Below are 88,759 nucleotides of genomic sequence, written 5' to 3' on the forward strand. Positions count from 1 at the left end.
AGTTATTTTAATTGGTATAAGCTGAGTAACTTTTGTGTAGGTTCCACTAGTTGTAAGACTTGTAGCTGAAGCTGAAAAGTACGTTTGTGTTGTATCGTCTATGTCAGTTACTTTGCCTTTAAAAGTTTTACCAGGGTAGGCATCTATTTCAACTTCTGCTTGTTGTCCAACCTTGATTTTCATTATATCTGTTTCCTCAACATTAACTCCTATATACATGTTAGCTGTATCAGCAACTACAGCAAGCTGGCTTGTTGCAGCAACAGTTTGGTTCTTGACAGCATCACTTTTTACTACAGTGCCATCTATAGGAGAGATAATGTATGGTAAGACTTCTTGTCTTCCCAATACTTCATCTTTCTTTACTAAATCACCAGCACTTACATTCCATTCTAAAATTTTTCCAGAAGTCACTGGAGTAATTGGATACATTTTTGCTGTAACTTTAGCATTATCAGTAGTGAAATAATTAATGCTTTTACTATAAAAATAATAGCCTACGCTACCAGCAAGTATTACAAATACAATAATAATTGAATAAAGTGTTTTTTTAGAAAAAACTTTTTTTAATTTAGCTTTCTTTGATTGTTCCATAACTCACTTCTCCTTTTATTTGAAATGTCCAATGAACATTTATCATTGGGATATATATTAATTATTTTCAAACTGACTCTTATAAAGTCCAGAATAGAAGCCATTGGCTTTAAGTAAAGTTTCATGATTACCTTGCTCGATAATATCGCCATCCTTCATCACTAGAATTACATCAGCATTTTTTATAGTCGATAATCTATGAGCAATTACAAAGCTTGTTCTATTAGACATAAGATTATCCATTGCTTTTTGAATAAGGACTTCTGTTCTAGTGTCTACAGAACTTGTTGCTTCATCTAAAATAAGTATTCTAGGATCTGCTAGAATTGTACGAGCAATAGTTAAAAGTTGTTTTTGTCCTTGAGATATATTGCTTGCTTCTTCATTTAGGATTAAGTCATATCCATCAGGTAGAGCTCGTATAAATTCATCACAATGAGCAGCCTTTGAAGCTTTAATTATCTGCTCATGAGTAGCCTCAAAATTTCCATACTTAATATTATCTAAAATGCTTGCATTGTACAGCCAAGTATCTTGAAGTACCATACCAAACATACTTCGTAGATCATTTCTAGTAAAATCGTTAATATTATGATTATCAACTAAAATTGCGCCAGAATTAATATCATAGAAACGCATTAATAGTTTTATTATTGTAGATTTTCCAGCACCAGTAGGACCAACTATGGCAACCTTTTGTCCTGCTTTTATTATAGAAGAAAAATTATTAATAATGATTTTATCATCGTTATAGCCAAATTTTACATTTTTAAATTCAACATTCCCAATTACTTTATCAAGTTTTATAGGACTTTCAACTTCAGGAGTTTGTTCTTCTTCACCTAAAAATTCAAATACACGTTCAGCAGCAGCAGCTGTTGATTGTAAAGTATTGGAGATATTAGCTAATTGAGCAATTGGCTGATTAAAAGAACGTATATATTGAATAAAGGCTTGAACATCACCAACATCTATGGTTTTTTTAGCAGCCAAATACCCACCTAAGATACAGACTAAAACATAACCAATATTACCTACAAAGGTCATAATTGGCATCATCATTCCTGAAAGAAATTGAGATTTCCAAGCTGAATCATATACTTCTTCATTTAATTTTTTGAATTTAGATATAGCCTCTTCTTCACCATTAAATACTTGAACCACATTGTGACCAGAATATATTTCTTCAATATGTCCATTCATATGTCCAATATATTCTTGTTGAGTTTTGAAATACTTTTGTGATTTCTTTGCAACAGATACAATGAGACCACCTGATAATGGTATTGTCAAAAATGCAACAAGGGTTAATAGAGGACTTATGCTAAGCATCATTACTAATACACCAATAACAGTTGTTGTAGAAGTTATTAATTGAGTCAAACTTTGATTTAAAGTTTGACTTAAGGTATCAACATCATTAGTTATTCTAGATAATACTTCTCCATGAGTTCTTGTATCAAAATATTTTAATGGAAGCTTATTTATTTTTTCAGAAATATCTTTTCTGAATCTGTAAGTTATTTTCATGGATACTCCAGACATTATATAAGCTTGAACATATGCAAAAACTGAAGAAATAATATATAAAAATACAAGTAATAAAATGCAGTTTCTTATATAATCGAAATCTGTTAAAAGATTTAAACCCATACTCCAGGCAATTAAGCCTTCAAAAAGTTTTGTTGTTGCTTTACCTAGAATTTTAGGTCCTACAATGGAAAAAATAGATGAAAATATAGCAAAAATTATAACTACAATTATTCTTCCTTTGAATTCTGACATATATGAAAATAAAGTAAGCATTGTACTTTTAAAGTTTTTTGCTTTTTCTCCTCCAGCCATTGCTCCCATACCGCCGCCCATGCCCATAGGACCTCTTCCACGTGAAGCTGGCTTTTTTTCACTCATTATAATTCCTCCTTGCTAAGCTGAGATAAAGCAATTTCCTTATAGACTTCACAAGTTTCCATAAGTTCATTGTGTGTACCTTTCCCAACAATATGACCTTTATCTAAAACTATTATCTGGTCTGCAGTCATTATTGTGCTTATTCTTTGGGCTACTAGTAAAACTGTACTTGAACCAGTTTCATTCTTTATTGCTCTTCTAAGGGCAGCATCTGTTTTAAAATCTAAGGCTGAAAAACTGTCATCAAAAATACATATTTGAGGTTTTTTTACCAAGGCACGAGCAATTGATAAACGCTGCTTTTGACCACCGGAAACATTATTACCACCTTGTGCTATTGAAGTTTCAAATCGATCTTCTTTTGAATCTATAAATTCCATTGCTTGAGCTATTTCAGCTGCTTTTAAAATATCAGCTTCAGTTGAGTCTTTGCCACCATAAGCAATGTTGCTGTTTATAGTCCCAGAGAATAAAATTCCTTTTTGTGGTACATAGCCTAAGTTATTTCTTAAATCATAAAGAGATAAGTCATTTACATTAATACCATCTATTAAAACTTCACCTTTGGTTGCATCATAAAACCTTGGAATTAAATTAACCAAAGATGATTTACCACTTCCTGTTGAACCTATAAAAGCAGTTGTTTCACCTGGTTTAGCAATAAAATTAATATCATGAAGAACATCTTCTTCTGCACCAGGATAACTAAAGCAGACATTTTTAAATTCTATAAGCCCTTTTAAGGAAGCTTTAATATTTAATGGGGAAATAGGATCTTTTATTGATGGGTCTGTTTCAAGAACATCTGCAATACGAGCTGCAGAAACAGAAGCTCTTGGAATCATGATAAACATCATTGCCATCATTAAAAATGCCATTATTATTTGCATAACATATTGCATATATGCCATCATTTCTCCAACATCCATCTTAAAAGCAGATACCTGTTTAGCTCCAACCCAAACAATTAAAACTGTAACTAAATTCATTAATAACATCATAGCAGGCATCATCCCCGAGGTGACTCTATTAATAAAAAGATTAGTATCTGTTAAATTTTTATTAGCTTTATCAAATCTATTTTCTTCGAATTTTTGAGTATTAAAAGCTCTAATTACAAGCATACCATCTAGATTTTCACGAACTACTAAATTAAGCTTATCAATTAAGCTTTGAACTATTTTGAATTTTGGCATTACTAAAACGAACATAGTTAAAATGATACATAAAAGCACTACTATAGAAAGTACAACAATCCAAGACATGGATTTACTATTTGCGAGTGCATGTATAACACCACCAATACCTAGAATTGGTGCATAAAAAACAATTCTTATAACCATAACAATAAGGGTTTGTATTTGGGTAATATCATTGGTTGTTCTGGTTATAAGAGAAGAAGTTGAAAATTTATCGAATTCAGCACTGGAAAAGCTTTCAACTTTTTTGAATAAATCAATTCTCAAAGTTTGAGACAGTCCAGCAGCAACTTTAGCAGCAAAAAAACCTACAGCAACACTGAAGATTGCACTTACAAGAGATATTCCAATCATTTTAAAGCCTGTTTTTATTATATAAAGTGAATTATTAGTAGCTATTCCTTTATTAACAATGTCAGACATATAGTCAGGCAATGAAAGATCACAAATTGCTTGTCCAAATAACAACATAACTGCAAGTAGAATAAATAGAATATAGGGTTCAAAGTATTTCATTAATCTGGTCATATAAAATCATCACCTCTTTAAACTACTGTATAGATTTTATGATACTACGGTATAATAAGTTTGTAAATACGGTTGTTAAAGTATATAATGTTAGTATAATTCAAGGTTGACATATTAAAAAGTAGTTGATAATATTGACCTGAATTGCAATGACTTGGAGATGGAGGTGAAATATTGTGGAATATGAAAATTCAACTAAGAAGCGAATAAGAGAAGTTGCTCTTAATTTATTTAATGAGAAGACTTTTGAAACAGTTACTTTAAATGAAATTTGTGCTGCAAGTGGTATTAACAAGCATACATTTTATTATTACTTTAAATCTAAGGATGAACTTTTAAGGGACTATTATAAGATTCCAAGTAAAGTAACTCCTTATGATCTTACTACAATTTTGACTGCCGATTCTTATGTTGAACAATTATGGCTTTTAAATAAGAATTTTTTAGATTTTGTTGAAAATTCAGGTGTAAATATTGTAAAACAATTAATTATAAAAAATTTAAAAGATGATGTGGGAACTTTTAAAATAAGTGAAGAGAGAAAAGAAATGATTAAAGTTGAATGTGAGATAATAAGAAAAGGACAAGAAAGTGGAGAGTTTTTAAATAAAGCAGAACCAGAAGTATTGGCTATATTACTGAAACAAATAACTCATTCAACAGCTGTTACCTGGAGTCTTAAAAATGGCGGTTTTGATTTTAAGACAGCAGCAAGATACATGTATGAATCGATGTTTAATGTTGCGCCAGAATTAAGAAGCGTTAAAGAATATGATATATTAGGAATATTTTAGATTAATAAAGCTTCAAAAGTATTGGGGATTGGTAGGAGGAACAAGATGAAAAAAATTAAAGCCGTATTATTTGATATGGATGGAGTAATATTTGATACTGAAAGAATTTATTTAGAACACTGGACAGAGATATTTCAAAAGTATGGATATACAATGACACAAGAAGTTTATGCATCTGTAATGGGGCGTGGACGAGAAAATGTAATGAGAATATTTAAAGAAGTGTTTGGTCAGGATTTGCCTATACTGGAAATGTATAAGGAAAAGGATAAAATGTTAAAACAAGCAGTAGAAGAAGGTAAGGTTCCTATGAAGCCTGGTGCAAAAGAGATACTGAGCTTTCTTAAAAATAATAATTTTAAAACAGCGCTTGCGACTTCAGCTAAAAGAGATAGAATGATTATGCAGTTAAAGATGGCTAATATTGAAGCTGAATTTGATGCTGTTATTTGTGGAGATGATATAACAAAGTCTAAACCAAATCCAGAAATATTTTTAATGGCAGCACAAATCATTGGTATTGCTCCAGAAAATTGTGCTGTTGTGGAGGATTCCTCTGCAGGCATTGAAGCTGCATATAAGGCTGAAATGTTGGCATTACATGTTGAAGATTTAAAAAAGCCAGATGAGGAAATATTGAAATATTGCCAAAAGAGTTTTAAGGATTTATTTGAAATTAAAGAATACATTGCCCAAATATCAAATATCAATATTCAATGATTATTGATATTTTGAAGATACATACATAAAGCATTTAATAAAGTAATAAAGAGAATAAAATTAATCCAAAATGTACACCCTAACATATGAGGTGATACAAGTGGATAATAATAAAAATAGAAAAAAAGATAGACCTAAATCTAATGCAGAGTGGAGAAAAGTTGATCCGAAAGGAAATGCAGATCTAGGAATTATTGATGGTAAAAAAATAGGAGCGCCTCCACACAAAGAAAAGGATCATCTATAGTAATATGGAGAATATATTAAGAAAAGTTTGTCTTAGTTTAATATATTCTCTTTTGAAAATTAAAAAAATTTTATAATAATTGACAAATGAACGTGAATATTAAAAAATGAAATTGAGCATTGAGCATTGAGCATTGAGCATTGAGCATTGAGCATTGAGCATTGAAAATTGATAATTGAAATGTGAGGAGAGAAAGAAGATGTCATTAGAGTTAAATATATGTGAATTAGGAGAAGCATTAAGAAAAATAGAAGAAAAATATAAATTAGAGGTATTAATAAAGTCAAATCTAAGTGGTGGTTGGATGACAATTACAGGAGAAGCCATAATAGAAAAAGTTCCAAAAGATAAAAAGACAAGTTGTGGCGGAGGAAACGGTGACAACATTATAGATATAAAAATTAAAACTGAAAATAATGAAGATGGACTTATTATGAAAATAACAGGGGCTAAAAATAAAAAGTTTTCAATAGATGTATCAAGTGCTAGGTATAAAGAAATACGTCCTAATAATTTATCAATAAATCAAACAAAAATCAATGAAAATGAAAGTAAGTTAAGGATAGACGAAAACATAATATTTTCAATAAAAGCGCCTGCAGATGAGGTCATACAAATTATAGCAGGTTAAAATAATAACTGAATAAAACAATAGCAATTACAAATACTATTATAGAAACTATGATAGTAGGAGTGTGATAAAAATGGACAATAGTATGAAAAGAAAACATACAAATAAACATAAGAGTTTAAATCATAATCCGCAAGCAGAAAGCGCAAATGCAGTTTTTGGTGAACCAAAAGCTAAGGATTCTGAATTTATTCCGAAGACTTTTGAGTAGTAAATTTGAAATTTTATACTTTAATATTATATAGTAGTTAAAAAATAAAAGGATTCTCTTAATACCTGAGAATTCTTTTATTTTATTTAAGAATATAGATATCAAAATTTATAATATTAATGTATATAAAAATGTTGAATTTAGAAGTATTCATGTATAAAATTAATATTAGGGAATAGTTGCAGCAGTATGGTGATTATGAGAGGGGGAAAGACGTATATGCATGTTTTTATGGCGAGACAACCAATATTCGATAAAAAGAATAATGTTATTGGTTATGAATTATTATTTAGAAATGGTTATGAAAATGCTTATAATAGTGTTGATGGGAATGAAGCAACACTGCAAGTAATAGCAAATTCATTTTATGAATTCGATTTCAAGGCTGTTACAGATAATAAAAAAGCTTATATAAATTTTACTGAAAAATTAATAAAGGAAGAAATAGCAACAATCCTTCCCACTGAGAACGTTGTAATAGAAATTTTAGAAACTGTCGAACCAACTGAAGAGATTATAAATGCATGTAAGAAGCTTAAGGAAAAAGGATTTACTTTAGCATTAGATGATTTTGTATATGATAAGAAATATAGAAAATTAGTAGAAATAGTTGATATAATAAAAGTAGATTTCCTAATTACTAAAGGTTTTGAAAGAAAAAAAATATTTGATTTATTAGAAGTAAATAAAAATATTAAGTTTTTGGCTGAAAAAGTTGAAAATGTAGAGGAATATAATGAAGCAATCTATTTCGGATACACATATTTTCAAGGATATTATTTTAGTAAACCAGTTATTTTATCTACTCAAACAGTTTCACCGAACAAAAATACAGCATTAAAAATTATGAAATTAATAAATGATAAAGATTTTAATTATGCAGATTTAGAAACTCTGATTTTACAAGATGTAAGTCTATCATATAAATTAACTAAACTTATTAATTCTTCTGCATACTATATAAAAAATAAAATAACATCGATTAAATATGCCATAGCATTTCTTGGAGAAAAAGAAATTGTAAAATGGCTGTATGTTGTTTTATTGCATGACCTAAAAGAAAGAAATCCAGAGGAATTGATTAGAGTTTCTCTGCAGAGAGCAAGATTTTGTGAACTTATATGTAGCATGAGCAAGTATAAACAAAAAGCTTTTTTAGCATATATGACTGGTATGTTTTCTGTTATGGATGCTATTTTAAATTGTTCTATGGATAAAGTTATACAAGATTTAAATGTATTTGATGAAGTGAAAGATGCATTACTTGGTGAAGAAAATGAACTAAATACAATACTGAAACTAGCTGTTAGTTTTGGAAGAGGAGAGTGGGAAGATTCTGAGGCTTATGCTGAGAAGATTGAGGCAGATATAAATCAGATTTCAGGAGTATATTTTGATGTTATCGTATGGGTAGATAACATACAGTATGAATAAAATTATATGGAATTATACTTATGCAAAACTTACCCAAATCAGATACATATTTATTACAGCGGACTTATGAAATTATCGCTGAATGGGTTCTAAGTGGAAGGATGCACCCATTTCTGCATGTTCCTAAAGTAAATTTATGACAAGCAGAAAGTGGAACAACCTTCCACTAATAACCATCACAGCTTAATTTCATATGCCGCTTGCACAAATATGTATCTAATTTCTAGAGTAGTGTTACGATCATAATTTCTCAATGATGTATGTATATTCCGTTCATAAGTTTGATTATTAATTTGGATATCTATACAATCTTGGGAAATTAAAATTACAAAACTACACTAGAAATATAATACATTTTTTCTGGAGAAGGCATGCGAAATTGAGCTGATGAAGGTCCTTAATGGGGGCTTGTTTCATTTTCAGCTTGTCCAGATTTTACATCTGGAACACGCTGAAATGACGACAAGCACACATTTAGAACCTTCCAGCGAAAATTTCACTAGTCCTGCGGAAGATAAATGTATCATATTTCGGTAATTGTTGCATAAGTCTAATTTTTGGTTTGGATATCTATAATTATATTTAAATTTATATTAATTAAAATGAGACTATTGAAAAATCTCTGTTGTTAAACGAGTAACTATTTCAATAGTCTCATTTTATTTTCTAGTTTAATTCATAAATTAAATGTTGAAAAAGTAAGTATTTAAAAAAAGTAGTCATAATGTCTTTGATTAATTGAATATATTTTAGGTATAAGGGAGGAGGAGTGTTTATGAGTATAAATTTTAAGGAATTTATAGAGACAGATAGAGATAAGTATAACACCCAAAGATTTGAAGGTAATTTCTTAAATTATTTAAATATAGTTAAGGAAAATCCAGAGGTGGTTAGGCTTGCACATAAAAGGATTTATGAAATGATAGTTGAGAAAGGTGTAGAAGAATTAAAAGCTGATGAAAATCCAAGAGTAAGAAAAATTTATGGGAATGATTTAATAAGAAGGTATGGTTTCTTTAAAGAGGACTTTTTTGGTATTGATAAAGTCATTATGAAACTTGTTAGTTATTTTAAATCTGCTGCCATGAAGGGAGAAGAAGCTAGACAGGTTTTATATCTTGTTGGGCCAGTTGGAGCCGGTAAATCTTCAATAGTTGAAAGCTTAAAATCTGCATTAGAAGATTGTGAACCAGTATATTCACTTAAGGGATGCCCTATGCATGAAGAACCACTTCATTTGATTCCAAAACACTTAAGACCAAAATTTCAAGAAATGTTAGGAGTTCAAATTGAAGGTGATCTTTGTCCTATATGTAAATATAAGCTTATTAATGAACTTAAAGGCATGTATGAAGATTTCCCAGTTGAAAGAACAGAATTTTCTATAAGATCAAGAAAAGGGGTAGGCGTGGTTCCACCAGTAGATCCTAATAATCAAGATACTTCAATTTTAACAGGGGCCGTTGATATTTCCAAAATGGATTTATATTCAGAAGATGATCCAAGAATATTTTCTTTAAATGGAGCTTTTAATGTTGGTAATCGTGGACTTGTAGAATTTATAGAGGTATTTAAAAATGATGTTGAATATCTTCATACAATAATAACTGCAACCCAAGAAAAATCCATACCTTCACCTGGTAAGGGCTCTATGATTTATTTTGATGGAGTTATAGTTGCACATTCTAATGAAGCTGAATGGAATAAGTTTAAATCTGATCATACCAATGAGGCAATATTAGATAGAATAGTTAAGGTTGAAGTACCATATTGTTTAGAACTTGATGAAGAAGTAAAAATTTATGAGAAGATTTTAAAGAAGAGTAATTTTAAAGCACATATTGCACCTCATACTATTGAAATGGCAGCAATGTTTGCAATACTTTCAAGATTAACACCTTCAGCGAAGGTGGATTCTATGACAAAGCTTAAAATATATAACGGAGAAGAAATTGTTGAAAAGGGAACTACAAAGAAAATTGATATTGGAGAGCTTAGAGAGGAAGCAGGACAATATGAAGGAATGAAGGGAATAAGTACAAGATTCATTATAAAGGCAATAGATAATGCACTTTCAGAATCAGAGCATGATTGTATAAATCCACTTAGTATAATGGAAAGCATGATAAAGTCTGTCAAAGAACTTGATATTGCAACAGATGATAAGAAAAAGTATTTAGGATTTATTCAAGATAATATAAGAAAAGAATATAATAAAATTCTTGAGAAAGAAATTACAAAAGCATTTATTCATTCTTTTAGAGAACAAGCCGAAAGTTTATTCAATAATTATATAGATAATGCAGAAGCTTTTGTTAATAAGAGTAAGATAAAAGATCTTTCAACTGGAGAAGAACTTAATCCAGATGAAGAATTTATGAGGAGTATAGAGGAGCAAATAGGTGTGTATGCTGCATCTTCTAAAGGGTTTAGATCAGATGTAACTTCTTATATGTTTTATATAGTTAGAAAAGGTGGAAAATTGGATTATACATCTTATGAACCATTAAAAGAAGCAATAGAAAAGAAATTAACTGCCTCAGTTAAAGATTTATCAAGAATTATTACCAAGTCAAAAGTAAGAGATAAGGAACAAGCAGAAAAATATAGTTCTATGGTTGAAGAAATGAAAAGAAATGGATATTGTCTTCATTGTTGTGATGTAATCTTGAAGTATGCTGCTAATAATTTATGGAGAGATTAAGCTAAGTTATGGCAATATTTAGAGATTATACTAACAATCAAATTGATCACGACAGATCCATAGAAGATAGAAGAAGACATAGGCAACTAGTAGAAAAATCTATAAAAGAAAATTTAGGGGATATATTATCGGAAGAAAGTATTGTTGGTGAGAGCAAAAATAAAAAATTTAAAATACCTATTAAAGGAATTAAGGAATATCAATTTGTCTATGGGAAAAATTCTAAAGGCGTTGCAAGTGGAGTTGGAGATGAAAAAAGAGGGGATAAATTAGGAACTGGTAGTAAAAAATTAGCTAAAGGAAATCAAGGTGCAGGAAATGAAGAGGGTGATGATGTTTATGAAACAGAAATCACTCTCGAAGAATTGATGGATTATATATCAGAGGATTTAAATCTGCCAAATTTAGATCAAAAAAAATACTCTGAAATAATTACTGAAACTAGTGGTAAAAAGAGAGGATATCAAACGCATGGAATAAGACCAAGACTTGCAAAAAAGAAAACTGTAATGTCAAAAATTGCACGAAAGCAAGGAAAGAAAAGAGCACTTCATGAACTAGAATCTGACGAAGAAATTGAGAGATTTCCATTTAGGGAAGAAGATTTAAGATATTATAGAGTTAAATTAAAACCTAAAAAAGATAGTAATGCGGTTATGATATTTATTATGGATGCATCAGGTTCAATGGATGTAACTAAAAAATATTTAGCTAGATCATATTTTTTTGTATTAGCTGCTTTTTTGAAGAGAAAGTATAATAATATAGCTTTTGAATTTATATATCATACTACTGTAGCAAAAAGAGTTGATGAATATGAATTTTTTCATAAATCAGAATCAGGAGGAACTTATATTTCAAGTGGAATTAATGAAGCATTAAAGGTTATTGAAGAAAAATATCCTCCAGCAGCATGGAATATATATAGTATATATGCAAGTGATGGAGATAATTGGTCAGAAGACAATGAAAGAGCCATTGTTGCAGTTAAAAGCATATGTGAAGTCAGCAATATGTTTGGATATGCAGAACTTTTGCCATCAACATATACAACAACCATGTATCATAAGTTCACAAAAGATATAACCAATGCGAATTTTGTGTCTGTAATTATTAAAGAAAAGAAGGATTTATGGGATGCACTTAAGATTATGCTTAGGAAGGAGTTAAAGGAGGAATAAGAAAGTGGAGTATAGTTTTAGAGATCTTGAAATTTGGAATGAAAAAATTGAGAAAAAAGTTAAAGAATATGGATTGGATTTTTATCCTCAGGAATTTGAAATGATAAATTTTAATGAGATGATAGGGTATGAGGCTTATGTTGGAATGCCTTCAAGATATCCTCATTGGAGTTTTGGAAAGTCATATGAAAAAAATAAAACACTATATTCTTTCAATCTTACTGGTCTTCCTTATGAAATGGTTATTAATTCAGATCCTTGCTTAGCATACTTAATGAAAGATAATACCTTGCTACTGCAAATATTGACAATGGCCCATGTGTATGGACATAATGATTTCTTTAAAAATAACAGATTATTTAAGCAAGGTACTAATGCAAAATATACCTTAGAAATGTTTAATTTAGATTCTAAGATTATAAGAGAATATATTGATGATCCAAGTATAGGATACTCAGAGGTAGAGAGAATATTAGATGCAGCTCATGCTATAAGATACCAAGCTAAAAGGAATATAGGCGTGAGGGAATTATCCAATGACGAAATAAAAGATAATATATTAAAGGATTATGAAAATAAAAGAGAAAATAGAGGCATTCTAGATTCTAATAACAAAATAAGTTTGCCGGATTTGGATAAAATCCCTTTAGAACCTGTTGATGATATTATGGGATTTATACTAGAATATGGTCCTTTAGAAGATTGGCAGAAAACTATCATGAGAATAGTCAAAAGGGAAACGGAATATTTTATGCCTCAAATTGAAACTAAAGTAATGAATGAAGGATGGGCAAGCTATACACATTATAATATTTTAAAGGATTTAGAACTTCCTCAAGAACTACATCTTGAATTTTTAAAGAGGCATAATGATGTAATAGCGCCTGCTATTGGTGGATTAAATCCATATTATATAGGATTCAAAATATTTGAAGATATTGAAAAGAGATATGGAAAGGAAAAAATATTTGAGGTAAGAGAAGTTGAGAGAGATTCTTCTTTCTTAAGGCGCTATTTAACAAAGGAATTGTGTGAAGAACTAAATTTATTCCAGTATAATGAAAGGACTTTTGATGTTGTTATTGAAGAAATATCAGATGATATTGGATGGAAAACAATAAGAGATACCTTGAGTTATACAGCTGGCATGGGGAATATACCTTACATTAGAGTTGTGGATCTAAATAAGAAAAATCACATGTTAACCTTAGAAAATGTCTTTGATGGAAGGGCACTAGAACTTTCTTATGCAAAGGAAACATTAAAATATATACAAGAATTATGGGGGCATGATGTTACATTAATTACAAAATCGACTGATAAGCAGGAAGTGATTTTAACCTGTAATCAAGAAAAGAAAATAAGCATTTCTTAGGAGAGAAAAAGGAACCTAACTAGAAAACAAAATTGTAATAAATTTATAAGGAATTAATTATGAAATTTGATGATTTAGTAAAAAAGCAATATGAAGATATAGATAATATAAGTGGATTATTGAAGAACTATGTAGACTCCTATAGATTGCTTATAGCCAGTGCGTCAGAACTATATGGTATTAATTTGGCAAAAAAAAGTGATGTCAAAAAAGCGTTGGATAGAGTTGAAGAAGTTGGAGAATTAATTGATAAATTAATAGATACATTAGATAAGTGTGAGGTATCTTATTTGAAATACTGTAATATTAAAAATGATTATATTATTAGTAGCACAGAAAAGGATAAGATATTTACTGAGATAGATAATGAATTAAATTTTCAAAATTCTCAAAGAGAAGAGTAAAATAATTAGAAAATAAAAAACTCTGCCTGGTTAAGGACAGAGTTTTTTTGAAGAAAAAATCTAATATTTAGAATTTCTTCAATTTAAGTTTAGATACCATTAAATACGAACCTATTAACATTAAAATTACAACAAGATAAACTGGCGCTTTTGTATTTAAGTTAAGTAATGAAAAAAGTGCCATAAAACACCCTACAATTGTTATAGGAACGCCTGTAAAAGAACCATCAAAATCAGTAGTATTAAATCTTGCCAACCTATATGCACCACAGATTGGGAATAATAGTAAAACTATATAACCTAATAATCCATTAGGACCAAAGGTATTAAGATTAAATAATATATATACTAATATAGATGGTGCTACACCAAAAGAAACCAAGTCAGCCAATGAATCCAATTCTTTCCCCAAATCACTAGATACATCTAAAAAACGAGCTATTCTTCCATCATATCTATCAACTAATCCAGCTAATAAGATAAAAGCACCTGCTAATGGATAGTTATCATTCATTGCTGATAATATAGATATAATTCCGCAAGACAAATTAATAAAGGTAAATACATTAGGAATACAACTTTTCCTCATAATATCACTCCTAAAATTATAAAAAATACTTACAAATATTTATTATAGCATAAAAATATAAATAATATAAGACATAAATTAATTTTAGCAAATTTTAGTGTGTTTTGTATCGACATTAAATTAGTAGAATGCTATAATCAAATTTAGCACATAAGTAGTATATGTGTAATTTTTTTGAAATAATATTATAACTCGATTTATTAAGATAACTATTAATAAAATAATTTTATTATAAAATATTAATTAAGAAATTTAGTGGAGGTAGGTTTATTTATGAAAAAGGTAAGATTCATATACAACCCATACTCAGGAGAAAATAGCATAATAGGCGAACTGGATAATGTTATTAGATTACATCAGGAAGCAGGCTTAACAATTGTTCCATATAGAATTCAAAAAGGGAGAGATTTAGAAGAAGCCCTAGATATAATTGATGAAACTTATAACTATGTTTTGGTTGCTGGCGGTGATGGAACTGTTGATTCTGTAGTAAATGCTATGAAAAACAAAGATATAAATATACCAATAGGAATATTACCAGTTGGAACAGCTAATGATTTTGGAAAATTTATAAACATGCCTAAAGATATTGAAGAAGCATGTAAACAAATATTAGAATCAAAACCAGTTGCTGTGGATATTGGTAAGATAAATGACAAGTATTTCATAAATGTAGCAAGTTCAGGGCTTTTTACTGATATATCTCAAAAAATAGATGAGAACTTGAAAAACACAATGGGAAAAATAGCATATTATCTAAAGGGAATAGAAGAACTTCCTAATTTTAGAAAATTAAAAGTAAAAGTATCTTCAAAAGAATGTGAATATGATGGTGAAATGTATTTACTGTTAGTTTTTAATGGAAAAACTGCTGGAAATCTTAATTTGGCTACAGAAGCTGAGATTACAGATGGAAAGCTAGATGTAATAGTATTTAAGGCAATACAAGTAATAGAAATTTTACCTCTATTTATAAAGCTTTTAAGAGGAGAACATTTAGATTCAGATAAGGTTGTTTACTTTAGAACAGATGATGTATACATTGAATCATCTGAAGATATTGTTACAGATATAGATGGAGAAAGAGGACCAGATTTCCCTGTAAGAATTCAATGTATTAAAGGCGGAATTAAACTTTTAGGTATAAAATAGGATAAATTATAATAAATATAAGTAACAGAACTGTGGATTGGAGAGGGCGTTGTGAACTTTGCATATTATTTGTTTTTGTTACTTATAATTTTTTTAGCAATTTCAATTATTAAAAAGAATTTAGAAGTTTCACCAAAGAAAATAAAAATTTACTTAACTATAGTAGTTACATTATTTTTGTTAAGACATATAGCATTATTTCTTTTATGCATACTTAAGAACAGTAATATAACATATTATTTAAAATCAATAATATTTTTAAATCATTTAACAATTCCACTTATTGTACTTGCAATAACCTATGTATATTTAAGATCAGAAACTTTAAATTTTGGAGGCAGTTATGTTATTGCAGCATTAGTTAGTGCTATTTATGGAGTAATAATTTATATATCTAAGGTAACTGTACAAGTAAGTTATTCCTATGGTTTTATATTGGAAATAGATAAAAGTACAAATTTATTTTTATTTTCTTTAATTTTACTTGGAATATTACTTATTTTAAATGTAATCTTGTTAGATAGGCCTTACGCTAACAAAAAAGGTATATGGTTTATAATTATTGCAATTTCAATAGTTATGATTGAAGATATTATTATTCTAGGTGGAGTTAAAATTTTCCCATATTCGGTTATAGGGGAAATGTTGTTTTTAATGATTATGAATTTTGTATTGAGTAGTTTTAAACCTACGGCTTTAAAAAAATAAATTAATTTATAGTTAGCGAGTATTAAGCTAAAGAATGTGCAAAAATAGCCCCCTTATAAATACTAATTATAAGGGGGGGATTTTAGTTTAAGAGTTAAATCAAAATCTCTGAACTAATGGACTCTTTTTTTGCCATTTCCATTTTTATGTGAAGAATTTTGGTTCTTTGTATTTCTATCATTTCTATTCAAATTATTCTTTGATTGAGTACTTGATGCATTTTTAGATTTACTATTTTTAATACTATCTGATTTTTTATTTGAAGTTCTAGTGCTATTTTTATCAGAATTATTATTTGTTTTACTAGTAGTTTTATTCTTCCCTTGATAACCAAGCTTACCAGGAGCAAAACCTATCAAGCAATCTTTTCCATTACCAATTAAATCTTCCCTATGGGCTTTAACTAAAGCTTTTTTTACTTTTTGATGATTTTTTGGTACAGCAAATTGAATTAAAGCTCTTTGCATTTCTTTTTCTTCTGGAGTTTTTGGCACATAAACTTCTTCTCCAGTTAGAGGATTAACTCCAGTATAATAAATTGTAGTTGAAAGACTTCCAGGAGTAGGATAGAAATCTTGTACCTGTTCTGGAGTATAGCCCATTTGCTTTATATACTGGGCAAGTTCTATTGCAGCATTTAAATCTGAACCTGGATGAGAAGACATTAAATAAGGAACTAAAAATTGTTTCTTATCAAGCTTTTCATTTATTTGAAAATACTTATTAACAAATCTATCATAAACATCTCTTGTAGGTTTACCCATTTGATTTAATACTCTTGGAACAACATGCTCAGGAGCAACTTTTAATTGACCACTAATGTGATGTTCGCATAGTTCTTTGAAGAAAGAATCATTTTTATCATGTATAAGATAATCATATCTAATTCCGGAACGGACAAAAACTTTTTTTATTCCAGGAAGTTTTCTTACTTTCTTTAATAATGAAAGATATTCAGTATGATCTATTATTAAATTTTTACAAGGACTAGGGAACATACATTGCTTATTTTTACAAGTACCATGCTCTATTTGCTTTTTGCAGGCTCTATGCCTAAAGTTTGCAGTAGGTCCCCCAACATCATGTATATATCCTTTAAAGTTAGGCAGAGTTGTTAATAGTTTTGCTTCTTCAATAATTGATTCTTGTCCTCTGTTTTGAATAACTCTTCCTTGGTGAAAGGTTAAGGCACAGAAAGAACAGGAACCAAAGCAGCCTCTATGGCTTGTTATTGAAAATTCAACTTCTGTTATTGCCGGAATCCCACCTTTTGCTTCATATATTGGATGATAGGTTCTTGTATACGGTAAATCGTAGGTCATATCCATTTCAGCTTGAGTTAAATCCTCTTGAGGTGGGTTTTGAACTAAGTATCTATCTCCATATTGTTGAATTATAGTCCTACCATTTATAGAATCTTGTTCATAGTATTCTAATTTATAAGCTTTTCCATAAGCTTTTTTATCAGTAGACACTTCTTCAAATGAAGGAACTGTAACTGCATCTTTAATATTAGAAATGTCTTTAGTTAAGTAACAGGTTCCACGTACAGTAGTGACATTCTTAATATTAGCTCCATATCTTAATAAATCAGCAATTTGAATTATAGTTTTTTCACCCATACCATACATTAATAAATCAGCTTTTGCATCTACAAGAATACTTCTCCTAACTTTGTTATCCCAGTAGTCATAGTGAGCAAAACGTCTAAGACTTGCTTCTATACCACCAATTGCTATAGCAGTGTCTTTGTAGGCTTCTCTTATTCTATTACAATAAACAATAAGTGCTCTATCTGGTCTATGGCCAGCTTCACCACCAGGAGAGTATAAATCTTCGTGTCTTATTCTCTTTGCAGCAGTGTAGTGATTAACCATTGAATCTATATTTCCTGAATTAACTAAAAAGCCATACTTGGGCTTACCTAGTCTCTTAAAATCTTCACAGTCATGCCAATTTGGCTGAGCTATAATACCAACAGTAAAACCTTGGGCTTCAAGGGTTCTACCTATTATAGCAGTACCAAAAGAGGGATGATCCACATATGCATCACCGGAAACAATAATAAAATCCAACTGTTCAATTTTTCTTTTTTCTAAGTCCTCTCTACTAATAGGTAAAAATTCCTTGCAAAGTTTCATATATTAATAACTCCAATTCTACAAAATTTATTCTTAATGTATATTATCATAACCATAGATACATTACAAATTAATAATAAATAATTTAAGGATAAAATTCTGGAGAAATTTCTAAGAAAAAATTAATCATTTTATTGATAAGCAATCAAAAAATGTTGACTTTTTTTTTATATAGACTATAATTATTATATAAACCCTATCAAAACAGTAAGAATTAAAAACTATGAAAAAGGAAAGTAGCATAAAGGAAGTTTACAGAGAGAAAAGAGAGATGAGAACTTTTTAGCAGTAATTTGTGTGAAGTGCCCTTTGGAGTTGAAGTCTGAATATAGTAAGATTCTCCGGATTCACCCGTTATAGTGATATAGCATATTTAAGTGCTTGAATTGAGTGGGATTAGTAAAAATCCAATTAGAGTGGAACCGCGAATGTTACTTCGTCTCTATATGTTTATAGAAGATGGAGTTTTTTTATATTTTTTTACTAAATGAACAATATGGATTATGTAAATTTGAGGAGGATATTAATATGATTTATGATGGAGTATTACAATTGATTGGAAATACACCTATTTTGAAGCTTAGTAATTTGATTAAGGATGAAAATATTGCAGATATATATGTAAAGCTTGAAAAATTCAATCCAGGTGGAAGTGTTAAAGATAGAGCAGCTCTTGGAATGATTGAAAAAGCTGAAAAAGAAGGAGTATTGAAGCCAGGAGCAACAATAGTAGAGCCTACAAGTGGAAATACTGGAATAGCACTTGCTCTTATTGGTAAATTAAAAGGCTATAATGTAACAATTGTAATGCCAGAAACAATGAGTAAAGAGAGAAGAGATTTAATTAAAGCTTATGGTGCAAACCTTGTATTAACAGAAGGTGCAAAAGGAATGAAGGGTGCTATAGAAAAGGCGATAGAAATAGGAAGTGAAGATGGATTCTTTATTCCACAACAATTTGAAAATATTGCAAATCCAGAAAAACATTTTGCAACAACAGCTGAAGAAATATTTAAGGATATACCAGATCTAGATGTATTTATAGCAGGAGTTGGAAGTGGTGGAACAATTGTTGGTGTTGGGAAGAATTTAAAGAAGAAAAATTCTAACATTAAAATAATTGCAGTTGAACCAGCTAATTCACCAGTTTTAAGTGGGGGAAATCCAGGTGGCCACAAAATTCAAGGAATTGGTGCAGGGTTTGTTCCAGGTGTTTATGAAAATGATTATACCGATGAAATAATTCCTGTAAAAGATGAAGATGCATTTACCACTGCAAAGGCAGTAGCTGAAAGAGAAGGAATATTGGTAGGAATATCTTCAGGAGCAGCAATATACGCAGCTATAGAAGTAGCAAAGAAACTTGGAAAAGGTAAAAAAGTATTAGCTGTTGCTCCAGATGGTGGAGAAAAATATATATCAATGGGATTATATGATTAATTAACTCACATATAATAGAATATTCTCTATAATAAATATGAGAGTCGTGAGTAGAAGTTTAGTTAGGGTTTTAGAAGAATTTATCAATCAATGATTTTAGATTGTGAAAGACTTTATTAAAAACTACTAAAAAGGAGAATAAGCTGTGTTTAAGAAACTAAATTATGATTTAGAAAGAGTATTAAAGGAAGATCCAGCAGCTAAAAGTAAATTAGAAGTACTGTTATTATATCCATGCATTCATGCATTAATATCATATAGGATGGCTCATTTCCTTTATTTGAAAAAAAGATACTTTTTAGCTAGATTGCTTTCTCAATTATCAAGATTTACAACTGGAATAGAAATTCATCCAGGAGCTCAAATAGGAAAGGGGCTATTTATAGATCATGGAATGGGAGTAGTAATCGGTGAAACAGCTGAGATTGGAGATAATGTTACTATTTATCATGGGGTAACATTAGGTGGGACTGGAAAAGATAAAGGCAAAAGGCATCCAACAGTTGAAGATGATGTGTTAATAGGAACAGGAGCCAAAGTGCTTGGACCTATTACTATAGGAAAAGGAGCTAAAATAGGAGCTAATGCGGTTGTAGTAAAAAATGTTCCTCCTAAAGCTACGGCAATAGGAAATGCAGCTAAAAATATAGAGAGATTTCCAACTTCAACTATAATTGAAATTAATGATATAAAAGGACGCAAGAAGAAGATTTTTAATGAAATGGTTATTTAAATAATGGAGAAGATTGAGGTGTGAAAGGAGAAACTATAAAGGTTTATTTTCACACCTTTTCTTTTGAAAAAGATAAATATTTATTGGCATTTGCATAGATATATTAAAAAATATATAATGTATATTGATAATAATTGAAAGTTGACAATTGATCATTGACAATTGATCATTAAATATTTGCGCTTGAAGAGAGGTCGAAAAGATGTTATCACCAATTACAGTTGCTATAATTAAGATGTTACCAGAAAGTTTTGTAATAAAAATTGCCAATATAATAGTTGATAATTATATAAAGAAATATGCGAATATAAAAATAAATGGAATGGAAAAGATTGATAAGGTTAATAAGCCAAGAATATTTGTATGTAATCACTTAAGCAATTCAGATGGATTAGTTTTAGAGCGTGTATTAAAAGAAAAAAGTGATCCTTATTTTGTTGCAGGCGTAAAATTATCAGATGATCCAATAACACAATTAGGAACTAAGATAGTTAAAAATATACCAATTAAGCCTAACTCAGCTGATAAAGAAGCAATAACTAAGGTTGTTAAAGCACTTAAGGCTGGAAATGATATTTTGATATTTCCAGAAGGAACTAGGAGTAGGACAGGTGCTATGATTGAAGGCAGAAAAGGAATTTTACTTTTTGCAAGAATGGCGAAAGCAGAAATAATTCCAATTGGCATGTCGGGCACAGATATATTACTTCCTATTAGTGAAAATGGAAATATGGGTTCTGAAAAGTGGCATGAAGCAGATATTGTTATAAATATAGGTGATAAAATAGTATTTCCTGAAAAAGAAAAAGAAGAAGATAAACATGAATATGATAATAGATGTATGGATATCTTAATGAGAGGTATAGCAAATCTTCTACCAGAAAGATATAGAGGAGTTTATAAATAAGGAGACTATAAATGGTTATGAAGGCAAGGACGAAAAAAATTGTAGATATTTTAAAAAAAGCATATCCTGATGCAAAATGTGAATTGAACTATGAAACACCACTCCAATTACTTGTAGCTACAATATTATCTGCTCAAACTACTGATAAAAAAGTAAATGAAGTTACAAAGGATTTATTTAAGGATTATCCAGATTTAGATGCTTTTTTAACTATTACAAATGATGAACTTGAAGAACGTATAAAACAAATAGGATTATATAGAAATAAGTCCAAGAATTTAATATTAATGTTTAATCAATTAAAAGAAAAATTTAATGGAGAAGTTCCAAAAACTATGGAAGAAATCACATCTCTTGCAGGTGCAGGAAGAAAGACAGCAAATGTTGTACTTTCAAATGCATTTAATGTGCCATCCATAGCAGTAGATACTCATGTATTTCGAGTATCTAATAGATTAGATTTAGCTAATTCAAATAATGTTTTAGAGGTGGAGAAACAACTACAAAAAGAGCTACCTAAAAAAGAATGGACTCTAATGCATCATCTTTTAATTTTTCATGGTAGAAGATGTTGTGTTGCTAGAAACCCGAAATGTAGTGAATGTCCATTAAATACATTATGTAAGTATAGATATCCAAATTAATAATCAAACTTATAAATGGAATATACATGCACAATCGTAACACTACACTAGAAATTAGATACATTTTTCTGGAAGCAGGCATGTGAAATTGAGCTGATGATGGTTCTTAATGGGGGCTTGTTTTATTTACAGCTTGTCCAAATTTTACATCTGGGACACGCTAAAATGACGACAAGCCGCCATTTAGAACCTTCCAGCGAAAATTTCACTAGTCCTGTGGAAGATAAATGTATCTGATTTCGGTAATTGTTGCATAAGTCTAATTCTCGCTTTGGATATCTATATGAAGGTAAATAATTATGTATTAAGTGAACCACATAGAGTGAAATTAAAAGGCTTTGTGGTTCTTTTATTTTGAAAATTAATTTATTAAAATTAAAATATAAGTTAGCAAGTAAGCTAAATAATCTTATTATAAATTAGAATTAATTATTTTTGGAGGGAATCAATGAAAATTGGAGTTATAATGGGTGGTATATCATCAGAAAGAGAAATATCATTAAAAAGTGGAAATTCTATAATAGAAAATATAGATAAGAATAAATATGAGGTATTACCTATTGTCATAGATAAAAAAGAAGATATCATAAACAAAACTAAAGAAATTGATTTTGCACTTTTAGCATTACATGGTCAATTTGGTGAGGATGGAACTGTTCAATCAGTACTTCAAACTTTGGGAATACCATATTCAGGCTGTGGACCATTAAGCAGTGCTATGTGTATGGATAAGGATGTATCTAAGTCTATTTTAGTGGCTGCTGGAATTAGAACTGCACCATGGATTAATTTGAGGAAAAATGATTCTATAGACTATAATCAAATAAATAAATTAGGGTATCCTGTTGTGGTTAAGCCAACTCATGGGGGATCAAGTGTAGCTACATTTATTGTAAAAGAAGAGAAAGATATAGAAAAAAGTGTAGAAGAAGCCTTTAAATGGGACAATGAAGTTATGATAGAAAAATTCATTAAAGGTGATGAAATAACTTGTCCTGTGTATGGAGATAAGATGCTTCCGGTAATTGCTATAAGGCCAAATGCAGAATTTTTTGATTTTACATCAAAATATGAGGATGGCGGAGCACAGGAAGTTGTAGTCGAGTTAGAAAGAAAACTACATGAAGAAGTTGAGAAGATGGCACTAGAAACCTATAAAGCATCGAAATGCGAGGTTTATTCTAGAGTAGATATGATAGTTACAGAAGAAGGCGTTCCATATATACTAGAAGTAAATACACTTCCAGGAATGACTAAAAATAGTTTGATTCCTAAAAGTGCAGCTGCACTAAATATAGATTTTTCTAAGCTTATTGATATGATTATACAAGATTCGATGAAAATAGTAAGATAATAGGATAAAATTTAAAGTAAAAGGTGATCTTTTATGTTACTGCAACATAAAAGATCACCTTTAAGTTTTATTTAATCAGAGTTTCTTTTTACAATCTTTACAAACACCTTTCATAACTAAATCATGATCTGTTAAAGTAAAGCCTGTTGAATTTTGAACCATTTCCTGTATTTGAAGCATTGGGCATGGAATTTCAACTTCTTTATGGCATATATCACATTGCAAATGATGTCTATGGGTTTCTTTTTTTAATTTATATGAAAATACTCCATCATTAAGAGTTATCTTTTCTGTAAGTCCTTTTTCTTCGAATAATTCTAATGTTCGGTAGACCGTGCTTAAATTAATATTTATGTTATTGTTTCTGTAAATATGATATATTTTTTCAGCAGACAAGCTATTTTCAGAATTTGTTAGAATATTTAAAATTTCAACTCTTCCTTGGGTGATTTTAATCCCATTCCTTTTTAGAATTTCATTTGGTTCCATTTTTATATCTCCTAACAGGTAAATATTAATTACATTATATCACATATAAATATAGCTGTTCAAAAATATAAAACTAAAAAAATATCATTTTAAAACCAAAAAATATAAGAACAATTCCTGCGAAAAAATTAGCATATGTGGTTATAAATTTCAACTTTTTAATATATCTGCAGATAAAAAATCCTAAGGTGCAAATAAATAAGGTTATTAATCCAATTAAAATGGAATCAACGCAAAGCAATAAATTACTTGCAATTTCATGAAATGCTGTAAAACCAATAACTAAAGCATCTATACTAACAGATAATCCAAGAATTACACAAGTGCTATTTTTCGTTAAAATTTCATTTTTCTTTGCTTTAAAACTATCTACGATAATAAGTATACCTACAATACCCATTATTATACCACCAGCAATGGAAGGAATAGTGGCAATATAAGTATCGAATAAATAACCTAAGCTTCCACCTAGATATGTAAGTAAAAATTGAAAAAATGCAAAAGATAATATAAATTTCAATTTATGCTTTTTGTTAATTAATGAATTTAAACCAATTCCTAGAGTTATGCCAAAAGCATCCATAGCAAGTGCAATTCCTATTAAAGTAACATCAAATAAATTCATTTAACCTTCTCCTTAAAATAATAGACTATTTTATAATACATATTGCAATTATAAATCATCATTAAATGTTGATTTCCTACGGAAATCTTTAAGTGTTTAACAATTCTTTTTGCAATATATATAGTTAACTTTTTTAAATATATGCAAAAAAATAAAAAAAAAGTCTTTATTTAATACGTTTTTTATTGTATATTATTAAATAGTGTATAACGATAGTTAAATAGTATATCACAATTAAAACATTTGGTGTAGCAAATAAGGAGGAACATTTATGTCAAATTGTATAATAGCCCAATCAGGAGGTCCAACTGCAGTAATTAATTCAAGTGTAGTGGGACTTTTACATGCTAATAAGGAATCAAAAGCTTTTGAAAAAGTATATGGTGGCTTAAATGGTATTGAAGGGATATTAAATAGAAACATAATTGATTTGTCAGCAGTTTCAGATGAAGAGATAAATCATTTTAGATTTACTCCATCTTCTGGTCTTGGGTCTTGCAGATATAAATTAAAAGATTTAGAGAATTCTAGTGAAGAATATGAAAGATTAATAGAAATTCTTAAAGAATATAATATAACATCATTTTTTTATGTTGGTGGAAATGATTCAATGGATACCATTGCTAAACTTTCAAAATATGCAAAGAAAAATAATGTCGGAATAACATTTATGGGAATTCCTAAAACTATTGATAATGATTTGATGTTTACAGATCATACCCCAGGTTTTGGAAGTGCTGCAAAGTTTATTGGTACGACAGCAATTGAGACATATTTAGATGCCTCTGTATACATTAATAATGGGATATTTATATTAGAAACAATGGGAAGAGATACTGGATGGCTTGCAGCTTCAACATGTATTGCAAGATTACATGATAAACCTGTTGCAGATTTCATTTATCTTCCAGAAGCTTCTTTTGATAGATATAAATTTTTAAAGGATGTTAGAAAAAAATTTGAAGAGCAGAATAAGGTATATATAGTAGTATCAGAGGGGATTAAAGATAAAGACGGTAAGTTTATTTCAGAATTAAATTGTTCAGCACAGGATAATTTTGGTCATGCTCAATTGGGAGGAGTTTCAGATTATTTGAAAAGATTAATTCTTGAAGCAGGAATCACTAAGAGAGTTAAATCACTAGAATTGAGTGTATTACAGCGATGTGCAATGCATTGTGCCTCAGATACAGACATAACAGAAGCATTTAATGCAGGAAAAATGGCTTTAAAATTTGCAGTTCAAGGTGAAACAGGAAAAATGGTGAGCATTAATAGAGAAGATAACGAATTATATAATGCATATTATTCCTTAGTTGAAGCTGAAAGGGTGGCAAATAATGTAAGATACTTCCCAACAGAGTGGATTAATAAGGAAGGAAATTTTATAAATGAAGAAGCATATGCTTATTTTGAACCATTAATAAATAAGTCTCCTAAATTAACATTTGAGGGTAATCTTCCAAAGTATAAAGTGTTTAATCAATAATATAAAAAGCTTCCTAATAATATAACTATAGTGGGATGTAATAATTAAAAAAATTTATTATTGCATCCCGGATAAAAAACTAATAATATTTTTAAAGTAAGGGTTAACTTAAAGCTGTTAGTCATATTCTTAGTTTTCATGATATTAGTTAATAGATGACAATTAGTTATTTGATTTTTCTTAGGGAAATGTCTTCTAACACATTTAAAAATAAATCAACTTCACCTATTGAATTATATAGTGCGAAGCTTACCCTTACCATTCCTAGCATTTTTTTTGCAGGATTTTCTAGGAATTCCTTAGCTTCATCTTCCCTTACGTTCATAAGCCTTCTACAATAAGGATGAGCGCAAAACCATCCATGTCTTACGGAAATTCCTTTCTTCTTTGCTAAAATATTTGCCACATCATGATGATACATATTATTAATGTTAAAAGTTGCAATACCAAGTCTATCAGATATATTTTCTGTATCTCCGTAGTTTATTATATTAGGAATTCTTTTAAACCCTTCAATTGTATGCTGTAGAAGTTGTTTTTCATGTTCCTCAATATAATCATATCCAATATTATCTATAAATTTTAAGGAATTAATTAAACTCATTACTCCTATAAAATTTGGAGTACCAGCTTCATTTTTATCAGGTGGAAGAAGAAAGTTGATTTTATTATCTAGAACTAATTCAACAGTTCCACCACCTAAATAATCTGGGTCAGAATTTATAAAATCTTCTTTTAAGCCTATAATTACACCAACGCCAAAAGGAGAATAAATTTTGTGAGAGGAAAAAACTAAAAAATCTATTTGTTCATCATCTGAATCTCCACTGATATTAACTTTTTTATGAGGTACAAGCTGCGCCCCATCAACTATTAACTTAGCATTGTATTTATGAACTATTTTAGCTATAAAATGAATATCATTTATATAGCCTGTAACATTAGAAGCTCCTGTGAGAGATACATATTTTATTTTTCCACAGTGTACCTTTAGTTTTTCTTCTAACTCTTCAAGCTTAAGTCTTCCTTTTTTATCAACTTCAATATAATCTACTTTTCCTCTTTTTCTCCAGGGTAAATCATTTGAGTGATGTTCCATTCTAGAGGTTAATACAATTTCATCTTCTTTTGTTTTTAAAGTATTTGCAAGTTTGTTTATTCCTTCAGTTGAATTATTGACATAAATAACTACATATTTTTCTATAGATTTTATATTAAAAAATTTCATTAAAAAATTTTTGGATTCCTTATATAAGTTAGTTGTTATTTCTGCTTTTTGTCCTGTTCCTCTTCCAATAGAAGCATAATTCTTGCTTAATTCTTCTATATATTTAATACTTGATTTAAGAGGTGGAGTTGTAGCAGCATTATCAAAGTTTATACCATCTATACAATCACCATTTGAATCACATACTTTTTCATCTAATCCAATAAATAAATCTTGAATGTTGTTCTCATAATTTATCTTCATATGCATCTCCTCCAATATATATTATTCTAAGAATATATTTATTGTTCACAGAACAATGGAGTAAAATTCATATCTTTCTCTATTAAATTATGTACTATATGTATTTAGGATGCATATTATTTAAAAGGATAAATAATATTTTTAAGGGGGAATTATAAATGAATCCAGATAAGAAATATATGTCCCAAGTAAGCTCAGATGACAGTGAAATTAGATTTGTTCCACCAGCATTTATTTATGATAAATCACTTTCGAATGATTATAATAGAAGTTTAGATTTATTTTCGTCAAGATATGGTTTACCAGAATTATGTACTTACTCAGATGATCCAGAAGATTCTCTTAAAAAAGATTTTGGTATAAATGTTGCAGAAAATTCAGTACCAACTACTTTTGATATATTAAGAAATATTGATCTTGATTTGGATGAATCAGAAGATTTGGAAAGAGTGAACTCTGAAAATGAAATAAATAAAATATATTTAAAAATTGAGCAAAAGCATCCAGGAATATTTGCAACGCTTTATGCTTATAGAATTCCACGTCCAATAGCTAGGGTAATTATTAAGAGATTAATTAGATTAACATTATCATACTGCAATAATAAATGATACTTGAAATTAGCTTATATTGAACATAAATAGTTAAATTTGTTTTAGTAGTGAAGATTAGGAATTAGTTAAAAGTGAAAGAAGAGAAGTTCTGAAAAGAAAAATCCAAAGCTTTTCACTTATCACTTTTAACTGATGTCTACTTTTAGCATAGCCAGAATCTTTTTGAATAATACTGGCTTTATACTTTCAATATCTGTTGGTTCCTTTAGGATGATAGTTGTAAAGCATACGCTGCCAACTAATTCAAAAATCATGAATAATGTCATTTCAGCTTCTTCTATTTCCATTCCTTCATTTGCAAGGTTTTTGGTAAAAGTATCAAGGACCATTTTCACTTCATTGTATGCTTCTGGTTTCATTATTGCTTTCCTATATAATCCCCAGGAAATATTTTTGTTTATGAGTTTTAGCAAAGATTCATTATGCTTTAAATAATTTATTATGTAATCTATAAAAAATAAGGTTCTTTCCCTAAAATCATTACTCCCGAAGGAATTAGTCTTATCCAATGCGCATTTTATGATTTCATTGCTTTTTTGTAGAATTATTTTATTTAAAATATCATATTTATCAGTAAAATATAAATAAAAAGTTCCTTTTGCAACTCCAGCATTTTTGGCTATATCATCTATTGAAGTTTTCTCTATGCTGTTTTTTGTAAATAAATCATAAGCTGATGAAAGTAAATCTTTTTCCTTTAATAGTTTTTTCTTTTGAATGAAATTTATTCCATCATTTTTTAAAGTCATGTTTTCCCTCCAAATAATAGTTTCATTTTATTATAAAACAAATTGAGGAATAATCCAAATTTTATAGATATACAACGTAAGAATTATACTTACATGAAACTTACCGAAATTAGATACATTTATCTTCCACAGGACTAGTGAAATTTTCGCTGGAAGGGTGCTATTATTAATTAGGATATCTATGTTTATCAAAATTGCTATACTAATGATTAAATAGTATAATATATCTGTTCTAATTATCAATTAAGGATGAATGATTCAATGAGAAAGTTTGGGGAGCGAAAAATAAAAGTTCCACAGGTGAAAGTTCATGTAGTCAAATATAAGATTTGCACTTTACTTTTTTAGAATATCTAAAATTGAAGAATAAAATATTAATTAGAACGTATAGAATTAAAGAAAATTTACTAAATAAGATTAGATAGCTTTGTGGATTTTCAGTTAAATTACTGGAGGATAAATAATGATTGTATTAAGTTGTAAGAATATAGGTAAAAGTTACGGAATAAGCACAATTTTAAAAGATGTAACATTTTCAATAAATGAAGGAGATAAAGTTGGTATAATAGGTTCAAATGGAGAAGGAAAAACAACTTTATTTAAAATACTTTCTAAAGAATTAGCCCAAGATGATGGAGAAATTTTTATAGATAAAAACAAGTCTTTAGGTTATCTAGCTCAACATTTAGCATTAGATTCAAGTAATACAATTTATGATGAAATGCTTCTTGTTTTTGAAGATTTAATAAGGTTAGAGAAAAAAATTATAGATCTAGAAGTAAAAATGAACGAACCATATGATGAAAAGAATGCTTCATATCATGAAAAAATTATTAAAGATTATGGAACAGCTCAGGACTTATATCAAAATAGAGGTGGGTATACTTATAAAGGAGAAATATCACGTGTAGTTAAAGGTCTTGGATTTGTAGAAGATGATTTTGAAAAAATAATTTCAACTTTAAGTGGAGGTCAAAAAACTAGAGTAGCCCTTTGTAAACTATTGTTATTGAATCCAGATATTTTATTACTTGATGAGCCTACTAACCATTTAGATTTAGAAGCTATTGAGTGGTTAGAAGAATATTTAAAAACATATAAAGGAACTGTAATAGTAATTTCCCATGATAGATTTTTCTTAGATTCTGTAACAACGGCTACATATCAAGTGATAAATGGACATGTAAATTGCTATAATGCACCTTATACTAAGGCTTTAGAATTAATGAAAAAGGATCATGAAGCAAAATTAAAAGCATATAATTTACAACAAGCAGAAATTAAGAGACAGGAAGCAATAATAGAAAAATTTAGATCTTTTAATAGAGAAAAAAGTATTAAAGCTGCTGAAAGTAGAGAAAAAGCTCTTGATAAAATGGAGCTTGTAGATGCACCCGACAAGGAAAAAGCTGCATCTAAAATCAAATTTGAAGCATCCGTTAAAAGTGGATACGATGTTCTTCATATTGAAAAGTTAGCAAAAAGTTATGGTGATAAAAAATTATTCTCTGATTTGTCTTTTGATTTAAAAAGAGGAGAAAAGATTGCACTAATTGGAGAAAATGGACGTGGAAAAACTACTTTATTTAAGATAATAATGGATCAAATAAAAAGTGATTCAGGTGTTAAGGTATTAGGCGTAAATGTTAATGTTGGCTATTATGATCAAGAACAGTCTAATCTAAATATGGATAAAACAATTTTAGATGAGGTATGGGATGACTTCCCAGAATTAACTACAAGTGAACTTAGAGGATATCTTGGTTCGTTCCTTTTTAGAGGAGATGACGTATTTAAGGAAATAAATAAGTTAAGTGGTGGAGAGAAATGTAGGATAAACTTGTTAAAATTAATGTTATCTAAATCCAACTTACTTCTTTTAGATGAGCCCACTAACCATTTAGATATACCATCTAGGGAAGCCCTTGAAGATTCAATCTTGAGCTATGATGGAACATTGATTGTAATTTCTCATGATAGATATTTCTTAAATAAAGTAATACACAGGATTTTAGAATTACAAGAGAATGGTGTTAATGAATACCTAGGAAATTATAGTTACTATATAGAAAAGAAAAAAAATCCACAAAGATTTGAAGCTTATGAAGGTATATCAGCAGGGAAAACAAAAACTCAAATAAATGAAGAAAAGAAAAAGAAGAAAGCATTAGATAAGGAAGCTAAAGCAAAGCAAAATGAAATTAAAACTATAGAGAATGACATAAGTGTAAATGAAGAGAAGCTTGGAAAGCTACAAGAGGAGCTTTGCAAGGAAGAGATTTATTCTAATCCCGCAGAAAGTGAAAGAGTAAATAAAGAAATAAAAGTTCTTGAAGAAATTATAGAGAAACTATATGAAAAATGGGAAGAACTTTCAGAGGAATAAAGATAATATTATATATTAAGGCAAAAGTGATTTATAACTTATTGCCTTAATTTTTTATTTTCAGATATATCCAAAATAAGAATTAGAATTATGCAACAATTACCGAAATCAGATACATTTATCTTCCACAGGACTAGTGAAATTTTCGCTGGAAGGTTCTAAATGACGGCTTGTCGTCATTTCAGCGTGTTCCAAATGTAAAATTTGGACAAGCTGAAAATGAAACAAGCCATAGAGGAAACTCGACTCACGTTCGTTCGCTGAGTAAGCGATTCAAACCAAATCACAGATTTGGGTTCTCTGCTTAAGAACCATCATCAGCTCAATTTCACATGCCTGCTTCCAGAAAAATGTATCTGATTTTTACTGTAGTGTTACGGTTATAATTTCTCAATAATACATATATATTACATTCTAAGTTTGGTTTTCAACTTGGATATCTATAAAAAATAGCACTTATGAGTAACGATGTATGTTTTTTATGGAAATGTTTATATTAAATATAAATATTAAAATCGAAGGTTGCTTGAAAGGATGATTTTTGTGAAAATTACTATACTTAAAAATGGTGTTTTGTATGATTTAGAACAAGATAAATACAATATGAAAGATGTTGCTATTAAAGATGGTAAAATAATAGAACTAGGTGAAAAATTAGAGAATAACTATGAAGAGGCAGAGATTATTAATTTAAATGAAAAATTAGTATTGCCAGGATGTATTGATTGCCATACGCATCTTGGAATTATTGAAGAATGTACTGGTAAAATCGGAATTGATAATAATGAGACTTCAAATCCAGTTACGCCTCATCTAAATGGAATTGATGGGATTAATCCCTTTGATATTGCATTTAAAGATGCTGTAAGAGCAGGAGTAACTTGTGTTATGAGTGGCCCTGGAAGTAATAATGTGGTTGGAGGGCGAAATGTTGTTTTGAAAACATGTGGAACAATTATAGATAAAATGACAATTAAAAATCCGGCTGGTTTTAAAATATCATTGGGGGAAAATCCATTAAGTACCTATGGTATAAATGATAAATGCCCAGTAACAAGAATGGGCGCAGCAGCTTTAATACGAGAATTATTTATGAGAACGGAAGACTATATAATACGCAAAGAAAATAATAAACTTAAGGAAAGAGACATAAGATTAGAAGCAGTAATCCCTGTGTTAAAAGGACAAATACCGTTGCGAGTACATGCTCATAGAGCAGATGATATTGTTACAGCTATAAGAATTGCAGAAGAATTTAATATTTGTAAAATGGTAATTGAACATGGTACAGAAGCACACTTAGTGAAAGCTTATTTAAGAGAAAAAAAGGTTCCGGTAGCTTATGGACCATTACTTACTCCAAGAATAAAAATGGAATTAAAGTCTAGGAACTATAGTTCTATTGTAGAATTGGTGGAAGCAGGTGTAAAGACTGCATTAATAACAGATCATCCTTATAATTCAATTGATTGTTTAAGGACAGTTGCTGCTATAACTTTAGCAAGAGGACTATCCTTTAAGGATGCAATAAAAGCAATTACAATAAATGCCGCAGAAATATTGAATTGTGAAGATAGAATTGGAAAAATAGAAGTGGGTTATGATGCAGATCTTGCTGTATATGATGGTGATCCTCTTGATATAAAATCAAAGGTTACAAATACAATAATAAATGGGAAAGTTGTATATACTGCAAATACATACTAGCATATTTTTTTATAATAAATAAAATAGTGATAAATAATTGATAATAGTGGTTGAAATCCCTAGTGGATTTCTTCCATAATCATTTAATGAAAAATAATAACAAGATAGGTACTTTTTTATATATGAATTAATATTTATATTAAGGAAGTATTTTTTTTTGGAGGAAATATGCAAGACAAGAATCCTAAAAGTCTTTTTGGAATAGACATAAATGAGTATAGCCAAAATGTTCAATTTAATGTACTGGCGACAACTATAGATTTTTTATATTTAAGAGCTTCTGGATCTGCTACTGGGAACTTTAGAGTTGATAAGAGATTTATTGAGTATGCAAAGGCGAGTAGAAGTTATGGGATACCAGTTGGAGCATATCATTTTTCATTACCATCTTATGATTTGACGGATGCAGATAGACAGTGCGACGATTTTATAAACACATTACAACAGGGGTTTGGAAATAAAGATTACGGAGATTTATTTCCAGTAATAGACGTTGAAGCACCATTAGATAAATCTATATCTACAAAAACATTAATTAACTGGATTGATAGATTTAGAAAGAGATTTGAACAAAAAACTAGGCGTAGACTTATGATTTATACAGGAACAAATTTCATAGAATTGTATGATAATTTTTATATACCTGGGCGTGGATATCCTTTGAAAAATATGCCACTATGGATTGCTATGTATACAGCAATACCTATTAATCCTAAGTTTCCACCAAATGTTGGGGGATGGACACGATGGAGAATATGGCAATATAGTGAAAGTCAAAAAGTACAAGGGGTTGATAATCCTTTAGATGCAAATTGGGGACCAGATAATATTGATTTATTGATTCAACCAGATGCTGTAGCAGGATTAAAAGCAAGCTTTGAAGGAAGAAACATAAGAGTATCATGGAATAGAAACAATGATATAGATTTGTTAGGATATAATTTATTTGTTAATAGAGAATGGGTCGGAACTGTTGATGAAAAAGCTACAAGCTATACAATACCTGCAAATAAAATAAAAGTTAAAAAGAATGTTCCTATAGAAGTTGCGATAGAAGCTTTTGATTATGACGGAGAGACCTCAAAGACGCGATCAAAAGTAAATTTGTAAAGAAAAAATTATATCATAAATCCAACTGTACCGTGATAATATTACTATCATATGACAGTTGGTGTATGATATAATAATAAAGTTAGTAACAAATTGATATTAATGTAAATTAATATTATAGTTTTTAAAAGTATTTTAAAATGAATTAATGCTTAAAACTTAATTCCTCGAAAGGAGAATAGAGAGTGGAAAAACGGACTGGAAAAAGGGCAAAATCTTCTAGAAGAAAATCTAATGCAAAGAAGAAGGTAATGCTAGCTATATCAGCTCTTGTAGTTATAGGGATTGCTGCACTGGCTGGTTTTAATTTAGTTGCAAAGGGTACAGTTAAGGAATGGGAAAATAAGATATATCCAGGAGTGATGGTGCAAGGGACTGATCTTGGAGGCATGACAAAAGAAGAAGCAAAAAATAAGCTTACTGAAACTTTTGAAACGGCTATAGGTAAGAAAAAGTTAAATATAGAAATAGGGGACAAACATTACGAACTTATTTATTCTGATATTATTCCTAAATATGATATAGACGGAACAGTAGAGCAAGCTTATAGCATTGGAAAAGAAAATGGGCTTTTCAAAAAGTATATGACTATAAAAAATGGTGAAAATGCAAAAAATGAAATTTCACTAGGATTTTCTTATGATGAAGAGAAATTAAAAGCTTATGAGAAAAAATTACAAAATGAGGTTGGTGAATCACCTAAAGATGCTACGGTTAGCATTGATAAAAATAATATTGTTGTAAAACCGGAAATAGAAGGAAAAACAATAAATTTAGAGAACTTAGATTCTAAATTAAAGGAAAATATTAATGGTAAATTAGACGCTGGAGACCCTGTTAATGTGGATGTCGAAATAACTAAACCAAAGATAACTAAAGAAGATTTATCTAAAATAAAGAATTTAATGGGAACTTTTTCTACAAATTATGGTTCATCGGCACCTGGTAGAAGTAATAACATAGAAATAGCAACTTCAGCCATAAATGGGACAGTAGTTATGCCAGGAGAAGTATTCAGTTTTAATGATGTTGTCGGACCTAGAACAGTTGAAAGAGGCTATCAAGAAGCAGGAACTTATGTTGGAAATAAAGTTGAACCAGGAATTGGTGGAGGAATATGTCAAGTTTCTACTACACTTTATAGAGCTGTAATGAAAGCTAATTTAAGATCAGTTGAAAGAACAAATCATTCTATGGTAGTAGGTTATGCACAACCTGGGCTTGATGCAACAGTTTCCTATGGATATTTGGATTACAAGTTTAAAAATGTTTATGATTTCCCAATTTATATTCAAGGTACTACTGTAGGTAAAGTTGTTACCTATAGTATATATGGAGATTCTAGTGCATTAAATGGAAAAACATATGACATGGCTAATGAAATTTTGGCAACAATACCGCCAGAAACAAAGGTCGTTCCAGATAATACTCTTCCAGAAGGAAAAGAAGTTAAGGATGGGGCAGGGATGACTGGATATCAAGCAAGATCTTACCAAATTACTTATGAAAATGGAGTGGAAGTTAATCGTGAAATTGTTGCAACAGATACTTATGCAAGTGTAGGGATTGTGGTTAGAAAAGGAACTCAGCCAGCAGCAAATTCAGCTGCAGCGACTCCACCACCAGCAACTGTTCAGCCAATAGCTCCACCACCAGTAGCACAACCAGCTCAATAAAGTTTGAGTCTTAATAAATTTAAAGCATATTTTCTAAGAAAATCAATTTGATATATTAGTGGAGTATGCTTTAAATAGTTTTGACTTGTTTTAAACCATATAGTATAATTTTCTAATATGAAGTGATGTAATTATTTGTACAAAATAGGAGAAGGTGAAATTTTGAATTTAAATATAGTTTTATACCAGCCTGAAATACCTCAAAATACAGGAAATATTGCAAGAACTTGCGTTCTTACAAACAGTAAGTTGCATTTGATAAAGCCATTAGGGTTTGAAATAAATGAGAAGCAGGTTAAAAGGGCAGGCTTGGATTATTGGAAGGATCTAGATCTAGAAATACATGAAAGTTATGATGACTTTATGAAGAAGTATGGGGATAAAAAAATTTATTTATCAACTACTCATGCAGAAGCTCATTTTGATGAGATATGCTTTCAAGAAGGCGATTTTATAATGTTTGGAAGAGAAACATGTGGTGTTCCTGAAGAAGTTCATAAAGAAAACATTGGATTTAGAATTCCTATGATAAAATCAAGTACTAGAAGTTTGAATTTATCCAATACAGTAGCTATAGTTGCTTATGAAGCATTAAGGCAGATAGGATTTCCTAATATGAAATAATTGAAGAGGAATGGAGAAATATGGAAAAGATAAAAATCATAACGGATAGTACAGCTGATTTGTCAAAGGGTGTCTATGAAAAATATGATATAGAAGTTTTACCATTACTAATAAACTTTGGTGAAGAGAGTTACTTAGATGGTGTTGAAATAAATCCAGATAAGGTGTTTGAAAAAATAGAAAAAAGTAATGTATTACCTACTACAGCTCAAGTGACTCCAAATAGATTCATTGAAGCTTATAAAAAATATTTGGAAGAAGGCTATAAAATTATTTCAATTCATATGTCTTCTGTGATGAGTGGAACTTATCAATCAGCATGTATTGCAAGAGATACATTAGAGAGTAAAGACATATTTGTTGTGGATTCTCAAAATGTTACAGCAGCACTTGGAATTTTGGTTTTAAAAGCAGCTAAACTCAGAGAAAAAGGTTTTAATATTGTTGAAATTGAGAAAGAATTAAATGATGTTAAAGCAAAAGTTATGCTGTCAGTATACTTTGATTCTTTAGAATATCTTGTAAGAGGTGGAAGGATTTCTAAAACTACTGGTGTAGTTGGTGGGGTACTTGGGATTAAATTAATTCTTGAGATTAAAGATGGTATTATGTCGGTAAAAGATAAAATTAGAGGAAATAAAAAGGCAATTAAAAAGATTATTAGTGATTTAGAAAATGCAACCTTAGATGATGATGTGCCAGTTATATTAATAGATGTAAATAATATTGAAGTTAAGGAAGCACTTAAAGAGTATATGGATAGCAATAAGGTAAATTATATCGAATGCCCAGTGGGATCAACGGTATCTATACATTCGGGTCCGGGTTGTTGTGGATTGGTATTATTAACTAAATAATGGAATTATATATATTATATTAAAATAACATGTTTTTATTTTTTTATTATGCTAATTTTAGTTTATATGATTAAATTGAAATTAGCATAAATAAATAATATTTAACATGTTTTTTATTATAAAAAATTCAATAAACACAAAAGATAGACTTAGGAAAGTGATTAATTTAATAAAATATACCTATAAAATACAAAGTTTATGGTATAATACAGTTGTTAATGAAATTATATCATAAAATTCAAATATTAATGATATTGATGAGGTGTATAGTAATATAGATTTAATCATAATGAATACGTTTAATCGAAGGATTACACAGAATTTATAAGGAGGCAAAATATGAATTTGGATTATGGCATGAAGATGACTCAAGAACAGAGAATGATATTAACTCAAAATATGCAGCAATCTATAAAGCTTTTGCAGATGTCCCTTCATGATTTAAGAGAATATATAGATAATGAGTATTCAGAAAATCCAGTTATAGAAATAAATGAAGAAGTAAATTCGCAGGATGATGTAATAAACGATGAAATGAGTACACGGAATGAATATGATGCAAAAAAAATAACAGAAGAGTTGTATTCAGATAATTATAGAGATAGATCAGAGACCAACTATTCTAATGAAGATGTTTCGCCACTTAATTTTATTGAAAAAAAGATGTCATTAAAGGAATATTTACAAGAGCAATTAGTCGAAACAGATATAGATCAATATACGCTAAGCATATGTAAGTATATTATTGAATCTCTAGATTATAGGGGATATCTAGAAATATCTACAAAAGAGCTAGCAGAGGAATTAACTATATCTGAAGAGATAGTTGAAAAGGCATTAACTGTAGTTCAAGGTCTGGAGCCTTATGGAATAGGAGCTAGAAACATTCAGGAATGTCTTCTTATTCAAAGTATAAAACTTAATATTTTTGATAATATAATAGAGAAAATGATTTTAAATCATTTGGAGAATATTGCAGAAAATAAATATGAAGCAGTTGGAAAGGCACTTAATATATCACCAAGAGAAGCTCAAAGATATGGTGACTTGATTAAGAGACTTGAACCTAAACCTTCAAGAGGATTTTATACAGGAGAAGAAGTAAATTATATAATTCCTGATGCAGAAGTAAAAAATGTTGATGGTGAATTCTTTATATTAATGAATGAAAGTGTGTTGCCTCGTCTTATGGTAAATAAGACCTATAAAGATGTATTACAAAATAATAAAGACTCAGAAACAAACGCATATGTAAAGGAAAAAATTAATCAAGCATTGTTTTTAATTAAGTCTATAGAACAAAGGAAAAATACTTTATATAAAGTATTAGAATGCCTTGTTGAAAAGCAAAGAGAATTTTTCATTCATGGAAAACAGCACATAAAACCTTTAACATTAAAAGAAGTTGCTGAAAAAATCAATGTTCATGAATCAACAGTGAGTAGAGCTGTTAGAGATAAGTACGTATTGACAAGTTATGGAACAATTAAAATAAAAGATTTGTTCCAAAGTGGTATGTCTTCAAATAATAATGAGGATATGGCAACAATAAAAATAAAAAATGAAATAAAAGAAATTATAAACGAGGAGAATAAGAGCAAACCTCTTTCTGATCAAGCAATAAGTTCTATGTTAGCAGAAAAAAATATGAATATTTCACGTAGAACAGTTGCAAAATATAGAGAAGAGTTAGGAATTAAATCTTCATCTATGAGAAAAAGATTATAGAAGTAAAGTTTTGACGTCATAATGAAATAATATTAAGCAACCATAATAGCTAATTTTCAATTATTATGGTTGTAAATTTAAAGCTTTATGAAATTTACAGATAATAATGAATATAAAATATTATTATTAACCTAAGAAAAACGTTTATTTAATGATAGATTAGTGTATTTATGAAATATTGTAGAAAGCTACAAAAAAACTTTCTAGTTATTAAATTTGTTAGAGTTTTTTTGCTTTTTTTGAAATATTATAAAAAAAATTTACTTAAAGGCTTTAAAAATTTGAAAAGGTGTTTTATAATAATATATGTGGGACACAATGAAATAATATGGGACACGTAGTGACCAAGGGAGTGTTTGAGTTGCAGGAAATATTAGAATTACAAAAAAAGATAGTTCCTGAGCTTGTAAATACATTAGAGAAAAGGTATAACGTACTCAGAACGATCTGTCATAATCAACCTATAGGAAGAAGAGTTCTTGCTGACATTTTAAATGTTGGAGAGAGAATAGTCAGAACTGAAATAGGTTTTTTAAAGGAACAAGGATTAATTGAGATAAATACTTCTGGAATGACAGTTACAAGTGAAGGCGTAGATATTATTTATAAATTAAATGATTTTATTCATGAAATAAAAGGACTTTCAGAAGTTGAAAAGAAAATTGAAACTTTTCTTAAACTAAAAAAAGTAATCATTGTCCCTGGAAATGTAGATGAAAATCCACTAGTTCTAAAAGATTTAGGGAAAGCCTGTGCTAGTTATGTAAAAGATGTCTTAAAAGATGATTCTATAATAGCGTTAACAGGAGGAAGTACTTTAAAAGAAGTGGTAGAAGCATTTCCTAAAATTACAAATTTGTCAAAAATTCAAGTAGTACCAGCAAGAGGTGGCATGGGCAAGAAAGTTGAAACCCAAGCAAGTACTTTGGCTGCTACCTTAGCCAAAAAATTAAATGGTACTTATAAGATGCTTCATATCTCAGATAACTTAAGTTTAGATATAATAGATACTGTGCTTAAGGAAGAAGCCGTAAAAGCTGTAATAGATACAATCCATAAAGCAGATGTATTGATTTATGGAATTGGTAATGCTGTACAAATGGCAAGAAAAAGAGGAGTTCCGCAGCAAGAAATTGATAATTTAATTAACAATGGTGCTGTTGGGGAAGCATTTGGATGTTATTTCAATAAGGATTCTCAAATTATATCGGAAACCACTGCAATTGGTATAAAAATTAACGAGGCAAGAAAAATTAAAACACATATTGCCGTTGCTGGAGGTAAAGATAAAATAGAATCTATTATTGCAACTGAATATAACGATGTTGATGGTGTATTAGTCACAGATGAAGCAGTCGCTGAAGGAATAATAAATATACTAGAAGGTTAAATTCAGTTATTAAATTAGTTTGTAAAAATTTATTTTTATAAAAATAAAAAAAGCATTATATTAGGAGGTAATTGTATATGGTAAACGTAGCAATTAATGGTTTTGGAAGAATAGGAAGATTAGCTTTAAGATTAATGATTAACAACCCTGAATTTAACGTGGTTGCAATCAATGACTTAACAGATGCTAAAATGTTAGCACACTTATTCAAATATGATTCAGCTCAAGGAAGATTCGATGGAGAAATCGAAGTTAAAGAAGGCGCTTTCGTAGTAAACGGAAAAGAAATCAAAGTTACTGCTGATGCTAAGCCAGAAAACTTACCATGGGGAGAATTAAAAGTAGATATCGTTTTAGAATGTACAGGATTCTTTGCATCAAAGAAATCAGCTTCAGCTCATATTGCAGCAGGTGCTAAGAGAGTTGTTATTTCAGCTCCAGCAGGAAATGATCTACCAACAGTAGTTTACAATGTAAACCACGACATCTTAAAGGCAGAAGATACAGTTATTTCAGGTGCTTCATGTACTACTAACTGTTTAGCTCCAATGGCTAAAGTATTAAGTGATAAATTTGGATTAACTAAAGGTTTCATGACTACAATTCACTCATACACTAACGATCAAAATACTTTAGATGCTCCACACAGAAAAGGTGATTTAAGAAGAGCTAGAGCTGCTGCAGCTTCTATCATTCCTAACTCAACTGGTGCTGCTAAAGCAATCGGATTAGTTATCCCAGAATTAGCTGGAAAATTAGATGGAGGAGCTCAAAGAGTTCCAACAATCACTGGTTCATTAACTGAATTAGTTTGTACTTTATCTAAGAAAGTTACTGCAGATGAAATTAATGCTGCTATGGCAGCTGCTGCAACTGAATCTTTCGGATACACTGAAGACGAAATAGTTTCTTGCGATATCATCGGAAGCAGCTTCGGATCATTATTCGATGGAACTCAAACTAAGGTTATGGAAGTTAATGGAGAACAATTAGTTAAAGTAGCTGCTTGGTACGATAACGAAATGTCATACACTAACCAATTAATCAGAACTTTAGGATACTTCGCTAACTTAAAGTAATTTGAATTGATCTAATTTAAACATAACGCGCAAATTTATGTTGAAATGAATAAGTCTGGTTTTGTAGTATAAGGCTATAAAGCCAGACTATTTTAAAATATTTTTTTAAGAGGTGAAAGTCATGAATTTTAATAAGAAGACAATTGAAGATATCGATGTTAACGGTAAAAAAGTATTAGTAAGATGTGATTTTAATGTACCATTAAAAGATGGTGTTATAACAGATGAAAATAGATTAGTTGGAGCACTTCCAACAATTAAATATTTAGTTGAACACAATGCAAAGGTTATCCTTTGCTCACATTTAGGAAAAGATGCTTCTAAATCATTAGCACCAGTTGCTACAAGATTAACTGAAATGCTTGGAAAAGAAGTTGTTTTTGCTAGAGATGAAGAAGTTGTTGGTGAAAACGCTAAAAAAGCAGTTGCAGAAATGAAAGATGGAGACATCGTTTTATTAGAAAACACTAGATGCAGAAAAGAAGAAACTAAGAACATTGAAACATTCTCTAAGGAATTAGCTTCATTAGCTGATGTATTTGTAAATGATGCATTTGGTACTGCTCACAGAGCTCACTGCTCAACTGTTGGAGTAACTGAATACTTAGATACTGCTGTATGTGGATACTTAATCCAAAAAGAATTAAAATTCTTAGGAGATGCAGTTGAAAGTCCAGTAAGACCTTTTGTAGCTATTTTAGGTGGAGCTAAGGTTTCTGATAAGATTGCTGTTATAAACAATCTTTTAGATAAAGTTAACACAATCATCATTGGTGGTGGAATGGCTTACACATTCTTAAAAGCTCAAGGATATGAAATCGGAACTTCTTTAGTTGAAGAAGATAGACTTGATTATGCTAAAGAAATGGTTGCTAAGGCAGCAGAAAAGGGTGTTAAATTCTTATTGCCAGTAGACCATAGAGTTGCTGCAGAATTCAAAGATGTTGAAGCTACAGTTACAGGTGATCAAAACATTCCAGCTGGAAACATGGGATTAGATATCGGACCAAAGACAGAAGCTATATATGCTGATGCTATTAAGGATGCTAAAACTGTAATTTGGAACGGACCTATGGGAGTATTTGAATTCGAAAACTATAACAAGGGAACAATTGCAGTAGCTAAAGCTATGGCAGATGCAGATGCAACTACTATAATCGGTGGTGGAGATTCAGCTGCAGCTGTTAATATCTTAGGCTTTGGAGACAAGATGACTCACATCTCAACTGGTGGTGGAGCATCATTAGAATTCTTAGAAGGTAAAGTATTACCAGGAATTGCTGCATTAAATGACTAATTTTAAATAGTTTGTTGGTAATAGAACAAATAAGTATATCTTATTTAAAGATTAGAATTTAGTAATTACTAAAAATATCATAAAGAAAAAGTTATATTTGAAGAAGCTTTTGGCCAAAGCTTCTTCTAAAAATTTTTACTATGAGGTGGATATGATGAGAAAAGCAATTATCGCAGGTAACTGGAAAATGAATAAAACTGTTGAAGAAGCAGTTAAAATGGTTGAAGAATTAAAACCATTAGTAAAAGATGCTTCATGTGATGTAGTAGTATGCCCTACTTTTGTATGCTTAGATGCTGTAAAGAAAGCAGCAGCTGGATCAAACATAAAGGTAGCTGCACAAAACATGCATTTTGAAGAAAGTGGAGCTTTCACAGGAGAAGTTTCTCCAAGCATGTTAGAAACTTTAGGTGTTGAATATGTTGTTTTAGGACACAGTGAAAGAAGAGAATACTTCAATGAAACTGATGAAGCTTTAAACAAGAAAGTTAAAAAGGCTTTCGAACATAACATAACTCCAATTCTTTGCTGTGGAGAATCATTAGAACAAAGAGAAAATGGAACTACAAATCAAGTTATTGAAGCTCAAATTAAAGTTGATATAGCTGGATTAACTAATGACCAAGTTGAAAGACTTGTTATAGCTTATGAACCAATCTGGGCAATTGGAACAGGAAAAACTGCTACAGATGAACAAGCAAATGAAACAATTAAAGCTATAAGAGCTATGGTTGCTGAAATGTATGGAAAAGAAGCTGCTGAAAAGACAAGAATTCAATATGGTGGATCAGTTAAACCAAATACAATAAAAGCACAAATGGCTATGTCTGATATAGATGGAGCATTAGTTGGTGGAGCTAGTTTAGTACCAGCTGATTTCTCTGCTATTGTTAACTATTAATATATTAGAGTAATATATGGACTATGAACAACAATGGGTTCATAGTCCTTTTAATGCTATAAATAATAGGTATTATTTGTTATTGTTTTTAAGCGGGTTATAAGTTGCAATAAGGATGAAAAAATAATATAATTTAAGTGGTAAAAGGTATTAAAAGCACGACAAATTATATTTTTTGTATATATGAATTATGAAAAAATCTATCTATATATTAAATTTATAAATTTAAATTAAGTATAGAGAAATTGGTTATTAATACATATATGATACTAATTTAGATTAAAGTATTTGGAGGTATGAAAATGTCAAAGAAACCAGTTATGTTAATGATATTAGATGGTTATGGTATTGCACCACAATCAGAAGGAAATGCTGTTAGTTTAGCAAAAAAGCCAAATTTAGATAAATTATTTGAAAAATATCCTGTTTCACAATTGCAAGCTAGTGGTTTAGCAGTTGGGTTACCAGAAGGGCAAATGGGAAATTCAGAAGTTGGACACTTAAATATAGGTTCTGGTAGAATAGTATATCAAGAATTAACTAGAATTACTAAAGCAATATTAGATGGAGACTTTTTTGAAAATGAAGCTCTTAAGTTAGCAATGGAAAATGCTAAAAAGACAGGAGCTGCTCTTCATTTAATGGGACTTTTATCAGACGGGGGAGTTCATTCTCATATTGAACACTTAAAAGGGCTTTTAGAATTTGCTAAAAAAGAAGGCGTTCAAAATGTGTATATTCATGCATTCATGGATGGAAGAGATGTACCACCTTCATCAGGAAAAGAATTTATTGAAACTACTGAAAAGATGTTAGCTGAAGTAGGAGTAGGTAAGATTGCAACTGTAAGTGGTAGATATTATTCAATGGATAGAGATAATAGATGGGAAAGAGTTGAACTTGCATATAATGCCTTAGTTTTAGGAAAAGGTGAAACTGCTAATAGCGCAGTAGAAGCAATAGAAAAATCATATCACGATAATAAAACAGATGAATTTGTGTTACCAACAGTAGTAACAGAAAATGGTAACCCAACTGCACAAATTAAGAATGGAGATTCAGTTATATTCTTTAACTTTAGACCAGATAGAGCAAGAGAAATTACTAGAGCAATCAATGATAAAGAATTTGCTGGCTTTAATAGAGAAACATTAAATCTTACTTTTGTAACAATGACTCAATATGATAAAACTTTAGAAAGAGTACATGTTGCATATAGTCCTCAAACATTAACTAATACTCTTGGTGAATACATAAGCAGCAAGGGATTAAATCAATTAAGAATTGCAGAAACTGAAAAATATGCTCACGTTACTTTCTTCTTTAATGGTGGAGTAGAAAAAGAAAATCCAGGTGAAGATAGAAAAGTTATACCATCTCCAAAGGTTGCAACTTATGATTTAAAACCAGAAATGAGCGCTTATGAAGTAACTGAAGAATTATTAAGTAGGTTAGATAGCGATAAATATGACATGGTAATTTTAAATTTTGCTAATCCAGATATGGTTGGACACACAGGTGTTGTTGAAGCTGCTGTTAAAGCAATTGAAGCAGTTGATGAATGTGTAGGAAAAATTGCTGATAAGATTCTTCAAATGGATGGATGCTTATTTATTACAGCAGATCATGGTAATGCAGAAACTATGATAGATTTCTCAACAGGAACTCCATACACAGCTCATACTACTCATGAAGTTCCATTTGTATGGGTATCAAATCATACTGAAGGTAAAAAAGTAAACAATGGAAAATTAGCTGATATAGCACCAACTATGTTAACTCAATTAGGAGTTGAAGTTCCAAAAGAAATGACTGGAGAAAATCTAGTAGTATCTAAATAGTAGATATATAACTGCCTTAAGATAATGTGTCTTAGGGCAGTATTTTTTTGTTTATAATTACATAATAAATCAAAATGTATAGAGATTTTGAGATTTTAGAGTAAATTGTTGTATTGAAATATTATGAAAAAATTAGATTTATGGAAGTTTAGAGGATTATTTAAGTGAATTTGCATAAACTAAATTCTAAATTAATATATTTATAAAAAAGATTTAGGGTTGATAATATGAAGAAAAATTTTGCATACTCTGCTGATTTTGATGAGGTCACAGAAAAACTATTTAGAGAAGCTGTTTACTTAGGTGAAGGGAATAATGGTGTTGTATATGAATTACCCAATAAAAAAGCTATCAAAATATTTTTAAAGAAAAAAGTATGTAATGATGAAGGTAGTATCCTTGCTAAAACAAATGGGTCTAAATATTTTCCACAGTTATACAAGAGAGGTAATCTATATGTAATAAGGGATTTGGTAGATGGTAAGAGATTAGATAAGTATATTAGACAAAATGGGTTAAGTGAAAAGTTAATTAAAAATATTTACGAATTGCTGCTTGAATTCAAAAAATTAAAATTCAAAAAATTAGATGTTAGATGTAAGGATGTTTATGTTTCAGATAGTGAGAAGTTAATGATAATAGATCCTAAAAAAGCATATAGTAGAAATGTTGATTATCCAAGGCATCTGATGAAAGGATTATATAAAGTTGGAGTATTGGATGAATTTTTGACTGAAATAAGAAAAATAAATTTAAAGAAAGCAACACTATGGGAATTAAAATTTCTAAGATATTGTGAAAATGAAAATACACACCTTTAAAAAGAGCAGCTATGCTGCAATTAGGATCATTATAAAAAGAGCAGCTATGCTGCAATACGGATCAATTTTTAAAAAGAGCAGCTATGCACCTATAAAAAGAGTGGCTTTGCCACAATACGGAACTATGCTGCAACAACGGAACTTAATATAGTAATTTTTGACTTGCTATTTATTATCATGTGCCTAAAAATAAAATGAATATACACATCTAAAAAGAGCAGCTATGCTGCAACAATGGAACTTAATATAGTAATTTTTGACTTGCTATTTATTATCATGTGCCTAAAAATTAAATGAATATACACATCTAAAAAGAGCAGCTATGCTGCAATAAGGATCAATTTCAAATTTTAGATTTGTTATGTATTCTCATATTCCTAAAAATAAGATGAATATAAATATAATAATTTCAAATAATATTATGGTAGGTTAAAAATTATTAAATAACCAAGTATAAACTAGGTTATTTAATAATTTACCTCGATTTTGCATAAAAATGAGGAGGTAATATTAAATGAAGGATTATTTAGAGATTGTAGATGTAGTTGCAAGACAAATTATTGACTCTAGATGTTTCCCAACGGTGGAAGTAGAGATATATTTAGAAGATGGAACTATAGGAAGAGCGGCTGTTCCATCGGGTGCGTCAACAGGAATGTATGAGGCGGTAGAATTAAGAGATGGTGATAAGGATAATTATTTAGGTAAAAGTGTGTTAAAGGCAGTAAAAAATGTTAATGAAACTATTGCTGAAGAGTTAATAGGCTGCAATGTATTTGAGCAAACATATATTGATAAAATGCTTATTGATTTAGATGGAACTAAAAATAAAGGCAAGTTAGGTGCAAATGCAATTTTAGGTGTATCATTGGCAGTTGCAAATGCAGCGGCTAATGCTTTGGAAATTCCATTATATAGGTACATAGGAGGAGTTAATGCAAAAGTATTACCAGTACCCATGATGAATATTTTAAATGGAGGATCTCATGCAGACAATTCTGTGGATTTACAAGAATTTATGATTATGCCAGCTGGAGCAAAAAGCTTTAGTGAAGCTTTAAAAATGTGTGCAGAAGTATACCATATATTAAAGAAAATTTTAAATGATAAAGGATATGCAACAGGTATTGGGGATGAAGGTGGATTTGCACCAAACTTAAAATCAAATCAAGAAGCTCTTGATGTTATAATTGAAGCAATAGAAAAAGCAGGATATAAACCAGGAGAAGAAATCTTCATAGCTATTGATGCTGCCTCATCAGAATATTATAAGGACGGAAAATATGTATTAGAGCATGAAGGAAGAACACTTACAGCTGCAGAAATGGTAGATTTCTTTGAGGACTGGGTTAATAAATATCCAATTATATCTATTGAAGATGGAATGGCAGAAGAAGATTGGGAAGGTTGGAAACTCATAACTGAAAGGTTAGGAAAGAAAGTTCAATTGGTTGGTGATGATTTATTTGTTACTAACACTGAAAGGTTAGAAAAAGGTATTGAACTTGGTGTAGCTAACTCAATATTGATTAAGTTAAATCAAATTGGTACATTAACAGAAACTTTAAATGCTATAGAAATGGCTAATAGAGCAGGATATACTGCAGTAGTATCACATAGATCTGGAGAAACAGAGGATACAACTATTGCTGATTTAGTTGTTGCTGTAAATGCAGGTCAAATAAAAACAGGAGCTCCAGCAAGATCTGAAAGAGTAGCCAAATATAATCAATTGTTAAGAATAGAGGAAGAATTATTTGATGTAGCAGAATATAGAGGTAAAAAGGCATTCTTTAATGTAAAATAATGCTTGAATTATTGTAATCAATAACGTAAAATAAAAATTTATGTTATTGATTATTTTTTTGAATTACTAAAAAAAGATTGGGTAAAATATTAAAAAAGATAGAAAAATTGACAACTGTCAAAGAAAATGACTAAGGAGTTGTTGGAGGGATGGATGGAAATTGTAATCAAGATGAAAATACATCTGAAAGTTTCTTAAATAATCCAAAAACAGTTACACCCAGAGGTATTGCAATTAAATTAAAATTAACAGATTTAATAGTTAATGTGTTTAAGAAACATACATTAGAGGAGAGAGAAAATACTTTTATTTGTGGAACGGCCTTAACATCACCCAAGGAAAATGAAATATGTTCCAAATGGCCAAAACCATGGTTATATTCAAGAGTATTTATTTTATTTGCAATAACTTTTATTGGACTTGTAGCATTATTGAGAGTCTTTAGAAATGTATTGGCTTATCCGGGAATTGTATTTATAGGTGCATTAATAGTGCCGTTCTCATTACTTGTGTTTTTTTGGGAAGTAAATGCACCAAGAAATATTAATATTTTTGATGTAGTTAAAATATTTTTCCTAGGAGGAATTTCTTCTTTGCTTATTACTATGATACTAAATCGTGCAATAACTCTAGGTGAAGTTGATTTCTATGGTGCAATATTAATTGGAGTTACAGAAGAATTAGCTAAATTTATTGTAGTTGCATATTTTTTGAGAGGAAGTAAGAGGAAATATATATTAAATGGATTATTATTAGGAGCCGCAGTAGGCGCAGGTTTTGCGGTTTTTGAGACGGCAGGGTATGTCTTTGCTTATGGATTTGATGTTCATACTATGATGAAAATAATATATACTAGAGGAGCATTAGCCTTTGGTGGGCATATTGTTTGGGCAGCTATGTCTGGTGCAGCATTAGTAATGGTAAAAGAAGATAATAGATTAAAAGTTAAATATTTTTTTAATATTAAATTCCTTAAATACTTTATTACTGCAATAATATTACATGCAATTTGGGATATGCCTATATATATTGAAAGCAGCATACCCTATATTCAAGTTGCGCTTACATTAGTTGCGTGGATTATTATATTAATATTAATTAATGCTGGACTTAAGCAAATATCAAGCTTGAGTTTTAATGGAAAAGCAAAAAATGAGAGTAATTGCTAATGAATTTTTTTGACATAAAGTTGTAATAAGTTAACAAGTATGTTATTATAAAATGTAGATGTTATCGATAATTATGGAGGTGTTACCTATGCAAAACATATTTATGGCTTTTGAAGTGTTATTAGGATTAGGTATTATTATATCAGTATATATGCAGCCTAGTAAAGCAGATGCGTTAAGTGGATTAATACAAGGAACTGCAAAAGATACATTCTTTGCAAAAAACAAATCAAGAACTAAGGAAGTAATTCTTGTAAGATTAACAGTTATTTTTTCAGCGTTATTTGCAATAAATACAATTGTATTAAATTTAATAAAATAATAAATTTAGGCTACTTTTTATTAAGTAGCTTTTTTATTTTGCATTTAAAGATATCCAAAGCGAGAATTAGACTTATGCAACAATTACCGAAATCAGATCCATTTATCTTCCACAGGACTAGTGAAATTTTCGCTGGAAGGTTCTAAATGGTGGCTTGTCGTCATTTCAGCGTGTTCCATATGTAAAATCCGGACAAGCTGTAAATGAAACAAGCCATAGAGGAAACTCGACTCACATTCGTTCGCTGAGTAAGCGATTCACACCAAATCATAGATTTGGGTTCACTGCTTAAGAACCATCATCAGCTTAATTTCACATGCCTGCTTCCAGAAAAATGTATCGGATTTCTAGTGTAGTGTTACGATTATAATTTCTCAATGATGCATGTATATTCCATTTATAAGTTTGATTCTTAAATTGGATATCTATATATCCAAAGTGAGAATTAGACTTATGCAACAATTACCGAAATCAGATTAATTTATCGTCCACAGGACTTAAATCAGTTTACAGTTATCAGTTGAGGAAAAAAAGCTAATAGCTTTTCTTAAATTATACATTTTCGAAATCTTTAAAGAGATTTCATACGTAACTCATAACTCATAACCGATTCCAAGCCTGCTTCCAGAAAAATGTATCTGATTTCTGGTGTAGTGTTACGATTATAATTTCTCGATAATGAATACATATTCCATTTATAAGCTTGAGTATTAATTTGGATATCTATGTAATTATTGAGAATAGGATATTTGCATCTAAAAATGTAAACGTTTATGAAAAATTATGTTGGATAGAAAATAATTTCTAGGTCAGAAATTATAAATTTTAACGTCAATTATAATATATAAGAAAATTTGAATTTATGTTATAGAGAATGATGTATTAGGAGGATATATGAAAGACGATGAATTAGTAAAAGGGCTAATATTGAGAGATGTAGATAGCTTTAATGAACTTATTAATGTATATTCGAAGGATATTTTGAAAGGAATATCTTATGTTTTAAGAGACTCTCAAGATAAAGAATATATTGAAGAATGTTTTGACGATGTTGTAATGCAGATTATGGAGAAAAGTAATACCTTTAAATTTGAATGTTCTTTTAAAGGTTGGATTATGTGTATATCTAAAAATAAGGCATTAGATTATAAGCGGAGAATAAAAAAATATTATAGCACTATTGAACTTAATGAGAATATTAGAGAAGATAGTTGCCTAGAAGATGAATACATACAGAATGAATCTATAAGCGAATTTAATAAAATTGTAAATAAATTAGGAGCTGTTGATAAGACATTATTTGTTAAAAAATATGTGTTAGAAAATTCAACAAAAGAGTTATGTGAATATTACTTTATAAGTGAAGAGGTACTATATAAGCGACTGAGCAGGCTTCGAAAAAAGTTAAGAGAATTATTTAAAAATATGAAGTTTGGAGGGGAAAATATATATGAGTGATAATCAATTTCTTTCAGAAAATGAGATAAAAGCAATAGAAGAAGTAAAAGTTGAGGACGAATTATTAGAAAGGGTAAAAGAAAGAAAAAATAATATACTTTGGGAAGTTCTAATGAAAGAATTATTAAAGACTATAAAAGAAAAGTTAGCTGAAGATGAAGAAATAGACTTTTATATTTCAGGAAGAGATTATACAAGTGATTCAGTACGACTTGCATTTGCTGCAACAATTGGTTTATCAGCCGTAGCTCATCCTGTGGTTGGTTGGAGTTTTAATTGTATTTTAGTGAAGACTAATACAAGACTATTGTTAATAGAGGTAACTGGATATTTGCAATATTCAAAGCATTATGAAATACAGAAAGAATTAGGGTTGGTCAAAGAAAAAGAATATTTCTATTTGATAATTGAAGATAAGAATAAAAATAAGAAAACAATTCAATATCATATGAATAGATTTGAAATGATTATGGATTTATTAAAAGATTGTTCAACTATCGTAAAAGGGAAAAGAATAAAATCCAAAGCTGAAAAAATAATTAGACTTATCATAATTGCATGGATTATATACTTAGTATATGTAATGTACTTCATGATTAAAAATTGGGGGATAATTTATAAAGCATAATTTTAAGGTAAATAAATTAATGAATTAATGTCAATACTAATATTAAATAAGATAAAATCTATATTGTCTGAAGTTATTGTGGTAGTATATAGATATATAGGAATATTATATAATGATAACACAATGGAGGAAAACATTATGGGAATAAAACAAACATTAGCAAGTTTTATGAGTGAACCAGCTTATAGACCAATGGACATTGAAGAATTAATAACTATATTTGATATAAAGAAAAATGAATATAATGCATTTAAAAAGACTTTAAGAATGATGGAAGAAGAAGGTATTATTACTAGGACGAAGAAAGATAGATATATGATTGCAGATGAAAACAATAAAGAAGAAGGACTGATTTCAGGAACACTTCAGCTACATTCAAAAGGCTTTGGATTTTTGCTTCCAGATGAAGAGGGGCAAAAAGATGTATTTATTCCAAGCAATTGCATGAAAGGTGCAATGAATGGAGATAAAATAGCTGTTAAGGTAACTAGAGAAGATACAAATACTAAGAAAAGAGAAGGAGAAGTTGTTGAGATTATTGAAAGAAATACAACCCAAATAGTAGGTATCTATGAAGATTCTCAAAATTTTGGATTTGTAGTTTCAGAAGATCCTAGAATCTCAAAGGATATATTTATATCTAAAAAGGATAGAAATTCTGCTAAGAATGGAGATGTTGTTACTGTAAAGATAACAAAATGGCCAGAAGGAAATAGAAAAGCAGAAGGTGTTGTAACAGAAATTATAGGAAGAAAAGGCGATAGAGGGATTGATATCTTAATTATAATCAAAAAACTTGGACTTCCAGAAGAGTTTACTGAAAAAGTATTAAAATATGCTGAAGGTATTTCCGAGGAAATTAATGAAGAAGAGATTAAGGGCAGAAGAGATCTTAGAGATTTAAGAATGGTAACAATAGATGGAGAAGATGCAAAAGACTTAGATGATGCAGTATCTATTGAAAAATTAAGTAATGGAAATTACAAATTAGGAGTGCATATTGCTGATGTAAGTCATTATGTAAGAGAAAATAATCCATTAGATAAAGAGGCACTAAAAAGAGCAACTTCAGTTTATTTAATAGATAGAGTTATACCAATGTTACCAAGAAAATTATCAAATGGTATATGTTCTTTAAATCCAAGAGTAGATAGATTAGCACTTACTTGTTTTATGGAAATAAATAATAGTGGTAAAGTTGTAGATCATGAAATAGTAGAATCTATAATTAAAACTAATGAAAGAATGACATATACAGATGTTACTAAGATTCTAAAGGATCATGATGAAGAACTAATAAAGAGATACGATTATCTTTATGAAGACTTTAAATTAATGGAAGAGCTTTGTAATATTTTAAGAGAAAAGAGAACTAGAAGAGGTGCTATTGATTTCGAAATAGCAGAAGCAAAAATAACGTTAAATGAGCTTGGAAAACCAATTGAGATAAAACCTTATGACCGCGAAATTGCTAATAGAGTTATAGAGGAATTTATGTTGGCAGCTAATGAAACAGTAGCTGAGCATATGTTCTGGACTCACTTACCTTTTGTGTATAGAATTCATGAAAATCCAGATGAAGAAAAGTTAGCAAAATTCAAAGAATTTGTTTATAACTTAGGATATAATGTTCACTGGACGGAAGAAATTATCCCAAAGAGTTTTCAAGAAATATTAGAAAAGGTTAAGGGCAAAAATGAAGAAACTGTTGTAAGTACTTTATTATTGAGATCTATGATGCAAGCGAGATATGCACCAGAATGCACTGGACATTTTGGCCTTGCAGCACAGTACTACTGCCACTTTACTTCACCAATTAGAAGATATCCAGATTTACAAATTCATAGAATTATTAAAGAATATCTTCATGGAGAATTGGATGAAAAGAGAATAAATAAATTGAAAAATACTGTTGGATACGCAGCTAAACAGTCTTCAGAAATGGAAAGAAAAGCACAAGATGCTGAAAGAGAAGTTGATGATCTTAAAAAAGCTGAATATATGCAAGAAAGAATTGGCGAAGAATTTGATGGAATCATATCCTCAGTTACTTCTTTTGGAGTATTTGTTGAACTTCCAAATACAGTTGAAGGCTTAGTTCATATTACAGACTTAGATGATGATTATTATATATTTAATGAATCACATCTTAGCTTGATGGGTGAAAGAACTAAGAAGATATATAAACTTGGAGATAAAGTAAAAGTTGAATGTGTTCATGTAGATATTACAAATAGGGAAGTATTCTTTAAAATTACACAAGAACCAAAAAGAGAAGAAGCCGAAGAGGCAGTGAATGAAACACTACAACCAGTATAGTGGGAGAGTTTTTAACTAGTTGATTTACAAAGATATGTATAATATAATGCTAGTATATAAGGCTTAAGAAACAATGAGGAAAATAAAAGGTCAGTATGGTGTGATTGTATATATATTTTCTTCATTGTAGTCTATAAATCATAATCCAAAATGAAAATGAATCTAAAAATATAGAAATTCCAAAGGAATTTCCTCAACAACTGTTAACTGATAACTGCCCACAGGGTACCCTAAAGGGCATAAACTGTTAACTGACAAAAGTGGGTGATAAAATGGCAAGAAAAAAGAATGAAAATTCATTAGCAGAAAATAGAAAAGCAAGACATGATTATTTCGTAGAAGAAGCAATGGAAGCAGGATTAGTTTTAGTAGGAACTGAAGTTAAGTCCATAAGAAATGGCAGGGTTAATCTTAAAGATTGTTATGCAGATGTATACGATGGAGAAATATTTATTAAAAATATGCATATTTCACCATATGAACAAGGTAATATTTTCAATGTAGATCCATTAAGAGAAAGAAAATTATTACTTCATAAAGATCAAATAAGAAGGCTTGATGCTTTAGTATCGCAAGATGGATATACTCTAGTACCATTATCTCTATATTTAAAAGAAGGTAAAGTAAAAGTTGCTCTTGGAGTTTGTAAAGGTAAAAAGAATTATGATAAGAGAGATGCCATGCTTGAAAAAGCACATAAGAGAGATATAGATAGAGCGATAAAAGAAAAATATAAATAATAAATTATAGTTAATTAACTAAGGAATAAATTTATTTGAAAAGTTTGTAATTAATGGCTGTCAAGAAAATTATATAAATAATTTCTAGGCAGCTTTTGATTTTTGGGTCAATATTTTAGTTAATAAAATGTTAAGAATAGACTTGAAGATAAAATGCAAGAGTAAATATGATAAATACTTGTTAAATAAAGATTAATGTTTATATCGGTATGAATGTTAGGCAACAAAGTTAATAAAAATGTATGGAAAAATGCCCTTGACTGGTATATAATTCATATTATGAATATAATATACTAATGCATTTAGGGGGAGTTAAAATGAGAAAAACATTAATAATTAAAAAAAGTATAGCTTTTATAACTAGTTTATTTTTGGCAATTACATTGTTCACTGCTTTTCCAATTATAGGTTATGCTGCGGATAATGGAAAAACATTTGATATTATTGAAGTAACAGATTTTCACGGAACCTTAAAGGATTCTTCTGGAAATCCAGTTGCAGGAGTTTTAGCTGATAGAATAGAAAATGTAAAAAAATTAAATCTTGATAGAACTTTAATCATAGGTGGTGGAGACTTATACCAAGGTTCTGCTGTATCGAACATTATGAAAGGGGTTCCAGTCCAACAAGTTATGTCAAAGGTTGGAATGGAAGTAACCGCCCTTGGAAACCATGAATTTGATTGGGGATTAGATACAACTATTGATACAACTATGAAGGGTGCAGCTTATTCAATAGTTTGTAGTAATTTATATGATAAAACTGGTAAGAGAGTATTTGAACCTTATAAAATCATAACTAAAGATGGGGTTAAAATAGCAATTATTGGAGGAATAACACTTGAAACAGAAACGAGTGTATCACCTAAATATGTAAAAGATTATGAATTCAAAGATCTTGCAAATGAAATTAATTCAGTTGCAGCACAAATTAAGAAAGATAAATTAGCAGATGTAACAATTGCATTAGTTCATGAAGGAGATAAAGGAGATAATGCAACAGGACCAGTATTTGACTTGGCTAATAAACTTCAAAATGTAGATGCAGTATTTGGTGGACACAGTCATACAAAAACAGCAGCTATTGCTATAACTACTAAAATTCCAGTATATATTGGAGCATCTAATGGTAAAGGATATATTGATGCTAAATTTAATATAACTAGTGATAAAAAAATTGCATTTGAAGCACCAAAGCTTGATACAAGTTACGTAGCTTTAGATAATGAAAAAGGATATAAAGCGGTTGTAAAACAAACAGATATTAATGTTGATAAAATTGTAAATGATGCTAATAAACTAATAGAACCAATTACAAGTGAAGTTATTGGATACAATACAGATAAAGAATTAACAAGAAAATTAAACAATACTCCATATGGGTCATCAGTTTTAGGAAATTGGGCATCTGATGTTACAAGAGATGCAGTTAGAGCTGATGTAGGCTTTCAAAATAATGGAGGTCTTAGAATTGACATACCTCAAGGAAATATAACAGTAGGCACAATGTGGCAATTTATGCCTTTTGATAATACACTTTATAAATTAAAAATGACAAAGGCTCAAATAAAAGAAGTTTTAGAGCAGGCTGTAGCAGATAATAGCAAGGGATTGCAAGTATCGGGTATTAATTTTACTTACGATTCAAAACTTCCAATAGGTCAAAGAGTGAAAGATATTACAAGAGAAAATGGAAGATCAATTAAAGATAATGAGATGTTAACTGTAGCAGTTCCAGATTTCGTAGCGCAAGGTGGAGATTCCTTTACTGCATTTACAAAGTATGGTGGATTAGATGTTAAAAATGATACTCATGTTGTAGTTAGAGATGCACTTATAGATTGGTGTAAATATAATAAAAACAGAAATGGTAACAATACAATAACTAATAAAGATGTTCCAAGAATGGTTAATCTATCGGGAACAGCAAGTAATCTTATTCAAAAAGCAGCTTAAAATATTATTATTAAAAAAAAGTGTTAGAATGATTTTTCTGACACTTTTATTGTTGTTAATTACTTAAAAATATTAATAAGATATTGCAATAGAAATGAAAATTGTTTATAATAATACTAATCCGATTAATATACTATGGATTAAAATGATTTGAAGGTTATTATTTAGAAGTTGACAAAAAGAAAGAATACTTATATAATCAGATAAGTAACTAAATAAAATAATCTGATATCTTATCAAGAGTGGTGGAGGGACTGGCCCTTTGAAACCCGGCAACCGAAATATTGGTTTATAATCAATATTTATATGGTGCTAATTCCAGCAGCAATTTAGCTGATAGATGAGAGGATAAATTTGAGTGATGTTTATGCGCTGGAGATTTATTCTCTGGCGCTTTTGTTTTGAGGTATTTAAATATTTGTTGATTTAAATGCCTTAGTTATCCGGATACTAACAAAACAAAGTCAAAGGAGGAAAATGTGTTTTGATAGAAATTAAAAACGTAGTTAAAAATTATGGACAAACACAAGTTATAAAAGATGTAACATTAGATATTAAAGAAGGCGAAATATATGGAATAATAGGGCATAGTGGTGCAGGAAAATCAACTTTGCTTAGATGTATAAATGGACTTGAATCTTATGATGGAGGATCAGTAAATGTAATGGGGAAAGAAGTTTCTTCATTAGAAGGTAAAAGTCTTAGAGAATTTAGAAAAGATTTAGGTATGATATTTCAAAATTTCAATCTTATGCAAAGAAAAAATGTATTTGATAATGTTGCGCTTCCTCTGGAAGTATGGGGATACAGTAAGAATGAAATTATGGACAAGGTATCGAGATTACTAGATTTAGTTGGCTTAAAAGATAAAAAAAATAGTAAACCATCAGAGCTTAGTGGTGGGCAAAAGCAAAGAGTAGCAATAGCAAGAGCATTAGCACTAGATCCAAAAATATTACTTTGTGATGAAGCAACTTCAGCCTTAGATCCGAAAATCACAAAAGACATTTTAGCATTACTTTCTAAAATAAATAAAGAATTGGGAATAACTATAGTAGTAGTTACTCACCAAATGGAAGTTATAAAGGAAATTTGTGAAAAAGTTGCATTATTAGATGGTGGTAAAATAAAAGCTGAAGGAAGAGCAGAAGATTTATTCTTAAAACCAGGAAAATCATTGAAAAAATTCTTGGGTGAGGATGATGAAGATGAAGAAATATTGCCAAACGAAGGAGTTAATATTAAATTATTTTTCCCAAGTGATTCTTCAGAAAATGCACTAATCACAAAGATGGCACGAGAATTGGAAATAGATTTTTCAATTGTTTGGGGCAAACTTGAAAAATTTAGAAGTGAAGTATTAGGTGGGCTTGTAATAAATATAAATGAAGAAGATAAAGATAAGGTTATGGAATACCTTAAAAATAAAGATATTCTATTGGAGGTGATTGAATAATGAGTGATGTAATAGGAAAAGCTTTGATTGAGACGTTAGAAATGGTTTTTGCATCAACTCTTGGTTCATTAATCTTAGGGTTTATACCTGCAATAATATTGACGGTTACTGCAAAAGATGGATTAAAACCTAACAAAATTGTTTATTCAGTTTTAGATTTAATAATTAACATATTAAGAAGTTTTCCAGTTATTATACTTATGGTAGCTATTATACCTTTAACTAGGTTTATTGCTGGTAAATCAATAGGTACAGAAGCAGCTATTGTTCCACTTACAATCGCAGCGGCTCCTTTTGTAGCAAGAATTATTGAATCAGCTCTTAGAGAAGTTGATAAAGGAATAATTGAGGCAGCTAAGTCTTTTGGAGCATCAAATACTCAAATTATCTTTAAGGTTATGCTTAAGGAAGCAATTCCTTCAATAGCCTCAGGAATTACTCTTACAATAATAAGTATTGTTGGGTATTCTGCAATGGCAGGAACAATTGGTGGTGGAGGACTTGGTCAAGTAGCTATAAGCTATGGATATCAAAGATTCCAAACAGATTATATGGTAGTAACATGTATTGTTTTAATTATAGTAGTACAAGGACTACAAGTTTTAGGCAATTATTTTTATAATAAATTATCAAAATAGGGGGAAAGAAATATGAAAAAGAAATCAATTATATCAGTAGTATTAGCAGGAGTTGTCGCATTAGGATTGGTAGGATGTGGGGGCGCATCTACATCAGCAAGTAAAGATTCTAAGAATGATAAGGTAATAAAAATTGGAGTTACTCCAAAGCCACATGAAGAAATAGTAAATATAGCAAAACCATTGCTTGAAAAAGAAGGATATACTGTTGAAGTAACAGAATTTAATGATTATAATCAACCAAATACTGCAGTTGAAGAAGGTTCATTAGATGCAAACTTCTTCCAACATACACCGTATTTAAATACACAAAATAAAGAAAAAGGATATCACTTAGTTTCAGTTGGAGCTATTCATTTAGAACCAATGGGCTTATATTCTAAGAAAATAAAAAGCTTAGATGATCTTAAAGAAGGTGCTACAATAGCAGTTCCTAACGATCCTTCAAATGAAGCTAGAGCATTAAAGTTATTAGCAGGAAAAGGATTAATAAAAATCAAAGATGGTGAATTAGTTACACCAAAAGATATTACAGAAAATCCTAAAAAATTAAAATTTAATGAATTGGAAGCAGCAGCAGTTCCAAGAGCTATAGATGATATTGATGCAGCTGTAATTAATGGAAACTATGCTATAGAAGCTAAATTCAATCCTGCAAAAGATGCAATAATAATTGAAGATAAGAATTCAGATGCTGCTAAACCTTATGCAAATATTGTTGTTGTAAAAGACGGAAATCAAGATAAAGATAAGATAAAAGCTTTAGTGAAAGCAATGACTTCACCTGAAGTTAAAGCCTTTATAGAAAAAGAATACAATGGTTCAGTAATACCAGTATTTTAGTATAATATTTTAAGTTATTTTTGATGGCAGATTATTTTAATTGATACGTACTTATAGATTATATCTAGAGTTAGTTAAAATTATTATAATCTGCCAATTTTATTGCTTTGGATTATAAGTATTATTTGGGGCATATCTTTAATAATCTATAAAAATAAGGTATACTTTTTAATAGGATTAGAAAAATTATGATGAATAATTTAAATTCGGATTAATTTGAAATATGAGGAAATAATTTTTGGCGTAAATAAAAGGAGACAAAAATATCATGAACATATCTGAAGTAAAAGTTAAATTACTTGGAAATGACATATTGAGTATTATTAACGAGTTTGTTAAAATAAATGGCTTAGATTTGAAAAAAGTATCTATTGATGATGGAATAATATTAGAAGGAACCTTTAAAAAAGGCATAACAATGGATTTTTATGTAAAAGCTGAATTGATAGAATGTGTTCATAATAAAATTACTGCAAGAATATCGAAAATGAAAATTATTAATTGTGGAGTTTTTAGAATTTTTAGAAGTCTTGCATTAAAGCAATTAGTAAAAGAATTTAAAGAATATGGAATAAGTAGCAATAAGGATAAAGTAACAATAAATATAAGTACCATCCTTAAGGATGTACCATTTGTTGATTTAATTGTTGATGATATATTTATTAAAAAAACAGAGGTATTTGTTGAAGCAAAGGATCTTAATATTTCAATAGCGGGAACATTAGTAAAAAAAGTTGAAGCAGAAGTTGTAGAAAAAAGTCAAGAACAAGAAGATTTTGATTTAAAACTTGTGAGTAAAGTTGAGGATAATTATTCTAAAGGCAGAGAAATTTTATTAGACAAGCTGCCTGATGAAACAAAAAAATATAAAGATTATATTTTTATATTACCAGATATAATTTCTCTTATTTATAGATTGATGAAAGATAAGCGAGTGCCTATAAAGACGAAGTTGATAATGTCCATATCAATTGGATATATAACACTTCCGACGGACATAATACCTAATAAAATACCATTTATAGGTGCAATTGATGAAATTGGAGTTGCATTTTTTGCATTAGATAAAGTTTTTAATGATGTTCCTATAAATGTTATCGTAGAAAATTGGCAAGGAAAGAATGAGTTGATTTTAGTAATAAAAAGTGGTGTTGATTATTTAGCTAATTTTACAAAGGCAAAAAATGTAGAGAAATTATGTCAAGTGGTGTCAGAATTATCTACATTATAAATATATATTATAAAATACAGAAAGTTTATGTATAAGAAAAGCGGATATACTTGTAGATAAAGTATTTTTGTGAATTAAAAGAGGAAGTGAAAGGGAGAAGGGAATGGCAAAGAAAGTTTATGCAATACAATATGGCTTTGATGCAAAAAATAATAAAAAGATAGAAAATATTATAGTTAACACCTGGGATGAGTGCTTAAAATATGTAAAAGGGGTAAAGGGAGCGAAATATAAGAGCTTTGAAAGTATTGATGATGCAAATTCATATTTAAATGAAGGCAATAGAATGTTAAAAAAGAGTGATGAAAATTATCCAAAAGATTGTCTTCATGCTTATGTAGATGGTAGTTATAACTCTTCAGATGGAAGATATTCATATGGAATAGTTTGCGTCAATAATGATGTTGTGGAATATATAGAAAGTAATGCAGAAAATGATACATCAGAAAGGAATATAAGGCAGATTGCGGGGGAACTTAAAGGAGCTGTTAGAGCCGTGGAATATGCTTTAAGTCAAGGCCAAACTAAAATTGTGTTATTTCATGACTATGAGGGGATTGCTCACCATGCAACTGGTGCATGGGAACGAAAGGAAGAATCCTCAGTTGGATATTATGAGAAAATGCAGACCTTAATGAAATCTGGAATTGAGATTATTTTCGTAAAGGTAGATAGTCATACTGGTGATTTATTTAATGAACTAGTTGATGAAAAGTGCAAAGAATGTTTAGGGATAACTTCTGATAGGGTTGTTGAAAAATGGTTGAAGAAAAATACAATAAAAGTATCTAATGCCAATGCAAAAACTGAAATTTTAAGCTTAGCGCCAAATTGTACAGATAATATTATTATTATTGGTGATAATGAAGATATTGATTTAAATAAAGATATTAGTGTACAAAAAAATAATGAAGAACTTGATCGTGAAATTAAGTTCAATCAAATTATAGATTTATACAAAAATAACTGTAAGGATGGGAAAAAGGCAATCTCAAAACTTTTAAGTAAGGAAAAAGAAGCTTTAATTTTATATTTATTAAATAATTATAATTAAAGTTATTGGATATAAATATATTTGGGAAAAATTAACTTGAATAACTTCATAATTAATACACAACCTACTTGTAGAAAATGAATTAATTTTATTAAAGAGGTGTTATTTATGGAAAGATTTTCAAAGGGAATGGTAGCAGGGATTTTAATAGGAGTTGCTGTTGATATGGCCATGATGCCATATCATGATAGAAGAACTCAACGAACAATGAAGAGAACAGGAAGAAGAATGAGAGATATGGCTGAGTCAACTTATCATGGGATTCAAGGTTGGATGAAATAAAAAGTTGAAAAATTAAAAAGCAAAATATAAGGGATGAAATAATTTCATACCCTTTTATTTTGCTTTTTTATAAATAAAACATTAGGAATATAGGAGATATTATAAAATTTATGGTATGTTTATATTTTTATGCAATTTTTTATAAATTTATGATATAATAAGAAAAAAGCAAAAAAATATTTAAATAATTTGTTGAATAGAGAAGGATTAAAAAATGGAAATTCTATCATTAGGAGAAAAAATTAAAAGAAGAAGAAAAGAATTAAATATGACATTAAAGGATTTGGCTAAGGACAGAATAACTCCAGGACAGATAAGCTTGGTAGAATCAAGTCGTTCAAATCCATCGGTTGATTTATTAGAATATTTAGCTAATTCATTAAATACTACTGTTGAGTATTTAATGGAATCAGAAGAAAGCCAAGCTGAAAAGATAAGTTTATATTATGAGCAGGTAGGGGAATCCTGCATATTACAAGGAGATTATGAAAAGGGACAAAGATATATTGATAATGCATTATATTATTGCGAAAAATACAATTTAGAGTATAGAAAAGCAATTATATATTTTATAACAGCAAAGTCGTATATGTATAAAAAAGATTTCCCAATGGCTCAGAAGTTTTTTTTATCAGCGAACGTAATATTTGTTAAAAATAACAATTATGAGCAAATAATTAAAGCCTTTCTAAATTTAGCTAACATAGCATTAGAATCTAAAGCATACCATTCTTCTAGTAGTTATTTAAAGCAAGCAGAAAAAGTATATTTAGACAATAATATTGTAGATGAGTTCTTATTAGGGGAAATATATTATAATATGGCTAGAACTTATTTTAATATAGAAGACTTGGAATCTGCATTAGAGTATTCATACTTGTCAAAAAAGCGTTTTCAACAAATATATAATGATGAGGACTACGCAAGAAATTTATTTGAATTAGCAGAAGAGTTTAATAAAAAGGGAGATTTAATAAATGCATTAAAGTATTCCCAAAAAACATTGGAAGTATATAAAAAAATACAATACAATAAAAGTATTGTAAATATAGAACAAAATTTGGGTAAATTGTTCTATGAATTAGGAGATCTAGAAGAATCTATTAAGCATTATGAGATATCTAGAAATGTAAGTATTTATAATAAAGTTGGACATGTTAATGATATATTAATGGATATTTGTAAAAGTTATTTAAAACTAAAAAATACAGGTGAATGTAGCAAAATATTAAAAGATATTGAAAGTAGTATAAAAAATGAAGATGTTGATAGGATTATTAACTGTAAGCTAATTGAATATACTATGTGTAATATTGATGAAAATTTTGAGCAGGCAGAAAATGTATTAATTGATACATATATACTGGCAAAAAATAGTGGAAGATTAACTAAGGCAGGAGAATTATCCATGAGGCTTGGAAAATACTTTATATCTAAGAAGGACGTAGAAAAGGCTTCGTATTATTTAGATCAGGGAGTAAAATTATTTGACGAAGCAGAACAACTAGAGAATTAAAAAATTTTTAAGTAAATGGGTGATATTTTTGGAAATACTATCAACTGGAGAAAAGATAAAAAGAGCTCGAATATTTAAAGGTATTACATTAAAAGAATTATGTGGACACAAAATTTCAATTGCTAAAATGAGTTGCATAGAAAATGGGAAAATTAAGGCAGATAAAGAGTTACTTAAATATATAGCTGAAAAAATAGAAATAGATTTAGACTATTTAACAGAAGATGTTTATGAGCAAATATTAAATAACTTAAAAATTATAAGAAAAAATATTGCCTGTGATGATGATTCAGAAAATAAATTAAAAGATAATTTAAGTTATGCGATTAAATATAAATTTTATGATTTAGCATTTGAGTTAATTCATATATTATTTTCTTATTATGTAGAAGAAAATAAAGTTGAAAATATTCAATTAATAGTTTCACAATATTATGATTTATATCAAAGAAATAATAAACATAAAAATACTGTTATATATTTTAAAGATATGGCAAGATATCTTTCTCAAAATGGAGAATATATTGAAGCAATTTCATATTACAGTAAGCTTAGAGAAATGTTTCAGCAGCAAAAAGAAAAAATGGATAAGACGGAGTATTGCCTAATAGGTTACAATGAAGCTTTGTGTTATCAAAATATAGGAAAATCAGAGGAAGCGTATAGTATTTTATCTGAAATTATAGAATACGTTAATAGCCTTAAAACTGATGAAAGTAAAGGTAAGGTTTATCATATATACGCAACAGTATGCATCAAACTAAAAAAGGACTGTGTTGATGAATATAAAAAGAAAGCCTTTGAATATCAAAAACATAATCCTATTTCATTAGCACTATCTCATGGAAATTATGGAAAATACTATTTTGAAGCTGATGAAAGAAAAAAAGCAATTGCTGAAATACAAGAAGGAATTAAAATATTCCCACGAGATAATGTAGAAAAGAACGTTCAATTTTTAAATGATTGTACTGGAATACTAATTGATAATAAGGAATATGAAATCGCTGATAAAATGGCAGAAGAAGCTTTAAATGCAGCTATTATTACCAATAACATAAAGTTGATTGAAAAATCATATTATCTGAAGGGAACAATTCTTCAAAATATGAATTTATATAGTGAAGCAGAAAAATATATGAATTTATCTTTGGATTCACTTTATAAATTTGGATCAAGGGAGCAAAGGAAAGCTCGATATGTAGATATGGGAAAATTGTATTATAAACTTGGAGATATAGAGGATTCTATAAAGTATTACAATTTAGCATTGGCTGTAGATAAAAAAATTTAATAAAGTACAATTCTGTGTATATTAAAAGCACTTTGAGCTAGTTTTTCTACTTTAACTTGTCAAACTGAAGAGGTAAGCCAAGTAAAGTATGAGTCATCTAACTCAAAGTGCTTTATGCATTAAGAAATATTTATACAATTCTAAAAAATAAAAGATACACTATATTTAATTAATCATCAGTGCCTTCATTTTTACCTAGAAAATAATCTAATATATTATCAATAGTAATAACACCAACAATTTTATCATTATTTACTACAGGCATTGCAACAATATCATTTTTTCTCAAACGTTTAGCGACTGTTATAATATCTTCATCAGATTGCGAAAGTATTACAGACTTTGACATAACCCATTCAACAGGGCAGCTAACATAATGTCCAGGATGTATCATAAATCTATATATGTCAGCTTTAACTATCATTCCAACCAATGTTTCACTATCATCTACTACAGGCATACCGTTAATATTAAGGTCATGCATTAATTCTAAAGCTTTATCAATAGTATCGTTTACATTTATAATATGAAAATTTTTGTTGATAATAGAATCTACTCTCATAAAATCACCTCTTTTATAAATTTAACAGCAAAATATTTATTAACCAAAATTTTTGATAATTTATATATATAATAATATTTTACTACAAAATAGTAAATTTTAAAATAAAAGTTTATAATAAAAAATTAAAGAAAATTTAAAAACAAACTTTGACTTTCTTTGACCTATATATTATTATATAAGTAAAGAATAGTTATTTATATTGCAATCGTAAAGTATGATTTAAAAAAATACTTATGGAAATTAATAAAGGTATGGATATAAGAAATAAGGAGGAATATATATGAATATTGATAAAATGACATTAAGGGTTCAACAAGCATTAAATGATGCAAATGTTGCAGCAGTTAAGTATAATCATCAGCAAATAGATTTAATACATCTTTTTTCTGCGCTTATAGAGCAAGAAGATGGATTAGTGCCAAACATTTTTACTAAAATGGGAGTTCCGTTAAAGAATTTAAAAGATACTGTAAATAATGAATTGAATTCAATGCCAAAGGTATTAGGAGAAGGCGTTGGAAATGTATATATTACTAGAAAAGTTGAAGAGGTTTTGATTAAAGCAGAAGAGATTTCAAAGAAATTTGAAGATTCTTATGTTAGTGTTGAACACTTAATGTTAGCTATTATGGAAATCAAAAATAATAGTGAAATTTCAAAAATATTAAATAAATACAATATAACTAAAGATAATTTTTTGAAAGTTCTTTCAGAAGTTAGAGGAAGCCAAAGAGTTGAAACTCAAGATCCAGAGGGAACATATGATGCGTTAGCTAAGTATGGAACAAATTTAGTTGATCTTGCTAAAAAGCATAAACTTGATCCGGTAATAGGAAGAGATGAGGAAATAAGAAGAACTATAAGAATTCTTTCAAGAAGAACAAAAAATAATCCTGTCCTAATAGGAGAACCAGGTGTTGGTAAAACTGCTATTATTGAAGGATTAGCTGAGAGAATAGTTAGAGGAGATGTTCCAGAAGGCTTAAAAGATAAAATTATATTTTCTCTTGATATGGGAGCTTTAATAGCTGGAGCTAAGTACAGAGGTGAATTTGAAGAAAGATTAAAGGCTGTTTTAAAAGAAGTTCAAAGCAGTGATGGAAGAATATTATTATTTATAGACGAAATTCATACTATAGTTGGTGCAGGAAAAACTGATGGTGCAATGGATGCAGGAAACCTAATAAAGCCATTATTAGCTAGAGGAGAATTACATTGCATTGGTGCCACTACTTTTGATGAATATAGAAAGTATATTGAAAAAGATAAGGCCTTAGAAAGAAGATTCCAACCTGTAATTATTGATGAGCCTTCGGTTGATGATACAATTGCTATTTTAAGAGGCTTAAAGGAAAGATTTGAAATTCATCATGGAATCAGAATTCATGATTCGGCTATAGTAGCTGCTGCAAAGCTTTCAGATAGATATATTCAAGATAGATTTATGCCAGATAAAGCTATTGATTTGATTGATGAAGCTGGAGCCATGATAAGATCAGAAATTGACTCTCTTCCAACAGAATTAGATGTTATAAGAAGAAAAATATTTAAATTAGAAATAGAAAAAGAAGCTCTTGCTAAAGAAAAGGATGATAATTCAAGAAATAGATTAGAGGATCTTGAAAAGGAATTAGCAGAATTAAAAGAGAAAAATGATGAAATGACTGCTAAATATACAAAAGAAAAGGAACAAATTACAGCTATAAAAACCTTAAAAAGTCAATTGGATGATGCAAGAGGAGAAATAGAAGCTGCCCAAAGAAATTTTGATTATAATAAAGTAGCTGAAATCCAATATAGTAAAATCCCAGCATTGGAAGAAGAAATAAAGCAAAAAGAAATTGAACTAAGAGATAACTATGAAGGTGCATTATTGAAAGAAGAAGTTACAGAACAAGAAGTATCAGCTGTACTTTCAAAATGGACTGGAATTCCTGTGACTAATTTGCTTGAAGGAGAAAGAGAAAAACTTTTAAGATTAGAAGATGATATGAGTGAAAGAGTTATAGGTCAAGGGGAAGCAATTGAAGCTGTAACTAATGCAATTCTTAGAGCAAGAGCTGGCCTAAAAGATATTAATAGACCAATAGGATCTTTTATCTTTTTAGGACCAACAGGAGTTGGTAAGACAGAGTTAGCTAAGACTTTGGCTAGAAACCTTTTTGATTCAGAAGAAAGTATTATTCGTATAGATATGTCAGAATATATGGAAAAGCATTCTGTATCTAGATTAGTTGGAGCGCCTCCAGGATACGTAGGCTATGATGAAGGTGGTCAATTAACTGAAGCAGTAAGAAGAAGTCCTTATAGTGTAATTTTATTTGATGAAATTGAAAAAGCCCATGAGGATGTATTTAATATATTCCTTCAAATTTTAGATGATGGTAGATTAACAGATAATAAAGGTAAGACCGTTGATTTTAAAAATACTATAATAATAATGACTTCAAATATAGGAAGTGAATATTTACTAGAAAATAAAAATGATGAACATGTTGAAGAAGACATTAAAGCTAAAGTGATGAGTGTTTTAAAATCAAGATTTAAGCCAGAGTTTTTAAATAGAGTAGATGATACAATAATGTTTAAGCCATTAGCAGAATCAGGCATCAAGAAAATTATTGATATATTCTTAAGAGATGTAGGCTTAAGATTAAAAGATAAAAATATAGAAATAGAAGTCACAGAAGAAGCTAAGACAATAATGGCAAGAGAAGGATATGATGTAGTTTACGGAGCAAGACCTCTTAAGAGATATATCCAAAATATATTAGAAAACAGACTTGCAAGAATGATAATAAAAGGTGATTTGATTTATGGTTCTAAGGTTAGAATTGATGGGAATGGTGAAGAAATTACTATAGAACCTGTCTTATTACCAGATAAGCAATAGTTTGAGTATGTGAAAATGAGATATAGTTTTGAAAGCTTTGTTAGAATAAATTATTAATATATAAACACAACAGTCAGTCCAAATTGGGCCGCCTGTTGTGTTTGTTTTTTAAATTAATAAATAAACATTGATAATTATAGTATATGTCTGGATTATTTGATTGGAATTTCAACATTAGCAGTCATGGCAGATTTCAATGTACCATCACTATCAGTGATAGAAACTTTAATTTTAGTAGCTATATGCTTGCTATCAGAAGTTGACTGCTTGTCCTTAGGCGTATATTCATGTTTTAATGCTATATAGTTAACTGTTCCTGTTTGATTTCCTATTGCAGTTGTTACGTTTAGAGATTGATTATAAGAAATTTTATCTAGATATTGATCAGGTATATAGCATAGTACATATAAATCGTTTGAAATTGCTATATCAGCCACATCACTTCCTATATTTACAACATCTCCAAGCTCATAGTTTTTGCTTATTATTATTCCATCATTTAAAGCAACAAGATTACAGTTGTTTAAGTTGTTTTGAGCTTGATTTAATTGAGCAAGAACTTGATCCAAGTCACCTTGAGCAGCAGCAATAGCTTGTTTAGTAGAACCATTTTTTAATAGGGTCAATTGAGAATTTGCAGCATCATAATTTGCTTTTGCAGTATCGATTGCTTGAGAGGTAGCACCTTCTTGTAATAAACTTAGCTGCTCATTAGCGCTTTCAAATTTAAGTTTAGCTGATGAAAGCTGTGTAGAAGTAGTATCTAATTTGTACTTTGCATCATCTAAGGTGCTTTTTGCTACTGCTCCACTTTGATATAACTGAGTTGTATTGTTATACTGAGTGTTTATGTAATCATAAGAAGTTTGAGCTGAATTAACAGCATCTTGAGCAATTGATACCTCGTTTTTTGCTTGTTCAATTTGTTGATTTCTATTACCAGAAGTTAAAAGCTCTACTTGCGCTTTAGCAGCACGAACTTGTGCTTCAGCTTGATCAATCTGCTCTTGACGAGTTCCGATTTGAAGTTCTTCAAGTTTTGCTTTTTTCATATTCACAAGAGCCTGCATTTGATCAACATTGAATTTTTGATTAGTATTATCTATAACTGCTATGATATCACCTTTTTTTACAGTCTCACCTTGATTTTTTTTCATTTCTATAATTTTTCCTGAAACAGTACTTGTAGCAGGAGCAATGTTATTTTGAATATCGCCTTTTAATGTTAATATATTTGAATTAGAAGAACATCCAGTTGTAATAGCAAGGAAAAAAATAATTGATCCAAACATAAATAATTTTCTCATAAAATCACCCTTTGCAATTTATTTTTGTAATTTTACAGAAGTAGGTTAATTTGTAGTTGTGCTAGTTTTTGAAATTCCATTCATAATATAATGAACTAGATAATCTATATCCTCTTCACAATTGGGTAATTCAGGCAAAGCAATATAATGTAAGAATAGATACCCAAAAACAGAAGTAGCTATTAGATTTGCAATAGAATTGCTTGGAATATCAATAAGTTTACCTTGAGCTTTAAACTTATCAATAATAATCTTAATTCTTTTAACAGATGGCAGAATTACTGTATTTAATATCTTTTGTCTTAGTTCTGGATGAAAGGGAACTTCTTGAATAACAACTTTTATAATAGGTGCTGTTTCACAAATAAATTTCTGCCTATTTAAAATAAGTTTCTTTAAAAAGATTTCAAAATCAGCAGGATCATCATCTAAAATCTCTTTAAAATCATTAAGGAAGACTTCAAACAATGAATTATTTGATAATGCATAAGGAATAGCAAATAAAAGGTCTTTTTTAGTTTTGTAATAACGGAAAATAGTGCCTTCTGCAACTTTTGCATTTTTAGCAATTTCGCTAGTAGAAGTTGCTTCATAACCTTTTTCTGAAAATAGTTCTATAGCTGAAACAAGAATGTTAAGTTGTCTTTCAGTCATAGAATTTTCAGGATTGCATAGATTTATAAGTTCTTTTAAGGATTTTTTTTCTGTCAATTTAATCACCTCATATTTTACGGTATTTTTTAAGAGCAACTATATTTGCAAATATAAATAATACGCAAATAAAAATTAGAATTATTACATCAAACACTATATCATTCCAACCTTTGCCTCTAATCATAACATTTCTAAGAGCATCAGCAGAATACCACAGAGGCATAAATCGCCCAAAAGATTGAAGCCAAGGTGCCATTGTGCCCAAATCAAAAAGACCTGAGAAAAAAACTTGTGGTACTACAATTATTGGAATAAATTGAATCATTTGAAGTTCATTATTAGCAAAGGCAGATATAAAGGTTCCTATAGAAAGAGCTACTAGTGCGGTTAATATTGTAATTAGAATTACAAGTGTGAAGGAACCAATCATCATAATATTAAGAATATTAATTGAAAACCATGCGATAAGTGTAGATTGAATTATAGTAAAAACACCAAAGCCAAGTATGTAGCCTATAACTATTTCCCACCTTCGTAAAGGAGTAGCAAGTATTCTTTCAAGGGTTCCAGATTTTCTTTCACCAAGGAAGGCAACCCCTGCTACTAGAAAAACAAAAAAGAATACAAAAAAGCCAATAAGTATAGGTCCAAAGTTATCAAAGGAAGACATATTTTCATAACCATACAAATACGTTATATCAGGTTTTGCAGAAGAACCTGTTGTAGAAAGTGCATTTTGAGTAAGTTTAAGAACAGCCTGACTTTTACTTGGGTCACTACCTTCCAAGGTTATTTTTGGAATTCCATTTTCAAAATTAATTAAAGCATCAATTTCTGAAGCTTCGAGAACAGCATGAGCAGAGCTTTCATCATATCTTATAACCTTTGCATCATTATCCTCTAATTTATTTACAAATTTAAGCGGAGCATTAATTATTCCGATTTTTGGATGATAATCAGAACCATCAAAAATAAATGACATTAATGTTAGTACTAATATTGGTGCAAGAATCATTAAAGCTATAGTTCGTTTATCATGAGCTAGCTGAAGCAAAATTCTAATCATAATTGCTTTTATTCTCAATTTGAAGCACCTCCATAATATAAGAATGCATCTTCAATTGTACTTGAATTGGAAGCTTGTTTTATTTCATTAGGTGAACCTACAGCAATTAATTTACCATCACGAATCATTCCTAGATTATCACACTTTTCAACTTCGTCCATTACATGTGTAGTAATTATTATGGTTGTCCCATTTTCTTTTAATTTGTATAATTCGGCCCAAATAGATTTACGAAGAACTGGATCGATTCCAACTGTAGGTTCATCTAATATTAGAACAGGTGGTTCGTGTACAAGGGCGATTGCAAGGGATAATCGCCTTTTCATGCCTCCTGAATAATTTTTAACTTGTTTTTTTAGATGTTCAGATAAATTTACAAGCTCCATTACTTCTGCAATTCTTTGCTTTTGTTTTGACTTACCGATTTTATACATGGAAGAAAAGAACTTTATATTTTCTTCGGCAGTAAGTTCGTCATATAAAGCATCAGATTGAGCCATGTAACCAATCTTATTCATAACTGAAAGCTGAGGCATTTTTGTATCTAATAAAAACACAGAGCCATTTGTTGCATTGTCTATTCCAGCTATCATTTTTACAAGAGTTGATTTTCCTGAACCTGAAGGACCTAGCAAGCCTAAGATTTGAGAATATGGTATATCTATACTAATATCAAATAGAACTTGTTTCTTTCCAAAAGATTTATTAACATGTTCAATTTTAATGCATATAGGAGAAGACATAGTTGAAATTTTTGATTCTTCCATAGGAAAACTCCTCTCTAATGAAATTAAGTGAGTAATCACTCATTTATCTATTGTAAACATTATACTAAAATTTAAATAAGGATTCAAGATATATATTATAATTATCAATACTTAGTGATCAATGAACATGAATAGTTGAGTATTAATAAATAATAAAAGGCAGCATAATTACTTAAGCTACCTTTTTACAATTCATTAATTTATAATTTCTATTTGTTTATATCTGAGCAACTAGGAATGTTAAATAATCCTTGTGCAGATTTAACACCACGTATAATAGCTTTTTCCATAACAGTTGCAGCCAACATTCCTACAGTTGTAACATCTGCAGTAACTTTATTTGTAGACATTGTGAAGATTGTATCTCCATCAAACATTGTATGAGCTGGTCGCATAGTTCTTCCATAGCCATTGTGAGCCATAGAAGCTACTTTGTTTGCTTCAGCTTTTGTAAAATTTGCATTAGTTACTATAATGCCTATTGTTGTATTTCCTTTAAAAGGATTTTTAGGATTTTCGAGATTTTCTATTATTAATCTTTCAGTATTTAGAAATTCATTATTTTCATGATCATATGCGCCAGCAATTATATTTAAGTTTGAAGGATCAATTACATCACCAAGACAATTTACAGCAACGATGGCACCAACTTCAAGGTTACCAACTTTTATTGCATAGGTGCCTAGTCCACCCTTCATGGAATAGTCTGTACCAAGAAATTTACCAACTGTAGCACCATATCCAGCACCAATATTTCCATTTATATCATCCTTACAATTTTCTGAGTTTAAGCATGCTTTGAAGCCCATTTCTTTATCTGGTCTTACTTTAGGATCACCAAAACTTAAATCAAATAATACCGCTTGACATACAATTGGAACTTTGGCAACTGTTACATCAAATCCGATATCATTACCTTCTAAATATTGCATTACTCCACCTGAGGCATCTAGTCCAAAAGCACTTCCGCCAGATAAGACTACAGCATGGATTTTATCGACCATTTCCATCGGATTTAATAAATCAGTTTCTCGAGTACCAGGGGCTCCTCCACGAACGTCAACACCTCCTGTTGCTCCTTGTTCACATATAACTACTGAGCAGCCAGTTCCACCTTCTTTATTTTCAGCATGACCAAGTTTTATTCCATCTATATCACAAAATTTAATTTCTTTCATAAGTATAAAACTCCTTTAATTATCAAAATATGAACGATACCAATATATATTGTAATTATAAATTTTTAATATGCAAGGATCAATGAAGGCTGAGTTCCTTTGAAACTCTTTGAATTTTGGACAATTCTTTTTGCAGTATATAAATATAAAAATATATAAATAAATGACCAAGGATAATAAAATGCTTTATAATCACTGGCCATTATCATAATAATAAATTTTATTACATTATTTTTTTATTTTTAAAACCGTAAGTATAATAGGAATACATAACAACATACTTACTATAGCTTCTGGTATTCCGTTTGGAATTCCAATTGTAAATAAAATCACATAACCTATTGTACTAGGATCAACTCCAATAACATTCGCAAATCTCTCAGCATATATAATGTAAGTTAAGCCTAGAACACCAATCGTATTAACTAAAGTTGCACATAAAGATGCTATTCCAATACTAATACCAGGTTTATTAAATTTATTTTTAAAGAAAACGTAAATATAATATGCTGAAATTCCAATTAAAATTCTTGGTACTATTGCAATTATGGGATTTAAAAACATAAATCCTGTTGGTAGCATTGTAGTGAGCTCTTGATACATTGAAAATAATCCAAAAACTAATCCAACAAAGGCACCTACTACTGGGCCTTCAACAATTGCACCAATTATCACTGGAATGTGCATAATTGTAGCTTTTACAGGTGGGATAGGAATAAAACCTAAGCCTGTTACTCCTAAGAAAATAGAAATTGCAGATAACATACCAATCATAGTTATCTGTCTAACCGATAGTTTGGGTTTTACATTAATTCTTTCCATAAAAAATACCTCCGTTCTTATTCCGTTCTGTGGATATAATTCGGAAAAATCAAATACGAATTTCCGTTCAGTTTCAAATAGAATACCGACAAATAGTATTTTACCACTTTTAAAAAAAAGTTCAATAAAAGTTTTCCTTTATAGAGCCAAAATTATTAAAATATTCATGGATAATATTATTAATAGTGTTAATAATATCAATTACATAGATAATATCTGGATAAAAATATAAAAAAGATTTCTAAAAAGTAAAATTAATAGCAAAAGTACTTGTAAATTATAAATGTTCATTATAAACTCATTAAAGAAAGATAAATATACATAAATAGTATATACTATTGTAATACTATTTATATAATAAGGAGAACTAAAATAATGAGTACAATTGCAGGGAAAGGCTGTCCAAGAATTATCCCAGAAGGAGAAAAAAAGCCATTAAAAGATATTGAAAGAAGTATCCTTAAAACTTATAGAAAACACATATGGGCAAAATTTATTCGAGCAGTTAAAGATTATAAATTAATTGAAGAAGGAGATAAAATTGCTATAGGTATATCTGGTGGGAAAGATAGTATGTTAATGGCAAAATTATTTCAGGAACTACAGAGGCATGGTCAGGTGAATTTTGAAATTGTCTTTTTGGCTATGGATCCAGGATATCATCCTGATATAAAGAAATTATTAATAGAAAATTGTGAACACTTAAATATTCCTATACATATATATGAGTCAGGTATTTTTGATGTGGTTGATAAAATGGCGAAGGATTATCCATGCTATTTATGTGCAAGAATGAGACGAGGATCACTTTATGCAAAGGCACAAGAATTTGGATGTAATAAACTTGCTTTAGGTCACCATTATAATGATGTGATTGAAACAACAATGTTAAATATACTTTATTCAGGAAATTTTAAAACAATGCTACCAAAATTAAAAGCAAAGAATTTTGAAAATTTAGAATTAATTAGACCTATGTATTATATAGAGGAAGATTACATAAAGAAATTTATAAACAATAGTGGTATATGGCCATTAAATTGTGCGTGTATGGTTGCAGCTGAAAGAATAGGTAATAAAAGATATGAGATAAAAGATTTGATTAAAGAACTGAAGAAAAATTTTGATGGAGTAGAAAAATCAATATTTAGGGCAGCAGAAAATGTTAGTATGGATTCAATTTTAGGGTGGCAAAAAGGTGAAAATAAATACTCTTATTTAGACTTTTATGATGAAGAATAAATTAAATGTATACTAGTGTATTTATTAATATGGGAAAATATGTTATGATATTTTTAACAATTATGTAAAAAGGATGAAGGAAAGATGACAAGAGATTCTATAGTCAGTATGGATTCTAATATACTATTAAGTATAATAAATATGAAGTTACGAGATCAATATTCTTCTTTGAATTTACTTTGCGATGATTTAGACATTATTGAGGAAGATATAAAAAGAAAATTAGGAAATATTGGATACTTTTATGTTGAAGGCGAAAATCAGTTTAAATAGTTTGGATTTTTAGTACATATTTAGGAGGAGCATGCTATATGAATTTAAAAAAGACAGGAAAATTAATAACTGTTATGGCAGCAACAGCAGCATTTATTGCATCAATGGTAAATGATAAAAAAGACAAAAACACAAAGGAAAAATAATAGTTTAAATTAATGATAGTGTGAAGGATTGTATTGATATGATTATGACAGAACTTGAGTTAAATTATAGTAATATTATTAATCTTGATAGCGATTCGGGGATAAATATCATTTGGGATCCATCAGAAGCTAAGTTAATAGTTGATGAGAAAATAGTTGATATTATATATGAATTTGATATTGAGAATTATGAATTAGAGCAGCTATTAAAGTATATTAATGAAGATGATAAAGAAAATGTTTTAAATTTCTTTACTCAAGATCTAGAGAAAACTTATGAAAACAGAGAACAAATTCAACAAGTACACAAATATAAAAGTTGTGAAGGAAATGTTGAATTTATTATTATCGGTAGAATAATTAAAAATAACTTCAAATATTATTTGATAGGGACAATCTATTATTCAAAGGATAAAAACAATTGGTTTAATGACGTAAATTCATTTATGGAATGTTGGAAGGAATCTGTTTTAAATAATAGAATAAGTTCAATTATTCAAGCTGATAGAATAACAGGCTTACCTAACAGATATTTATTTAAAGATATTGTGTCAGGTATATTGGAAAAGAGTATTGAAAATAATACAAGAACAGCAATGATAGTTGTGAATTTAGATAACTTTAAATATGTAAATGATTCTTTTGGACATGATTTTGGGGATTTGCTTTTAAAAGAAGTTAGTTATAATTTATTGGCAGCAATTGATGGAGAAATATTGATGTCAAGATATAGTGGAGATACATTTTTAATTTTTAAGTCAAATATAGTAGACATTCAAGAAGTATTAGAGCTATGTGATGTTATAGCTAAATCCTTGGAAAATCCTAATGTTGTGCAAGAAAAGAAGATTTATTTAACTGCAAGTATTGGAGTCTCTCTATCACCAGATCATGGTATAGATTATAATACATTGCTTAAAAATGCTGATGCAGCGATGTATGAAGCTAAAAAGAATGGGAAAAATGAATGCAATTTTTTTGATCATAATATTTCAATTGAATTAAATAGAATATATAGCTTACAAAAGGGTTTGAGAACCGCATTACAAAATAATGAGTTTTATGTTATGTTCCAACCTAAGGTGGCCTTGGACGATTCTAAAGTAAATGGCTTCGAGGCATTAGCAAGATGGGAGAGTGCAGAATTTGGATTGGTAAGTCCAGTAGAATTTATTCCTATTGCAGAAAATTCAAAAATGATAATTCCTATTGGAAGTTTTGTTTTGGAGGAAGTCTTTAAAAAAATCAAATATCTTTTGAATGAAGGTAATGATAATTTCAAAATTGCAGTTAATTTATCAGAAATGCAGCTTAGAGAAGATGTAGTTGTGTCAGAGTTTAAAAATTTAATTAAGAAATATAGAATTAACCCAAAATACATTGAAGTAGAAATTACAGAAAGTGTACTTATGAAATCTTTTAATAAAAATGTAGAAATCTTGGAAGAGATTAGAAAGCTAGGCGTAAGTATAGCACTAGATGATTTTGGAACTGGATATTCTTCTTTGAATTACTTAACTAAGTTACCGATAGATGTGCTGAAAATTGATAGAAGTTTTGTAATTGATCTTATGGATAATCCTAAAAGTAAATGTATAGTTGAAAATATAATTAACTTGTCACATCAATTAGGTATAGAAGTTGTGGCAGAAGGTGTTGAAGATAAAGGACAGGTTGAATATTTAAGAGCAATATTATGTGATGTTGTTCAAGGATATTATTTTAGCAAACCCAGAATGTTTAATCAGATAATAAATATAATTGGGAAAGAAATTTCATAAATGTATTGACAAAATTATAATATGAATATATTATATAAGAAAGTATTAAATCCGAAGAAAAGGGATAGTAATCATAAAGCAATGTTAAAGAGAGCTGAAGATGGTGAGATTTCAGTACGGTAGTTTGTGATGAATGGGCCTTTGAGGAGCGAGATGAAATCAATTTGAGAGTAGTTAAGTCGTGTGTCGCACGTTATAGCGAATAGGATATGTTTGTATCTGAATTGAGAGGCATTTTTATGCAATCTAGGTGGCAACGCGGATAATCTCCGTCCTATTAATTATAGGACGGAGTTTTTTTATATTCATTTATATGTGGGGTGTGATTAGTATGTTGTGAAAGGAAATAATTTTAATAGAATAATTATATAGATGAAATTCGGAAATAAGCAAAATATAATGAAAAGGGGATTTTTAAAATGAATACAAGAAAAATGGTTACAAATGCAATTTTAATAGCAGTAGGTGCAATCTTACATCAACTTACTCCTTTATTAGGAGTACCAATGCAACCTGATTTATCTTTAGCTATGTTATTTATTATAATAGTATATAATAAGGATTATAAAACTACTTTAGTATGTGGTATTATAGTTGGGGTATTTGCTGCATTAACTACTAAAACGCCAGGTGGACAGTTACCAAATATATTAGATAAATTAATAACTTCTAATATTGTGTACCTAATGTTAATTCCATTAAGAGAAAGATTTAATAAGTTAACTCAAATAAGCATATTATTACCGGTTGGTACTTTGATTAGTGGTACAGTATTTTTATCATTATTAATGGTTCTTGGAGGATTACCAATGAGCCAGTTTGGAACTTTATTTATAACTGTTGTTGTTACTACAGCAGTATTGAATGTAATAATTGGTGTTGTATTGTTTAAGATTGTTGATAGAACTGTTGGAGTTACTGGAGCTTATGCTATTAAATAGAAAAGAATATAGAATAAATATTTATGTGATTTAGATGAAAAGGTGAATTGGGTAATAATAACTCGATTCACCTTTTTAATTTTAAGTGCAAGTTAAAATAGATTATAGTAATAAGTTACTTTTTCATGATATGATACACTTCTGGTGTGTTTTCATCAATTTTCTTAAATTCATAACCATTATCTTTATAGTATTTAATTATAGTTGGCAATGCTTTTACAGAATTTTTACTCATATAAGCACAATGCATTAATAATACTACAGTGTCTTTATCACTTTTAGAATTTTTAATAAACAAATTAGGATTAGCACTTGGATGCGCTCCATCACCACTATCAGTATTCCAATCATATATCTTTAAATTATTTTTATGTAATAAATCAACCATAGATTGTGAAATTTTATAACAATTGTTGTTACAACCAAAAGGAAATCTCACTATTTGAGGTTTTAGTCCAACTATAGAATTTATTACATCTTGAGTATCAAGCATTTCCTTTAGAAATAAATCATTTGACCTGTAAAGGTGGTTACGGTTATGGCTCATACTGTGAAGCCCTAGCGCATGGCCTTCAGAATAAATTCTTTTGATTAAATCTTCTTGACCTTTAATTTGTTCTCCTATTAGAAAGAAGGTTGCAGGTACAGACTCTTCTTTTAATATATTTAAAGTGTCTTTTGTTACTTTTCCAGCAGGGCCATCATCAAAAGTTAAATAAATTACTTTTTTCTCAGTAGCATAAACCTTTGAAACAGTTATGTTTTGATAACTGATTATAAATATTAGAATTAGAGTAAATGAAATAAATTTTTTTAGATAATTTGATAAATTCATGTGATCATCACTTTCCTATAAATGTTTTTTCTATTAGTAGTGTTCCCGAAAATTAAATTAATATTATACTGATAGAATATACTTTAGTGCCATGTAAAAATATGGTATACTATGTTTGGTTATGCATAGTTGATAGTTATTAAGAAAAGGGATGGGAATATAATGAGAACGATAAACAATAAGTATCTAATTGAAGATGAATTGCCTTCAGAGGAGAACTTTTCTAATTATATAGTAAGTCATTTAGAGAAGAATGAAAACTATGTTTTATGTGTTTTGAAAAATGACTTTACATATGAAAAAACAAGAGACTATTTATTAAGTAAATTTGAAACTATAAAAAAATTGAATTTTGAAAATGTTACCAATGTTATTAAAGTTGAAATAATTTATGGTATGAATGGTATAAAATTAGATAAACCTCAATATGGATATTTAATGGAGAATATACGAACAAAAATAGATACACAAAATTATATTAGAAAATGTAATACTAGAGAAAAGTTAAATATATTCATGGAAATATGTTCGGCTATTAATACGTTGAATATGAAAGGTTATATATTTGATGATATTACATTAAAAGATATAAAATTAATCCCTATTCCAAATAATAACGTTAAAATTAAGATTAAAAATTTATTGCAAAATGAATTGAAAAAATTTAATTTAATTAATTATTTTCCCTATAAATATAATGTTGATAAAAATAATAAGAAAAGTTTAGAGAAAAATAATACTATACAAGTTATAAATTTATTCAATGCTATATTTTCAGAAGAGGATTTTGAAAATGAATTGAGGGAGTTAAAATATATACAAACCCTTAATAATCAAATAAATATAGCCTTTGATATAAAATATATAATGAATGATATTAACAATAAAATGAAGACAAATTACAGCTTCTTTGTAAAAGATGCCTTAAATACTATTAATACTAATTTAGATTTAATAGGAATGGAAGAAGAAATCAAAATTATAGAAAAAAATCTACAAAGAGTATTAATGAGAAAAGAAAATAATAAAATTATATCTTTTAATGGTGAAGATGGAAGTGGAAAAAGTAGATTTTTAAGGGAAATTAAGTATAGGATTGAAAACAAATATTTTATTGATGCAATATATATTGAAAATATAAATAATTCAAGTATAAGTAAAGAAGAATTATATAATAATCTGTTAAATAATTTATTAAGTAAAAGTGATACTACTTTAAAGGATAAATATGAAGTTTACATTAAAAAATTTATATCAATTTTATCAGAAACAGAAACAACAAATAAAGAAAATAGGCAGACATTGCAATTAATAAATAGAATTGGAAGATTTATTTATGAATATACAATGACAAAGCCTCTTATAGTATTGATAGATGATTTAGATCAAAAAGATGATGTTTTTAAATTACTTATTAGGTATATTACTTTATTAGAAAATAATTTGCAAAATGTTATTATACTTTTTTCTATGAATGAGAGTAGAAGTGATAAAAAGTTTTTAGATTATATTAAAGAATTAAGAGAATTGGGAGAATATGAAGAATATAAAATAAACTATTTTAATCAATATGACACAACTAAAATGATTAAAGGAATGTTGAATACTAATCAGGAATTTAGTAAATTGGAGACAAAGGTATACTCAGAAACACTTGGTAATCCACAATACATTAGTGGAGTAATAAAAGAACTTTATGATAATCATAATTTGTATTTTGATGAAACACTTGGGAGATGGGAAATTAATGTAAGTGTTAATGATATACTAATACCAAAGTATTTAGAACAAAAACTAGAAGAGAATATTTCAATACTGAATGAAGCGGAAATTGATATTTTGAAGAAATTATCAATATTTGAAAATCCTTTATGTGAAAAGATAATACTTGAAAATATAATTACAGAGCAAAATCAAATAAATATATATAGATTTCTAAAATTTAAAAGATTTTTTATAGATAAGATAAGCGATCAAGGGATACTTGTGGGGTTTTCAAATAATTTGTTAAGGAATATATTATATTTAAAATTAGAAGAAGATCAGAAAATAGAAATGCATAAAAATGCATCTGTATTTCTTGAAAAGATTTTATTCAATACAGATTATTATATTGAAGAACTTTTAATACACTTAGAAAGAAGTAATAATTTTGAAAAAGCATACTTTTATGCAGTAAAATATGCTAAAGCATTAGAGGTATCAGGAGATCATTTGAAGGCTATTTCATACTATAAAAAAATTTTAAAATATCCTAATTCTATCAATAATACTAAGATAGCAATAAATATTGCAATGCTCTATGAAAAAAATTCAGACCATATAAAAAGTTTCGAGTATTTAGATAAAGCAAATCAGTTTGCAATAGAAAATGATGAAATGGAAGATCAAATCTATACATTACTTGAAATGATAATAATAAAAATAAATAATATTACTGATATGGATACAAGTATAGATTATTCTTTAAAATGTATAAGAAGGTTACTTAATTTAAAGTTCTATGCAAAAGGAGAAGTATATTACTATTTTGCACTTGCTTTAAAATATAGGTTGGAAAATAACACTCTAAAAGTAGTAAGTAATGTAGAAAAAGCCTTATTTATATGTAAGGAAAACAAAATAAAAGAAGATGTATATGGATGGATCACACTTACTCTTGTGACAGTTAAAATTAGAGAAGGAGATTTTGCTAAGGCAAAAGAAATTTGTATACAAGCAAATGAAATATTTATTTATAATAGTAATATTAATGGTCAATTGTATAGTAAATTGTATTATACCACTATTTGCAAGGAAGAAGGATATCCTAATGAAGAGGTTTTTAAGCAATACTTGGAGATATCAAAATTAAGTAATAAATTTAAAAGTTATAAGAAGGAAATATTAAGTTTAATTTATATTTCTGAAATATATGCGGAAGAAAAGAAATATGAGCAGGCAGAGGAATATTTATTAAAAGCATTAAGGAGAGAAAGAGAAGAGGAAATTTACTCATATTCATTTAGCATTTGTAATAGGCTTTGTTTAGTATATATAAAATCAGGGAAAATAAATTTAGCTGTAAAATACTATAGGCTAACAAGGCAAATGCAGAAGGGATTGAAACTTTTAGGAGAAGATATTATAAGAGCTAATTATACTTATGCCTTGTATAATTCTATGATTTGTAATTATGATGCTTCATATAAATATTTAAAAGAAATATATAAACAAATATGTAATCTTAAAAATCAGCAGAATAAAGTTATGATCTGTGAATGCTATGAAATTATGTTGTACAAGTGCAAAAATGAAAGAAGTATCAAATTTTTGTATGAGAAATTAAATGATAAAATTAATAACTTAGGGAATTCGGAATTAGAAATTGAAATAAGGGTAAGAACAATAAAACGAATTTTTTCCTTAGGATATATAGAGTTTGCCAAAAAGTTATTTTTTGAAATAGATAATTACCCTAAAGATTATAATATAGAAGGGCTATATATATTTTTAGAACTTAATTTTAAAAATAAGAATTTTTATAATTATTTAATAAATAAAGGTCTAAGGATATGTTCATATATTAACAATGAAGAAATAAAAGCAGATTTATTTTCTGTAATTGGAGAAAAATATAATGAACTTAATTGTTATCTATTAGCAATGAATTACTATTATGAAGCTATAACAGGATATATTAACTCAATTAATTCTTTACCTAAAAGTGATAAATTATCATATATAAATAAAAGTAATTTTCTAAAGACTCGTCGCTTATTTTTAGAATGCTTGAATATGAATTTAGGTTTGAAAAATAAGTTTAAGGAGTTTAAGGAAGTTAACAAAGGCAAAGCAGCAGTTGAAATATTAAATGAATTAGAAATAAGTAATATATTAAGTAATGAAGCAGTATTTAAGTTAGCTGAAGAACTATATGAAAAAAGTTATTATAATGATCTAAATGACGTATTTAAAGTATTTCAGCAATTTTCAAGTGATACTATCAGTAATATAAAAAATGTACTTAAATATATGGCAAGAGTAACATTAGCTGATAAGGCAATGATTGTGACAGAAAATAATGAAAATATGAATAATGTTATTTGCACATATAGAGTTAATGAGGAAGATGAGATAAATAGATATATTTCTGTAAATATTGATTCAGAAGATGATATTTTTATAATTTCTAATAATGATATTAAGCTTTATCAATTTGACAATGAAATTTTGAAGAGTAGAATAAAAGCTTTTCTTTATATGAAAATTAGAAATACTGAGAAGCATATTAATAGTAATTCAGAAATTAATGCAAGGTTAATTTTGACTACTAATAATGCAATTAATAATATTAACCCTAGATCTGTAGAAATTATTCAAGAACTAAAACCATTTTTGATTTATTTATTAGAAAAACATAATCTTACTATAACTTCAACTTTAGATAAGCTCACAGGCACATATAACAGAAAGTATTTTGAGGAAGCATTGATTTTTTTATTAGAAGATGCTAGAAGTGAGAAAAGTGAACTAGCTGTTATTATGTTTGATATTGATGATTTTAAGGGAATAAATGATAAGTATGGTCATCAAACAGGTGATGAGGTATTAATTAAATTAATAAAAGAAGTTAAAAAGTGCATGGATAAAAAAGATGTAATTGGAAGATATGGAGGGGAAGAATTTATATTATTATTACCAAATGTTAATAAAGAAAAAGCTATTAGCATTGCAGAAAAAATTAGAAATACTGTGGAAGTTGCAAAGATTTTAGGAGATAAAAGAAATGTCACAATAAGTATTGGAATAGCAATGAGCGCAAATGAAGATATAAATTGCGAAGAGATTATAGAAAGAGCTGATCAAGCATTATATCAAGCAAAACACGAAGGGAAAAATAGAGTTATTCTTTGGAAAAAAAATTATGGAGTAAAGAATAATATTAATAATGAATTAACAGGTGTTATGTCAGGTAATGCAGCAAAAGATTACCATTTAGCAGTGATTCTTAAGGATATAGCAAACATAGTTAAAGTTAAAGAAGATAAAGAAGTTAAAATAAATAAATTTATTTCAAAAGTTATGGAAATTATTGAATGTGATTCAGCTACAGTATTTTGTATCAACCATAATAAAATAACAAATATGTATAGTAAATCAAGAAATGATGAAAATGTTGATGCAGACGAAAAATTTAATTTTAAACTCATATACAAAGTTATTGAGGATGGAAATGGAGTATTCTTAATAGACTGGGTTAACATGGATAATTATACTTACCATGGTATTCCAGATTGGAAATCTGTCTGTGTAGTTCCAGTTATATGTAACGGAGAAATTCTTTCAGTAATATATCTTTCGGTATCTGTAAACAAAAAAGAATTTAGTTGTAGTGATTATAATTTGTTAACTTTCCTATCTGAAGTTGGTGTTTCAATTTTTTAAGTGAAGAATAAAGATATGTAATGATAATCACACATAAATAGCTAAAAACATATTATAGAATATAGAAGGAATAGTTTGAGGAGCTTTTTATGGAGGATATAGTTTCTAATGATAGCGAGATTGTAGTAGTAGCAACTTTGGATTATGAAGAACAGAATTATTTGGAAGGTGTAAAAATCAATTTATACAGGATTAATGGTTTGTCTCCGATTTTAATTAAATCCATGGTAACAGATAAAAATGGCCAAGTTGTTTTTTCAGAAGTTGAAGATGGGTGCTATAGGGTGATAGAGATTATAGACAAAAATCATTACGAGAAACCTAAGTATATAAATTGGAATGAAATAATAATTGATAGTACTAATAAAAGTCAAAAAATAATGATAGTTAATAAAATTAAGAGTAATTCCGCAAAGTAAAGATTATATATAAGTTCAAGCATTAATTGATAATTGTTGACTGATACTGAACATTGATAATTGGCAAATGAAAATTGAACATATATATTTATTAAAAGTAGTAGATTTTTATATTTAATTTAAGCTATAATCATAAATATTATCAGTTTAAACAATAATTAAAATAGAATGGAAGACAGTTTATATGAAAATTAGAATTAAATATTTTAAAGGTGCAACTAAATTAATAAAAATACAAAAAGGTAATTGGATAGATGTTTATGCCAATAAGGATGTATTTGTTAGGGTTGGAGAAAGAGCTATGATTCCGCTTGGCTTTGCATTAGAATTACCAAAGGGATGGGAAGCGCACATTGCTCCTAGGAGCTCGACGTTTAAAACTTGGGGAATTATTCAAACAAATTCTGTAGGTGTAGTAGATGATACATATATAGGAGATAATGATGAATGGCATATGCCTATATATTGTCTACAAGGCAAAGCTTCAGAAAAATGTTTGGATGAATCTTCAAGCGAAGTAGAGTGTGATGGAACTTGGATAAAAAAAGGAGATAAGATAGGACAATTTAGAATAATGGAAGTGATGCCAGAAATAGAATTTGAAGAAGTAGATGCCTTTGGAAATTCTGATCGTGGTGGCTTTGGTACTACAGGAGTAAAATAGCATATTATAAAATTTTTGAGCTTTTTAGAGTTTAAAAATAAACATCTGATGGAAGGTGGCTAAGCTTTAACATATCCAAATAAAATTTGGAGAAAGTGAAAAACTTCCTTCCATCTGTGCTTTCTTGTAATAATATTTTTAAAATAGGTGTATATACTTTGAATACTATGTTGCTTAGTTATAATTTTAGAGAAACGTTAAATCTGCATGGATTATAATATCCATCTGTGATGTTCCAATCTTCAAAATCTTTCTTATTATAAAGTAGATGTTCCTCTCTATGAGAAGTTACAGGCAAATCGCCAATAAATACAGCTTCTTTTGCAATTCTTTTTAATTCATTAATTGCCTGCATTGCATATTCTTGATTTGGAAAATAGTGAAATGCACCAAAGCAGAATACTTTATCAAAAGTTTTGTCCTTGAAAATTAAGTCGTTTGCTTCTCCATGTAAAACAGAATTATTTAGAAATTGGATATGTTTTTTTACAAGTGAAGTAGAATAATCTACACCAACATATTCACCACAATTTATATATTGAGCTAGTCCACCAGCACCACAAGCTACTTCTAGTACCCTGTCAGTCTCTTTTATATCCAATTCTTTAACAATTTGAGCAGCAATTTCTTTTACGTTAGCTGTAGTATCTTCATAACCATCTAATTCTTCTAAACAACTAGTATTGCTGTTACCTTTTCTTTCCCAAACTTCTTTCCAGTAAGTCATATCTTCCATAATTTTTCCCTCCTAAATTTAAAAAAATAATTTATAAGTATTGAAAACTCAGTAATAATTTTGAAATTTAAGTTCAATTATTGAACAATGTTATGATATCATTGTTCAACGTTCATAACAATAAGTTCATACTATAAATAATTAATTTTATAATTTATCTCTATCATTGAAAAGAGTTTAATAATTTACATACATTTTTGAAAAATAAAACGTAATTTTTGTTGAAAAATATTATATATAAATATAATTTGAAATTAATTTCAAATATATTTTGGATTTTTTAATTGTAAAAAAAATCGGGCTAAAAAATACTGAATAGTAAAAAAAATGTTGAAAATTAACAAATTGAAGATTAGAATATAATATGTAAGTTGACAAATATATATAAAAGAGAGAGAAAAATGGTAAAATATATTTCGCCAAAAAGCAATAAGAGTATGTTAGCTAATAGAAAAAAATAACAATTAATAAAAATGGAATATATACTAAGAAAAATTGATAGAAGAGTATATTTATAACCAAGTTAGGAGGGGGCAAATTGACATTGGTTATTATAAATATGATTACAGAGGTATTACAAGCAATTATATTGTCTTATGCAGTATTCCATTGTATGGAGAAATCAAAAAATTATATAAAAATAATTTTTTTGGTGATATTGTATTTTATTATAGGACAAGTCATTAATAAATTCGTTGTCTTAGATTCAGCATTAAATATACTTATAATTCACACGCTAACATTACTTACGACTATTGGGGTTTATAAAAATAATATAAAAAAGGCTGTGGCAGCACATAGCATGATCTATATTATATTTGGAATATATACTATTATATTTAGCAATTTGATTTTTGAAGATATGATAGGGAGTTTACCTATAAAATATATTTATTATGAGAAGATACTAGTTCAGATTATTCCACTAATATTAATGATATTTGGAATAAAGAAGTATAAAGATAACTTAAAACAAATTCATAACTATATTTTGCATGAAAAATTCTCCAATATATTTTTAATAATAAGTTATTTTATGGATTGTATATTAATGTCTTATGTATTATCAATGAATGTCGAGAACTTGTTTTTACAAAACATTGTATACATATTATTTTCAATATTTTGTATGGTCATTATAGCTTATTTTGGAAGAATTAAAAAAAAGTCAGAGCAAATATATCAGTTAAATGAACATTTAGAAATTAAAAATAATGAACTTAGGAAAATTAAGCATGATTATGGTGCACAAATCTCATACTTATATGGACTTTGTCTTATGAAGCGTTTTGATGATTTGAAAAAATCTTTAAAAGATATTATAAGTAATAATGATGCTACACCTACGGCTGTAACTGTGACTAATAATGAAAAGTCTTTGTTAGCAGCTGCATTAAGACCTGCTATAGATAAAGGAATACATGTAATAATAGAAGATAAGTGTGATTTTTCATTAATAAATATGAATGAGTTAGATCTTTTTAGGGTTGTATCTAATATAGTGAACAATGCAGTTAAAGCTTTGAATGGGAAAGGGCTTATAATTGCAAAAAGCTATGAATATTTAGGAAATGTGATAATAAAAATTGAAAACAATGGACCTAAAATACCAGAGCATCATTTGAGAAATATTTTTAACATTGGTTTTACAACCAAAGAAAATAGTGATAAAAATCATGGATATGGGTTAAGTATAGCAAGCGATTTAGTTAAAAAGAATAATGGAAAAATAAAAGTTAGAAGTAATGAAACGGTTACTGAGTTTAAAATAATTTTGCCAATTCAATAAAGATATCCAAATGGAAAATTAGACTTATGCAACAATTACCGAAATCAGATACATTTATCTTCCACAGGACTAGTGAAATTTTCGCTG

Annotated in this window: 75 protein-coding genes, 1 riboswitch and 2 other annotated features (1 of these 78 running past the window's edge); of the genes, 57 read left to right on the forward strand and 18 right to left on the reverse strand. The window is 28.9% G+C overall.

The window, feature by feature from the left end:
* The 3 genes in view from L3B98_RS19530 to L3B98_RS19540 are tightly spaced (at most 57 nt apart) and all read right to left on the reverse strand, a layout consistent with a single transcriptional unit that may run on beyond the window.
* Positions 1 to 594, reverse strand: the 5' portion of a protein-coding gene (locus tag L3B98_RS19530) for an efflux RND transporter periplasmic adaptor subunit (RefSeq protein ID WP_238917926.1). The gene continues 69 nt to the left of window position 1, outside the view; only the first 594 of its 663 coding nucleotides appear in the window; its start codon is at positions 592 to 594; the stop codon falls past the left edge of the window.
* Between the two features lie 57 nt (positions 595 to 651).
* Positions 652 to 2,505 (reverse strand): ABC transporter ATP-binding protein, encoded by a 1,854-nt coding sequence (locus L3B98_RS19535; RefSeq protein ID WP_077366257.1) that lies wholly within the window; start codon positions 2,503 to 2,505, stop codon positions 652 to 654.
* Complete coding sequence (locus L3B98_RS19540) at positions 2,505 to 4,232, reverse strand: ABC transporter ATP-binding protein (RefSeq protein WP_238917927.1); 1,728 nt, start codon at positions 4,230 to 4,232, stop codon at positions 2,505 to 2,507. Before L3B98_RS19540 ends, L3B98_RS19535 begins: the two co-directional genes overlap by 1 nt.
* Before the next feature lie 176 nt (positions 4,233 to 4,408).
* On the opposite strand from L3B98_RS19540, the gene L3B98_RS19545 reads away from it, so the two are divergent.
* From L3B98_RS19545 to L3B98_RS19590, 10 genes are all read left to right on the forward strand, one after another.
* Positions 4,409 to 5,026 carry a TetR/AcrR family transcriptional regulator gene (locus L3B98_RS19545; RefSeq protein ID WP_015395207.1) on the forward strand — a complete coding sequence of 206 codons (618 nt, stop codon included), beginning with the start codon at positions 4,409 to 4,411 and terminating at the stop codon, positions 5,024 to 5,026.
* 45 nt (positions 5,027 to 5,071) lie between these two features.
* The gene (locus L3B98_RS19550) at positions 5,072 to 5,746 is read left to right on the forward strand and encodes an HAD family phosphatase (RefSeq protein WP_238917928.1); all 675 of its coding nucleotides are present in this window, start codon (positions 5,072 to 5,074) and stop codon (positions 5,744 to 5,746) included.
* Between the two features lie 100 nt (positions 5,747 to 5,846).
* The gene (locus tag L3B98_RS19555; protein ID WP_015395205.1) at positions 5,847 to 5,993 is read left to right on the forward strand and encodes a hypothetical protein; all 147 of its coding nucleotides are present in this window, start codon (positions 5,847 to 5,849) and stop codon (positions 5,991 to 5,993) included.
* Positions 5,994 to 6,192: 199 nt separating this feature from the next.
* Complete coding sequence (locus L3B98_RS19560; protein ID WP_238917929.1) at positions 6,193 to 6,624, forward strand: UDP-N-acetylglucosamine pyrophosphorylase; 432 nt, start codon at positions 6,193 to 6,195, stop codon at positions 6,622 to 6,624.
* 73 nt (positions 6,625 to 6,697) lie between these two features.
* Complete coding sequence (locus tag L3B98_RS19565; protein WP_238917930.1) at positions 6,698 to 6,835, forward strand: CPC_1213 family protein; 138 nt, start codon at positions 6,698 to 6,700, stop codon at positions 6,833 to 6,835.
* 219 nt (positions 6,836 to 7,054) lie between these two features.
* Positions 7,055 to 8,269 (forward strand): HDOD domain-containing protein, encoded by a 1,215-nt coding sequence (locus tag L3B98_RS19570; protein WP_238917931.1) that lies wholly within the window; start codon positions 7,055 to 7,057, stop codon positions 8,267 to 8,269.
* Between the two features lie 775 nt (positions 8,270 to 9,044).
* The gene (locus tag L3B98_RS19575) at positions 9,045 to 10,973 is read left to right on the forward strand and encodes a PrkA family serine protein kinase (protein WP_238917932.1); all 1,929 of its coding nucleotides are present in this window, start codon (positions 9,045 to 9,047) and stop codon (positions 10,971 to 10,973) included.
* 8 nt (positions 10,974 to 10,981) lie between these two features.
* Entirely contained in the window at positions 10,982 to 12,154 is a 1,173-nt protein-coding gene (gene yhbH / locus L3B98_RS19580) for a sporulation protein YhbH (RefSeq protein ID WP_015395198.1), read from the forward strand.
* A gap of 4 nt (positions 12,155 to 12,158) precedes the next feature.
* A complete protein-coding gene (locus L3B98_RS19585; RefSeq protein ID WP_015395197.1) occupies positions 12,159 to 13,529 on the forward strand; it encodes a SpoVR family protein in 1,371 nt (456 codons plus the stop codon).
* A gap of 59 nt (positions 13,530 to 13,588) precedes the next feature.
* Positions 13,589 to 13,933 carry a hypothetical protein gene (locus L3B98_RS19590; RefSeq protein WP_015395196.1) on the forward strand — a complete coding sequence of 115 codons (345 nt, stop codon included), beginning with the start codon at positions 13,589 to 13,591 and terminating at the stop codon, positions 13,931 to 13,933.
* Between the two features lie 67 nt (positions 13,934 to 14,000).
* Here the strand turns inward: L3B98_RS19590 and pssA are convergent, their stop codons facing one another.
* Complete coding sequence (gene pssA / locus L3B98_RS19595; RefSeq protein WP_015395195.1) at positions 14,001 to 14,522, reverse strand: CDP-diacylglycerol--serine O-phosphatidyltransferase; 522 nt, start codon at positions 14,520 to 14,522, stop codon at positions 14,001 to 14,003.
* Between the two features lie 273 nt (positions 14,523 to 14,795).
* Between pssA and L3B98_RS19600 the strand changes: the two genes are divergently transcribed.
* Together L3B98_RS19600 and L3B98_RS19605 are read left to right on the forward strand one after the other, a co-directional pair.
* Entirely contained in the window at positions 14,796 to 15,674 is an 879-nt protein-coding gene (locus L3B98_RS19600; protein WP_015395194.1) for a YegS/Rv2252/BmrU family lipid kinase, read from the forward strand.
* Between the two features lie 51 nt (positions 15,675 to 15,725).
* Positions 15,726 to 16,382, forward strand: a complete 657-nt coding sequence (locus L3B98_RS19605; protein WP_238917933.1) for a hypothetical protein — start codon at positions 15,726 to 15,728, stop codon at positions 16,380 to 16,382.
* Positions 16,383 to 16,495: 113 nt separating this feature from the next.
* On the opposite strand, the gene L3B98_RS19610 is transcribed toward L3B98_RS19605, so the two are convergent.
* Positions 16,496 to 18,523, reverse strand: a complete 2,028-nt coding sequence (locus L3B98_RS19610) for a YgiQ family radical SAM protein (protein ID WP_238917934.1) — start codon at positions 18,521 to 18,523, stop codon at positions 16,496 to 16,498.
* 214 nt (positions 18,524 to 18,737) lie between these two features.
* Positions 18,738 to 18,970, forward strand: a binding site (T-box leader).
* A gap of 81 nt (positions 18,971 to 19,051) precedes the next feature.
* On the opposite strand from L3B98_RS19610, the gene cysK reads away from it, so the two are divergent.
* The 5 genes from cysK (at position 19,052) to L3B98_RS19635 (ending at position 23,601) form a co-directional block, all read left to right on the forward strand.
* Entirely contained in the window at positions 19,052 to 19,963 is a 912-nt protein-coding gene (gene cysK, locus L3B98_RS19615; protein ID WP_077366246.1) for a cysteine synthase A, read from the forward strand.
* A gap of 145 nt (positions 19,964 to 20,108) precedes the next feature.
* The gene (gene epsC / locus L3B98_RS19620; protein ID WP_015395189.1) at positions 20,109 to 20,696 is read left to right on the forward strand and encodes a serine O-acetyltransferase EpsC; all 588 of its coding nucleotides are present in this window, start codon (positions 20,109 to 20,111) and stop codon (positions 20,694 to 20,696) included.
* 202 nt (positions 20,697 to 20,898) lie between these two features.
* Positions 20,899 to 21,603 (forward strand): lysophospholipid acyltransferase family protein, encoded by a 705-nt coding sequence (locus tag L3B98_RS19625; RefSeq protein WP_015395188.1) that lies wholly within the window; start codon positions 20,899 to 20,901, stop codon positions 21,601 to 21,603.
* 17 nt (positions 21,604 to 21,620) lie between these two features.
* Positions 21,621 to 22,247 carry an endonuclease III gene (gene nth / locus L3B98_RS19630; protein ID WP_026106316.1) on the forward strand — a complete coding sequence of 209 codons (627 nt, stop codon included), beginning with the start codon at positions 21,621 to 21,623 and terminating at the stop codon, positions 22,245 to 22,247.
* Positions 22,248 to 22,695: 448 nt separating this feature from the next.
* Positions 22,696 to 23,601 (forward strand): D-alanine--D-alanine ligase, encoded by a 906-nt coding sequence (locus L3B98_RS19635; RefSeq protein ID WP_238917935.1) that lies wholly within the window; start codon positions 22,696 to 22,698, stop codon positions 23,599 to 23,601.
* A gap of 75 nt (positions 23,602 to 23,676) precedes the next feature.
* Here L3B98_RS19635 and L3B98_RS19640 read toward each other — a convergent pair whose 3' ends face one another.
* Together L3B98_RS19640 and L3B98_RS19645 are read right to left on the reverse strand one after the other, a co-directional pair.
* A complete protein-coding gene (locus L3B98_RS19640) occupies positions 23,677 to 24,090 on the reverse strand; it encodes a Fur family transcriptional regulator (RefSeq protein ID WP_015395185.1) in 414 nt (137 codons plus the stop codon).
* A gap of 73 nt (positions 24,091 to 24,163) precedes the next feature.
* On the reverse strand, positions 24,164 to 24,715 hold the full coding sequence (locus L3B98_RS19645; protein WP_238917936.1) for a manganese efflux pump: 552 nt from the start codon (positions 24,713 to 24,715) through the stop codon (positions 24,164 to 24,166).
* Positions 24,716 to 24,986: 271 nt separating this feature from the next.
* Between L3B98_RS19645 and L3B98_RS19650 the strand changes: the two genes are divergently transcribed.
* Positions 24,987 to 26,204: a 6-phosphofructokinase gene (locus L3B98_RS19650; protein WP_238917937.1), complete on the forward strand. Its 1,218-nt coding sequence runs from the start codon at positions 24,987 to 24,989 to the stop codon at positions 26,202 to 26,204.
* A gap of 166 nt (positions 26,205 to 26,370) precedes the next feature.
* On the opposite strand, the gene L3B98_RS19655 is transcribed toward L3B98_RS19650, so the two are convergent.
* Entirely contained in the window at positions 26,371 to 27,675 is a 1,305-nt protein-coding gene (locus L3B98_RS19655; protein ID WP_238917938.1) for an aminotransferase class V-fold PLP-dependent enzyme, read from the reverse strand.
* Between the two features lie 158 nt (positions 27,676 to 27,833).
* Between L3B98_RS19655 and L3B98_RS19660 the strand changes: the two genes are divergently transcribed.
* On the forward strand, positions 27,834 to 28,286 hold the full coding sequence (locus L3B98_RS19660) for a hypothetical protein (RefSeq protein ID WP_238917939.1): 453 nt from the start codon (positions 27,834 to 27,836) through the stop codon (positions 28,284 to 28,286).
* Between the two features lie 128 nt (positions 28,287 to 28,414).
* On the opposite strand, the gene L3B98_RS19665 is transcribed toward L3B98_RS19660, so the two are convergent.
* Complete coding sequence (locus L3B98_RS19665) at positions 28,415 to 29,038, reverse strand: TetR/AcrR family transcriptional regulator (RefSeq protein WP_238917940.1); 624 nt, start codon at positions 29,036 to 29,038, stop codon at positions 28,415 to 28,417.
* A 463-nt stretch (positions 29,039 to 29,501) separates the two neighbouring features.
* On the opposite strand from L3B98_RS19665, the gene L3B98_RS19670 reads away from it, so the two are divergent.
* From L3B98_RS19670 to L3B98_RS19810, 29 genes are all read left to right on the forward strand, one after another.
* Positions 29,502 to 31,424 carry an ABC-F family ATP-binding cassette domain-containing protein gene (locus tag L3B98_RS19670; protein WP_238917941.1) on the forward strand — a complete coding sequence of 641 codons (1,923 nt, stop codon included), beginning with the start codon at positions 29,502 to 29,504 and terminating at the stop codon, positions 31,422 to 31,424.
* A gap of 534 nt (positions 31,425 to 31,958) precedes the next feature.
* Entirely contained in the window at positions 31,959 to 33,131 is a 1,173-nt protein-coding gene (locus L3B98_RS19675; protein WP_238917942.1) for an amidohydrolase, read from the forward strand.
* 168 nt (positions 33,132 to 33,299) lie between these two features.
* Positions 33,300 to 34,241, forward strand: coding sequence for a glycoside hydrolase family 25 protein (locus L3B98_RS19680; protein WP_238917943.1), 942 nt, complete (start codon positions 33,300 to 33,302; stop codon positions 34,239 to 34,241).
* 185 nt (positions 34,242 to 34,426) lie between these two features.
* Positions 34,427 to 35,917: a VanW family protein gene (locus tag L3B98_RS19685; protein ID WP_238917944.1), complete on the forward strand. Its 1,491-nt coding sequence runs from the start codon at positions 34,427 to 34,429 to the stop codon at positions 35,915 to 35,917.
* Between the two features lie 162 nt (positions 35,918 to 36,079).
* A complete protein-coding gene (locus L3B98_RS19690) occupies positions 36,080 to 36,541 on the forward strand; it encodes a tRNA (cytidine(34)-2'-O)-methyltransferase (protein ID WP_015395175.1) in 462 nt (153 codons plus the stop codon).
* A 20-nt stretch (positions 36,542 to 36,561) separates the two neighbouring features.
* Positions 36,562 to 37,398 (forward strand): DegV family protein, encoded by an 837-nt coding sequence (locus L3B98_RS19695; protein WP_238917945.1) that lies wholly within the window; start codon positions 36,562 to 36,564, stop codon positions 37,396 to 37,398.
* A gap of 339 nt (positions 37,399 to 37,737) precedes the next feature.
* Positions 37,738 to 39,126 (forward strand): RNA polymerase factor sigma-54, encoded by a 1,389-nt coding sequence (gene rpoN, locus L3B98_RS19700; RefSeq protein ID WP_238917946.1) that lies wholly within the window; start codon positions 37,738 to 37,740, stop codon positions 39,124 to 39,126.
* A 328-nt stretch (positions 39,127 to 39,454) separates the two neighbouring features.
* A complete protein-coding gene (locus tag L3B98_RS19705; protein WP_238917947.1) occupies positions 39,455 to 40,516 on the forward strand; it encodes a sugar-binding domain-containing protein in 1,062 nt (353 codons plus the stop codon).
* 77 nt (positions 40,517 to 40,593) lie between these two features.
* Complete coding sequence (gene gap / locus L3B98_RS19710; RefSeq protein WP_015395171.1) at positions 40,594 to 41,595, forward strand: type I glyceraldehyde-3-phosphate dehydrogenase; 1,002 nt, start codon at positions 40,594 to 40,596, stop codon at positions 41,593 to 41,595.
* Positions 41,596 to 41,716: 121 nt separating this feature from the next.
* Positions 41,717 to 42,892, forward strand: coding sequence for a phosphoglycerate kinase (locus tag L3B98_RS19715; RefSeq protein ID WP_238917948.1), 1,176 nt, complete (start codon positions 41,717 to 41,719; stop codon positions 42,890 to 42,892).
* A 154-nt stretch (positions 42,893 to 43,046) separates the two neighbouring features.
* A complete protein-coding gene (tpiA, locus tag L3B98_RS19720; RefSeq protein WP_077366230.1) occupies positions 43,047 to 43,793 on the forward strand; it encodes a triose-phosphate isomerase in 747 nt (248 codons plus the stop codon).
* Between the two features lie 302 nt (positions 43,794 to 44,095).
* Positions 44,096 to 45,634, forward strand: coding sequence for a 2,3-bisphosphoglycerate-independent phosphoglycerate mutase (gene gpmI / locus L3B98_RS19725; protein ID WP_238917949.1), 1,539 nt, complete (start codon positions 44,096 to 44,098; stop codon positions 45,632 to 45,634).
* A 227-nt stretch (positions 45,635 to 45,861) separates the two neighbouring features.
* A complete protein-coding gene (locus L3B98_RS19730) occupies positions 45,862 to 46,455 on the forward strand; it encodes a protein kinase (protein ID WP_238917950.1) in 594 nt (197 codons plus the stop codon).
* 514 nt (positions 46,456 to 46,969) lie between these two features.
* Positions 46,970 to 48,262, forward strand: coding sequence for a phosphopyruvate hydratase (gene eno / locus L3B98_RS19735; protein WP_238917951.1), 1,293 nt, complete (start codon positions 46,970 to 46,972; stop codon positions 48,260 to 48,262).
* Positions 48,263 to 48,411: 149 nt separating this feature from the next.
* The gene (locus L3B98_RS19740; RefSeq protein ID WP_238917952.1) at positions 48,412 to 49,431 is read left to right on the forward strand and encodes a PrsW family glutamic-type intramembrane protease; all 1,020 of its coding nucleotides are present in this window, start codon (positions 48,412 to 48,414) and stop codon (positions 49,429 to 49,431) included.
* A gap of 88 nt (positions 49,432 to 49,519) precedes the next feature.
* The gene (secG, locus tag L3B98_RS19745) at positions 49,520 to 49,753 is read left to right on the forward strand and encodes a preprotein translocase subunit SecG (protein WP_077366226.1); all 234 of its coding nucleotides are present in this window, start codon (positions 49,520 to 49,522) and stop codon (positions 49,751 to 49,753) included.
* 894 nt (positions 49,754 to 50,647) lie between these two features.
* Complete coding sequence (locus tag L3B98_RS19750) at positions 50,648 to 51,211, forward strand: sigma-70 family RNA polymerase sigma factor (protein ID WP_077366225.1); 564 nt, start codon at positions 50,648 to 50,650, stop codon at positions 51,209 to 51,211.
* Complete coding sequence (locus L3B98_RS19755; RefSeq protein ID WP_238917953.1) at positions 51,204 to 51,839, forward strand: hypothetical protein; 636 nt, start codon at positions 51,204 to 51,206, stop codon at positions 51,837 to 51,839. Before L3B98_RS19750 ends, L3B98_RS19755 begins: the two co-directional genes overlap by 8 nt.
* A 138-nt stretch (positions 51,840 to 51,977) precedes the next feature.
* Positions 51,978 to 54,158: a ribonuclease R gene (gene rnr / locus L3B98_RS19760; RefSeq protein WP_238917954.1), complete on the forward strand. Its 2,181-nt coding sequence runs from the start codon at positions 51,978 to 51,980 to the stop codon at positions 54,156 to 54,158.
* 272 nt (positions 54,159 to 54,430) lie between these two features.
* Positions 54,431 to 54,898, forward strand: a complete 468-nt coding sequence (gene smpB, locus L3B98_RS19765; RefSeq protein ID WP_238917955.1) for an SsrA-binding protein SmpB — start codon at positions 54,431 to 54,433, stop codon at positions 54,896 to 54,898.
* A 317-nt stretch (positions 54,899 to 55,215) separates the two neighbouring features.
* The gene (locus L3B98_RS19770) at positions 55,216 to 56,853 is read left to right on the forward strand and encodes a 5'-nucleotidase C-terminal domain-containing protein (protein WP_238917956.1); all 1,638 of its coding nucleotides are present in this window, start codon (positions 55,216 to 55,218) and stop codon (positions 56,851 to 56,853) included.
* A 230-nt stretch (positions 56,854 to 57,083) separates the two neighbouring features.
* Positions 57,084 to 57,200, forward strand: a riboswitch (SAM riboswitch).
* A gap of 137 nt (positions 57,201 to 57,337) precedes the next feature.
* Positions 57,338 to 58,309: a methionine ABC transporter ATP-binding protein gene (locus L3B98_RS19775; RefSeq protein WP_238917957.1), complete on the forward strand. Its 972-nt coding sequence runs from the start codon at positions 57,338 to 57,340 to the stop codon at positions 58,307 to 58,309.
* Complete coding sequence (locus L3B98_RS19780; RefSeq protein ID WP_015395156.1) at positions 58,309 to 58,947, forward strand: methionine ABC transporter permease; 639 nt, start codon at positions 58,309 to 58,311, stop codon at positions 58,945 to 58,947. The genes L3B98_RS19775 and L3B98_RS19780 overlap by 1 nt, the downstream gene beginning before the upstream one ends.
* A gap of 12 nt (positions 58,948 to 58,959) precedes the next feature.
* Entirely contained in the window at positions 58,960 to 59,790 is an 831-nt protein-coding gene (locus L3B98_RS19785; RefSeq protein WP_015395155.1) for a MetQ/NlpA family ABC transporter substrate-binding protein, read from the forward strand.
* 268 nt (positions 59,791 to 60,058) lie between these two features.
* Positions 60,059 to 61,021 carry a DUF1232 domain-containing protein gene (locus L3B98_RS19790; protein ID WP_238917958.1) on the forward strand — a complete coding sequence of 321 codons (963 nt, stop codon included), beginning with the start codon at positions 60,059 to 60,061 and terminating at the stop codon, positions 61,019 to 61,021.
* Positions 61,022 to 61,124: 103 nt separating this feature from the next.
* Positions 61,125 to 62,075 carry a ribonuclease H family protein gene (locus tag L3B98_RS19795; protein WP_238917959.1) on the forward strand — a complete coding sequence of 317 codons (951 nt, stop codon included), beginning with the start codon at positions 61,125 to 61,127 and terminating at the stop codon, positions 62,073 to 62,075.
* Between the two features lie 108 nt (positions 62,076 to 62,183).
* Positions 62,184 to 62,357, forward strand: coding sequence for a YtxH domain-containing protein (locus L3B98_RS19800; RefSeq protein ID WP_238917960.1), 174 nt, complete (start codon positions 62,184 to 62,186; stop codon positions 62,355 to 62,357).
* 214 nt (positions 62,358 to 62,571) lie between these two features.
* Positions 62,572 to 63,873, forward strand: a complete 1,302-nt coding sequence (locus tag L3B98_RS19805) for a helix-turn-helix transcriptional regulator (protein ID WP_015395151.1) — start codon at positions 62,572 to 62,574, stop codon at positions 63,871 to 63,873.
* Between the two features lie 28 nt (positions 63,874 to 63,901).
* Positions 63,902 to 65,167 (forward strand): helix-turn-helix transcriptional regulator, encoded by a 1,266-nt coding sequence (locus L3B98_RS19810; protein ID WP_017810355.1) that lies wholly within the window; start codon positions 63,902 to 63,904, stop codon positions 65,165 to 65,167.
* A gap of 169 nt (positions 65,168 to 65,336) precedes the next feature.
* On the opposite strand, the gene L3B98_RS19815 is transcribed toward L3B98_RS19810, so the two are convergent.
* Positions 65,337 to 65,729, reverse strand: a complete 393-nt coding sequence (locus L3B98_RS19815; RefSeq protein ID WP_238917961.1) for a CBS domain-containing protein — start codon at positions 65,727 to 65,729, stop codon at positions 65,337 to 65,339.
* Positions 65,730 to 66,012: 283 nt separating this feature from the next.
* On the opposite strand from L3B98_RS19815, the gene clpB reads away from it, so the two are divergent.
* A complete protein-coding gene (gene clpB / locus L3B98_RS19820; RefSeq protein WP_238917962.1) occupies positions 66,013 to 68,625 on the forward strand; it encodes an ATP-dependent chaperone ClpB in 2,613 nt (870 codons plus the stop codon).
* A gap of 152 nt (positions 68,626 to 68,777) precedes the next feature.
* Here clpB and L3B98_RS19825 read toward each other — a convergent pair whose 3' ends face one another.
* From L3B98_RS19825 to L3B98_RS19850, 6 genes are all read right to left on the reverse strand, one after another.
* Positions 68,778 to 69,932, reverse strand: coding sequence for an HlyD family efflux transporter periplasmic adaptor subunit (locus tag L3B98_RS19825; protein WP_238917963.1), 1,155 nt, complete (start codon positions 69,930 to 69,932; stop codon positions 68,778 to 68,780).
* Between the two features lie 45 nt (positions 69,933 to 69,977).
* Positions 69,978 to 70,652, reverse strand: coding sequence for a TetR/AcrR family transcriptional regulator (locus L3B98_RS19830; RefSeq protein ID WP_236907762.1), 675 nt, complete (start codon positions 70,650 to 70,652; stop codon positions 69,978 to 69,980).
* 1 nt (position 70,653) lies between these two features.
* The gene (locus tag L3B98_RS19835; protein ID WP_238917964.1) at positions 70,654 to 71,670 is read right to left on the reverse strand and encodes an ABC transporter permease; all 1,017 of its coding nucleotides are present in this window, start codon (positions 71,668 to 71,670) and stop codon (positions 70,654 to 70,656) included.
* Positions 71,667 to 72,419: an ABC transporter ATP-binding protein gene (locus L3B98_RS19840; protein ID WP_015395144.1), complete on the reverse strand. Its 753-nt coding sequence runs from the start codon at positions 72,417 to 72,419 to the stop codon at positions 71,667 to 71,669. The genes L3B98_RS19835 and L3B98_RS19840 overlap by 4 nt, the downstream gene beginning before the upstream one ends.
* 209 nt (positions 72,420 to 72,628) lie before the next feature.
* Complete coding sequence (locus tag L3B98_RS19845) at positions 72,629 to 73,597, reverse strand: P1 family peptidase (protein WP_238917965.1); 969 nt, start codon at positions 73,595 to 73,597, stop codon at positions 72,629 to 72,631.
* 228 nt (positions 73,598 to 73,825) lie between these two features.
* A complete protein-coding gene (locus tag L3B98_RS19850; protein ID WP_238917966.1) occupies positions 73,826 to 74,419 on the reverse strand; it encodes an ECF transporter S component in 594 nt (197 codons plus the stop codon).
* 375 nt (positions 74,420 to 74,794) lie between these two features.
* Between L3B98_RS19850 and L3B98_RS19855 the strand changes: the two genes are divergently transcribed.
* The 4 genes from L3B98_RS19855 (at position 74,795) to L3B98_RS19870 (ending at position 78,802) form a co-directional block, all read left to right on the forward strand.
* On the forward strand, positions 74,795 to 75,661 hold the full coding sequence (locus L3B98_RS19855) for an ATP-binding protein (RefSeq protein ID WP_077366213.1): 867 nt from the start codon (positions 74,795 to 74,797) through the stop codon (positions 75,659 to 75,661).
* A gap of 84 nt (positions 75,662 to 75,745) precedes the next feature.
* Entirely contained in the window at positions 75,746 to 75,934 is a 189-nt protein-coding gene (locus tag L3B98_RS19860; RefSeq protein WP_238917967.1) for a DUF4250 domain-containing protein, read from the forward strand.
* A 166-nt stretch (positions 75,935 to 76,100) separates the two neighbouring features.
* Positions 76,101 to 77,861, forward strand: a complete 1,761-nt coding sequence (locus L3B98_RS19865; RefSeq protein ID WP_238917968.1) for a bifunctional diguanylate cyclase/phosphodiesterase — start codon at positions 76,101 to 76,103, stop codon at positions 77,859 to 77,861.
* Positions 77,862 to 77,906: 45 nt separating this feature from the next.
* Positions 77,907 to 78,141 (forward strand) — a binding site (T-box leader).
* 139 nt (positions 78,142 to 78,280) lie between these two features.
* On the forward strand, positions 78,281 to 78,802 hold the full coding sequence (locus tag L3B98_RS19870; RefSeq protein WP_015395137.1) for a tryptophan transporter: 522 nt from the start codon (positions 78,281 to 78,283) through the stop codon (positions 78,800 to 78,802).
* A gap of 115 nt (positions 78,803 to 78,917) precedes the next feature.
* Here L3B98_RS19870 and L3B98_RS19875 read toward each other — a convergent pair whose 3' ends face one another.
* Complete coding sequence (locus tag L3B98_RS19875) at positions 78,918 to 79,637, reverse strand: polysaccharide deacetylase family protein (RefSeq protein ID WP_238917969.1); 720 nt, start codon at positions 79,635 to 79,637, stop codon at positions 78,918 to 78,920.
* Positions 79,638 to 79,799: 162 nt separating this feature from the next.
* On the opposite strand from L3B98_RS19875, the gene L3B98_RS19880 reads away from it, so the two are divergent.
* The 3 genes from L3B98_RS19880 to L3B98_RS19890 all read left to right on the forward strand — a co-directional run bounded on the left by L3B98_RS19880 (position 79,800) and on the right by L3B98_RS19890 (position 86,147).
* Positions 79,800 to 85,064: a diguanylate cyclase gene (locus tag L3B98_RS19880; protein WP_238917970.1), complete on the forward strand. Its 5,265-nt coding sequence runs from the start codon at positions 79,800 to 79,802 to the stop codon at positions 85,062 to 85,064.
* Positions 85,065 to 85,153: 89 nt separating this feature from the next.
* Positions 85,154 to 85,483 (forward strand): prealbumin-like fold domain-containing protein, encoded by a 330-nt coding sequence (locus tag L3B98_RS19885; RefSeq protein WP_015395134.1) that lies wholly within the window; start codon positions 85,154 to 85,156, stop codon positions 85,481 to 85,483.
* Positions 85,484 to 85,667: 184 nt separating this feature from the next.
* A complete protein-coding gene (locus L3B98_RS19890; protein ID WP_077366210.1) occupies positions 85,668 to 86,147 on the forward strand; it encodes a deoxyuridine 5'-triphosphate nucleotidohydrolase in 480 nt (159 codons plus the stop codon).
* Between the two features lie 178 nt (positions 86,148 to 86,325).
* Here L3B98_RS19890 and L3B98_RS19895 read toward each other — a convergent pair whose 3' ends face one another.
* Positions 86,326 to 86,883, reverse strand: coding sequence for a class I SAM-dependent methyltransferase (locus tag L3B98_RS19895; RefSeq protein ID WP_238917971.1), 558 nt, complete (start codon positions 86,881 to 86,883; stop codon positions 86,326 to 86,328).
* A 538-nt stretch (positions 86,884 to 87,421) separates the two neighbouring features.
* Between L3B98_RS19895 and L3B98_RS19900 the strand changes: the two genes are divergently transcribed.
* Entirely contained in the window at positions 87,422 to 88,672 is a 1,251-nt protein-coding gene (locus L3B98_RS19900; RefSeq protein ID WP_015395131.1) for an ATP-binding protein, read from the forward strand.
* The last annotated feature ends 87 nt before the right edge of the window (positions 88,673 to 88,759 follow it).

Origin of the sequence: Clostridium sp. YIM B02555 (genome assembly GCF_022320955.1) — a bacterium.
GTDB lineage: Bacteria > Bacillota > Clostridia > Clostridiales > Clostridiaceae > Clostridium > Clostridium saccharoperbutylacetonicum.

Excerpts from the sequence above, each read along its gene's own strand:
- L3B98_RS19535 (WP_077366257.1), bottom strand. The coding sequence starts at position 2,505 with ATGAGTGAAAAAAAGCCAGCTTCACGTGGAAGAGGTCCTATGGGCATG.
- L3B98_RS19540 (WP_238917927.1), bottom strand. The coding sequence starts at position 4,232 with ATGACCAGATTAATGAAATACTTTGAACCCTATATTCTATTTATTCTA.
- L3B98_RS19550 (WP_238917928.1), top strand. The coding sequence starts at position 5,072 with ATGAAAAAAATTAAAGCCGTATTATTTGATATGGATGGAGTAATATTT.
- L3B98_RS19560 (WP_238917929.1), top strand. The coding sequence starts at position 6,193 with ATGTCATTAGAGTTAAATATATGTGAATTAGGAGAAGCATTAAGAAAA.
- L3B98_RS19565 (WP_238917930.1), top strand. The coding sequence starts at position 6,698 with ATGGACAATAGTATGAAAAGAAAACATACAAATAAACATAAGAGTTTA.
- L3B98_RS19570 (WP_238917931.1), top strand. The coding sequence starts at position 7,055 with ATGCATGTTTTTATGGCGAGACAACCAATATTCGATAAAAAGAATAAT.
- L3B98_RS19575 (WP_238917932.1), top strand. The coding sequence starts at position 9,045 with ATGAGTATAAATTTTAAGGAATTTATAGAGACAGATAGAGATAAGTAT.
- yhbH (WP_015395198.1), top strand. The coding sequence starts at position 10,982 with ATGGCAATATTTAGAGATTATACTAACAATCAAATTGATCACGACAGA.
- L3B98_RS19590 (WP_015395196.1), top strand. The coding sequence starts at position 13,589 with ATGAAATTTGATGATTTAGTAAAAAAGCAATATGAAGATATAGATAAT.
- pssA (WP_015395195.1), bottom strand. The coding sequence starts at position 14,522 with ATGAGGAAAAGTTGTATTCCTAATGTATTTACCTTTATTAATTTGTCT.
- L3B98_RS19600 (WP_015395194.1), top strand. The coding sequence starts at position 14,796 with ATGAAAAAGGTAAGATTCATATACAACCCATACTCAGGAGAAAATAGC.
- L3B98_RS19610 (WP_238917934.1), bottom strand. The coding sequence starts at position 18,523 with ATGAAACTTTGCAAGGAATTTTTACCTATTAGTAGAGAGGACTTAGAA.
- cysK (WP_077366246.1), top strand. The coding sequence starts at position 19,052 with ATGATTTATGATGGAGTATTACAATTGATTGGAAATACACCTATTTTG.
- L3B98_RS19625 (WP_015395188.1), top strand. The coding sequence starts at position 20,899 with ATGTTATCACCAATTACAGTTGCTATAATTAAGATGTTACCAGAAAGT.
- nth (WP_026106316.1), top strand. The coding sequence starts at position 21,621 with ATGAAGGCAAGGACGAAAAAAATTGTAGATATTTTAAAAAAAGCATAT.
- L3B98_RS19635 (WP_238917935.1), top strand. The coding sequence starts at position 22,696 with ATGAAAATTGGAGTTATAATGGGTGGTATATCATCAGAAAGAGAAATA.
- L3B98_RS19640 (WP_015395185.1), bottom strand. The coding sequence starts at position 24,090 with ATGGAACCAAATGAAATTCTAAAAAGGAATGGGATTAAAATCACCCAA.
- L3B98_RS19645 (WP_238917936.1), bottom strand. The coding sequence starts at position 24,715 with ATGAATTTATTTGATGTTACTTTAATAGGAATTGCACTTGCTATGGAT.
- L3B98_RS19650 (WP_238917937.1), top strand. The coding sequence starts at position 24,987 with ATGTCAAATTGTATAATAGCCCAATCAGGAGGTCCAACTGCAGTAATT.
- L3B98_RS19655 (WP_238917938.1), bottom strand. The coding sequence starts at position 27,675 with ATGAAGATAAATTATGAGAACAACATTCAAGATTTATTTATTGGATTA.
- L3B98_RS19660 (WP_238917939.1), top strand. The coding sequence starts at position 27,834 with ATGAATCCAGATAAGAAATATATGTCCCAAGTAAGCTCAGATGACAGT.
- L3B98_RS19665 (WP_238917940.1), bottom strand. The coding sequence starts at position 29,038 with ATGACTTTAAAAAATGATGGAATAAATTTCATTCAAAAGAAAAAACTA.
- L3B98_RS19670 (WP_238917941.1), top strand. The coding sequence starts at position 29,502 with ATGATTGTATTAAGTTGTAAGAATATAGGTAAAAGTTACGGAATAAGC.
- L3B98_RS19675 (WP_238917942.1), top strand. The coding sequence starts at position 31,959 with ATGATTTTTGTGAAAATTACTATACTTAAAAATGGTGTTTTGTATGAT.
- L3B98_RS19680 (WP_238917943.1), top strand. The coding sequence starts at position 33,300 with ATGCAAGACAAGAATCCTAAAAGTCTTTTTGGAATAGACATAAATGAG.
- L3B98_RS19695 (WP_238917945.1), top strand. The coding sequence starts at position 36,562 with ATGGAAAAGATAAAAATCATAACGGATAGTACAGCTGATTTGTCAAAG.
- rpoN (WP_238917946.1), top strand. The coding sequence starts at position 37,738 with ATGAATTTGGATTATGGCATGAAGATGACTCAAGAACAGAGAATGATA.
- L3B98_RS19705 (WP_238917947.1), top strand. The coding sequence starts at position 39,455 with ATGGGACACGTAGTGACCAAGGGAGTGTTTGAGTTGCAGGAAATATTA.
- gap (WP_015395171.1), top strand. The coding sequence starts at position 40,594 with ATGGTAAACGTAGCAATTAATGGTTTTGGAAGAATAGGAAGATTAGCT.
- L3B98_RS19715 (WP_238917948.1), top strand. The coding sequence starts at position 41,717 with ATGAATTTTAATAAGAAGACAATTGAAGATATCGATGTTAACGGTAAA.
- tpiA (WP_077366230.1), top strand. The coding sequence starts at position 43,047 with ATGAGAAAAGCAATTATCGCAGGTAACTGGAAAATGAATAAAACTGTT.
- gpmI (WP_238917949.1), top strand. The coding sequence starts at position 44,096 with ATGTCAAAGAAACCAGTTATGTTAATGATATTAGATGGTTATGGTATT.
- L3B98_RS19730 (WP_238917950.1), top strand. The coding sequence starts at position 45,862 with ATGAAGAAAAATTTTGCATACTCTGCTGATTTTGATGAGGTCACAGAA.
- eno (WP_238917951.1), top strand. The coding sequence starts at position 46,970 with ATGAAGGATTATTTAGAGATTGTAGATGTAGTTGCAAGACAAATTATT.
- L3B98_RS19740 (WP_238917952.1), top strand. The coding sequence starts at position 48,412 with ATGGATGGAAATTGTAATCAAGATGAAAATACATCTGAAAGTTTCTTA.
- secG (WP_077366226.1), top strand. The coding sequence starts at position 49,520 with ATGCAAAACATATTTATGGCTTTTGAAGTGTTATTAGGATTAGGTATT.
- L3B98_RS19750 (WP_077366225.1), top strand. The coding sequence starts at position 50,648 with ATGAAAGACGATGAATTAGTAAAAGGGCTAATATTGAGAGATGTAGAT.
- L3B98_RS19755 (WP_238917953.1), top strand. The coding sequence starts at position 51,204 with ATGAGTGATAATCAATTTCTTTCAGAAAATGAGATAAAAGCAATAGAA.
- rnr (WP_238917954.1), top strand. The coding sequence starts at position 51,978 with ATGGGAATAAAACAAACATTAGCAAGTTTTATGAGTGAACCAGCTTAT.
- smpB (WP_238917955.1), top strand. The coding sequence starts at position 54,431 with ATGGCAAGAAAAAAGAATGAAAATTCATTAGCAGAAAATAGAAAAGCA.
- L3B98_RS19770 (WP_238917956.1), top strand. The coding sequence starts at position 55,216 with ATGAGAAAAACATTAATAATTAAAAAAAGTATAGCTTTTATAACTAGT.
- L3B98_RS19780 (WP_015395156.1), top strand. The coding sequence starts at position 58,309 with ATGAGTGATGTAATAGGAAAAGCTTTGATTGAGACGTTAGAAATGGTT.
- L3B98_RS19785 (WP_015395155.1), top strand. The coding sequence starts at position 58,960 with ATGAAAAAGAAATCAATTATATCAGTAGTATTAGCAGGAGTTGTCGCA.
- L3B98_RS19790 (WP_238917958.1), top strand. The coding sequence starts at position 60,059 with ATGAACATATCTGAAGTAAAAGTTAAATTACTTGGAAATGACATATTG.
- L3B98_RS19795 (WP_238917959.1), top strand. The coding sequence starts at position 61,125 with ATGGCAAAGAAAGTTTATGCAATACAATATGGCTTTGATGCAAAAAAT.
- L3B98_RS19800 (WP_238917960.1), top strand. The coding sequence starts at position 62,184 with ATGGAAAGATTTTCAAAGGGAATGGTAGCAGGGATTTTAATAGGAGTT.
- L3B98_RS19805 (WP_015395151.1), top strand. The coding sequence starts at position 62,572 with ATGGAAATTCTATCATTAGGAGAAAAAATTAAAAGAAGAAGAAAAGAA.
- L3B98_RS19815 (WP_238917961.1), bottom strand. The coding sequence starts at position 65,729 with ATGAGAGTAGATTCTATTATCAACAAAAATTTTCATATTATAAATGTA.
- clpB (WP_238917962.1), top strand. The coding sequence starts at position 66,013 with ATGAATATTGATAAAATGACATTAAGGGTTCAACAAGCATTAAATGAT.
- L3B98_RS19825 (WP_238917963.1), bottom strand. The coding sequence starts at position 69,932 with ATGAGAAAATTATTTATGTTTGGATCAATTATTTTTTTCCTTGCTATT.
- L3B98_RS19840 (WP_015395144.1), bottom strand. The coding sequence starts at position 72,419 with ATGGAAGAATCAAAAATTTCAACTATGTCTTCTCCTATATGCATTAAA.
- L3B98_RS19845 (WP_238917965.1), bottom strand. The coding sequence starts at position 73,597 with ATGAAAGAAATTAAATTTTGTGATATAGATGGAATAAAACTTGGTCAT.
- L3B98_RS19850 (WP_238917966.1), bottom strand. The coding sequence starts at position 74,419 with ATGGAAAGAATTAATGTAAAACCCAAACTATCGGTTAGACAGATAACT.
- L3B98_RS19855 (WP_077366213.1), top strand. The coding sequence starts at position 74,795 with ATGAGTACAATTGCAGGGAAAGGCTGTCCAAGAATTATCCCAGAAGGA.
- L3B98_RS19860 (WP_238917967.1), top strand. The coding sequence starts at position 75,746 with ATGACAAGAGATTCTATAGTCAGTATGGATTCTAATATACTATTAAGT.
- L3B98_RS19870 (WP_015395137.1), top strand. The coding sequence starts at position 78,281 with ATGAATACAAGAAAAATGGTTACAAATGCAATTTTAATAGCAGTAGGT.
- L3B98_RS19875 (WP_238917969.1), bottom strand. The coding sequence starts at position 79,637 with ATGAATTTATCAAATTATCTAAAAAAATTTATTTCATTTACTCTAATT.
- L3B98_RS19880 (WP_238917970.1), top strand. The coding sequence starts at position 79,800 with ATGAGAACGATAAACAATAAGTATCTAATTGAAGATGAATTGCCTTCA.
- L3B98_RS19885 (WP_015395134.1), top strand. The coding sequence starts at position 85,154 with ATGGAGGATATAGTTTCTAATGATAGCGAGATTGTAGTAGTAGCAACT.
- L3B98_RS19890 (WP_077366210.1), top strand. The coding sequence starts at position 85,668 with ATGAAAATTAGAATTAAATATTTTAAAGGTGCAACTAAATTAATAAAA.
- L3B98_RS19895 (WP_238917971.1), bottom strand. The coding sequence starts at position 86,883 with ATGGAAGATATGACTTACTGGAAAGAAGTTTGGGAAAGAAAAGGTAAC.